This is a genomic window from Aestuariivita sp., from assembly GCF_021404545.1.
Lineage (GTDB): Bacteria > Pseudomonadota > Alphaproteobacteria > Rhodobacterales > Rhodobacteraceae > Aestuariivita.
In genome coordinates this window covers 1-115,343 of the sequence record NZ_JAAWWD010000003.1, presented here as the reverse complement: position 1 = coordinate 115,343, position 115,343 = coordinate 1, and the positions used below count along the sequence as shown (strand labels likewise).

The window sequence follows — 115,343 nt, the reverse complement described above, 5'->3', positions numbered from 1 at the left end:
CGGCTCGCCCTTTTCGATACCCAAGGCCACCGCGGTCACCCCATCGGTGACAAGGTTCATCCACAGGATCTGGGTGGCCAGAAAGATCAACGGGCCGCCGATCAGGATGTTGACCATCAGGGCCACAACCTCGCCCGCGTTCGAGCTGAGCAGGTAACGCACGAATTTCTGCACGTTGGCGAATTGGCGGCGCCCCTCGCCGATCGCCCGCAGGATCGTCGCAAAGTTGTCGTCCAGCAGCACCAGATCGGAGGCGTCGCGCGCGACATCCGTCCCCCGGATCCCCATCGAGATGCCGATATCGGCTTGTTTGAGGGCGGGCGCGTCATTAACCCCGTCTCCGGTCATGGCGACAATCTGCCCCTCGGCCTGAAGCGCGGCCACCAGGCGCATCTTATGGGCAGGCTTGGTGCGGGCAAAGACAGCATCGCCCGCCAGGACCTGCCGCAATCCGGCATCGTCCAGCGCTTCGAGCTGTGGTCCGGTGACAGTCTGGTAGACCGGCATGTCGAGCTGGGCCGCAATCGCCCGGGCTGTGATCGGGCTGTCGCCGGTGATCATGGCGATCCGGATACCTGCCGAGCGCGCCGCAGCGATAGCACCCTTGACCTCGGCCCGGGGAGGGTCAATCAATCCGACCAGCCCCAGAAACACAAGTTCCTCCTCGACTAACGCATGATCAGGGACCGCGCGCTGGGCAAATCCGATCACCCGCAGACCCCGCGCGGCCATATCCTCATATGCCTGCGATATCTCTGCGCGCCACATATCGGTCAGTGCCTCAATCCGGTCGCCCACCTGAAGCCATGTCGAGAGCGCCAGCACCTGTTCTGGTGCCCCTTTGGTATAGATCTGCCCACCCGCGCCGTCGCGAAACAGGACACTCATGCGTTTGCGATCGCTGCTGAAGGGGGCTTCGGCGATCAGCGCGTTCTGATCCGGCAGATCGCACCAGCCTTTGTAAGCCAGAGTGACCAGCGCCCCTTCGGTTGGCTCGCCCGTCATGAACCAGGCGTCGCCCTCGCGCCGCAGCCGCGCATGCGTGCAATTAAGCCCGGTCCTCAGCAGCGCCGCCAGGGCCGGGTCATCCTTGGCCCGGACGCGCTGCCCGCCGGTTTCGATATGGCCTGCCGGATCGTATCCCGTACCGGTGGCGCGATAGCTCAGCGCCGGGGTCCAGATCTGGGTGGCCGTCATCTTGTTTTCGGTCAGCGTCCCGGTCTTGTCGGTGCAGATCACCGAGGCTGCGCCCAGAGTCTCGACCGCCTGCAACCGCCGGGCCAGCGCCTTTTGGCGCACCATGGCGGCGGCCCCCAGCGCAAGGGTGATGGTCACCACGGCAGGCAGGCCTTCGGGCACCATGGCCACCGACAGCGACAGCCCGGTCATCATCATCTCGAAGGTGTCGCGCGCCACCGCGATGCCCAACGCGACGACTGCCGCCGCGACGATCAGGGCGGCCAGCCCCAGCTGCGTTGCCAGACGCCCCAGCTTGACCTGAAGGTTGGTTTTTTTCGGACCGACCGCTCCGGTCAGCAGGGCGATCTTGCCAAACTCGGTCGCGGCCCCGATGGCGATGACCTTGGCCTCTGCCCGCCCCGCAACGGCGGCGGTGCCTGCAAAGACCACTGCGCTGTCGGTCGCTTCGGACTTTTCCACCGGCAGGGATTCGCCGGTCAGCACGCTTTCATCCAGCCGCAGTTCGACCGAATGGATCAGCGTGGCATCGGCGGGCACTTTGTCGCCGGCGTTCAGCACAATGAGATCGCCAGGGACCAGCTCACGCGCGGCGATCACCTGTTCGTGCCCGTCGCGCAGCACCAGCGCCTTTGGCGACATCATGTTCCTGAGCGCGCTCAGTGCGGTCTCCGCGCGCCACTCCTGCACAAATCCAAGGCCTGCGTTCAACAGCACGACCAATCCGATGGCCAGCGCGTCAATGCGCTCACCGACGACGATCGCAATCCCCGCGGCAGCAATCAGGATCAACACCAGAAAGCTGGAGAATTGCCGCAAAAGAACCGTAAGCGGGCCTGCCTGCTTGCCTTGGGGCAGTTCGTTCCAGCCAAAGCTGCGACGCCGCTGTGCGACCTCGGCCTGGGTCAGTCCGGGGGGGTGGGATGTGTCGGGCAACGGGCAGGCTCCATCACGACGTTGTGCACGTCGCCATAGCCCGGCCATGCGTGGAAGAGTTGAGGAATATCAATCGGTGGCGCGCGCGGTGTGCGATACTGACCTTTGCAACCCTCAGGAGAATCATCAATGGTAGACAAGGACGCAGACACACCGCACAAGGCCGATGCAGTCGCAGCATCCGACACGCTTGCTCAGCTGCAGGAGGCCGGGTTCACCAATATGGTCGGGATGGGAACGGCTTGGCTTGAATCTATCAATGAAATGAGCGCGGAGGTTTTGAGTTTCGTCGCCGACCGTGTCAAGGAAGATGTCAAGACGCAGCACCGGATGATGCATTGCAAAAACGTCTCTGAATTGCAGCATATCCAGGCTGAATTCATTCAGAAGGCAATTGACCAATATCAGGCCGAAACCGGCAAACTGGTTGAAATGAGCACCAAATCGCTGCTCCGCGGAACTGGCAAAACGGCGGATTGATCACGCGCCGCGCGCGCATTTCCGCACCCCTGAAACTCTCTTTTCAGGGTACGGTGCAGTGCGTTGGCTGGTCTGCCAGCCACGTTTCCGATTTTCTGGGCCCTCCCCGCGGTTGCTGCCGCGGACGCCCGGAATTTTTCAGAGAGGACCCGCAGATACCGGTCTCTGCTTTGCAAGCAACGCAGCGAAGATGACCCGGGTCTTTGCGTTTCAAGATGCGATTGGTTTGACCGTAGCGAACGGATCCGGGCATCGCAAAAGCGATCGCGGTGAACGCCACCCCGGAGTGATTCTGGCAAAAAACGCGCCTTTGGGGATCCAGGCGCGGTGTCTGGACGCGCAAGACCGCCGCGACCCTGACCGACCGCGTTGCTCTTCGGGACCGAAAAAACCGGCTGGTCAGAGGGCGCGAAATCTCATGGCGTGAAGGCGCGCCCCGATCCGACTTTATCCATGTATGGCTGTTCTATTGCAGGCTCGCCAGCATCCGAACGGGGCGCGCCTGAGTCTTCGGTGCAGGCCCCGATCCAGCCCGGTCGCGATTTTTTTCATGCATAGAATATTTTCCTACTGCAATAAATTTTAACTAAAAAGTTGTGCGCTCGAATGAGTCGCGCTACCCTGAGTTGGGTTCTCTATTGAATTGAAATTCTGTTTTACTCAAGTTGAGGAAAGGATCTGCACCGTGTCAGAGCCATCTCTAGATCTGTCTGCCGTTCACACCCTGTTTGATGCGCTGCCGCCTGATGCGGAAGTGCATCTTGACCCCGCCGACCCGGTGCACCGCGCCGGGATCGAGGCTGCGCTGGCCGCATCGGGGCGGCACAAGGAGCGCTATCCGCATTTACACAGCACGCTGGGACTGGCGGCTGCGGGCAAGACCGGGTTGGCGCTTGTCGACAAGGGCGCTGATCGCAGCGGACGGGCCACGGCGATGAGCTGGCAGTCCTCGGGACGGGGCCATGTGTTTTCGGGCGGGACGGTCTTTGCGATGGATGGCGCCAGCGGTGATCTGCTGGCGCTGGGGCATAACAGCAATGTCGCAGAGGGCTTTGTCCAGGTCTCGACCGATACCGCTTCGGCCAAACCGGTCGACAAGACGCTCAAGGTGCTCGCGGTTCATCATTCAGTGGCGCAGGATGGAACAGCGGCCTTTGCCGCGACAGCCAGCCAGGCAATGCTCGGCGAAGCGCTGGCCACGATCGATGTGGTGGAGCCGACGACCACACCGGCCTATCCGCCCAATGTTCGCATTGCGCTGGGCCGAACCTCGACCAGTCAGGATGTCGACTATTGGTACGCCGAGCCGCAGAATGTCCAGACCCCGTATCTGATCGTGCCCTTCATGGGGAACGCGGTGCTGCCTTATAACATCGACGGCAGCATCGGGCAGGCGATCAGCGGCGCCGTCTATGATACTAAGATCTATTTCGTGACCAATAGCGGCAGCGATACGGTTGAGTTGAACACAACCTATACAACAGATTTCACCGGCAAGGTCACCGTCGGCCCGGATAGCCAGAACCAGGTGACATGGAACTATCCCTATGGCGCGGGCGGATCCTATACCCAGACCTCATCCTTGGTCTATGATCCGCAATCGCTGGTGAACGAGACGGTCAGCTATTTCTTCTACAGCTTCCAGATTCCGGTTCTGAATGCTCCGACGCCGACACTCAGTTTCGCCGTATGCAGTACCGACACGCCGAATGAACCGTCCTTCCAGTGCCAGAAAATCCCCAATCTGTGGTTTTGGTGGCACTGCCTGGCCGAAGGAACCGAGGTCACAATGGAAGACGGCAGCGTCATGGCCATCGAAAAGATCGACAATACGATGCGGGTGCGCGCCGATGCATCCGGCGGCGATCTGGGGGTGGAGGCGACAACCCGGGGCGGGCATCAGTCATCGGCTGCCCCACTGTCCGATCACACGGTGTTTCGCCTGACAACCGAAGGCGGCCATCACCTGACTGCGACAGGGGCGCATTTGATTGCAACCCCCGAAGGGCTGGTTGCGCTTTCGACGCTCAAGCAGGGAGTAAGCGTCCTGACCGGTGATGGTCCGGTGGCTGTAACCGCTTGCGAAGCGGTGGATTTCGATGGGGTGATGTACAATCTCAAGCTTGGCGATGCCACCGACCGAAGCAATGGGCTGAGCGATGCGGCAACCTGCACGTTCCTTGCAGGCGGCATCGTCGTGGGAGACAAATTCGCGCAACGCAACGCGGCCCGGGCGCGGGCCCGCGACATTGATCACATGCGATCTGTCCTGCCCGATCACCTCCACGACGACTATGCCAGCGCGATCGAGGATATCCGTTACTGAGGCGTTACCGACCAATTGTCCGGTGCCGCGAGGAACCGGATCGCGGCGCCGGACCCGGCGGGCCGCGAGGCTGCACAGGACTTGAACAGGGGGTGAGGTGTGCCGGGCCCATGACCTCCGGAAACATGAGGCTTTCATGGCAGTGCCGATCTTTTCCTCTGTCGTTTACCTGTCGCCCTGGCTGCCACTGCCGCAAGGCTGGGTGAAGGTCGGTCTGAATATAGTCGTAACCACCGGAGCGTCAGGCCAGGTTCTTGCAGCACGACTGCGTCAGGGCAGCACGGTTGTGCAAACCGGTTTGGGGGCGACCGCGACCGAGGCGCTGCTTCTGCCCGACGCGCCGCTGTCTGCGCTGCTTGACTATGCGGTCGATGTGCAATGGGTGGCGTCCGGAACCGACCCTGGCACAATCCAATGGACAGCGGGCAGCTATGCCACCGCGCCGGTTCTGACTGCTGTGGCCACCGTGACCGAGGCGACCGTTGGCGGAACCTCGGTCAGTCTGGGCTGGACCTTTGGGTCCGCGGCCCTGGTTCCGGCGGGCGCCAATGTCAGCGCATACACGACAGGCGGCATCTCGGCCGGGTTCAACCGGGTTCAGGGCATAACGGGCACCATGCCCCTCAACAGCAATGCCGCTCCGGGCACGCAACTTTACGTCCAGGCCGTGATGCCGATTGACGGTGCGCCGGGCGCAGGCTTTGCCGCTCCGTTCACGGCCGGGCCCATTGTCGCGGGCTTGCCGTTGCCGCTTGAGGCACCCAGCATTACCACGGCGCGGTTCGATGGCACACAGATCGCCGTCGACTGGACGCCGCCCACCGTGCCAGACACCGGCGGCAGCGCGGGGTATGAACTGGCGGTCACGGCGACCTCGGCCACCAGCCGGTTCACGGCAGGGTCAACCGGTGGTCTCGCCCCCGTCGGATCGGAAGCAGGGGCCGCGCTGGCGGTTGCCGGAGCGGTGCGCAACGGCGTGATTGCCGGTGCGCCGGGGGCCGCTGTGGATCTGTTGACGGTTGTGCCAACCCTTGACCGGATCGCCGTGAACGCAGACCATGTCGATGCGCGCATCACTTTTCCGGCGGGATCGCCCGCCGGGGCGACGGCGGATGCAAAGCTGATGCTGAACGGTGTCGAGACGGGATCATCCACCACCGCGGCATCCGGTGCGACCGTGTCGATCAGTGGTTTTAGCGCCACGCCGACGGATGGCTGGACCGTCCAAGCCGCGCTGGCGGCCACGGTCTCGGGCGTGGCCCTATCAGGCCCGTCTTGCCGACCTGTCGCCGTGTTGGCCGCCGCACCGACCGTCGCGCAGGTGACAATAGTGCCGGATGCCGATGATCCATCGCACTGGTCGGTGACCGTGACCGCGGGGTCGACGCCCCCGCCAGAAACCACGCTGAGCGTTGCGATCACGCAAGGCGGCACCGCGGTTGCAAGTCAGGCCGTGACGGGCAGTGCCACGGCACACTTTACGCTGGCCCAGGGCGATGCCGCAGTGAACACGATAGATGGGGCCGCGATGGCCACGGTGACGCTGACCTTGAGCAGCGCCCAGGCCACTAGCCCGTCTGCCAGTGCGAGCTTTGTCGGAGCCGTGCCAACGATTTCGGCGGTTCAGAACATTGGCGCCGACGATCCCTCGGGCCAGGCGCAGGGCGTGCAGATCGATGTCGCCTCCGCCGAGACGGGCAAGACGCTGGTCGTCCGACTGATGGCGCAAGGCAAGATCGTGATGACAGGAAGCGGCCCCGAAAGCAGCGCTCATGTCAATCTGCCGCTTGACCAACCGCTCGATCCATCGCTGGCCTGGACGCTTCAGGCGCGCTGGACGGGGGATGGGATCGATGCGGCGTCCTTTGGTGGCTGGTCCGCACCGGTGGCGGTCCTGACCGCGACAACCTCGGTCCTGTCCGCCGCCTTTGATGCGGGAACCTTGTCATTGGCGATCCAGCCGCCGCAAGGGACGTCTGCCGCGCAGGGGGCTTACATCTTTGCCTCTGATTCCGGTGGCCAGAAACCGATCACCGGCGCGAATGTCATCGGGACCCAGGCGCGCTTTGCGCTGCCATCCGGCAATGCCGTCTGGCAGGCCGGAGCCAAGCCGTTCCAGCCTCTGCCTGCCAGTTCAAACAGCCGGACATTGGCGCCCAGCTCGGCTCTGCTACCGATCCTGACCGCGGCGCCGACGTTCAGCCGTCTTGCATATGACGGCGCGGTGCTGTCGGCGGCCTGGTCGGTCGTGTCAGACAGCGCGGGCAATCCCGCGACCGGAGCGGTTCTCAAGATCGCGGACGCCACGGGCAGCATCGTCACCGCGCCCTCGGGCAGCAGTTCGGGCGAGATCGCGGTGCAGATCCCTGCCTCGGCCCAAGGAACCACGACCGTTGCCGTGCGCGCCACCTGCGACAGCGCGGGCCTGCATGCGAGCGGCGCGTATTCGGCGGCCCTGGCCCCGCTGGTGGCAGCGCCAACCCTCGGTACGGTCACGCTGAACACCGACGAAGGAACGGTCGATGCGGACGTCACGGCGCCCGAGGGCGTGCCGGCGGGAACCGCTTACCGTGCCTGGCTGATGGCCGGGGATCACGTGTTGGGCGCGCCGGTTACCGGGACCGACAGCCTGTCCTTTTCCTATGCGGCGCTTGGCGTGCCCGGTCTTTCCATCGTGGCTCAAGCAGAGATCACGGCGGGGGGGGTTGCGATGACCGGACCGCGCACCGCGCCGGTTCCGGTGCTGAGCGTCGCGCCGCAGCTTACCTTGGTCACGGTTGCGTCGACGACACCGGCGGGGCATCTGCAATTGACCGCCACCTGGGTGCCGCCCACCGATGATCGCGCGATCACCCATTACAGTCTGCGGCTGGATCCCCCCACCGGCGACAAGGTATTCGAGATCGATACCGGCACCGCCACCTCTGGCGTGGCGTCCTTTGCCGCGACCGATGTCAGCGCCACCGCCGCCAATCGCCTGTCGCTTTGGGCCAGCGCGCAGAACGGCTCGAAGACGCCTGTCTGCGAGATCCCGATCTGGTGCGCCGTTCCGCACTTTACGGCGCTGACAACGGACCTGACCGGCATATCCGCGCAATGGACCGCACCCGCGGGCCCCCAGGGCGCGTCCTATCGGCTGGGACTTGTCGATGTCGCAAGCGCCGAGGTGCTCGCCGAGGTCACAACCTCGGCGCTCGGTGGAGGGATCGACATCTCAGCGCTCAACCTCGATCCGGCGGGCAGCTACACGCTTGTGCTGGCGGTGGTGTCCGGCGTGACCGTGTTTGACACGCCGTCCGATACCACGGCCAAGACCCGGCCCGTGCCGCTCTTTGCCAGACCGGACGGAGTGCAGGTGACAACCGATGCGGCAAGCGCCAAGGCCAAGGTCAGTTGGACCGCCGTCTCTGGCGCCAGCGGCTATACGCTCAGCTTCGCGGGCGGCGCTTTGCCGGATGTGACAACCACCGATACCTATCACGTGCTGTCCGACCCGCTGAGCCCGGGAGAGATTGTGCGCGTGACAATCACCGCCAACATCGTGACCGATGGTGTCACCTCGACCGGCCCCGCGTCGGATCCGCTGGTCATCCCGACCGCCGCCCCCGCACTCGTGGCAGCCGATTTCAACGGTTCGCAGGTCTCGGCCTCCTGGCAGCCGCTCGCCGATGCGGTCGGATATCTGGCCACCGTTCTGGACAAGGACGGCAACATCGCGGCCAGCGCGCCGCAGGTCGCAAGTACAAGCGTGGCCTTTACCGCAGCTTTACCCAGTAGTGCCGCGCCCTATCGCCTGGTGGTGCAGTCGGTCAACCGTCAAGGCAGTGGTTTGCCGTCCGACCCTTTGGATGTCTTTTCGACGGCCTGGTTCGTGTCAACCCAGGCCCCGGCGGCCGCGCCGCCCAATATCTTTCCCGCAGCCAAACAAGCGCTCGCTGCCGAGCAGATCACGATCTATCTGCCGGCCTTGGCGGATCAGGCCATCACGGTCGCTCCGGTTGGTCCGTTTACCCTGGCCGCCAACCCCGATGCTGGAAGCGCGGCGGCCTATCCCTATACGCTGAGCTTTGCTGCCGACAGCGACGTGTGGAGCTTTTCCGACGGGGGCAATCCGCTGCCTCCGATCCGTCCCGATCTGAAAACGAACTATGTCAATTTCCTCAAGGCGGCAGAGACCGCGGGCGCCTCGCCCTGGGGCCTTTCGGTGATGCAACTCGCGATATCGCGCTGGATGCCGCAGACTTTCGAGGAAAGCCATTACTATGCCTACGGTCTTGACCTTGGTGGGGGACCGGGCACCGGCTCGATCGATTTGCGGCAGGGTCTGGTGCTGCGGGTGAACTTTGCCGACTATACCAATGTCTGGTCGGGCGAGGCCGATAGCTGGCTCAACGGATTTGGCGGCGGGTCGCCCAATGATTTCGATGTTGGCGACACGCTCTCGGGTTCGGGCGCCTGGCAATTGGCCATGGACGCCTTCATCTCGCGTCTCACTGCGTCGGGGGCGATGACGGTCGCGCCACCCTCGACCGTGGTCCCCGCAGCCTCGGCCTCCGGTGTGGCCGACGCCGCCGATCTGTTCTTTCCGGGATTTCCGAACCCTTATTACCGGCTGTTTTTTCCCGGCACGCTTCTGGATCCAACCAGCACCGGATCGGTCTCGACCAGTGCCAATTTCGCGCTGGCTTCGGCGGCGACCTACTCAGCGCTGGCCTCGGCCAGTGCAACGCCCGGGGCCACGACACCGGTCGTCTATTTCCGGGGCCGGGCGGTGCTGCGGGTGATGATCAGGGTGCGGCTCAACGAGATGGAAGTCACGGTGCCGCTGGGCACCACGGTCGGCAATCTGCTGGACCGGTATGGCATCCGGCCCCCTGCAAGCCCGGTGCAGCTTGCCGGATTGACGATTGATCGCGGCGCGGGGCCCGGGCATGCGGTCTTCGGTGCCACGCCAACCCCGCCCAAGCTTGTCTATGACAGTGCGCGGCGCTGCAAGGTCAGGCTCGATTGGGAGACAATGGCCACTTATGGCGGTCCGGTAGATGCCACAAACCTGCCGCTCCTGCATGGCGACAGGATCACATTCTGATGCCTGCCGTCACCTTCTCCCGGATCGGTACGCTGCCGCTTTACGCCTCAAGCGCGCTGTCCGATGCGGGCGTCCAGGGGTATTGGGCGGGCTATCTCGCCTCACCCCAGAGCGGCTTGGGCGACACGGTCAGCCTGCAACAAAGCTGGGACGATATCGGCGGGACCTACCTCTTTCTGGCCACCACCCCCGCGGACCTGGCTGCCTTTGCCGGCGGCCTGGCTCAGTGGGTGGGTGCGCAAGGCCGTCCGGGCCCACGGTTCTTGTGGATCAGCAACCCGGATGAGGCCTATTTCTATTGGCAGGTCACGGTCTGGTTCGCCACGGGCACGGTTGCGAGCGGCAGCACCCGCTGGACCCTGCACGGTGCCAGTGGTTTTGCATTGGGCCAGTACCGGCTGTCCATCGCGCCGGGCACCGAACTGACGCTGAACCAGACCGAGCCCGCCTCGGCGCATCTTGCAAGCGGTGGCGCGGTCTTTCGCAGCGGTGGCGGTGCGTTTGGACCGTCGGGGACCAGTGCGGTCGGCTTTCAGGGCTCTGCCATCGGCGCCTGGACCGGGGCGCTGGCGGTTCCCGCCACCGGGTTGGCCGATCTTGAGGTCGGCGTGCGTTACGCGGTGCGCTCGGCCCTCAACCCTGCCGATCCGCGGCTGATCCCCGTCACCATGCCGGTGCTGGGCACGGCCACGTCCGAGATCGGCCTGGAGGCCGCCTGGGATCCGATGTTTCCGATGACCCGCGCGCGGACCCGTTTCGTTTTCGCGTCGAACCCGCCGACCATCGCCGCCCGCTTTGTCAGTCAGCGCGGCTATGCCATGACGCTGACCCCTGCGGTTGGTACGGCCCCGCTTTGGTCGGCCGGTCTGATGTTCTGCCGCTGCGCGACCCGCATCGATACCGCCCCTGCGGCGGGCACCGCGCTTTTCAACCTGGCCCCCGACGGCGTGTTTTCCCTGGCCGTGGTTCCGCCCGATGGGGGGGCGGGCGCGGGCCTGACCGATCAGCTGATGCTGGGGATTTCCGGGCTGGAATCCGCCGCGCTCGAGACGCCTGCCACCTATCTGCTGTTTGAGGCGGGCAAGCCCGCGTTCGCCCCGACCGCAATTCCCGGCGGCGTGGTGCCCAGCGGTGCCGACGCGCTGCTGACAGATCTGGCCACCACAGCCTGGGCCGCCGTTCTGCCGACCGCATCCGGCGCGCCGGGGCTGAGTTACTATGCCCAACCCCGGCAGTCGCCGCTTTTTTCCGGGGGCGGGTCGGCGACAATGGAGTATGTCGAGGTGCCGGTCGCCCAGCTTTCGGGGTGGCACCCGGCGGGACCGGCACCCGTCACCTATCCAATCGGTATCTATTCCGGTGTGGAGGAGGCCAGCGCTCCGGCCGCGCGCGCGCTCGAAGAGGCCGCCCTGGCCCCAATGCGGCGCCAGTTGATCACCGACCCGCCGCCCGGGCAGGACGCGGCCGAGGATGACAGTGATATTGTGGCCATCACACCGCAGGGTCTGACCGTGACGTTGCCCGCCACCCTGTCCGAGATCAGCCGCGTGGTGATCGCCAATCTGCCCGGCGTGCCCGAGCCCCAGCTTGCCTTTACCGATATCGGCCGCAATTTCGAGGCGGCGCTGTTCTCAAATCAGCTGTTTTTCGTGGTCTCCAACGTCGCGGCCTTTCAGGCGCAGGCCAGCTGCGTGCCGCCGTTTTCGCTGGATCTGGATGGGTGGACGTTCCGGCTCAATCCCGATCACTGGCGCACGGGCGAGGCGCCGACGCTGATGGTCTGGAAATACGCCAACCGCTCGATCGAGGCGCTGGCGGCAGATGCGTCAAGCTGGGCCTGGCCCGCCGTTGCGGAGGATGAAGACCACAGCCTGGCCCCCACTCAGCGGACGCTGAACGCCATCATCGCGCAGGCGCGGAAGGCCGAAGCCGACGATCCCACAAGCCCCTATGCCAGGTTCTACCGCGATATCGTCTCTGATCCGGGCTGGAACGGCGTGCTGTTTCTGAACGCCCCCGTCGATCTGGCCGATCTCCCGCCTGAGTTGCGCTTTGTCGCAGCGGGTCTCGGTCCCGAGCGGTTCTATGCCCATCATGTCGGCGCCAGCGTCACGCCGTTCGATCCGACAACGACACCGATAAGCCTGAAAAAGACCAGCGTTTTCGGGTTGATCAACTATACCGATACCAAGGATCTGGTGCCCAGTGCCACGGTCCCGTTCGAGTTCAAGACAATGAGCCTTGTGGCGCGCTTTGCAAACGCGCATCTGGCCGAGTTTTCAACCCAGGTCGAGCTGTCGCTGAACACGCTCTTTGGTGCTGCGCTGTCAAAGGTCGACACCGTGAACGGCAACAATCTGCTGATCTCAGGGGCGCTTCAGAAAAGCAGCGGCGCGCCCAGCTATGCGTTCACCCTGCTCGCGCAGAACCGCTTCCGGGCCCTGTACACGGCGCTGACCAATATCGAGATTTCCTCGGTACGGATCGAAACCCTGGCCAGCCCGACCCCCACGACCGTTGCCACCAGTTTCGTGCTGGGTGGCAAGATGCGGTTTTTCGCGCCGTCGGGGTTCGATCTGTTTGGATATGGGATCGCACCGGGCGCGGTTGAGACCGATCCGCCCCTAGATGGCTATCTCACCTTCAACCAATTGGCCCTGACGCTCGATTTCGACATCTCCGATCCCCAGACCCAGATCTGGACGGTCAATGAAACCGGCATCCGGTTCGATCTGGCCAACAGCACGCCGCGACCCGACAGCCTGATCGCGTGTTTTCCCGTGGCGCCGCGTGCTATCATTGCCAGCCCCGACCTTGCCGCTCCGGGCGAGACGCCGACGGGGCTCTCGCCCGAAGATCTGGGATATCTGTCGATTTCAGCGCCGCTCCAGCAGGTGCCTATGGTGCCGCCGTGGTACGGTCTGGCGCTCAGCATCGATCTGGGCAGCCTGGGCGCGCTGGTGGGCGCGGCAGGCATCAAGGCCGAAATCCTGGCCGCCTGGATGCCGGGACGCGACGATGGTGACCTGCCCGTTTATCTGGGTCTGAAGATTCCCGGCACCCAGCCGCGCGGAGGCAGCTTTCCGCTTCAGGGGGTGCTCAAGCTCGGCTTCAAGAGCTTTATCTTTTCAACCTACGAGCAGCAAGGCCAGCGCGCCTATCTGCTCAAGCTCTCTCGCTTTGCGCTGTCGGCGCTAGGCTTCAGCGTGCCGCCGGGAAATCTGGACCTGAGCCTTTTTGGCGGGCCTCAGGGGCGCTCGACCGGCCAGCTCGGTTGGCTGGCCGCCTATGTCGATCCCGAGGACAAAACTGATACGCCCGGGATTGCGGAGGCGCTGGCGCTGACCGCCCCGGAACAGGCGCCTCGTGCACAACCGCGTCGGGCCCGCCGCAAACGGCTGGGGCGCACCGGCAGCGGGGGAGATCTCTGATGCCTACCGGCGAGATCAGCTTTCACGTGCTCGATGTCGGGCAGGGGGCCTGCAACTATGTCGAGATCCGCGACACCACCGGGGCGGTCACCCATAACATGCTGATCGATCTGGGCACCAACAGCCAGTTTGCCATCGCGACTGCAAATGTGCAGTGGCTTATTGGCAAGATCGAGGCCAACAACAACTACCTGGATCTGTTGCTGCTGACCCATGGCGACACGGATCACTACAATCTGGTGTCGCGCCTGCTGCCTGCCTTTGGCGAGCCGGATCACGACAAGATTGGCCTGGTGCGCTATGGCGGTCCGCGCTGGCGCTATGGGCGGGGCGCCCTGATCACCACCCTGACGGCCTATACGGCCGATATCGGCGGGTTCGCACCGTGTCAGTCCAGCTTTGATCCAAACACCGAGGCCTGGGCCCCGATCTGGCCCGCCGTCCCGGTGGATGGAGAGCCCAGGCTCCAGCTCATCCTGGCCGACACACCGCATCCGCACGATCCCTCCAGCATGTATGAAACGCCGCGCCGCACCATGAACGCAGAGGCGATTAACTCAAAATCGGTCGTGACTGCCTTGCAATGGGATGACTACTGGATCTTGGCGACCGGGGACGCGACTTCGACCACGCTGGCCGCGATCAACGAGCATTTTGAGTTGGCTCATACGGATGATTACCCCACGACCTTTATGTTGACGCTACCGCACCATGGCAGCCGCAAGACGACCTATGATTTAAAACGGGCCAACGACCTGCCCGATTTCGATGCGCGATGGGCGGTGAGCGATTTCCTGGATCTGTTCAAGCCGATCACGATCTCGATCAGCGCAGGTGAAAAGCGGCACCACCATCCATCGCTCTATATGATCCGGCAATTCGCCGACGCGCTCACCAATGATGGTTCGTTTTGGGACGACCCGGTTCTTAACGACGGGGATCATTTTCTGACGTCATGGATCGATATTGACGTCACGCCGGGCTTTATCGAGCCCGCCTGGCCGCCGAAATGGCAATACGCGACCACGAAAACCAAAAAGAACATCTACGGCACGTTCTATTTCAAGGCTGATCAATATAACTCCGCCGCCTATCCTCAGTTCATCGCACCCCCCTTGCCCAGCATGCCCGCCTCGCAAAAAGAGCGTGTGGTCGGTGTGCCGCGCGGACGCAATTACGAGTTCATCCTGAGTGGCGCTGCGGCTGTCTCGGTGCGCTCAAGCGAGAATGGTGCCCGTAATGCGGTGGCTGAAGGCGCTGTGCGCAGGTCGGTCCCGGCGCGGCCCAAGGGCGCCTTTACCATATCGGGCCGGGCGCAGCGCAGCACGACGGGGGGCTGGTGATGGTCAGCGGGGTCTACTTTCGTGTGCTCGATGTCGGACAGGGGTCGTGTAACCTGGTGCGGATCTATGATGATGACGAGTTTTTGTCGCATCTCCTGCTGATCGATCTGGGCACCAACTCCAGCCAGAAAATCGCCCGGGACAACCTTGAATGGATCCGCGAGCAGATCCTTGCCAACAATCGGTATCTTGATGCGTTGATCGTTACGCATGGCGATACCGATCACTACAATATGATCGCCAAGATATTGCCCGCCCTGGGCCCGCCTACGGGACATCAGATCGGGATGGTGCGATATGGCGGGCCCGCCTGGCGGTACAAGCGCGGCCAGCTGATTACGACACTGGCGACCTACACTCAGGATATCGGCAGCTTTACCCCGTCACAGACCGGGTATGCCCTGGACGATGGCCCGAAATGGGATCCGATCTGGGCGACCGGCGACGACCCGGACGATGTGGTCTTACAGCTCATCATCGCCAACACGCCGCATGCCCGCGATCCGGTGAGCATGGTGAAGTACCAGAAAATGAACGCCGAGGCGGTCAACACCAAATCCGTCGTGCTGGGGGTCGAATGGCGCAACCGTTGGGTTGTTGCGACGGGCGACGCCACCTCGACCACGCTGGGTGCGATCAACGGCCTGCTTGAAGACGAGCTGAACCCGCTTCCCCAGAATTTCATGATGACCGTGCCGCATCATGGCAGCCGCAAGACGACGTATGATCTCAAACTTGCCAGCAACATCCCAGACGCCGCCGCCCGGTATGTGGTCGATACGTTTCTGGAAAAATTCGAGCCGTTGAGTTTCAGCATCAGCGCGGGTGAGAAACGGCATCACCATCCGTCGATGTATCTGATCGAGCAGTTCGCCGACCACCTGCCAAGCCCTCAGCCGCCTTACTGGGAGGATCCCGAACTTGGGTTCGATTATCACTTCATCACATCCTGGGTGGATTTGAAGATCACCGATGACGATGAGGACCCGTCCTGGCCACCGGGAAACAGGTGGCTTTATGCGACCACCCAGACCGAAAAGAATATCTATGGCACGCTTTATTTCAAGGATGCTCAATACAACGACGACGATTACGAGAAATACATCGCACCGCCATTGCCCGCCGAACCCTCCTATGGCGGAGATGCCGATGGTATTCCGCTGGGCAGGGATTGGGAGTTTCGCATGCACGAGGATGGCGAAACGCTGTTTTCGAGCGAGAACCAGGCCCGCGCCGCCGCGGCAAAGGCCAGTCTGGCCAACGCGGCCGCACCAATTCCCAAAGGCAGCCTGACGGCGGCAGGCCGCGGCCAACGGGCGGCAAAACCCGGGCATCCGCTGCAAATGATCAGTCGTCGCGCCGATAAGGCGACCGCGCGGGCCAACGATCTGGGTCACGGTGTGCGTGTGCTGCATCGGCTCAAGGTGATCCCATGAGCCTGACCGCCGTTGTTGCCGCGCTGAATTCAGCGATCACCGAAGCGGATACGATCGACCTTTATGCCGCGTCGGGTCAGTCGGCGTTGGCGGATCTGCGCCCTGTGCTGGCCCGGTTCGGGATCACCTCGAGTTTCACGGTCAACGCCGCCAGCCTGGTGCCCGCAGCCACTTCCGCCACGCTGATCGGTCAGGCGAGATGGGGCCTGCCGGGCGCGCCGGCCGCCAATATCGTTCCGGTGTCGGTGCGGCTGGACTGCATTGGCAACGACACGGTGGCGTTTTCGCTGTCCTTGAGCATTGCCCAGCCCGCCTGGACCTTTGGCACCAGCTTCGCCGGGCTGCCAGAGACGATGATGGTGCGCAACCAATCCGTTCAGCCCGGCCCGTCCTTCATGAGCAGCGTTCAGGTCGATGGCGCCACGTTTACCGGGACAAGCCAGACCCAGACCGGTCTGAGCTTTTCGGGTAACTTGCCGCTGTCGCCGTTTTGGGAGACCTGGCACGCCCTCGTGAGCCCCTGGCCATTGCAGATATCGGGGGCGGTGGTGCTGCCCGCGCGGTTCGACGATACACCCGACATCGATCTGCTGGCCAGCTCGCCCACCTCATTGATCCCGCTCGACAATCCGTTGCTCGACCTCAGTGGAATGTCGCTGGCCGATCTGGGCTTCGCCCTGATTTCCGAGCCGGCCGATCCCAGTTCGCCCGAAGACACCCCGGACTTTACGGTGCTGAACCTGACCGGTCGGTTGCAAGTTGGCGGTATGGTCACGCGGTTGAGCTGCCCGCTCTTGGCCACCGGCGGGCTCTGGCATTTTCTGATCGAGTTCGAGGGCACCGGCAGCATCGTCGAGGGGATGAGCCAGCTTGGCAAGCTGTTCGGTCTGCCCTCGCTGCCGACACCTCCGGATTTCCTGCCGATCCCTAATTTCCGGTTTGACAGCATCGAGTTCTATGTCGACCCCGGACAGACGCTGACCGATTTCCGGGTCACCTATGTTGCCGCAACGATCAAGTCCACCCAGCCCTGGGATGTGCCGGTCCCGTTTACCACGCTGGACGAGGTGGGGATCAGCTGGGTCTGGGGGGCAAGCCCGATCCGAGGCAAGCAGACCGGCTGGCTGGCGGCATCGGTGTTCGGAACGGTCGTGTTCGATACGACAGACCCGATCCATATCGACTGCGCGGTCAGCATCCCGGGCTGGTCGGTCCTGGCCAATCTGCGCGACGGCGACGTGATCCCAATCGGCGAGGCGTTCCGGAACTATTTCGGCAATCCCGGGCCGTCCACGCCCGGCGACATGAACATCGTCGGTCTGTCTGTCGATGCCGACCCGCAGGAGCAATCCTATTACGCGAGCGCCGACATCATCTTTGGTCAGCCGCCCGCGCTGTCGCTTGAGTATCAGACCGACGGCACGGTGATGCTGATGGAGGATGACGATCCTCCTGTCCAGGGGTGGCAGATCGATCTGGGCGTGACCTCTGTCACCCTGCGTGAGCTGAATTTCGAGATTGGTCTGGTGGGTGGGGAGTTGTCTGGCGGTATCGCCGCGACCTTCCTTTTCGAGGATGGGGGCACGCCGGGCGCGCCGGAACCACCGGCCTTTATGCTGTCGGCACTGTACCCCGGCCCGCGCGAAAGCCATCCCGAAGGCTGGACCTTCGAAGGCGATCTGCTGCCTGGGGCATCCATCAACCTCACGGCGATGGTGTCGCGTTTTCTGGGCCAGACGACCGTGCCGACCTGGGTGCCCGAACTGACCATCGACCGGCTCTATTTCAGCTTCAACTCGGGCACTCCCAGCGCCTATAGCTTTGGCGGCACCATTTCGACCCGGTGGGAACCCACCATCTTTGATACCCAACTGAAGATTTCTGCGGCGACCGCGCTGGACATGGCCAAACCTGGCGACAGCGAGACCGCCTCGGGCAAGCTCACCGGCATGTTCGCAATCAATAAGCTCGCGCTGAGCGCGGGCATGACGCTGGGCGTGCCCGAGCAGACCTATCAGTTCCGCGTCAATTTCGACGATCTGTGGTTTCAGGCGGTCACCTCCTGGCGCGGCGAGCAAGAAGAACGCTACCAGGTCATTTCGCTGCAACTGGGCGGTGTGACCATCGGTGAGATCCTGGAGTATCTCGTCAATCTGGCCGCGCCCACCGTCGGCTATTCGCTGGATCCACCCTGGGATGTTCTCAACCGTATTGACCTGTCGTACTTTACCCTGACACTGGATCCCAAGAAAAGCACGGTCGAGCTGGTCTATGCCGCCAATGCGGACCTGGTTTTCATGCAGCTCGACACCATCGGTGTGACGTATACGCGGGGCGAAAACGCCGGTGTGTCGCTCACCCTGACGGGGTCGCTGCTGGGTCAGCGGTTCGACGGCGACGACCTGGAATGGGACGTGATCGACGGCGCCCCGCCGGAATTGCCCGGTGCGGCGGATGCGTTCATCCGGCTGCGATATCTCGGGCTGGGCCAACGCGTGCAACTGACCAAAGTACCCGACACGGTGGCCGAGACGCTGGCCCTTTTGCAGACCGAGTTGAAAGAGCCGGAGGCGGGCAAGAACCCGCTGGACGGCCAGGGCGTGCAATGGAGCGCGCAGAGCCAGTGGCTGATCGGGCTAGATGTCACATTGTTGGATACCGTCGATCTGGGCGTTATCTTTAACGATCCTTGGATTTATGGCCTCTCCATCGCGCTGGGTGGCGAAGAGGCCGGCAGCCTTGCCGGGCTCAGGTTCGAGATCCTGTACAAGAAAGTCTCCGACAGTGTGGGCATGTTCCGCATCGAATTGAGCTTGCCCGAGGCGTTCCGCCATCTCGAGTTCGGCGAGGTTTCGGTGACGCTGGGAACAGTCGTGATCGAGATCTACACCAACGGCAATTTCAAGATCGATCTGGGCTTTCCCTATGAGCGGAGCTTTGAGCGGAGCTTTTCGGTCGAGGTGTTCCCGTTTCTGGGCCGTGGCGGGATCTATTTCGGCCTGCTGGACGGAACCACATCGCGCAGCGTTCCGAAGGTGACCAATGGCGCCTTCTCTCCGGTGATCGAACTGGGGGTTGGACTGGCCGTAGGCGTGGGCAAGGATGTCACGGTCGGGCCGCTTTCGGGCGGGGTCTATGTTCAGGTCGAAGTGATTTTCGAAGGGGTTCTTGGCTGGTTTCACCCCGAGGCCGCGGGCGGACCCGTTTCGGTCTATTACCGGGCAGAGGGCGTTGCGGCCATTCATGGCAAGCTTTACGGCAAGGTCGATTTCAAGGTAATCAAGGTTTCGGTCACGCTCGAGGCTTATGCTGCGGCGATGGTCACGCTTGAGGCCTACCGACCCACGATCTTTGCCCTCGAAGTCGCTGTCACCGCCGAGGCCGAGGTCAAGATCTTTTTCATCAAGGTTTCGTTCAGCTTTGACGTCGATTTGAACGTCAGCTTTACCGTCGGTAGCGAACGGCCGACGCCCTGGATTCTGGCCACAGACCAGTCGGGGGATGCACTGGGCGATGCCAGCGCGCGTCTCTTGCTTCTGGGCGCTGATCCGGTCTCCCGCCAGTTGGCGCGGCAGGGCGCTCGCGGGCGGCCGCGCCGCCGCGCCAACCCGCCGCGCCGCAGGCCGGACCGGCGCCGCGCGGCCTTGCTGCGTCACCACAGCGCACGGCTGCAAGCGGACGCCTTGGCGCGCGGTACCGAATTTGACGGCGGCACCGAGGCGTTGAACTGGCAACCGGGCAAGCTGGTTTTTGCGGATGCGCCCCGCAGCGCGCAGGTCTTTTTCATCCCGTCCTTCACGGTTGGCGATGTCCCGCTCAGCTGGACCGAGGCCGCCCCGCAGAAAGGCTCGACCGATTACCGGTTCGCCATGCAGCTATTCGCACCCAACGGGGTCTCGACCCAGGCCCGGACCGTGGCCCAGGCCAAACGCCGCTCTGCCGGGTTCGGCGTACATGCCCGAGACGAGGACGATCTGGATGCACTGGCCACGGATATCCTGATCCAGGGTCTGCTGCGCTATGCGCTTTATGCCATTCCGGCCGGACCGCAGAGCCCCACCGACACTGTCACGGCGGGTCAGTTGGCCTGGCTCTCGGACATGCTCGACGACCCTCAGGCCACCGGACCGGGGTTTACCGACGAGGCGTTGTCGCAATTCTTTGGCGCCAATATCCATCTGGCCCTTTCGGGCCTGCCGTCGGAATCGGGGGTCGAGGATCAGGGTGCGATGGCCATGGCGGTGCCACCGTTCCTGGGCTGGACCTCTGCCCAGACAGGACCGGTCGATTTTCACAAGGACAACAAGATCGGCCCCTTGTATCTTTGGGGTGTACAGCGTGCGGCGGCGCTCTTCTCCCCCAGCGGCACGCCGCCGCCGGGTCCGCCAGAGGATCCGCTGGCCGATTACGTATCCTTCGCAAGCCACCTTTTTGGCGATTGGTGTCTTCTGATCGCCCGCACGGCAGTGCGCGAGGCCGCAGCCCAGCTTGATGCGCGCGAATTGCCCGCAGCCAGCCCCACCGATACACTGACCTCGATCGCCAATAGCCTGGCGACCGCCGAGATCGCGTATGCCGTGCGTCCTGGCGATACCATCGACACCGTGGCAGACGCGCTGGGCGCGACGGTCGAGGAGCTGACCTATCTCAACCCGGCGCTTGCCGCGGCGTTGCGCAGCGCGCCGGCGGGCAGCACGATACATGTCACCATCGGTGTCTCGCCGGAGGTTCTGGCGCTGGACAATCCCACGGTCGCGTTGAAAAAAACCGGCCTCGTCCTGGGTGATCTGATGATCCCGGTGACGGCGGGCGATACGCTGAACGGTCTGGGTCAACGCTATAACTCCACGCCATCCGCGATCATGGCGGTGTCCGGTCAGGCGGTGGATGCCAAGCTGCTGGCGGCGGGCGCGCTTTTTGATGCGCCGGAAACCAGCTGGACTGCGGCGCCGACAGGCTGCACCGCGTTGCGGGCGGCGGCCATCTTTTATGTACGCTATACGGATGTACCTGTGGGCGCCACGGCGGCGGCCGAAGCCGCCGCCTGGTATGCGCAGGTCCTGGCCGACCTCAATGCTGCCATCCTGCAAACCCTGGCAATCGATCCGCGCACTCAGGAGCTGCCGCCGGGGATCTCCTTGGCCATTCCCCAAGCCTATCACAACGCCGCCGCCGCCGCCGATGGCTATGTTACCGTGCCGGGGGACACCTTGGCCCGGATCGGCGCGGCGCTGGATCTGGAACAAAACGCCGCGACAACCCCCGGCAGCAGCGGCTGGCCGGGGTTTCGCGACAGTGTTACGGCGATCACGGGCGGCTTTTCGATACCGGCTTTTCCGGCGATTGGCCTGGCCGCGAGAGAAACCCTCGCCTCGCTTGCGCGCCGGACGGTGGTCAATTGGACCTCGGATCAAGGTAGCCCGCCGGTCTGGTCGGCAGACTGGCCGGGACTGGCCGGATGGGTCGGCGACAGCGCGATCCTTGCACCATTGGGTCTGATCACCGTGCCGGATGTCACAACCGATGCCACGACCCAATACAGCTTTGCCAGTCTCGCGGCTGCTTTCGCGCTCAGCCTGACCGATCTGGGGGCCCGGGTTGCCACCGTTCCGGGCCTGGTCGAAGGCGCGGTCCTGACAGTCAAGCATTTGCCCGCCGACACCGTTCAAAGCCTGCTCGACCGGGTCGCGACCGAGGCCACGGCCAGCATCTCGGCCGAGGCGTCGCGCATGCTGGCATCGGGGCAGGAGATCCCTGTGCCGGTGACAGGCAGCGACAACCATGTGAGCGCGTCGCCGACCGATGTCGGGCCGCTTTTTGACCAGAGCCGTCAGCAATGGAGCCTTACGGTGGACGCCGAAGACCCCACCGGCATCGCGTTGAGCCTGACCTTGACCGCGCAAGTGGACTGGATCCAGTTGTTTGACACGACCGTGGTCGCCGAGGCCGAGGACGAGGGCGCATTGCGCGCCCGCGTGCCCGAGGCGTTTGTGGCCCAGACGAACCGCGCCCTGACGGCAGGGCGAATCCCGCCCGCCGGAGCGGTAATCCACAGGGCCGAAATCGACGAGATCGGCTATTCGGTGACCAACCAGGAGGTTATTGACGCCGTTCCGGTTACCGCCCTAGCCTGGACGCCCCATCGCGGGCCCGGAGCTCTGCCGGTCAAGGGCGAAAGCCCGGTCACCTACGGGCTGTCGGCGCATATCGCGCTGCAATCGGCGGTGCCTCTGCCGGTACCGGGCTTCGATGTGACCGCCAATACGGTATCGATCCATCCCTTTCCGGCAGCCTTGGCGGCGCGCGCGGCGGAGGCGACGTCAAAGCGCTATATGGTCTATGCGGGTCTTACCGACACGACGACCGACACGCCGTTCGCCAACAGCACCTTTGTGGCGTCGATCGGATTTACCGTGCGGCGCGTCCCGGAGACCCCTGGAGTCTATGAGTTGGTCGGTGCGGATGTCGAACAGGTGGGGCTGCTTTTGCAGTTGGTCGAGTATCTTTCCGATCCGGCCAGTCCGACAGGCACGGTTGCCCATATCGCGGTGCGCCCCGCAGTCACCGCTGCCGACCCCCAAGGGTTGGCTCTGACGGGGTGCAATGCATGGCTGATCAAGAGCAACCTGTCCACCGTGACCGTTCCGCTGGGCGGGACCGCCTTTGTCGCGCTTGCCGAAGGCGCGGATCTGCCTCTGGTGCGCGCCGATCTTCTGACCCCCCGAGACTTTGCGCTGCTGTTGTGGGAGGGTACCACTGTCGGTGGTGTCGGCTATACGTTCGGGATCGATGGCGGGCTTGGCGACGGGTCCTTTGATGTCAGCGACGAGGCGACGCTGCAACTGGTGGTCATTGTCGGCGCCCAGCAGGACGCGGCACCGGCTGGCCGCGCGCTCTTGCCGTTCAACACCGGAGTGATCGCAGTCGATCAGGGCATCGCGGACGGCGCCACCCTCTTTGCGGAAGCCCATGAAAGCACCGATCCGGTGGATTTCGTCGCTCAGGCGTTGTTGCCCGCTGGCAGCGCGGGGTTTGAGTTGACGCTGACCCGGCCCCTGACCGAAAGCGGGCAGGATGCGTTCCGCCAAAGCTATAGCCTTGTGACCGCGATATCTGCGATTTCCCAAAGCTGTCCCTATGCCATCCCCGCTTCGGGCCTGCCTGCTGCGCCGCAGGCCAGCGACGGCACCGATCTTGCCGCCTGGCAACGGGCCCGGTTGCCCCGTGCGGCGGCAACCCAGGACGACGATCCCAAGCCCTATTGGGCCTATCAGACAGTGCTGCCGGTCTACCGCTTTGGCCCGGCCTCTGTCGCGCCGGAGGTTTCGGGATTGCCCAGCCCGACTGATGATCCCTATCGCGGTCTGGGTGGCGCCACGCAGGCGCCGCAGGTCAATTTCCAACTGGGCTTCGGCGATGTTCAGGGCAACCGCACGCTGTCGGCCGACGATCGGCCCGTGCCTGTCGATATGGGCTATACCGATCCGCTGTTAGGTCCCACCACCTGGCCCGCGGTGAGCGCACGCTATGCCATTTCCAAACCTGCCGCCGATGTGATCTTGTCCATCGCCTTCGCGGCCAAAGCACAATCGCTGATGCCATCTGTCTCGCAACGGGGCGATGCCATGGGGCAGGCAGCCCAGCGGCAACGCGATCAATACGCCACGATCTATTATCAATATGCCCAGCCCGGCATGACGATCCAGGCGTCGACGACACTTGCCACTGGCGCTGCCCTTGATCTGGATGGCGCGCAGGGCTTGCAAGGCTTTGCGGCAGGGTCCTATCTGGTTGCATCGGTGGCCGCACAATACGGGCCGGTGAGGCCAGATCCCGCAACTCTGGGCGCGGTCAAATCGCTCTATGGGGTTGGCTGGGATATGCTGGCGGCTGTCAATCTGGACGTGCCGCTATCGGCGATCTTCGGCGATGACGTTCCCATCACCGTTCCGGCCTATCGGGTCATGGCCAGCGGTGAGAGCCCACAAAGCATCGCCAACAGCCCATCGCCGGGCTGGCCTCAGCCAACCGCCGGCGCGATCCTGTCGGCAGAGCAGAACAAGGCCGATATTCCACTGAAGGAAGGGGCGGTGCTGTCCTATCCGGCGCGGCAGGTCACGTTGCCAGCCACCGCGCCGGTTCTGGCCACGGTCGCCAAATCCGAGGCGACGCGTGCGGGATATCTTGCCGCCGACAGTGCCGCCGATCCAATCCTCTCGCCGAATTTCGCCTTTTCGGTGGATGGTGTGACGGTCACTGTCGGGCAGACCGCCGTGCCGGGTGGCGTCGGCACGGTCGCGACCTTTGCCGATGCGGTGGCCGCCTTTGCCGATCTGGGTATTCATCTGACGACCTATGATCTGGGCGAGAGCCATGCCTCCGATCCCGGTATGCTGATCCCGGCTGCTACGGCGCATTGCGCGCATTATGTCGTGACGGGCGAGGCGACGCTGGCGCAGAACCCAAGCGGAGCGGCCACCGACGACCTGATCGCGGCAAACTTGGCCACTCCCAACCTCTATGAGGCAGGGGCCTTGATCTATCTGGGGGATTTCGGATCCGGCAGCCCCGCGACGCTTACCCCGGCGCCTGGCGACCTCCTGGGCGGGTTCGCCGGTCGGTATGCTTGCCCGGCGGCGGCGCTGCTCAAGGCCAATGGCGGCCTAACGACGATTGCGCAGACCGCACTGGCAATTCCCGGCGCGATAGCACTGCCCGCGGCAGACGACCTGTTGGTGCCCTATACCTTGCGCGCGCAAGATACGCTGTCGGGGATCGCCGCCGGTTTTGCGCTGTCCGACGCGCCGGACAAGGCGACGGACCTCGCAAGGCGCAACCGCGACATGCCAGGCACAGTGACGCAGGGGCTGACCTTTGATGTGGACGTGGATGGCACCCAGGTGCCTGTCGATACGACCGGGCTGACCAGCTTCGCCGCCGTTTTGGCCAATGTGCAGACCACCGCACCCGCCGCGACCATGGCCGAGGTTGCCGCGGCCTTTGAAACCCCGGGGCGGCTGGCGCCGGGTGGTGTGCTGGTCTGCCCTGCCGTCAAACTGGCGAGTGCGACGAAACCGTCAGAGATTTCGGGGCTTTACGGGGTGCGTGGCACGGCCTTCGGCCTGGCCAATGCCGGGGTGCTCGATCTGCTTGTACCCGCGCTGTCGCTGGTGGCCCCGAACCCGAGCATTGCCGATGTCGTGACCACGGCGCATGACACGCTCAACAGCGTGCTTGGTCGGTTCAATGCGCTTTACGTCGCGGCTGGATTGCCTGCGACCGCGACGGTTGAGACCTTGATCGACGCCAATGCGGACCAGGTCCTCTTCCAGGCCTCCGCCACCGCGTTGCTGCCGCCCGCGGATATCACCCTGTCCACACCGCTGACCCCGGCCTATCCGGCCGCGGCGTTCCCCTTGACGGTCGAGATTTCGGTTGCGCGCCCCGCAGCCCTTGTGCATGCCGACTTCACCGGCACATCCGCTGAGCTGGCGCGGGCCTCTGTCGCGGCGCCGGCCACGGGCGCGTCGATGAATTTCGACGGGTTCGAGCAGGCACTGACCGCGGCTTTGCCAGACCTGAGACTTGCCACAGCGCATTTGCCGGATCATGCCGCCGATCTCTGGGCCGTGGATTTCGGCGCGACAGGTATCACGTCAGTCAATGTCTCGCCCAGCGTCACGTTCGGCTCAGAAACGCTGGCCCGGATGATCGCTCTGGCTCCGCTTTACGGGCAGTTGGTCACGCGCGGCGGTGTTTCCATCGCGCCGCTGGTCGATGGCAGTCTGGATCCGGCCCATGCGGTCAGCCATGACTATCAGGGGATCGATGTCGAGATCTGGGCGGCGCGGTTCCTGTTGGACTTCGACCGGGTGCTGGCACCGGGCACTGCCGCAGCGATCAATGCGATCCCGGCTTTGCGGACGACGTTCCAGACCTTGATGAGCACCAAGTCGACCTTGCAACAGGCAATCCCCCAGGATCTGGCGGGCGTTTTTCTGACCAACCCGGACAGCGGACCGGCCCTGCCGCGTGCGGTGACCGACCCCAAGCTTTCCGCTGGGCTGAGCGAGGCGCGCCGAGTCTATGGCCAGGCGTTGGGGGCGTCGCTGTCCTCGGCGTGGGAAACCGCGGCGATCGTGCAATATGACGCCACCGTCGACAGCGCCTGGAGCCGACAGGTGGATCCCGATGGCACTGCGGCGTTTTTTGGCGAGGGGCGGGTCAGCCATTCGGGCACACCGCCTGGACCCGATCAGTCCTGGCGGTTGGAGGCTGGCAAGCTCGATCTTTCGGAAACGGCGCCGTTCCTGACATTGCCGCTATCGGTCACCGATCCCGGCGCGCAGTCTCATGTCGCGCTCGATCTGGTCTATACCGTTACTAATCTTGAGATACATCGCAAGCCGGTGGCCGTTGAGCCGCATTATACCGCATCGGACTGGCTGGCCATGACCCCGGTGCTGTCGGGAGACGAGATCCCGGCGGCTTTGGATGTCGATTTGGGCCAAAGCGATGTGCCTATCCCCCTCAAGGCGTTTCCGGCACTGCCGCTGATTGTCTCGCAGACCGGCAACGGGGACCCAACGCAGCCGCAAACACTGGCCACGGCTGCGCTTTGGGATTTCGAGGTGGTCTATGCTCATGAACACGCGGCCCAGGATCATGTCCTTCTGACGGCAGATATAAATCTCAGCCCTCCGGCGCCGATCCAAGCCTTTATCGGTGAAACAGACGACCTCTTTACTGCGCTCGCGCAATACACCGCCGTTGCCGACGATCTGAACGCGCTTCTCGCCGCACTGGGCGATCCCAAGAGCACCGCTGACGCTGCGACCGTGCAGGCCGCCGTTGCCACGTTTGCCACGCTTGCCGGTGGCATCGCGACACTCTGGAACGTGCGCCTGCCCAACTCACAGGAGAACCCCTCCGGAGGCGACGACTGGATCCCGGCCGCCAGCGTGCCCTTTTCGGCGGTGCTGGACACTGCGTCGGGCGCGCTGGCCAGCTATGTGCTGACCCGGCTCGACAGCGGATCCGCCGATTTCGACTGGCCCGTGGTTGCTGCAAAAACGGTGGATGGTGGTTGGATCACGCTCGTGGGCCAGTCGCCGGATGGGCAAAGCAGGACGTATCTGCCGCGAGACGGGACGCCGATCCTCTTGCCATCCACGCGCAGCTTCCGCATCGGCTGGGCCGGGCTGAATGTCGGAGAGTTTCAGAATGCGCGGGTCCGGGTCGAGGTTGTGCGCAACGCCGATCTTTTGGGGCCGACGGGGCCCGCGACAGCTCCGGTGTTTGTCTATCGCACCGCTACGGTCACAGCGACGGATATCGTGACACCCGCCATCACCCGAACCGATCCGATCGATATCACCGGCGCCACTTTCGAGACCGCGCTGCAATCGGCCTTCGATACGCTTTTTCCGCCTGCAACCCGCCCCTCGGATCTCAAACTGACCTTTGGCCTCTTTTACGGCTATACGCTGGTTCCTGGCCCCGATCCGCTGGTCAGCGAGCTGGCCGTGGGTCTGGTGCCCGATACCACGCTGGACGTCGGAACCGCCGGGACGATCGCGGCGGCGCTGCAAAGGTGGGAGACCAGCGTCAAACCCAACACCGAAGGCGGGCGCTGGATCGTTTCGGTGATCCTTTATTCGGCCTATGATCCGGGCAAACGCGTGCTGCTGTCGCTTGACCGGCTCAGCTATGGCTTGCAATGAGGCGCCGACACGGCGTCCGGAATGCGGTGGAGATGGACGCGTGTCAGGACCGTTTGACGCCGCATGGGGCATCAGTCCGTGCATGGCGCGGTTGGGGGAGGAACATCGCGATGCTCCAGTCCCCGAAGCGGGGCCGCATCGGGGCGCCTTTCGGTACCCCGCGTTGGATCGGGCGCTATCCGCATCTGGTTATGCGGACGAGATCTGACCAGTGGATTACGCGGCGCATCGCGCCCTGCTGTGACAGATGTTCCAGACGCTTGTGCTCCGCTGGCGCTCTGCCCACAAACGTCCTCCATTGGCAAAGCGACTGACCTTAAGCGCGCCTGAGCGCGACCAGCCGTCAGTCAGAAGTTCGCTTCGAGATCCATCAGGGCCCGTGGTTCATAGAACGGTGTCGCACGGATCAGGCTGACAGGATAGTCAGCGTCTTCCACAAACCGCGATGGGGCGAACCCGGCTTCGAGTTTTCGGAGCTTTCTCAGGGCAACAGCGGCCCTGTCGACATCACCGGACGCCGCGTTCAGTGCAAGCGAGAAGCGGTGCGCAGCGCGAAACTCCGGCCTCATGACAGACGCTGCCTGGCCCAGGATACGCGCCTCGTCCAGCTTGCCGCAAAACGACGCTGCAAACGACATCTGGAAATCCAGCCAGTATTGCAGGAATGTCCCCTGTGCCAACGCGCGCCCGCGGGCGCTGGTGCGATAGGAGTCCTCGTAACGCCCATCGTAGAGCTGAATATGGCCAAGCACCCACCACGCCATCGCATTGGCTGGATTGGCCCGCACCGCCATGCGCGCCAAGTGGCCTGCCATTTGCGGATCCCGATCAAAGACCATCGCGCAGTTCGCCGCGACGGTCAAAACCTGGCTGTTCTCCCCCTCCAGCGCGAGTGCTGCCGCAACGGCCTCTTCGGCGGCATCGGCCATTTCGCTGCGCGGCTTGAACCCTTCGACAAACGCGATGGTGTTCAACTGGGCCAACCACGCCTTGTAAACACCCCTTTGCGTATTCTCGAAAGCGGCGGTCAGCATTCTTTCGGCCTTTTCGGCCTTTTCGGCCTCCTCGGCGCGGAGCAAGAATACCTTTTGCATCGCCAACAGGGCCAAGACATTGGCATCCGGGTCGAAGCCGTTCGTCACCCGGTCCAACAGGAACGCATTCATTATTCGATTTGAAATGATCGAACTGAAAGAAAGGATTTCGGCTGGCGTCGTTTCAAATGTCGGAAGCACCGACACTGAATGAATATCGGACCAGAGCACACGCCCGTCGGCCACTGTCTGCAATGCAGCGCGGACAGCATAGCCTGCCCCAGCGGGAGAAAAGCCCTGGACTTCAAGCACAAGCGCATCGGGGTGGGTGGCCGCGGGTACACGTGTGTGAATGTCGAAATCGGCTTGTTCGCGTAGATTTCGGCTTACCGCCTCCGCGACGATCTCTTCCAGAAATCCAATCTCGCCCGACCCGTCAGACTGCAAATTCATCACGATTTGGCGCAGCCGCTCGGCGCCGCGTGATGTTCGACCGGGTGTCACGCGCGAGGTCGGGCCGACAGTCCGCGAAACCTGAGAATGGGCGCGCAAGCTGACGAGCCAAAGGTCGAATTCCGGGTCACGGATATCCAGCCCCTCGAACAGTTCGGCGCCCGGGTCGATCCCGTTTTCCGTCATGTCGATGTCAACGCGATCCCTTTCCAGCCAGACCGTGTTCCGGCTGGCTCCGAGAACCGCCCGGTGATCGCCAAGGCAGCGTCGGATTTCCGACAAGCATTGCCGCAGGCTGCCCGACCCCTGTTCGGGCCCGCGATCACTCCAAAGCTTGTCCTGAAGCCAGATGCGTGTGCGCCCCAGCGTTTCAGAGGTCGAGAGCAGAGCCAGAACCGCTTGCGCTTTTCGTCCGGCCGGTGTCAGGTCGCGCCCATCGTCATCGAGTACCCGAAAGGGCCCGCGAATACAGAATCGCAATTTCGGTTTTGTGGGGTTCATTACGTCTATTCACCCTTCCGAAAAATGACTTTGGCGCCTTTAAGGCTATTCGCAAAACGGTATCTGGAACAACAAAAACATCCCCAGCGCGAATTTACCGTGAATTCGCGCGGGTTTCACCGCGGCTTCCTTGATTAGCGGCAGGACGATTTCAATGCTGATTGCATTAATCGCAGACAGGAGGGTGTAGGATGTCTTTTCGTTTTGGAATTTCGGCGGGTCAAGGATCTGGCCAAGGCTCGGGACAGGGGTCCGGTCAAGGATCCGGGCAGGGCTCTGGTCAGGGATCGGGCCGGGATGCCCATGTCGGCGGCGCCAGCTCACCGCAGCTGAATTTCGCACTGGCAATGATGGGCGAAGCGGTGACAGGAAACTGGTCCCCGCAACCGGACTATGCGTCAAACATCGTGCCGCCCCGTGCGCTCGATCTGGCCTATCTGGGCCGCGAACGGCGGCGTATCGTCCTTTTTGCCGAGCTTGCCAAGGCTATCTGGATCACGGAAGGGGAACGCTCCGCCTCGCTCGTCCTGGGAGGGGCGACCCTTGCCACACTTGTCACGCCACAGAGCGATCTGCTCAGCAAGCAGGTGGCTTACCTGCGAAGCTACAGCGACCTGCGGGCCGATCGCATTGCCGAGATCAACCAACAGATCGACGATCTGCTTTCGTTTTTCGGCGCGGTCGGGTTCATGAACGATGCCGCGCGCGAAAAGACAATGGAGCTGTTGGCGCTGACGCAGGACTTTGCCATCATGCTTGAGATGTCGGCCAAGAATTTCTGCTGGACGCCGCGTCCGATTACGTTGGAGCCGAATGTCTGTCCGATCATCCAGACGCCGGATCATTCGTCTTTTCCATCGGGACACGCGCTTGAGGCCTTCGCGATTGCGACAGTCTTGGATCGGCTGATGTCCTCGGCACCGAGCGAAGGCCCGAAAGCCGGGATGCATCAGCGGCGCCTGCCGTTTAAGATCGCTCACAGGATTGCGGTCAACCGCACCATCGCCGGTGTGCATTTTCCCATCGATAACGCGGCCGGTGCGGTGTTTGGCATCGCCCTTGGCGAGGCGATTTATGCGCTGGGCACTGGCAAAAAGCCATTGGAGCTCCAGAGCTTTGCGCCGGGACATGGCTGGCTTTCGCCAGAGGCAAATCCGGACTTTCTGTTGATCAATTTCTACGAGGAGTTCTTGCAAAACAAAGTCGAGCTGGACGGTGCGCATCGCGCCAAGTCAGATCTGTGGGCCGCGTTTTGGACCGCCGCGCAGCTTGAATGGCAATAGGGGGCACTGACAATGACCGTAGAAATCATTTGGGAGACAGATACCAGCAAATGGGATCCGTGTACGCAGACCCCCTATTTCAACTGGTGGGTCAACGTCGACGCGGATCGCTACAGCACGCGCGATGACAAGCTGGTGTTTTGGGATTTCGGTGTGCCCCGCGCCAACAGTGGCGGCAGGGTGAAATCAGAGGATGCGGACGCTCGCTACGGTGTGCCCGGATTTGGCGAAGAGGTGTCGCTGCGCCCGAGATTCGTAAACAAGGATCACGCGGACATCCAGGATTGGCGCCCCCCCAAGGAGGCCTTCAAGGCCACACCACCCCCACCGGGGACGGTCCTCACCGTTGTGATCGACGAAGGCATCAGCCTTTCGCATCGGGCCTTTCGCGATGAAAATGGGCGCTCTCGTATCCTGGCGGCTTGGCAACAGAACGCCCCTTGGGAGGCCGGGCGCGCGCAGCCCTATCTGCATTTCGGGAGTGAGCTTTATGCGCATGAGATTGATGAACTGATCACCCGGCATACCTGCGGCGACACGTTCGATCAGGTTGCGTTTGACCGGGATGCTCTGCTGGTCGACATGGTCAATTTCGATGGCCAGCGTGCCTTGGCCCACCGCGCCGCCCACGGCACATTCGTTGCCGATATCGCAGCCGGAGGGGCAGACACACAGATGATGGTCGTCAGCTTGCCAAATCGTGCGTCGGTCGGCGCCTCCGGCACGTTTCTTGAGTATTTTGCCATGTTCGGGATTCTGCGCATGATCGATCTGGCGGATCGGCTGTGGTCGATGTTGCCGGATGACGAAAAACAGGCCAGTGAGTTTGAAGGGTATCCGATGGTTGTCAATCTGTCGTATTCCAAGCTCGCCGGCGGGCGCGAGGTTGCAACCGGCGTCGCAAATGAACTTGAGGAGATCAATGCGGCGCGCCGCAGAAACGGACCACACGGCAAAGTCAAATCCAAGATCTATTTCGTGTTCCCTGCCGGGAACGACAATCTCTCCGAAGGGTTTGGCCAATTCAAAGTTCCGGCTCACACAGCGTGCACGGTCGAACTGGACGTGCCGCCCGAAGATCAATCCTCGAGCTTTCTGGAGATCTGGGTGAATGCGGATGTCGAACGCTTGGATGCGCAAACACCCGTTGCGATTGATCTGTTCCCGCCAGGAGCAGCTGAAACCACAGAAGTATCTGAGCCTGGCAAAGACGGCGCATTTTTTGATCTGATCGCTGATGGCGATCCAAATCTTGAGGTGCTTGCCCGCCTTTACAGCTCGACGTTTCACGATGATGACGGGATCGGCGGCATGTGCGAAACCCACAGCGATCCCGACACCGGCGGCCAGGTCCCGGAAGGTGTAGCGCTGTTGCAAGGCAGCGATGCCGATGCACTGGCGGGCGGGGATGGCCCCCTCCTTTTAGGGCCGCCAATCCAGCGCTATTTGCTGGCGATGCGGCCGACACTGATCAATGTGCGTCCCAAGCGGCCCTTTCAATCCGGCCGCTGGAAGATCAGATTGACCAACACCAGTGACATCGAGATGGTCATTCACCTGGCCGTGCAAAGCGACCAATCTGTTCTGCCGCGCGGGGCCACGGGACTTCGGCCCCGATTGCACGATCCGCACTACCAACGCTATGATGCCGCCGGTCGTGTGATCGACAGCTACAGCTACGATGTAGAGACGGGAAGCCGCAGACCCCCCGTCAACACGGATCGCGGGACCGGTACGGGTGCGAACCGGTACGTGTTCCGCCATGGAACGCTGAGCGCGCTCGCGACGGGTTTCCTCCAGATGGATGATATCAGCCAACTCAATCCGTCACCGGGTCCCGGCGCCAAGACGACACGCGCTGTCCTTGTCGCCTCGGCCTACCGGCAAACCGATGGTCTGCCCTGGCCGCCTGCCTCTACCGGGGCGGAGTTTCAGCGCATCGGAGGAGGGGGCCGGGTTCCCATCCAGCCGAACTGTTCCTATCCGACCGAGTCCGGTGTCACCGTGCCCGGCCTGCTTGCGGCAGGCAGCTGCGATGGATCTGTCGTGAGCTTTTCGGGTACCAGCTTTGCCACTGCTCAGGCCACCCGGGAAATTGCCGAATTTCTGTCGCGGCATGCGCAGGCCGAAAGCCATCAGACAGATGCCATCGGTCAGATCGAAACGCAAAACCCGCAAAGCTATGCATATCGGGTCTCCCCTCTGAAATCTGGCAAGATCCGCAAGGCGGCGTGTCTCGGACCACGGGCGGTGGCGCGCCTTTGAGGACAAGGGGCAGTCCTCTTGCGCCCCGGGAGTGGCCGGTTCTTGGTCTGAACCTGGGCAAATGCAGCAGGAGGGCATTCAAATTCAGATGCGCCGAGAGGCAGTCCGACTGAAAACCTGTCAAATCCGCATCATCCGAGGGGGCCCGGTACGCCTGTGCATGGATCCACCATGTGCGGCGCGGGTCACGCTCCGGATCCGATGCGGATTTGGCACCAGCTGCGCCTTTTTCGCGCAAATGCCGTGAGGGGGTCACCCCATGGCGTCAGCATGATGCCCGAGGGTGAGCAATATGGCGACGATGGCGCGGATCCCACCGTCGACGCTGCGTCGAGATCAGGATGCGTTGTTTGAAACAGATGGGGCACAGCCTCATGGCATGCGGCCTCGACAGGCAGGTCGCTGAAATCCAAATCCGCGGCGCCGTCCGCAACCGATACGCTGCTCTTGACAGACCCGTCACAGGGGGCAGCAGGCTAAGTCTTTCCGTACAGTAGGGAAACACGCTCTTCCGACGATTTGTGCAACAAAGATGATCGAGAGGGCTTTGACGGCTGCGGCTCAGGTATCGTTCGAGCAATCCAGGATTTGGACGCTGCGCGGCGGAAACGTGTCATCGACGTTTCGTTCCCCCACGCCATAAGCCATGACAGTCAGGCCGAACGTGTTGCGAAGCCGGTGTGCTGCGCTGACCGGGTCGGCCTGCGCCGCACCCAGCAGGACGCGGGAGATCGCACGCCCCACATACTCCGCGCGCCGTTCAGAGATGGCCAGATTGACCTGGGGATGCCCTGACAGGCTGGCACTGCCCAAAAGCAGCAGTTTGGTCTGCTTTCCCGCTGCGTGACGGTCGGCGACATGCTCTTCGATTTTGGCAAGTGCCCTGGCGATGTCGGGGGGTGCGGCCACGCGGTTTTCGCCAAAAGTCAGCTGGTCCAACAGTTTTGGGCTGGTCCGCCCACACTGGATCACAAAGCGGGCCGGTTCGATGCGGTGATCGTCGATAACGCCGAGAAAATCGGAAGCAGGGCCGGTGGTGTGAACGGATCCGTCCGCAGGCTGGGTTTGCAGGACGACGCGCGGGGAGAAGTCCATATCCAGATCGAACGACCATTGCCAGAAGCGCAACCCACGAAAGAGCGCAAGATTGCGATCTCCCGATGTGCCAGCCTCTTGGTGCCGCTGCTTGGCCAGATGCGTGAGCAATCGGTCAATTCTCCCAAAACGTTCTTGTGTGATCTGCGCCTCGCGTTTGTGATGCGCGGTGATCTCTTGCAGCCGATCGGCCAGCGGCGTGAGGTCCACGGGGTGTTGAATGTGAACATCGGGCCGTGCCACCACGATCCAAGGACGCGGAGGGAGCTGATGCAGGAACGAGGTGACCAAACGATCGGCCTGGACCGCCAATCCAGACAGCACACCGGGCGGGCCGGGCGGTGCGACGGGGGTTTGAGAAAACTCAAGGATCGCGGCACGCCTGATCAGGATGCGCCGATCGGGCTGATCGGCATCGGCGAGAAACGCCCATTCGCCGAAATCGCCCAGGTAAAAATATGCGGTGGTGCGAAACGGATCGGTGCCCGTCGCCGACCGATGATCGATATTCAGCTGCGTCGCATCTGCGCCGTGACGGGACGCGATGGTCAGATAGCCCTTGGGAAAGCCCCCGGCAAACCAGGCGACGGATGTGCAGATCGGGCCGACGAACCACGGCGCATCGTGCAGATGGCACGTGCGCGACCAATCGTTCATCCAAACCTGGGGGCGAAACAGGACCGGCACGTCGCTCAGATCTGGCTTGTTATGGCCCCACATGGCGCGGACATCGCTGTATGTCCACGCCACCGCCCCCGACAGGGCGGCCAGACAGATCACAGCAATCATGCACAGACGGGCGACGGCTTGGGACCGCGTATCCCTTTTGGACGGCGCATGCAGGATGCCAAGACCCAGTGACGTGACCCGGCCAAGCATGTGGAGAGAGGCGAGATAGTCGTCGCCAATTCGGTCGCGCGCCACAGTGAACGTGGGGCCAAGCCTTTGGGTTGCATCCTGTATTTCTCTTTTTCGGCCCGTCAGGGCGGCTTCGATCCTGGACAGATAACTCTCGTCAGTCCACATTTTGATCAGCCGGTTGGCCATGGAGGGGGCCGCGACTGCGCCGCGCAGGGCCTGCAACCCTCCCCAATAGGAGAGAAAAGCCAGCATCAGCACCAGCAGAACCAACAGAGCCATCAGGCTGGCAATCAGCGCAACAAACATCACGATCACGCCCATCACCCCTAGCATTGCCCCGAAGGCACCGATGCCTGAACCGATGATCGGACCGAAATGGCGCAGTATCGAGACAATCGCGTCAAAGCCAAAGAGACTGATTGTGGGGGGCACTTCCAAGACACGCATCTTGATAAACTCCAAGATGCCCAAAACAACGGTAAGACCCGCGCCGCTCAGCAACAGCGAAAGCGTCGGGAGGTTTTTCCAGTTTAGCATGGCTGTTTCCTCCTTGGTTTGGTGCTACACGACCAGATCGGCCAGTCGTCTGAGCGCATCGATCAGTCGTGCGGCGCCGTTCAACGTCCTGGCCAGCTTGCGCATCTGGGCCGAGGCCGTGCGCGCGTCGTGTGTGATCGCGTCCAGTGCACTGATTGGGCCCATCAGCGATTTTTTGGAACGCAGCCGCGCCCGGACCCGGTGGATCGCGGTCATCGCTGCGGCGATGTCGTGCGATTTCTGGATGAACGCGGCCCCGGCTTCGTCATCTCCGGCCGCATAGAGCTCTTCGGCGCCCATCTGCAGGGCGATAATGGCGTTGGCGGCGCTGACATTAAGGGATCGAAGCTGGCCGTAAGCCTTTGGGATTTCGGTATCTTTCGGGGTGTATATCTTGGTTGCGGCGGTCATGGCTGAACTTTCTGCTGAGCCAACTGTTGCAGCGTCTTGATCTGCTCAAGTGTGGCAAGGATGTCGGTTGCGGTCGGATTTTGCAGGCGCGCGAGGATGTCCGCATGTGCGGTTCGGATCAGCCAAAGCCGATTGACCGGGTCTTGCGCCTGTTGCGCCTGAAAGGCCTCGAAGCTGCGTCGGGTTTCGGCGATGGCCAAACGATAGCGATCGACGTTGCCGCTTTGCTGGGCGCGACCCATCTCGGATTTGGCCCGGTTGTAGGCCTCAAAGGCATCGAGACCGCTGTCCGGTTGGAGTGTCAGCCACGCGGACATATCTTCGGTCAGCTCTTCAAGGACCGGATCGGCACGGGTCATGATCTGGCGCAGCTTGGCCGCCCGGAACTGGTCGACCGAAAAGGCGATCCCGGTCGTCAGGAGCGGACCGCGAGAGCTGGCCGAGCGGCTGAACTCGGCAAGCGCCGGAGAGCCGGAGCTGTCCGCCGCCTTGTCGAATGCGGCAAAAACGTTTCTTGCCGCACTGACCACCTCGGCTCGGGTCTCGGCGCTTGCCAATGTCGCGATCGCCGACCAGTAGTTCGAGATCACGACAAGCGCCAGCAGGACCTGGGACGCGTTGACAGGTCCCGCCGTTGGCTCCGCCAGATTGATCAGGGCGCAATCTGCCGTGCTCTTGCCGATGCTGCGCGCCAGCTCGGGCTGACAGACGCCGTCCTGGCGCAAGACACGCTGACCGGAGGTGATGAGGTTTCGCTCGGCCCGCTGGAACTCATCCCGTGCCACCGGGCCGAATTGACGCGAGACCGTTTGCGTTGTTTCGCTCACAAGGTCAGTGACGGCGTGCACGTCCGTGCCTACGTCTGGAACGGTGCACGCCGTGGTCGCCAGGGCCGCCGCGATCAGGGCCGGGCGTCTCATTGCGCGGTCTTCCCGTTGGCAGGCTGTTCCAAGGCGACGATCTGGTCCCGGGCGGCGGGCGGCACGTAATACCCGACCAAGAAAACGATAACCGTTAGAATGGCGCCTTGGATCTCGGCCGGAATGCCATCAGGAAGGATCCCCGGCAAAAAGACGCGTTCCAGCAGCCAGATCAGAAGGCTGGTCAGGGCCGCGGCCAATGCGCCGCCCGCGACCTTTCGGGTAGGGATATTGTTTTTCATTCTGTACATCGCGCTGTCCATTGATGGTTTCGGATGTTCAGCAGTGAACGCCAGGCACCGCGAAAGGCGCGTGATGACAGCGTGAACGCCGCGCGAAATCGACACAGAGCGGTTTGGGAAACGCAAAAAGGCCACGCCATCGCCGGTCCGCAATCATCCCCGAGCGTGCCTGTTCCCATCGGCGCAGCGGCTAGCTGCGCGATGTTCAGGCCCAGCGACCCTGGGCAGGATCGCTTCACAGACCTGCCGGATTGTGAGCGATGTGGCGATTATCCGGCCTGTCGCATTGTTCTGGGCCTTGATGCGGCGCTTTTGACGGATGCGACCCGTTGCCGGTGCTGTTATCTTGTGGCACACGTTGCCTTAGAATCTGAACGAAAGAGTTTAGTCATGCCCGACTACACCACCCGCAGACGTATGATGGTCGATACCCAGGTCCGGCCGTCAGACGTGACCAAGTTTCCGATCATCGACGCCATGCTCACGGTTCCACGCGAAATGTTCGTGCCCGCGTCGGCGCGCGAAGTGGCTTATGCGGGGGAGCATGTGCGCCTTGCACCGGGGCGCGTGCTGCTTGATCCGCGGCTTCTGGCCAAGATGCTGGATGCGCTGGACCTTGATGGCAGCGAACTGGTGCTCGATATCGGCGGGGGCCTGGGTTATTCCTCGGCCGTGGTCGCGCGCATGACCCAGGCCGTTGTGATGCTGGAAGAGGATCCCGAACTTGCCCGCGAAGCGCAGTCGCTTCTGTCCGAAGCGGGCGCGGACAATGTCATCGTTCAGGAGGGTGCGCTTGCCGACGGTGCGGATGAGCATGGGCCCTATGATGCGATCTTGCTGGAGGGCGGTGTCGGTGATCTGCCGCGGACGATCGAGGCTCAGCTGAAAGATGGCGGTCGCATCGCCTGCCTGTTCATGGAGGGCCGCATGGGCAAGGTCAAAGTCGGTCACAAGATAAACGGCGAGATCAGCTGGCGCTATGTCTTTGACGCAGGGGCGCCGATCCTGCCCGGTTTCGAGAAACAGACAGCCTTTACATTTTGAGGATCGCCAGGGTGTAACGGCCCGGCAGCAGAGCGGTTCGACCAGATCATGGAGACTGAAATGAACACAGGCAGGGCAGGGATCAGGGCAATGCTTTTGGCCGGGGCGATGGCGCTGGCCACTCCGATCGCGGCGCTGGCGGATAACCTCGCGGATGCGCTTGCGGGGGCGTATGAGTATTCCGGCCTTCTTGAGCAGAACCGCGCCCTGCTGCGCGCCGCCGACGAGGATGTGGCGACTGCGCTCTCGGTCTTGCGCCCGGTGATCGATTTCACGGCATCTGTCAGCCGCTCGCTCAACGAGACACAGAGCAATAACGTGGTGGTGACCGACCGGCAGGTCACCTCGTCCGCCTTGGCTTTGTCGGCCACGTGGCTCTTGTTCGACAATGGCAGATCCCGCTTCAATTCCCAGGCCGCGAAGGAACTGGTGCTGGCCACGCGGGCCTCGCTTTTGTCGATTGAGCAACAGGTTCTGTTGCGCGCGGTGGTGGCCTATATGAACGTGGTCCGGGCCAATGAGTTTGTCGCGCTGCGGCAAAATAACGAACGCCTGCTGATCCAGGAATTGCGCGCCGCCCAAGACCGGTTCGAAGTGGGCGAGGTGACCCGCACGGATGTCGCTTTGGCCGAGGCGCGTCTGGCCGAGGCGCGCAGCAACCTCGCCTCTGCCCAGGGTGATCTGATCAATGCCGAGCAGGAATATCTGGCCGTCGTCGGACGGCTGCCCGGTCGGCTTGCCTCACCGCCCAGCCTGCCTGCGCGTCCCGCGTCGATCGAGGCCGGTCAGGCGGTCGCGTTGCGCCGTCATCCCGATTTGCTCCAGGCCCAGCACCAGGTCGCGGCAACCGAGTTGACGGTTATGGCCCAAGATGCGGCGTTGGGCCCAAGGATTTCGCTCACGGGCGATCTGAGCGTTTCGGAATCGCATCGGGATGTGTCGGATTCCGAGACCGCAAGCGTGTCTCTGAGCGTGAGCCAGCGTCTCTATCAAGGCGGCGCGCTGGCCGCTGAAGTGCGCCGTGCCATGGCCAATCGCGATGCCGCGCGGGCCTCTCTGCTGGTGGTGCAGGACGTCATCGAACAGAATGTGGCTACGGCGATGGTCGCCTTCCAGGTCGCGCGGGCGACCATCGAGGCGACCGACCGTCAGATCCGGGCCGCCGAAGTGGCCTTTCGTGGCGTGCGCGAAGAAGCGACGCTGGGCGCGCGGACCACGCTTGACGTGCTGGATGCCGAGCAGGAGTTGCTCGACGCCCGGGCCGCGCGCATCGCGGCGCAATCGAACCTGAATGTTGCGGCCTACCAGATCCTTGCAGCCCAAGGGGCGCTGACCGCGCAAAACCTGGGGCTGCGGGTTCAGATCTATGATCCGGCCGCCTATTACAATCAGGTCAAGGATGGACCGGCCCGGCTCAGCCCGCAGGGCAGACAGCTCGACAAGGTGCTGCGCAGGCTCGGCAAAGAATAACAATTCTCTCTATATGTTGTGAGAATCCTCGGGTCGGGCTACACTCAGACCCGAGGAACGAGTGGTAGGCACAAGAATTATGTCCGAACCCGTCAAAAATGCCGAGATCGAGGATGTCCTGTCTTCGATCCGCCGTCTGGTATCCGAGGACCAGCGCAAGCCCGCCGCGCCACGCCCGGCGGAACCGTCCAGCCTGTCAGAGCGGCTGGTGCTGACACCTGCATTGCGGGTGCCGGATGCTGTGGACGAGCCTGAGGTTTCCGAGGTGGTTGCACCCGAGCCGGACGAGAGTTTCGGTCCCTGCGAAGAGTTCGATGCCCAGGGCGAAAGGGAAGACAGCGCCACCGATCCCGAAGCGGAGATGGCCGATCCTGAGCACAGTCACGACGATGACAGCCACGATGCGCCCGGCGTGGACGCAAACCAGGCGGCTGACGCCTCCGAGGATGAGGAGGCTGCCTCCGATGGGGCTGCGCATGATGCGCTGGCGGCAATGTTGCAGGGCGATCAGAATGAGGATGACGGGAACGGAGAGGATCTGACCGAAGCCGCGGATCAGAACGAGCCCACCGCCGAGGAACCGGTCTGGGCCGATCCCGATACCACACTTTACGAGGCGGCCGCACAGGCTGATCAGAGCGCGGACACGGGTGACAACGCCCCCTCCGATGGCCCCGATGCGCGCCCCCTTGGTGACAAGATCGCCGCATTGGAAAAGGTGATTGCAGGCACTGACGATCAGTGGGAGCCGGATGATCCGGGCGCTGACGATTACGCCGGGACCGATGTTGAAACCCTCGAGTGGGAAGATACCGATCCGGATGCCGATGAGATGCCGACACCCACCCAGGCGGCCCCGGAGGCCGCTGTGGTCGATGCGCCCTACGAGGACGAACCGGTCGATATGGCCGATACCCTTGATCCCGATCTGAGCCGGGAGGACGCGCTGCTGGACGAAGAGGCCCTGCGCGAACTGGTTGCCGATATCGTCCGGGAAGAGTTGCAGGGCGCGCTGGGCGAACGGATCACCCGAAACGTGCGCAAGCTGGTCCGGCGGGAAATTCACCGCGCCTTGGCGGTTCAAGAGCTCGAATAATCACGGTGTCCATGGGCGCGGCACGCGGGCCAGCGCGTGGATCCGGTCCAGATCCATGTGCTGTTCCAGATGGTCCGCAAGCGTGTCCAGAACGGTCTCAACCATCGCTCCATAGGCGATCTGCCCGCCTTGGCCGAACTCGGCGAGCAAGTTCGCGCGGAATGGATCGCTGTCGAACACCCCGTGCAGATACGATCCGCGCACACGCCCGTCCGGTGACAACGCCCCTTCTGGCCGTCCATCCACGTGGAACCAGGGGCGCGCCATCGCAGGACCCCTCGTGCGTCCCATATGGATCTCATAGCCGCGCGTCGGCGCACCGCTGAGTGCGCACATACCGGTGCGGTTGGTCAGCTCCTTGTGGGGTTCCAGCACCGTCTCCACATCCAGATAGCCAAGGCCTTCAACCTGCATCGCCGGGCCTTCCAGCCCATCCGGATCGCGCAGCGTGCGGCCCAGCATCTGGAACCCGCCGCAGAGCCCGATCAGCATGCCGCCGCGCCTTACATGACCCGCGATATCCACATCCCATCCCTGTGCCCGCAGAAAGGCCAGATCGGCGATGGTGGATTTGCTTCCCGGCAGCAGGATCAAATCGGCATCGCCGGGCAGGGCGCGGCCAGGCTCCACGATTTCGACCGTCACGTCCGGCTCTGCGGCCAGGGGATCGAGGTCATCGAAATTCGCGATCCGCGCCAGCTTGGGCACCGCGACCTTGCATGCCCCGCCAGGGCGTGACGCGATGTCGAGCACATCTTCGGCAGGCAATCGCCAGGCGTCCTCAAACCACGGCACCACCCCCAGAGAGGGCCAGCCGGTGCGCCGCCCGATATCGGCGAGCCCCTCGTCAAAAAGGCGCACATCGCCGCGAAACCGATTGATGGCAAAGCCCGCGATCTGGGCCAGATCGGACGCGTCCAACACCGCCTGGGTGCCCACGATCTGAGCGATCACACCGCCCCGGTCGATATCACCTACCAGAATGACCGGTACATCGGCGGCTGTGGCAAAGCCCATATTGGCGATGTCGTCTTCGCGCAGATTGGTTTCCGCGGGGCTGCCGGCCCCTTCGACCAGCACCAGATCGGCGCCAGCGGCCAGCCGGTAAAAGCTCTCCAGCACATGTGGCATCAGCGCAGGCTTTTGGGACCAGAAGGCGCGTGCCTGAGCGGTGCCCCACCTTTGGCCCTGCACGATCAGCTGCGCGCCGGTCTCGCTTTCGGGTTTGAGCAGAACAGGGTTCATATCGGTCTGTGGTTCCAGCCCCGCCGCCCGCGCCTGCACCGCTTGGGCACGCCCGATCTCCCCCCCGTCGGCGGTGACGGCGGCGTTGTTGGACATATTCTGCGGCTTGAACGGCGCCACGCGCAGGCCGCGCCGCAAAAACCCCCGCGCGAGCCCCGCAACCAAAAGCGACTTGCCGACATTGCTGCCGGTGCCCTGAATCATGATCGCGCGTGCGGTGCCCTCTGCCATGGTCAGCCTCCTCATGGTATGGGGGCAGGTAACAGTCCGGATCGTGAAAGGCCAAGGGATGAATACGCCCGCCCACATGCTGTTGGGTGCCGCGCTTTTCGGGCGGGGCGGAGAGGGTCGGCTGTTATGGGCTGCGGTTCTGGGGGCCTTGGCGCCTGACGCATCGCTGTACCTGATGGCCGGAGTGTCGCTTTTCGTGCTGGCGGTCCCACCGCAGGTCGTGTTCGATCAGCTCTATTTTTCAGAGACTTGGCAGACGGTCTTTGCCGTCGACAATTCCGTTTTCCTCTGGGGTGGACTGCTCGGACTTGCCGTCTGGCGTCGCTGGCACCTGGGGATCGCATTTGCCGGGGCTGGGCTGTTGCACCTGGCGCTCGACTTCCCGCTGCACGCGGGAGACGGGCGGCCCCATTTCTGGCCGCTGTCGGATTGGGTGTTCGACGCCCCCGTCAGCTATTGGGACAGCACGCATCACGCCACTTGGGTCGCTCCGGTCACCGTAATGATCTGCGTGGTCGCCTATGTCACAATATGGCGCAAACGCGTGGCTCCGCTGGCCCTGGCCGGGTTTGGCCTGCTGCTTGCGACCGAGTTGTGGGTCATGCGCCAATGGCTGGTGTTTTTCTGATCGAACACGCAAAAAAAGCGCGCCATCCCCGGCGCGCCTTTTTTTGCAATGGTCTGCCTATCAGGCCGCTTCGGCTTGTTGAGCGGCGTGGCGACGCTCGCTCTCCTCCCGCGACAGGGCAACAGAGGTCCGTACACCCTTGGCAACAAAATCCATCAGGCCGGACACCACACGCTCATTCGGGTCAATGCCCGCGCAGGTCAGCACCTCGCGCCCGTCACGCGACCGCGCCCAGCGGGCGATCTGTTCCGGACCGTTTCCGTATTTTTTGTCATCGGCGATTGCATCGTCGAGGGCAGCCAATACGACGGCTGCAAAGAGTTTCCGAGCACGATTGCCTTGTTCGTTGTTAAAGGCAGTGCCGTCAACGAAATCTTTCATTTCGTTTCCCTTGTTTTTATTGCTCTTGTAATTTTCGGCGTGACGCCTCTTATGGCGGATCAGAACCGATTCGGCCACCTCGGTTTTGCATAGTTGGTATGCGTCTCATGCATGGCTTTCTGCGGTTGCAACACGAGATATGGTTGTCTGGACACCTCATATCCGGCCAGATATAGGATCGCGCAGACAATCATCAACCTTTTGAGACAGGTTTGACGCATGCCAAAGATCAACGGAAACGAAATTCGACCGGGCAACGTGCTGGAACATAATGACGGCTTGTGGGCGGCGGTCAAGGTCGACCATGTCAAACCCGGCAAGGGCGGCGCCTTTGCGCAGGTCGAACTGCGCAACCTGCGCAACGGCTCCAAGCTGAATGAACGGTTCCGCAGCGCCGACAAGGTGGAGCGTGTGCGGCTGGAACAGAAAGATCAGCAGTTTCTCTATGAAAGCGACGGGATGCTCGTGTTCATGGATGCCGAAACCTATGAGCAGATCGAGCTGCCCGCTGATATCCTGGGCGAACGGCGCCCCTTCTTGCAGGACGGCATGACGATTGTCGTGGAGTTCTATGAGAGCGAGGCGCTGAACGCCACGCTGCCCCAGAAAGTTACCTGCAAGGTGGTGGAGACCGAGCCGGTGGTCAAAGGGCAGACCGCTGCCAATTCCTTCAAACCCGCCGTGCTGGACAATGGCGTCAAGGTCATGGTTCCCCCGTTCGTGGGGTCGGATGAGGATATCATCGTCAATACCGAGACGATGGAATACGCTGAACGCGCGTGACCGGGTGTCGGAGCCGTGCATCGGCTGTTGTGATCGCAAACATGCGGGAATTGCCTTTGGGTAATTTCCGCTTTTCATTTTGCGCGGCCTGCCGTATCCCCAACTGCATGATCACTGCCGAGCATCTCCGACGCGACCGACGCCGACGCCTCTGACGTCCGCCTGATCATGCGCGCCCGCTCGTTCGGCGCCCTTCTCTCTGAAATCGTTGACCTACCGGCCCTTTGTGAGGCACTCACAGGGCTTAATCCATGCAAAGGACATTGCGATGATTGCGCAGCTCTTGCCGACCTATTCCCGTGCTCCCCTGTCTTTCGTCAAAGGCGAAGGCAGCTGGCTGATCGAGGCGGATGGCCGACGCTTTCTCGATCTGGGCGCGGGCATCGCGGTGAATGCGCTGGGCCATGCCAACCCAGCCCTGGTCGAGGCGCTGACGGATCAGGCGCAGCGCCTGTGGCACACCTCCAACCTCTATCAGGTCCCGCAGCAACAGGCGCTGGCCGAAAAGCTGGTGGATGCGACATTCGCCGACACGGTGTTTTTCACCAATTCCGGGACCGAGGCGTGCGAGCTGGCCGTCAAGATGGCGCGCAAGTATTTCTACGACAAAGGTCAATCCGAACGGGTTGAGATCATCACGTTTTCCGGGTCGTTCCATGGCCGGTCCTCGGCCGGTATCGCGGCTGCGGGGTCGGAAAAGATGACCAAGGGGTTTGGCCCGTTGCTGCCCGGCTTCGTGCACCTGCACTGGGGCGATCACGACGCGCTCGCCCCGGCCATCACCGGCAAGACCGCCGCTCTCCTCATTGAACCGGTGCAAGGCGAAGGTGGCATCGTGCCGCTGCCGGACCAGTGCCTGAAGGGCCTGCGCGATCTGTGCGACGAAAAAGGTATCCTGCTGATCCTCGATGAGGTGCAATGCGGTGTCGGCCGGACGGGCCGCCTCTTCGCCCATGAATGGGCGGGGGTCGACCCCGATATCATGATGGTGGCCAAAGGCATTGGCGGCGGGTTTCCCCTCGGCGCCGTACTGGCGACAGAAAAGGCCGCCTCTGGGATGACCGCAGGCACCCATGGCTCTACCTATGGCGGCAACCCGCTGGGTTGCGCGGTGGGCAACAAGGTGATGGACATCGTCTCCGATCCTGCCTTTCTGGCCGAGGTCAACCGCAAGGCCGGTCTCTTCCGCCAAAGGCTGGAGGCGCTCGTGGCCGAGCACCCGGATGTCTTTGATCATGTGCGTGGCACCGGGTTGATGCTGGGCTTGAAATGCAAGGCCGCGAACCTGGACGTGGTCGATGCCGGCTATGCCAACGCTGTCATCACAGTACCCGCCGCCGATAATGTGATCCGCATCCTGCCCCCGCTCACGATCACCGATGACGAGATCGCGGAAGCCGTGATCCGACTGGGCGCCGCCGCTGCCAGTCTCAAAACACCCTCAGCTTCTTCTGGCTGAAAATACTCCCGGGGGTGTGGGGGCTGGCCCCCACTCCACCAGTAACCCAAAAAGCGATACCGACATGAACCATTTTCTCGACATCCACAAAACCGCCGCGGGCGATCTGCGGCAAATCATCGACCAGGCGGGGGCCATGAAACAGGCCCGTCTGGGGAGGCCCAAGGGTGCGCCTGACAACGACCAGCCATTGGCGGGCCATATGGTGGCGCTGATCTTTGAGAAACCCTCGACCCGGACGCGAGTGTCTTTCGATGTGGGGGTGCGCCAGATGGGCGGCGAGACGATGGTCTTGTCGGGCAATGATATGCAACTGGGGCACGGCGAGACGATCGCCGATACCGCCCGCGTGCTCAGCCGCTATGTCGACATGATCATGATCCGGACCTTCGACGAAACGGTTCTGACCGAGATGGCGGACTATGCCGACGTGCCCGTGATCAACGGTTTGACCGATCGCACCCATCCCTGCCAGATCATGGCCGATGTCATGACGTTCGAAGAGCATCGCGGCCCCATCGCCGGAAAGAAGGTCGTTTGGACCGGAGACGGCAACAATGTCTGCGCCTCCTTCCTGCATGCGGCAGGCCAGTTTGGGTTTAACTTCACCTTCACCGGGCCGTCTCAGCTTGACCCGGAGGAGGCGTTCATGGGGTTTGCGCGCAAAATGGGCAGCACCGTCACTGTGGAACGCGATCCGTTCAAAGCGGTCGAAAACGCGGATCTGATCGTGGCGGATACCTGGGTGTCGATGCATGACAGCCAATCCTCGAAAGAACGCCGCCACAACATGCTGCGCCCCTACCAGGTCAATGAGGACTTGATAGGCCATGCAAAGCCGGATGCGCTTTTCATGCATTGCCTGCCTGCGCATCGCGAGGAAGAGGTCACCTCGGCGGTCATGGATGGTCCGCAATCGGTGATTTTCGACGAGGCCGAGAACCGTTTGCATGCACAAAAGGCGATCATGCGCTGGTGTCTGGGGGTGTGATCCAGAACCTGAGCTTGGCTGGGATCTTGCTGGTGCATCGACGGATGGGTGAAACGGTGCGCGTCTTGGTGCCAGACAGCCGCAGGGCAGACGCGCGGGCGTCACGTTCAGGCGGCCGCGCCTGAAACAGGCGGGCGGAGCGGGGGCCAGCCCCCACACCCCCGGGACTATTTTCAGCCAGAAGAAGCAAGGCGCGGTTTTGAAGGTGCGGGCCTGTACCATGACGTTGTCAGCAACATCGTGTTGATCCTCAGGCGGGGAGCCCGGTCGATTGTGGCGCCGTGGCATCTGGCCTTCAGGTGCGGCGCGTCACAACCCGATGCTGCGGGTCGACATCGGACCGTACCGCAACTGACGTGGCCTTTCGGCAGCTTTGCCCGATCATGATCCATGACGGGTGGGGGACCGGTTCCTCCCCTTGATCCGCATGACCCAAATGTTGTCTGCTACGGATTGGGATGAGACTGCGAATCTGGGTTTCAGACAGCGAGGGTGTTGGGCAGTGGATCGGACAAAGACGATCGGTCAGTTCATCGACATGTCACGCGCTGCGGCCCGCGTACGGCCCGTCGTCACTGGGTGTCCGAACCCGGACAGGCACAAATCGCTTGCGGTGCCATGATGGAGGATATGGAGCGAAGACATGAAAGATCTCGCTGAGCCGCGCCGGTTTGTGTTGCGCGCCCCCGCGCAGGTCATGCGGTTACGCCGAATGGGGGCTGCGTTCCCGACCCGGCTGTCGTTTCTGCCTACGCTTTTGCGGCGACTGCATGACGACGCGGCGCAGGTCACGCGGCCGGTCTGGCGGATCGACAAAGCGGGTTATGGGCATGCGGTATATTCCATTGATCTGGGCGGTCACACCTATTCGCTGGTTGCCGTCTCGACCCGCATATCGGATGCGCAGCGCACCGACCGTGTGATCGCGCAAGAATGGGACAGCGCCTATGTCCTCTATGACGGGATCCCCGATGCCGCCGAGATCGCGCGTATCTGTCAGGCGGCTCCGAAACAGGAGGCCGCGCGCTTTGGCGAGAGGGATCTGGTGCTGAGCCGGGCCAACAAGTCTGTCCGGCTCTTCACCCATGTTGTGCAAGCGCTGCGCGCGGGCCGTCAACCCGACGCGGATCGCATCCGCGACACCGGCTATCTGATGCGCACCACCGCCGTCTACGGCAACGGCAAGTTCGGGATCGCGGACCGGGCGCGGATTGCGGACCGGCCAGGTCTGGGCGGCCCGTTCATGGCTGAAATGCTGACCGTATGGCTGATCCGCGGATTTACGCATGATCTGGTCGAGCATCTGGGCGGTGCGACGCTTGACCGGCATCTCAAGCGGCATCTGGGTATCGGCAATGCCACGGGTTTGGGTATGGCCCCTTTTCTGGTGAGCCACCCGCTGCTTTTGGATGCCTGGATGCAGGTTCGCGAGACCGCGCTGGCCCGGGTGCGCGCGATCCCAGATCTAACCTCTGCCGAGGTTGCGTGCCTGCGCAGCCTGGCGGGCCGGGTGACGCGGCATCTGGGCGACTGGCGCGTGCCCGATGCGGACGCGCAGGCGGAGATCGGCCTTTTGCGCCGCGAGTGGTCCGGGTTCATCCGCCATTTGGGGGATGTGACACTGCAAGGTCCTGAGCCGATCAATGCGCTGTGGGAGGCCGCGCAGACCGGATCGGTGGCGTTGCAAGAATTGGTGGCGGCCTTTCTGATCGAGCCTTTTGGCGCATTGGTCGACGGTTTGACCGAGTGTATGGCGACCCCGTTTCTGCCGCGGATCGAGCCCGAGATGCCGGTGGCCGAGATCCGCGTCGCGCTGATGCGCGATTGGGGGTGGGCGCTGGCTGTGGATTTCGACCGCACAGACCAGCAGGCCCAGTTCTGGTATGTCTCCCAAGCCAAGCTGGAGCCGCGGTTGGGCCTGCGCCATCACGAACCGGGGGCGGAACGGGAGAGCCCGCTGGATGTGGCGCGGCAGGTGCAGGCCATGGCCCGCACGCTGGAGCAGCATGACGGGGATCTGATCGGGTTTCTGCGCGCCCATCCCGAGCATCGCGCGGCTTTGCGCCGGGTCCAGACGCTGATCCGGCACCCATATGCCGAGATCCGCGACAACCTGATCGATGCCGACTGTCGGCCTGTCGACATGCTGCGTTGCAAGTTGGCGTTTTTCGGGGCCGCCAAATTCGATCCGAAATCCGATCGCTGGACACGGATCACCCTCGCCCAAGGCGCGCCACTGGCCGATGAGTTGGACCGCACGCCGGATTGGTGGATGCCCGCCTTCGGGACGGCATGAAGCGCTCTCGCGCGGAGTTGGCCGCGCAACTGATGAAAGCTGCGCGGGGGGCGGGCCTGCCGCTTGGCGTAGCCGAGGATCTTTATGCCGCCGCGGGGTTTTTGGATCCGGAGGACGTGGCACGGATCGCCGCGGATTTGGCGCAGGGTGGGGCCGAGTTGGTCGCGCTGATGCATGCGCTGGACGCGGTGGAATGCGGCCAAGGGTCATCGCTCACCTCATCTCTGGCACCGGCACTGGCTGCTGCGCGGGGCTGGCGGCTGGAGGCCGGGCGCAAGGCCGAGGGCGCGGTGCCGGTCTTGTCACACAGGATTGAGATCCCGGACGATCGGTGGGCCGAGCTGGACGCTCATGCGGCGCGCACCTATGTGCCCGACACCGCTGCGTCGCGCGCGCAGGGGGCCGGTGCTGGGCAGATCGATAACGATTGATCGGGCCAACACCCTGTCAGGCCGCACCGTTGCGATGCCCTGATCAGTGGCTCTGTTACGTTGCGTCAGGAGAGCGTTGGGCGATCCGCCTGCGGCGGCGGTGCGGCTTGAACACGTTTCGGCCATTTCCTATGTTACAAACATCGGAAATGGAGATTTTATGTCCCGGTAAGGTGGGGAGGCATGGCGCCTCCCGATGCAAAGACAACCTCGGATGGTCGCCGCCAAGTCACTTGGGCGGACAGGTTGATTTGCGTTCTCAGATTTACCTGACCCTTTCGGCCCAGGCGATGCTTGCGGCTGAGACATGAAAGTTGACCCACAATGACACGGGACTATTCCCAATTCCTGCCCCTGAATTCACAAGATGCAGGCGCAGACCGACACCGATCCCTTCTTGAAACCCTGGGCTGGCAGCCCTTTTTCGCACAGCAGATCAGCATCGATGAGCTATCCGAGATGCCTCCGGCCCGCGTGGTCGAGGTGCACCGCAATGGCCTGCATGCGCGCGGCGACGGTATCGACATGACCGTCCCGCCGCGACCGGATGCAACGGTTGGCGACTGGATCCTGGTCGATCGCGTCACCCCGGGCGCCTACCGGGTTCTGGAGCGCAAGAGCCTGATCAAACGCCGGGCACCGGGCACTGACCGGCAGGTGCAACTGATCGCGGCGAATATCGACACGGCCTTTATCGTGTCGTCGTGCAATCAGGATTTCAACGTCGCCCGCCTTGAGCGCTATGTAGCGCTTGCGTTTGAGGCCGAGATCGCGCCGGTGATCGTGTTAACCAAGGCGGATCTGGCCGAGGATCCGACGCGCTATGTCGATGCCGCGCGCGCGATTTCCGAACGGGTGCCGGTCGTGACCCTCGATGCGCGCGGACCCGAGCCACAGGCCAAGTTGGCGGAGTGGTGCAAACCCGGCAGAACCGTCGCCTTTCTTGGGTCGTCCGGGGTTGGCAAATCCACGCTGACCAACGCGCTTGCCGGTACACAGTCGATCGAGACGCAAACCATTCGCGAAGACGATGCCAAGGGACGGCACACCACGACCCGCCGCCAATTGCATCTGGTGCGGGGCGGATGTCTGGTTTTGGATACACCGGGCATGCGTGAGTTGCAGCTCACCGACGCGGCCTCGGGGATCGGCGATCTCTTTGCGGATCTGCACGCTCTGTCAACCCAATGTCGGTTTACCGATTGCCAGCATCAGACCGAGCCCGGCTGTGCCGTTCTCAAGGCGCTGGAACATGGCGAGGTCGACGCCGCGCGTCTTCATCGGTGGCGCAAACTGGTGGCCGAGGACGCGTTCAACTCCTCGACCCTGGCTGAACGTCGGAGCAAGGACAAAGCCTTTGGCAAGATGGTCAGGCGGGTCAGCAAACAAAAGGTCAAAAGGAATTGGACCAATGACTGACCGTGTCGCGGATGGGCGGGCTAATCCCGATTGGAAACCCGAAAGGATGACGGGATGAATGACAGCAAGACCGGCCAGATCGTGTGGCACGATCTCTTTACGCAGGACAGGCCGCGGGCGATGGCGTTTTACAAGGGTGTCGCGGCATGGAGCTATCAGATTGAACATGCGACCGAGTTTTCCTGGGGCGGGGGTGAACAGGACTTCGTCCTCGCCCTTTTGAAAGGCGAGGCGGGTACCGGTTTCGCGCCAGCCCCATCAGAGCTCGGGTCCGGATGGGTTGCCTATGTCGAGGTCGAGGATGTCGACGCGACGGTTGTCCTCGCACAGACGCTTGGCGCCACGGTTGTGCGCCCACCCTTCGAGGTGCCCGGTGTTGGCCGGAACGCGTTACTGCGCGACCCGTTGGGCGCGTTGCTGGGGATCTCGCTGTCGCGCCATGCGTTTCCGGTGCCCCGGCAGCAGTTCGGCCCTGAACACTATCTCACCGACGCCGCCTTTCCCGAAGCGTTCTACACCGGGCTCTTTCACTGGACGGGCGGATCGCCTCTCGGCGAGGCGGTAAACGACAGGCTGATTGATGGGCCTTCAGGTCGGGGCGTTGCCCGGCATGTGGTCGAAACACCCCCGGACGATGTCGGGGCAATCTGGGTGCCCAGTCTCTGGGTCGCGGACCCGCTCAAGTCGGCGGCTGCCGCCCAAGCCTTGGGAGGGGAGGTCATCACAGATCGGCCTGCGCGCCAGGCTGGGGCAGGTGATCTCCTTTTGAGGGATCCTGCTGGATCCTTGTGTTTTCTCTGCAAGGTCTAGAAGCGGACCCGCGCGGGTCTTGGGCGGGATCGGCGCGGGGCCTCGACCCTGCGCCTCTTCCTGTGACACCATGCTCCCAATTGGCCATCCAACCGTGGGCTGCTAAAAGAAGCTCTGCGGATCTATATCGACGCTCAGCCTCAGATCGCCCTTGATCTGGATTTGCGCGGTCCACCGGGCCAGGGCGTCCTGCAAGGGCGCGCCCTTGGCGGCTTTGACCAGCAGGCGTACACGGTGCCGTCCTCGGATCCGTGCGATGGGGGCCGGCGCGGGGCCAAAGACCTGCGCGCCGATCTGGCGCAGCGGGCCATCAGCGCGCGCCAGCGCGTTGCCCAGATCAAAGACCGCGCCCACATCCGGGCCCGACAGGATAATGCCAGCCATGCGCCCGTACGGGGGCACGCCCGCGGCTTGCCGCTCGGCGGCTTCGGCGCGCCAGAACGCCTCCTCATCGCCGCCCAGAATGGCCCGGATCACCGGGTGTTCCGGCTGGTAGGTCTGAAGAAGCGCCTGGCCCGGCTTCTCGGCGCGCCCCGCGCGGCCCGCTACCTGGCGCATCAGTTGAAACGTGCGCTCCGCCGCGCGCAGATCCGAGCCTTGCAGGCCCAGATCGGCGTCGATCACACCGACCAGCGTGAGCAGCGGGAAGTTATGGCCCTTTGCCACCAACTGAGTGCCGATAATGATGTCGGCCCCGCCTTTGCCGATCGCCTCGATCTCGGCCTTGAGGGCGCGGGCAGAGCCGAACATATCCGAGCTGAGCGTTGCCACACGTGCCTCTGGAAAAAGCGCCACGGCCTCTTCGGTCAGCCGCTCGACACCGGGGCCGACGGGGGCCAGCCGGTCTTCGGCGCCGCAGGAGGGGCAGGTGGTCGGGATCGGCACCGTCTCGCCGCATTGATGGCACATCAGACGTTTGAGGAACCGGTGCTCGACCATGCGGGCGTCGCAGTTTTCGCACCCCACTTGATGCCCGCAGGCCCGGCACAGCGTCACCGGCGCATAGCCTCGCCGGTTGATGAAAAGCAGCGCCTGTTCGCCGCGTTCCATCCGTACCGCGACCGCCCGCTGCAACGTAGGCGAGATCCAGCGCCCAGTCTGCAGCGCCTCCTGACGCATGTCGATGGCGCGCATGTCTGGCAGGACTGCGTCGCCGAAACGCGCGGTCAGCTCCAGCTTGTCGTATTTCCCGGCCTGAGCATTGGCCCAGCTTTCCAGGCTGGGTGTCGCGCTGGCCAGTACCACCCGTGCACCACAGATCGCGGCGCGCAGGACCGCCATGTCGCGGGCGTTATAGAGAACGCCTTCTTCCTGCTTGTAGGAGGTGTCGTGCTCCTCATCCACGATGATCAGGCCCAGGCTCTGGAAAGGCAGAAAGAGGGCAGAGCGGGCGCCGACAACCAATTGCGCCTCTCCCTGACCCACCATCCGCCAGATGCGGCGGCGCTCGGTCATGGTGGCGCCCGAATGCCACTCGGCGGGGCGGGCGCCGAACCGCGCCTCCACCCGGGTCAGGAACTCTGCGGTGAGCGCGATTTCCGGCAGCAGGACGAGAGCCTGCCGACCCATGCGCAGGGTCTCGGCGACGGCTTCGAGATAGACCTCAGTCTTGCCTGACCCAGTGACCCCTTTCAGCAGGGTTGTGCCATAGCGCTCGGACCGCAAGCCGATGCGCAGCGCATCCGCCGCCGTGGCCTGATCATCGGTCAGCGCCTTGCCCGGACGGTCAGGGTCAAGGCGAGGGAAGGGCAGATCGCGGGGGCTGTCCTCCTCGATCAGAGCCTGTTGCTTTACCAGACCCTTGATCACCGATGAGGTTACGCCGGCCAACTCCGCCAGTTCCTTCAATGTGAAGGCAAGACCGCCATAATCGCGCAATACCTCAAGGACACGGGCGCGCGCGTCGGTCATACGGTCGGGCGCGCGATGGCCCAGCCGGTAGATTTTGCGCATCGAGGGCGGATCGCCCAGGCCCGGCGCGCGGGTGGCAAGGCGCAACATCGCGGGCATCCGGGTCAGGGTATAGTCGGCGGCGCGGGTCAAGAACGCTCTCAGTTCCTCGCGCATCGGGGCAGCATCCAGCACCCGGATGACCGCGCGGATCTTCGACAAATCGTAATCTCCGCGTCCCGGAGCCCAGACCACTCCCAGCACCTTGCGCGGACCCAGTGGCACTTCCACAAAGGCGCCCAGATGGCAGCCGCCTTCGGGCGCGCGGTAATCGAGGAGGCGGTCCAGTGGCTGGGTCGTCAGAACGCCCACCAATTGCCCCTCGTCGAAGAAACCCGCGCTCTGCACCATCCGTCCTTTCGCCGTTCCGGGGCTTTCGGTGCCCGCCCGTCTGGGGTAAAGCCAAGGCCAGCCAAGGCCAACCCATCAAAGGACACAGCGCCCATGAAATTCTTTGTAGATACCGCCGAAATCGACGCCATCGCCGAGCTGAACGATCTGGGCATGGTCGATGGGGTGACGACCAACCCCTCGCTGATCCTGAAGTCGGGACGCGACATCCTGGAGGTCACCAAGGAGATCTGCGATCTGGTCGATGGTCCCGTCAGTGCCGAAGTGGTGGCGACCCAGGCCGATGCGATGATCGCGGAAGGCCGCAAACTGGCCGAGATCGCCCCCAATATCGCGGTGAAACTGCCCTTGACATGGGATGGGCTCAAAGCCTGCAAGTTGCTGACGGGCGAGGGCAGGATGGTTAACGTCACCCTTTGCTTTTCGGCCAATCAGGCATTGATCGCGGCCAAAGCGGGGGCCACGTTCATCTCACCGTTTATCGGGCGGCTGGACGACATCAACATCGACGGGATGGATCTGATTGCCGATATCCGCGCGGTCTATGACAATTACGGGTACGAGACGCAGATTCTCGCCGCCTCGATCCGGTCGGTGAACCATGTACTGGAAAGCGCGCGGATCGGGGCGGATGTGATGACGGCCCCCCCCGATGTGATCAAGAAGCTGGCAGCGCATCCCTTAACCGACAAGGGGCTGGAGCAGTTCCTGAGCGATTGGGCCAAAACGGGTCAGACGATCCTCTGAGTGGTGCCATCTCGCTCACAAGGAGCGGCTGCGCCGCATTCCATTCTATTTGTGCGCGGCCGCACGGGCCTTGGGACGCTGTCCCAAACCCTGGGAATGTTTAGGGCCAGAAGAAGCAGAGGTGCTTCCTCATCCTTCTTCTCTTTAAAAATACCGGCGGGGGAGGCCGCAGGCCGGGGGCAGCGCCCCCAATGATCCGTCGGCACGTCACATGTACCCCCGTGGAACATTGAACACTTCCCAGACATTTTTTGGCGGGCATTTCCGGGAACCCCATGTTATAAGCACGCCAATACATAAAGAGGCGACTATGAGCAGCAGCCCGAAACTGGACACGACGCTTCGCGAGGCGATCATCGCGAAACCCGATGCTATTCTGGATGATCAGGATGTGATGCATGCCCTGATTGCCGCCAATGAAAAGACCATGGGCGGCAACATCATCGATCTGCGCGGCATTGCAATGGAGCGGCTGGAATCGCGGCTGGACCGGCTGGAAGATACCCATCGTAGCGTGATCGCGGCGGCATACGAGAACCTTGCGGGAACCAATCAGGTACATCGCGCGATCCTGCGGATGCTCGATCCGCTTGATTTCGAGGTGTTTCTACGCGATCTGGGCGGAGAGGTGGCAGAGATCCTGCGTGTCGACTCTATCGTGCTGGTGCTGGAATCCTCGCAAAATGATGACGAGGCAGTGGTCCAGCGTCTGGGCGATGTCTTGCGCGTCACACAGCCCGGTTTTGTCGATGATTATCTTACCCATGGCCGAGGCGGGCAGGTGCGTCAGGTCACATTGCGTCAGGTGCAAGCAGCCCAGTCCGAAGTTTATGGTAAATCGTCGGATTGGATCCGTTCGGAGGCCTGTCTTAAGCTTGATTTTGGCACCGGACGCTTGCCTGGGCTCTTGGTGATGGGGGCGGAAGATCCACATCAGTTCTCACCCCAGCAGGGTACGGATCTGATGTCGTTTTTTGCAGGCGTTTTCGAACGATCGATGCGCCGCTGGCTGTCTTGAGCCCGATCTCGCCCGCCGCGCGCGATGCGCTTGAAAGCTGGCTGAGCGCGCAGAAGGCGCTCAGTGGCGCGTCCCCGAACACGATCGCCGCCTATCAGGGGGATCTGGCCGAGTTTTTGTCGTTTATCACATTGCACAAGGGTGCGGCCCAGGGGCTGGGCGCGCTGCACGGGATCACGGTGAGCGATATGCGCGCCTGGATGGCGCAGGCCCGAAGTGGCGGTGTGGGCACGCGGTCTCTGGCGCGCAAACTCTCGGCGGTGAAATCCTTCTTTCGCTGGTTGGCCGAGCGGGAAGGGATCGAGGTGACAGCCGTTCTGTCGGCGCGGTCGCCCAAGTTTCAGCGCAAGCTGCCGCGCCCGCTGGCCGAGGATATGGCCAGTGCGATGATCGACACGGTGGCACTGCAATCGGCAACGCCCTGGGTGGCCGCGCGCGATATCGCGGTGCTGACGCTGCTTTACGGCTGTGGTCTGCGGATATCGGAGGCGTTGGGGCTGACAGGGCGCGATGCACCGTTACCGGACGTGCTGCGGATCCGGGGCAAGGGTGGCAAGGAACGTCTGGTACCGGTGCTGAGCGCTGCGCGCGAAGCGGTGGAGGCTTATCTGCAGGCCTGCCCCTATCCAAGAGAGGCCGACGCGCCGCTGTTTCGCGGGGTGCGGGGCGGGGCGCTATCGCCCCGGCTGATCCAGAAGGCGATGGCGCGGACGCGCATGCAGTTGGGCTTGCCCGCAACCGCCACGCCGCACGCGATGCGTCATAGCTTTGCCACCCATCTGCTCAGCGCGGGCGGCGATCTACGCGCCATTCAGGAACTCTTGGGCCATGCGTCTCTCTCCACCACCCAAGCCTATACCGCAGTCGATACCGCGCGTCTGATGGAGGTCTATGACCGCGCCCACCCCAAGGCCTAAGCGGTTTACACAGCTATGGAACTTGAGGCATTACCCCACCCATGAGCCCGCGCGTCAAAGCCCTTGCCGTTCATCTTTTTACCGCGACAGGGGCGGTTTTTGCCATGCTTGCGATGCTGGCCGCGATCGAGGCACAGTGGGATCTGATGTTTTTGTGGCTGGTTGTGGCCTTTGTGGTCGACGGGATCGATGGACCGCTGGCGCGCAAGTATCACGTCAAGGTGAACGCCCCCGAATTCGACGGGGTGCTGCTGGATCTGATCATCGACTATCTGACCTATGTGTTTATCCCGGCTTTTGCGCTTTTCAAGTCGGGGCTAATGGATGGCTGGTCGGGCTGGGTGATGATTATCGTGATTACTTTTACCAGCGCGCTTTACTTTGCCGACACGCGGATGAAGACCAAGGATAACTCCTTCTCCGGCTTTCCAGGATGCTGGAATATGGTGGTGTTGGTGCTTTTCGCGTTGGAGCCGGACTGGATTGTCTGTCTCGCCGTTGTCACGGTGCTGGCGGTCACGATGTTTGTCCCTTTGAAATTTGTCCATCCCGTACGCACCGAGCGTTGGCGCTGGCTGACATTGCCCATGGCGCTGGGTTGGACGGGGTTTGCAGGCTGGGCGGCCTGGGTCGATTTCCATCCCGAAAGCTGGGCGCATTGGGGATTGGTGGTTACCAGCCTCTATCTGCTGGTGGCAGGGGCCGTGCAGCAGCTTTGGCCTGAGCGGCGCTAAGGCCGGGCATCCGGTGCGCTCACCCGTACCAGGGCGGTTTTGGCAGGGCCTGCGCGACCCGGTCGAGCAGGCCCGCGTCTATGATGTCACAGTCGCTGATCTTTTGTGACAGCTCCGCAAGGTAGTCGCCTTGCGACAGGAGCGCGGATGAGAGCGGTTGCTCCGCCTCATCCATCTCGCGCCAGCTGTCCCAATCCGATGTCTCCTGTTTCACAAGCGCCAGAAGATCGCGTGCCAGGTTGACATGGATGAACCGCGCACCGGTTGTCTCACCATGCCCAAACGCCTGTGCTTTGCAGGGATCGGCCCGGCTCAGTTGCCAGGCCTGCCAAGGAAAGACAAACTCGGTCGGCGGGATATCCGTGACGTCGAACGTCAGGCAAAGATGCGCGCGGTGTTCTGGATCAAGCTGAGCGTCGGCGATCGCCCATCGGTCAGCCGCCGCATGCCAGTACTCGCAGACCCAGTGGTCTTCGGAGCTTGGCGGATGAAAGTACCGCGCAAAGCCGCATCTGACCCGCGCCGGGGTGCCCTTGTGCCGCAAACACGCGCAGAGGAGCAGCGCAAAGTCCCGGCACGTGCCGATCGCGCGGTCGGCCGACGCGCGGGTGCGCGAGAATGGGCGAGGCCCGAGTTGCCCCAGCCGCTGGGGCACGGGCAAGGTTTGGCGAGAGGCGTTGCGGAATGCCTCTGGCGCAAGCCCATACAGATGCGCACCGAAGTCGTCATGTATCAGCAGGGTCTGCACAACACCGCAGAGCTCTGCGACCGCGTCCGGCAACGCATCGAACTGGCGACCATACCCTGCGGGATCGCTTAGCGCGCTGTGGGCGATGTAGAACGCGAATGCATTGGGCGGGATCTTTTGTGCCATAGAGGGACTATGCGGCGGATATCGCAAAACCAAAATAGATCGTTGCAGCTCGGTCAGCTTGGCAGCGGTCTGTGCATCGGTGCAAAGCGGTTGTGCACAGGTTAAATTTCTCTCGCCAAGCCCGGCGCCGAGGCGTATGCCAGGGTCATGTTCACCCCACTGCCCCTTGCTGATGCGCGGCATCTGCCGATATGGCGCCAGCCGATTGCCCTTCTCTTTGTGATGGCGGCGGCGATGCCGATGGCCTTTGCCACCTGGTCGGCGCTGCTCAATAACTTTGTGATCGAAGCGGCGAGTTTTGATGGTAGTGACATTGGCTGGCTGCACACGGTGCGTGAGATCCCGGGCTTTCTGGCCGTGGGTGTGATCGCCATTATCGTCTTTGTGCGTGAGCAGGTGCTGGCGTTGGTATCACTGATCCTGTTGGGGGTGGCGACCGCGTTCACGGCCTGGTTCCCGTCGATGGCGGGTATTCTGACCATAACAATGCTCAGCTCTATCGGGTTTCATTATTACGAAACGGTCAACCAGTCGCTTCAGCTTCAATGGTTGAGGAAAGACCGTGCGCCGCAGATGCTCGGCTGGCTTTTGGCCGCAGGATCGGGCGCGACTTTGGCGGCCTATGCGACGATTGTGCTGCTGTGGGAGCCGTTGAACCTCACCTTTAACATTGTGTATATGCTGGCTGGCGGATTGACGGCACTGATCGCGTTGACCGCAATGTTTGCCTATCCGCAGTTCGAGGCGCCGCATCCGCAGGTCAAAAAGATGATCCTTCGGCGCCGCTATTGGCTCTACTATGCGCTGCAATTCATGTCCGGGGCGCGGCGCCAGATCTTTGTGGTCTTCGCCGGGTTCATGATGGTCGAGAAGTTCGGCTTTGATGTGCATGAGATTGCCGCGCTCTTTATGATCACGCTGGTGGCGAATATCGTATTCGGGCCGCTGATCGGCAAAGCCGTCGGATTTTTTGGTGAACGCCGGGCGCTGGCTTTTGAATATGTCGGGCTGACGCTGGTGTTTCTGGCCTATGGCGGGCTTTACTGGTTTGGCTGGGGCGTGATGATCGCGGCGGGGCTTTATATCGTCGACAACCTCTTTTTTGCGCTGGCGCTGGCGCTCAAGACCTATTTCCAGAAAATCGCCGATCCTGCCGATATCGCGCCCACGGCCGCTGTGGCGTTCACGATCAACCATATCGCGGCGGTGTTTCTGCCTGCTGCACTGGGGTATCTCTGGCTTGTCTCCCCGGCGGGGGTGTTCTGGCTGGCCGCGGCGCTGGCGATGGGGTCGCTGGTTCTGGCGCTGATGATCCCGCGCCACCCCGAACCGGGCAATGAGACGATCTTCGCGCGCCTTCATCCCGCGCCTGCGGAATAAGCCCCGATGAGCGCCGAGGGGCGGTTCCTGACAGGCTCGACCATGGGTCATGTGGTGCGTATGACCCTGACCGGGGCGGCGGGCATCACCTTTGTGTTCCTTGTGGATGCGATGAACCTTTTCTGGGTCTCGCTTCTGGGGGATGCGCGGATGGTGGCGGCCATCGGCTTTGCCTTTGCAATCCAGTTCTTCTCGGTCTCCTCTGGAATCGGGCTGATGATCGCGGCGACGGTGCTGGTCTCGCGCGCGATAGGCGCCGCCCAGCGAAGCGAGGCGCGGGCCATTGCGGGCAGTGCGATGCTGATCGCCTTTGTCGTCCAAGCGGTGATGGCCGCGCTGGTGATCGGCTTCCGGTACGACATCCTTGAGCTGGCGGGCGCCCGGGGGGAGACGCTGGATCTTGCGGCGCGTTACCTTCTGATGACGTTGCCGTCACTGGTGCCCATGGTCGTGGGCATGGTCGGCAGCGGTGTGCTGCGCGCCGAAGGGGATGGCAAGCGCGCGATGTATATCACGCTGACCGCCGGCACGGTGTCGGTCTTTGTCGATCCGGTCCTGATCTACTATCTGGCGCTGGGGCTTGATGGGGCGGCGATCGGGCTCAACATTTCACGCACGGTGCTGATGGTGATGGCGCTCTACTTTACGACACGGGTTTATGATCTGGTGGCGCTGCCACGCCTGTCGCGCTTGGCGGCGGATCTCAGGCCGTATGCGGCCGTTGCGATCCCCGCGATACTCACGCAGATGGCCACACCCTTCGGCAATTACGTGCTGACCACGGTGCTGGCGCGGTTCGGGGACGATGCGGTGGCAGGATGGGCCGTCGTGGGGCGGCTGTCGGTTGTGGCGTTTGGCGGGATCTTTTCGTTGGCCGGTGCCATCGGCGGGATCTTTGGCCAGAACTATGGAGCGGGTAAGTTCGACCGGCTGGCCACCACCTATCGCGACGCGATGATCTTCTGCATCTGCTATACGCTTGTGGTCTGGGCCATCCTGTTCAGCGTCGGTGATGCGGTCGGGCGTGCCTTTGGGCTGACACCCGGAGGGCAGGAGGTTCTCTTGGCCTTCACCCATATCGGCGCGGGTGGGTTTCTCTTCACCGGGGCGTTCTTTGTCTCGAACGCGGCGTTCAACGCGCTGGGGCGGCCCACGCGCGCCACGGTGCTGACCTGGATCCGGGAGGGCGCGCTGACCTGGCCGGTGGCCGTGTGGCTGGCAGGGATCGCCGGTGCCGTGGGCGTGATCTATGCACAGGCGTTGCTGGGTCTGGTGATTGGCCTTGTCTCGGCCGTATGGGGCTGGCACTTCGTCCGCAGTATCGACCGCGTACCCGTCATTGCCGAGCCTGAGCTGCGGCGCGGCTGGCGCGACCTCAACCGGTTTCGGAGACGCTGATGACCACGACATATACCGCCCTGACGACACTGTCAGGTAAAGCGCAGGCAGATGCATTGGGCGCGGCACTTGAGCGGATGACGCCCGAACCGACCGGCATCGGCGTGTTCGAGATGGAGGATGGGTCGGGCCTCTGGGAGGTCGGTGCATATTTCACCGATGCACCGGATGAGGCGGCGCTGGCGCTTTTGGCGGCGGCCTTCGAGGCGCAGGGCTTTGTCGTTTCCGAATTGCCCGACACCGACTGGGTCGCCCATGTGCGCCGCGAACTGGCCCCGGTGGAGGCTGGGCGGTTCTTTGTCTATGGCAGCCATGACGCCGATAAGGTGCCTGAAGGGGCCGAGGCCCTTCTGATCGAGGCGGCCATGGCCTTTGGAACCGGGCACCACGGTACGACACTGGGCTGTCTCAGGGCGCTAGACCGGCTTGCCTCGGACGGGTTCGTGGGCAGGACAGTGGCCGATATCGGCTGCGGTACCGCCGTTCTGGCGATGGCGGCGGCCCGGATTTGGAACGGCACGGTGATTGCCAGCGATATCGACGCGGTAGCCGTCGATGTGGCCCGGGCCAATCTGCGCGCCAACGCCTTGCAGGATCGGGTCAACTGCGTGGAGGCGGCAGGCTTCGATCACCCCGCCCTTAAATCCGCGGCGCCCTATGAGCTGATCTTTGCCAACATCCTCAAAGGCCCCCTGATCGCGCTGGCGCCGGACCTGGCGCGCCACAATTCTGACAAGGGATTCGCGATTCTCTCGGGCGTTTTGAACGAACAGGCCGATGAGGTGATCGAGATTTATCGCTCAAACGGATACAGTCTGATTTCAAGAGACTGCATTGTCGACTGGACGACGATAGTTCTTCAAAACAAGGCCTAATTTAGTCCTGTTCTTAGGCAAATTGAGGCGGCTGCCCAGATTTTGCCATATTTCGGACTTAGCACCGTCGCATCCGCTGGTGGGGGCCAGTATGGAGATGCTGTCATGGGACTGGGTGACGAGAAACACCAATTCAACAAACGTCTGCGCGCTTTGGCGCGCAAGGACCGGGCGATGGAGCGGGGCTTTACCACCCAGTTGCGGCCTGACGGTTTGTTGATCGTCAAACCCAAGCGTCGCGCCTTTGCGATTTCCGGACGATCCCTTGTTTTGTTTGCCGCGGCCTTTGTCGGGTTCAAGGCGCTTGCCATGGCTGAGCTGGGGCAGGCGACCTACGAGAGCCACGTCGCGGAGTTAAAGAGTGGCACGGTTATCGAACAGGTTGGGGCGCTTGTGATGCAACCCGATCCCGCCTCGGTTTTCGTCGGAAACCATCTCAGACCGTATCTGAGGTAACCCGTACTCTGGTACCAGTATCCCGGTTTTGTAATGCGTAATCAGTGCACCGGTTTTTGAAGATCTGTTAAATGGTAAAGCGCCGCGCAGACCCCCTCGGGCCGCGCGGCGCAGTTTCTTTTCGGCGAGCGGACGCTGACGGTCTGCTCTGTTTTGGGATCCGCTGTCTTAGCGCAAACCTCCGGGCGCTGCGACGTCGTCGATGTCGCCACGCACCAGGCCGATATCTTCCAACTCACGGTCGGTCAGTTTCGCCAGCGCGTTGCGGGTCACACGGGCGTCATTCCAGGCCACGGCAGCGCCGATCAAAGTGTTGAGCGCAGCGCCGATGCGACCAAACAAGCCGGTTGCGCCATAAGTGGTACGGGTCGTGTCGAAAGCAGCCATATCCAGTCTCCTTGTTTCAGCGTTGCAATCTTCGCGGTTTCGATAAGGGGCAGATATGCGGGGAGTCGTGGCGCAACAAGCCGCGAAAATTGCATGCCGCACATGCAATTTCTGCATGGCTCAGAATCCGGATAAGTTGATGTTAATTAACCAGAAATCGGCATTAGGATTGATCTGTTTGCGACATCTGGCAGGTCGATTTTGGACGTGATGTCGCGACCAGACCATGGGCGTGTCGCAATTGGATCACGCACGCGAACGCCTGGAAATGCTTGGAAAGTGTTCGCGTTTCGTGCTAGTGGCGTAAAAAAGCAACAATCAGGCTGAGCAGGGTCAGGAAATGCGCGTTCTGGGAATAGACCCCGGCCTCCGGACATTGGGATGGGGCATTATCGAATCGCGAGGCAGCCGACTCAGCCACGTAGCCAACGGCGTCTGCCAGTCCCAGCCCGGCGATCTGGGCGCGCGGCTTTTGTCGTTGCACACCCAACTGTGGCAGGTACTGACCGACTATGCGCCCCAAGGTGCCGCGGTCGAGCAGACTTTCGTGAACAAGGATGGGGCGGGTACGCTGAAACTGGGCCAGGCCCGCGGCATCGCAATGCTGGTGCCGGCGCAGTTCGGCTTGAATGTCGGGGAATATGCGCCCAACACGGTCAAGAAATGCGTGGTCGGTGTGGGCCATGCGGATAAAGAACAGGTGGGACATATGGTGCGTATGCAGTTGCCCGGAGCCGATCCCGCGACACCGGATGCGGCGGACGCACTGGCCATCGCGATCTGTCACGCCTTCCATCTGCAAAGCAGTGCCGCGCTCAGCCGTGCGGTGGAGGTGGGCAGATGATCGGGCGTCTGACCGGACGGCTCGATTACCGGGCCGATGACCACATTCTGATCGACGTGCGCGGCGTGGGGTATATCGTCTATGTCTCGGATCGCACGATGATGGGCCTGCCGGGGCCAGGCGCGCCGGTCTCGCTTTATACCGATATGATGGTGCGCGAGGATCTGATGCAGCTTTTTGGGTTTCCCAACCTGGTCGAAAAGGAATGGCATCGCCTGTTGATGAGCGTACAAGGCGTCGGCGCCAAGGCTTCTCTGGCAATTCTGGGGACCCTGGGTGCAGACGGCGTGGGCCGCGCGATTGCCCTTGGCGACTGGAACGCGGTGCGTGCGGCCAAAGGCATTGGCCCCAAGATCGCGCAGCGGCTGGTTCTGGATCTCAAGGATAAGGCGCCCGCGGTGATGGCGATGGGCTCCACTGCGGGTGAGGTGCTCGGAGCGCCGGACGAGGCGGTCGTCGACAGCGCTGATAATCCACCGGCAAGACGCGCGCCGGCGCCGTCTTCCAGGGCCGCGCAGGCAGATGCGCTCTCGGCGCTGTCCAATCTGGGATACGGCCTGTCAGAGGCGACTGCCGCAGTGGCCGAGGCCGCTGCCGCGGATCCCGACGCGGACGCGCCCGCGTTGATCCGCGCCGCGCTCAAGCTTTTGGCGCCAGCGTGAGGGTGCAGCTATGATCGACGCCGATCCGACGTTGCGCCCCGACCCGCTGCCCGAGGATCAGGACCGCGCGCTGCGCCCGCAGCTTTTGGGCGACTTTATTGGCCAGGCAGAGGCGCGGGCAAACCTGCGGGTCTTTATCCAATCCGCGCGCCAGCGGGGCGAAGCGATGGATCACACGCTGTTTCACGGCCCTCCCGGACTGGGCAAGACCACGCTGGCGCAGATCATGTCGCGGGAACTGGGGGTGAATTTCCGCATGACCTCGGGCCCGGTTCTGGCCAAGGCGGGCGATCTGGCGGCGATCCTGACCAATCTGGAGGCGCGCGACGTTCTTTTTATCGACGAGATCCACCGGCTGAACCCCGCTGTCGAAGAGGTGCTTTACCCCGCGCTGGAGGATTTCGAGCTGGATCTGGTGATCGGTGAAGGGCCTGCGGCGCGCACGGTGCGGATCGAGTTGCAGCCCTTTACCCTGGTGGGCGCCACGACACGCATGGGGCTTTTGACCACGCCGCTGCGCGACCGGTTCGGCATTCCGGTGCGGTTGCAGTTTTACGAGGTCGATGAGTTGCATGAGATCGTCACGCGCAACGCCCGCAAGCTGGGCGCGCCCGCCGATGATGCAGGCGCGCGCGAGATCGCCAAACGTGCACGCGGCACGCCGCGGATTGCCGGGCGGCTCTTGCGACGGGTTGTTGATTTCGCGATCGTGGAGGGGGATGGCACGATCTCACGGGCGCTTGCCGATCGCGCGCTCACCCGGCTTGGGGTCGACCATCTGGGGCTTGACGGTGCGGATCGGCGGTATCTGAGCCTGATCGCGGAGAACTACTCTGGCGGACCGGTGGGGGTGGAGACCTTGTCGGCCGCCCTGAGCGAGGCGCGCGATGCGATCGAGGAAGTGATCGAGCCTTATCTTTTGCAGCAGGGCCTGATACAGCGCACGCCGCGGGGCCGGATGCTGGCGCACAAGGCCTGGGATCACTTGGGACTGGCAGCGCCCAAGGGGCAGAGCGATCTCTTTGGATAGGCGTCATGTGGCGTATTTAGAGCGAGAAGAAGATGCAGGTCGGTGAGATAGAGGCGCATTTCACCCGGGCGGACGGGTCGTTCGTCTTTGCACGCTGGGGGCGGCCGATTGCGCCGGTGATCTTCGGCGTCGAGCCGGAGACGCTGGCTGTGGTCAAGGGGGCGCTGGAGGCGGTCTGCATTCTGGCCGACCATCAGATGTCCGAGACCGACCCGGAGCTGGGCGCCAATATGATGGTTTTTTTCTGCCGCGACTGGTCGGAGCTTTTGGATGTTCCCAATCTTGATCGGCTGGTTGAGGGGCTTGCGCCATTGGTTGCGCGATTGGAGGCACAGGAGGCCAACCAGTATCGGGTGTTCCGGTTCGACGAGGCCGGCGCCATTCGCGCGGCATTCGTGTTTTTGCGGATGGATGCGCATCTGAGTGCCGTGCCCGCCGAGACGCTGGCGCTGAGTCAGGTGGTCCAGACCATTCTTCTGTGGTCCGACACGGCGTTTGGCGCACAATCGCCGCTTGCGGTGGTAGAAGGCAGCACGATACTGAGGCCGGATATCGCCGGACTTATCCGGGCGGCCTATGATCCGGTATTGCCGGATATGGCGCGGGATGCGTCACATGCGTTGCGTCTGGCGGCGCGCATCGGGCAGGCGCGGGCGCAATAGGGCCGGACCCTGCTCGTTTTTGCCAACGAAGGTGCCGCGGTGCGCGACCCCGGGGCGTTGAGGCCCTTTGCCGGAGGCGCGCAGTTCGGCATTGCAGGCCCTGAGCTCGGAGCAATTCGAGCCTGGTGCGCGCACCCGAACGTCGTGCCGCGCCTGACCATCGCGTGCCTGGCCCGTCACAAGATCGATCCAATGGGCGCTGTGGCCGATCACATCCTTGATATCGGCTTGAGCGGCAGTCTGGCCATGGATCCGGGCCGTCAGTGCGGAGCCTGTCTTTCTGCTGGCGGCCAGAAGGCTGGGTTTGAGGGCGGCGCGCAGCGCATATCTGCCTGGTCGCTGGTGGGCCGCGCCGGTATCCCGGCATCTGCCTTGATCTGCCGCAACCGCGCCCATAAGGTCCGCCCAGACATACCCCGCGCGGCCCCTATTGTAGAGATCCATGACCCATTCCTTTCCCGTGACCGTCTATTACGAAGACACCGATATGGCGGGTATCGTTTATTACGCCAATTACCTGCGCTTTATCGAACGCGCCCGGTCGGAGATTGTCGAGCGGATGGGCGTTGACCAGAACGCCATGCGGGCCGAGGGTCGGGTTTTCGCCGTCACGCGGGTCGAGGCCGATTACCTGGGATCTGCCCGGCTGGGCGACCGCCTGACGGTCCTGACGACCCATTATGCGCAAAGCCCTGTCCGATGGGTCTTTGATCAAAAGGTGATGCGCGGCGAGGAGGAGATCTTCCGCGCTATGGTCACGGCGGTCGCAATGTCGACCCAAGGCAGGCCCACACGCCTTCCGGCAGAGATTCGCGCATTGATTCGTCCCGCGGCGCAATCGTGATCTGGTTTCGTTGGCTTTCCCCTTAAATCTGGGATAGCTTTTGCCTTAACTCAGGTCCAAAGAATGGCCACAGGCAAAAGAGCAGGCAGATGGAAGCAGAGATTCTGGCGCAGGCACAGGAGATTGATTTCTCCATGTGGGGGCTGTTCGCACGCGCGACCCTAACCGTGAAACTGACGATGCTGATCCTGGTGCTTGCCTCCTTTTGGGCTTGGGCGATCATCTTTCAGAAACTCATCACCTATCGCGGCGCCCGACGTGAAGCGGGTGTGTTTGACCGGCAGTTCTGGTCGGGGGAGCCTTTGGACGGGCTTTACGAGCAGATCGGCGCCCAGCCGCAGGGACGGGCCGAGCGTATCTTTGCCGCCGGGATGACCGAATGGCGTCGCTCGCACCGCGATGACGGAGGGCTGATCGCAGGTGCCCAGGCGCGCATCGATCGGAGTATGGATGTGGCGATCGCCAAGGAGGCAGAGGAGCTGCAAAAGGGTCTGCCCATTCTGGCGACAGTCGGTTCGACCGCACCGTTCATCGGGCTTTTCGGGACTGTCTGGGGCATCATGAACGCCTTCATCGAGATCGCGGAGCAGCAAAACACCAACCTCGCCGTTGTGGCGCCGGGGATTGCGGAGGCGCTCTTGGCCACGGGGCTGGGGCTTTTGGCTGCGATCCCGGCGGTGATTTTCTATAACAAGCTGAGCGCGGATAGTGACCGGATCGTTGCGGGCTACGAGGCCTTTGCCGATGAGTTCGCCACGATCCTGTCGCGTCAGCTGGACGCCTGAGCCATGGGCGCGGGCGTCACGCAGAGCGAGGGGGGGGGCGGCAGGCGGCGGCGCCGGTCGCGCACGCGGCCGATGGCCGAGATCAATGTCACGCCCTTTGTCGATGTGATGATGGTGCTCTTGATCATCTTTATGGTGGCGGCTCCTCTCTTGACCGTTGGCGTGCCGGTGGAGCTGCCCCGGACCGCCGCGAACGCGCTGCCTACCGATCAGGAGGAGCCTTTGACGGTCACTCTCACCGCCGAAGGGGCGATCCAGATCCAGACCACGGATGTGCCGCGCGCGCAGCTGGTGTCGCGGCTGCGCGCCATCGCGGCCGAGCGGGAGAGTGATCGTGTGTTCCTGCGCGCAGATGGCGCCGTGCCCTATGCCAGCGTGATGCAGGTGATGGGCGCGCTCAATGCGGGCGGCTTTGCCAATATCGGACTGGTGACGGATGTGGGCGGTCCGACCCTGACCGAGAGTGACGGGTGATCGTTCTTGGAGACGGGCACCTATATCTCAGGCGCGGCTCATCTGGCTCTGATCGGCTGGGCGCTGTTCGGCATCGCGCCGAACCCCGAGCCGTTGCCCTTTGAGGTGCAGGAGGTCGCCGTCATCTCAAGCGCGGAATTTGCCGCGCTCCAGGCTGCGCAACGACCGCCTGGCCCTGTGGCAGAGCCTGCCGCGCTGATCCCGCCGGAGGCACCGGCAGAGGTGCCCGAATTGCCCAACGCGCCCGACCCTGAACCTGCGCAGATCACCCCCGACGTGGCCGAGGCGCCGCCGCCCGATGAGGCGCCGATCCGGACGCCAGACCCCTTGCCGCAGGCCGAGGTCAGCGAAGCGCCGCCCGAGATCACCCCGCCGGGCGAGGATGTGGCGGCTCTGCTGCCGCTCGACCAGCGCCCCCAGCCGCGCCCTGCGGAGCGGATTGCGCCCCAGGCGGTGGCGCCACCGGCCCCCGAGGCGATCCCCGATGAGATCGAGCGTGAGGCGGTCGTACCTGAAGAGGGTGAAAGGGCCGCACCGCAGGAGCCGCAAGAGGCCACCGCCCCGGAGGAAGCCGCGCCCGAAATCGTCACCGAGGCCGAAGAGCCCGCAGGCGCGCCGACCCGGTCGATCCGCCCGTCCTCTCGCCCCGCCCGTCCGACACCGGCGGCAGCACCGTCGCCTGAGCCGCAGACGGCCGACGCGGTGAATGAGGCGGTCAATGACGCTGTGGCCGAAGCCCTGCGCGAGGCTCAGACCGCAGCGCCATCCGCCCCCAGCGGGCCACCCCTGTCTGCTGGAGAACGGGATGCGCTGCGGGTTGCGGTCTCAAGTTGCTGGAACGTCGGCTCGCTGTCGACAGAGGCCCTGCAGACCACCGTTGTTGTCGGCGTCGACATGCAGGAAGACGCGCGGCCCGTCGCGGGATCCATCCGCATGCTGTCCTTCTCTGGCGGGTCGGAGGCGGCGGCGCGTCAGGCCTTTGAGGCCGCGCGGCGCGCGATTATCCGCTGCGGAAGCCGCGGATTTCAGCTCCCGGCCGAGAAGTACGGCCAGTGGCGGGAAATTGAGATGACATTCAATCCTGAAAACATGAGGATTAGATAATGACCCTTTTCGTGCGCATGTTCCTGGTTTCGCTGGCGGTGCCGCTGCTCCTGGCGGCAGCGACATCCTCCGGCGCGCAGGCACAGTCGGGTCCCCTTAGGATCGAGATCACCGAAGGGGTCATTGAACCCTTGCCCTTTGCCACGCCGGATTTCGTCGCGGACAGCGCACAAGCCGCGCAGTTCGGTCGCGATATCGCGCGGGTGATTGCGGCAAACCTGACCGGAACGGGGCTTTTCCGGGAGATTGCGCCCTCGGCCTTTATCAGCCAGATCAGCGATTTCTCGGCGCCCGTCCAATATGCCGACTGGAAGGCGATCAACGCGCAGGCTTTGATCACAGGGGGCGTATCACTACAGGGTGGTCAACTGGTTGTGCAGTTCCGGCTCTATGATGTGTTCTCCAATGCCGAACTGGGCAGCGGGTTGCAGTTTGCCGGGCCGCCCGAAGGGTGGCGCCGTATGGCGCACAAGGTGGCCGATGCCGTCTATAGCCGGATCACCGGGGAGAGCGGCTATTTCGACAGCCGGGTGGTGTTTGTGTCGGAAAGCGGACCCAAGAACGACCGCCGCAAGCGGCTGGCGATCATGGATTACGACGGGGCCAACGTGCAATACCTGACCGATGCCAGCTCCATCGTGTTGGCGCCGCGCTTTTCACCGACGGGCGACCGTGTGCTTTATACCTCCTACGAAGGCGGAGCGCCGCGCATTTATGTGCTGGACGTGGGATCGGTGCAGCGCCGTGTGCTGGAACAGCAGGATGGCGCGATGAGTTTCGCCCCCCGCTTTGGCCCGGATGGCACCACGGTGGTCTATTCGCTGACCCAGGGCGGCAACACGGATATCTTCAAGCTTGATCTGGCCAACGGGCAGACCCAGCGGCTGACCAGCGCCCCGTCGATCGAAACCGCGCCCAGCTTCTCGCCCGATGGCAGCCGCATTGTGTTTGAAAGCGACCGCTCAGGCACGCAGCAGCTCTATGTCATGCCCGCCAATGGCGGGGAGGCGCAGCGGATCAGTTTCGGGCAGGGGCGCTATGGCACGCCGGTCTGGTCGCCGCGTGGAGATCTGATCGCCTTCACCAAGCAGAACCGGGGCCGGTTCCATATCGGCGTGATGCGCACCGATGGCAGCGAAGAGCGGCTCCTGACCGCCTCATTCCTGGACGAAGGTCCTACCTGGGCGCCCAATGGGCGGGTCATCATGTTCGCGCGGGAAACGCGCGGCGCGCAAGGCTCGGTCTCGCTCTATTCGGTGGATATCACCGGGCGCAATCTCAGGCCGGTCCCGACCCCCGAAGGGGCGTCCGACCCGGCCTGGTCTCCGCTTCAGAATTAGGCGCGGCACCGGGCTGAATTCGGGGCTATTCGTTCACAACCGGACGTGTCTGTGCTAGACGTTACTCAATAAAACCCAAATCAAAGAGGCACCGGGTATGACATATCTTTCCAAAGCGGCGATGCTTTGCGCGATGCTGGCGCTGGGGGCGTGCTCCAACGCGTTGGGTCAGGACGACACCAACGCGGTCGACCTCAACGGCACCGGCAATTTTGTGGCCGGATCGCCCGGCGATCCAACGTCGCCTGCGCATTTCCAGCAGGTCGTGGGAGACCGTGTGTTCTTTGCGGTCGATCAATCCACGCTCAGCGCCGAGGCACAGACGATATTGGCGGCACAGGCCACCTGGCTTTTGACCAATTCGGATTTCATCGCCACGATAGAAGGCCATGCAGACGAGCAGGGCACACGCGAATACAACATCGCATTGGGCGCGCGGCGCGCCACGGCAGTGCGCGAGTTCCTGGTGTCGCGCGGGATCCCGGGATCGCGGCTGAGCATCATCAGCTATGGCAAGGAGCGCCCGGTCGAGATCTGCTCGGATGAGGCCTGCTATGCCAAGAACCGCAGGTCGGTGACGGTTCTGGCCAGCGGATTGACGGGGTAACGCAATGAAAACCGGTGTGGTTCTGACGATCTGTGTGCTGTTGACGCTGGTCCCGATGCGGGTGGCGGCACAACAGGACCAGACCCTGGCCGATATCCGGCAGGAATTGTCGGTTCTGTTTGTCGAGATGCAGCGCCTCAAGCGCGAACTGTCGACCACGGGCGGCCCGGGCGTGACCGTGACGGGCGAAACCGTTCTGGACCGGATGAACGCGATTGAAACCGAATTGCAACGCCTGACCGCGCGCACCGAAGAACTGGAGTTTCGCATCGACCGGGTTGTGCGCGACGGCACCAACCGGATCGGCGACCTTGAGTTTCGCCTGGTCGAACTGGAAGGCGGCGATGTCAGCACGCTGGGCGAAACTTCGACCCTGGGCGGCGGCGCGTTGCCGGAGGTGCCGCAACCCGCGCCTGCCGCGCCGGGGGCTGCGACCGAGCTTGCGGTGGGCGAAGAGGCGGATTTCAACGCCGCGACAGCGGCTATCGACGCAGGCGATTTCACCTCAGCCGTGCGCCTCCTGGAGGGGTTCAATCAATCCTACCCCGGCAGCCCGTTGGCCGCACAGGCCTCGTTCCGGCGCGGCCAGGCTCTGACCGAGCTTGGCGATACCCGCGAGGCGGCCCGCGCTTTTCTCGAAAGCTATACCACCGCTCCGGACGGGCCGCATGCGCCCAAAGCAGTGCTTGAACTGGGCACCGCGTTGGGCAAACTTGGTAAGACACGCGAAGCGTGCGTAACCTTGGGGGAAGTCGGCGCGCGGTATCCAGCTTCCGAAGCTGTGGACAGCGCCCGTGAGGAGATGGTGGCACTGGGGTGTAGTTGAGTTCCGTTGATGACGATATCTATGGCCTGATACAACGAGAGTTCGGATCAAATCCGCCGACGCGTCTTGGGGTCGCCGTATCCGGGGGGAGCGATTCGGTTGCTTTGTTGCACGCGTTGTCCCGCGCCTATGCCGACAGCGCGACAGAGGTTTTTGCCGTCACCGTCGATCACGGCCTGCGACCGGAAGCCATCCGCGAGGCCCGGCATGTTGCTGAGATTGCACGACAATTGGGTGTTTCGCACGATGTCCTGACCTGGGACGGGTGGGATGGCAGCGGCAACTTGCAAGACCGCGCACGGGGCGCGCGGTATAACCTGCTGACAGCCTGGGCGCGGCAGATGGGCATCGCCGTACTTGCCCTGGGCCACACAGCCGACGATCAGGCCGAGACGGTTTTGATGCGGCTCGCACGGTCTTCCGGAGTGAACGGTCTCGCAGGTATTCCGCGCAGGCGCACGGTTCAGGGGATCACGGTCGTGCGCCCGTTCCTGGATGTGTCGCGCGCGCAGCTGCGCGGCTATCTCACACGGCACGGTGTCGCCTGGATCGACGACCCCAGCAATGAGGACACACGGTTCGAGCGGGTCCGCATGCGCGAGGCGATGCCCACCTTGGCCAGCCTCGGGCTGACCTCAACGGTGCTGGCCGATGTGGCGCGCAACATGTCGCGCGCGCGCGAGGCGCTCGATTGGTACACCTTCATCGTCGCGCGTGAGATCGTCCAGCTTGACGGCGGCGACGTTCTGATTGACCTGCGCCGGTTCCGCACGATGCCCGAAGAGACAGCCCGGCGCCTCCTGGTGCGCGCCTTGCTGTGGATCGGGGGGGGCACCTATGGGCCGCGCCGCCAGACCGTGATGGACGCGATCATCGCGATCCGCGCGGGCAAGACCACCACATTGCACGGCTGTATCGTGATCTCTCATGGCGGGTTGATCTGGATCTGTCGCGAATACAATGCCGTGCGCCAGCTTGAGAGCCCGGCAGACGCGATCTGGGACCGCCGCTGGCGGCTGGTGCATGGGGGTCCCATGCCGGTGGATTGGCGGCTGCGCCCATTGGGGCGTGCGGGTTTGCGCCAATGCGGTGACTGGCGCCGAACGGGCAGGCCCTATGCCGCTCTGACCGCCTCGCCCTCGGTCTGGGCGGGCGACAAGGTCCTTGCCGCGCCGCAGACCGGGCTGGACAGTTCGCTGAAAATCGAACTGATCGGCGGCGGCGAGGAGTTCTTTGCCTCCATATTATCGCATTGAACCTCGCGGTATCCTCTCTATCTTATGAGGTGACCGGGCCGCAGGTCGCTCCGGCCCCCCTTCTTAGGAGAAATTTCCTTGGGTAATGCACGCAATATCGCCTTTTGGGTCGTTCTGTTCTTATTGATCCTGGCGCTTTTCAACCTGTTCAGCGGTCCCGGAAGCACGCTTCAGACCCGCGAGGTCAGCTATTCCGACTTTGTCGCGTCGGTCGAGTCCGGCGAAGTCGGGCAGGTGACGCTGGATGGCGAACAGGTTCGGTTCCGCGGCGCGGATGGGCAGGAATACGTCACGATCAAGCCGACAGATGCCGAGATCACGACCCTGCTGATCGACAATGAGATCCCGGTCCGGGCCGAACAGCAGCAACAATCAGGCTTTCAATCGTTCCTGATTTCGCTCTTGCCGTTCCTTCTGTTGATCGGTGTCTGGATCTATTTCATGAACCGCATGCAGGGGCGCGGTGGCGGCGGGGCCATGGGATTTGGCAAGTCCAAGGCCAAGATGCTCACCGAAAAGCAGGGCCGCGTGACGTTTGACGATGTGGCAGGCATCGACGAGGCCAAGGAAGAGCTTGAAGAGATCGTGGAATTCCTGCGCAACCCGCAGAAATACTCGCGACTGGGCGGCAAGATCCCCAAAGGTGCGTTGCTGGTGGGCCCTCCGGGCACCGGTAAAACGCTGCTGGCGCGCGCCATCGCGGGCGAGGCGGGTGTGCCTTTCTTCACCATTTCCGGCTCGGATTTCGTTGAGATGTTCGTGGGCGTAGGCGCGAGCCGTGTGCGCGACATGTTCGAGCAGGCCAAGAAAAATGCGCCCTGCATCGTGTTCATCGACGAGATCGACGCGGTCGGTCGGCACCGTGGTGCGGGTTATGGTGGCGGAAATGACGAACGCGAACAGACGCTCAACCAGCTTTTGGTCGAGATGGACGGGTTTGAGTCCAACGAAGGTGTGATCATCATCGCGGCGACCAACCGTAAGGATGTGCTCGACCCCGCGCTGTTGCGTCCGGGCCGGTTCGACCGCCAGGTGACCGTCGGCAATCCCGACATCAAGGGTCGCGAAAAGATCCTGGGCGTGCATGCACGCAAGACCCCGCTGGGCCCGGATGTGGACCTGCGCATCATCGCGCGCGGAACGCCTGGCTTTTCCGGTGCCGATCTGGCGAACCTTGTCAACGAGGCGGCTCTGACGGCCGCACGCGTCGGGCGCCGCTTCGTCACGATGGAGGATTTCGAGAACGCCAAGGACAAGGTGATGATGGGCGCGGAACGGCGATCCATGGTCCTGACGGCGGATCAGAAGGAAAAGACCGCCTATCACGAAGCGGGCCACGCGGTGGTCGGGCTGGCCCTGCCGGAATGCGATCCGGTCTATAAGGCCACGATCATTCCGCGCGGTGGGGCGCTGGGTATGGTGGTGTCCTTGCCCGAGATTGATCGCCTGAACTGGCACAAGTCGGAATGCGAGCAGAAGCTGGCGATGACGATGGCCGGCAAAGCGGCGGAAATCCTCAAATACGGGGAAGACCACGTCTCGAACGGGCCTGCGGGCGATATCCAGCAGGCCTCCGCCTTGGCGCGCGCCATGGTGCTGCGCTGGGGGATGTCCGACAAGGTCGGCAATATCGACTATGCCGAGGCGCATGAGGGATATCAGGGCAACACGGCCGGCTTCTCCGTCTCTGCCCATACCAAGGAACTGATCGAGGAAGAGGTCAAAGCCTTCATCCAGAACGCCTATGAACGTGCCAAATCCATTCTACAAGAGCAGCACACGGAATGGGAACGTTTGGCCGAGGGGCTTCTGGAATACGAGACCCTCACCGGAGAAGAGATCAAGCGTGTCATTCGCGGCGATCCTCCGCATGCGGGCGACGATGAGGACAAGGGCTCCGACGAAGGCAGCGCACCCAGCGTGACGGCCATTCCCAAGACCAAGAAGAACAAGAAGACGCCGCCAGAGGGCGGGATGGAACCGGAACCCTCGGTTTAAAGACAACCTCTAGAAAGACGTGAACGGGCGCCCCGTCGGCGCCCGTTTTTTTGCGCCCGGTGGTTTGTCGGGCTCCAGGTTATGTGGTCTCGGTCTTTCTGGCCGTCGCGTGTCGGCGCATGACAGACGGGTGCGCAATGCGCGTCGCTTGGAACCAGCAGCCGTCCTGGCGGTCGGGAGAAGAGCATCCATCTTTCCAGATCGACGATGCATCAAAGATGTCTGGCATGATGCGGATTTGCCGATCAGCCAGGCGGCCGTCGAGCCTGCGGGACAGCGGGTGCATCAGACCGGTCAGGTCGGCACGACCGCCACATTCGACGTGATCGGACCACAAGATGCGGTGCCGCATCCCCGTGCCCCGATCGACAGTATCGAAGCGGTGCTACCGGGCTTGGGGAAACGAGAGAGGATGTTGTCCCCACCGCGATCTACGCTGTGCGCCACGCGGATTTGTCGGCGATCCAGGCCACCGGACGGGTCCGGTTTTCCTTTGACGCGGGTCCGGCGGTCACCGGTGTCACGGGTGCGGGGTTTGTCGACCCAGCGCTGTTGGGGAAACTGTACGTGACTGCTGTCATTCCGCCCGATCGGTTCATGTCTGCACCCGCGTCATCGGACGGCTCACTCCGGCTCATAGGGACGGTCCAGCCCCAGCGTCTGTTGCAATCGCGTCCATGTCACGTCCTCAAACCGTTCCGGCCAGGCCACGCCCAGCCGAGCGGCCATGCGGCGCGCGCGGGGCAGATAGGCGGCGGCATACGCCATATGACCCTCGATCATCGCCTCACGCGTGGGCTCGGGTGGCGGCAGGGCAACAAGCAGGTCCTTTTGCTCAGCCGTGATCAGCCGGTTGAGATGCAATGCGCCGCCGCGATTGGGCGCGCCTGTCTCTTCAACCAAAAGGCCCACCAGCAGGTTGCGCAGATGGAAGATGCCCAGCACCCCGTTGAGGTATTCCTCGCGCCCGGCGGCCAGCGGCAAGAGGCCGAGAATGCGAATGAACTCTTCGAACTGATAGAGCGCGCGTGCCGGGGTCAGCATCTGTGGTGCCGCAGTCGGGGGCAGGGTATCGTAGAGCCCGTCAGGGTCAAAGAGCGGTTTGAGACTGTCCTGCGTCAGATGTCCGATCTGATCGGGCTTGAGGATCACCACATCGGTGCGCACCCAATCGGCGGTGATCGCGTTGATCAGCGCGGGCCGCGTAGTTCTGTCCCACCACAGGACGACCTCTCCGGTTTGATCCAGCGCCTGACGCCAGAGCCCGGCGACCTCGTCCGTGGCCCCGTCCGTCGCCACCAAAAGAAAGTCGATATCGCTATGGGCATCTGCCATCCCGTTGCCATAGCTGCCGCTGAGAAAAAGCGCGCGTATCGCCGACTGGTCCACCAGTGCTGCGGTCAGCGTTTTGATCACCTCGGGATGGGCCATGACTGCCTCGTGGTTTACGATGCCACCTTAAAGCGGTGCCCGAGGCCATACCAGCGCAGAGGGCCTCCGATATTGGCAAGAGTCTGCCACTTGGGCGTTGACAAATCCCTGCCGCTGGGGCGCTTTGGCACTCCAAGAAAAGGAGAGCAGCATGCCGGTTTTGGTCGGAGGCGGATGTCAGGGCGAGGTTGTGTGGTTGGGCCGTGTCCCGGCCGAGGCAGCGCTTCGGTCCGAACCGCTGGATCAGCTCGAAATGGGCTTTCACAGGATCGATGGCGAGCGGCATATGGGTGAAAACCGTGCTTCCTGTTCGCGTGTCAGAAACCTTTATCCTGTGGGAACCGAGATCCGAAATGTGCGTCAATTGAGCATTCTCAGCCAAGAGGAGCTGGACACCATTTCGTCCCGGATCGGGCTGGAGCAGCTCGACCCGAGCCTTTTGGGCGCAACGGTCGTCTTGCGGGGCATCCCGGATTTCACCCATGTCCCGCCGTCGTCGCGCCTTCAGGCAGCGTCCGGCCTGACCCTGACCGTTGACATGGAAAACCGGCCTTGCGTGCTGCCGGGCAGGGAGATCGAGGCGGATACACCCGGACATGGCGCGGCATTCAAGGCGGCCGCCAAGGATCGGCGTGGGGTGACGGCGTGGGTTGAGCGCCCGGGCACGCTGCGGCTGGGCGATATGCTGACGCTCTTCGTCCCCGATCAGCGCGCTTGGCAGCCCTAGATCGTTTGGCCAGTGTCCTGGACTGCGTCTGAGCTGTCTCACCCCTTGGCCGTGTACAACAGGCAGAAACGGGTTAGAAACCCGTGTTCGGGATGGGTCCCAGCCGTTTCCGATGCGAGACATTGGGGCCGGGTGGCGCCGCAACATGGCACCGATATGTCGGAATCCATCTCATCAAGACGGGCTGGGGAGGGTATGCGGTAGCCTATCGGGGGGCGTCTTCGCGCTGCCCGCAGCGAACATGAGATCGGGATCCAGCCATGGCGTATAAATCTGACATCCAAATCGCGCGTGAGGCGCACAAGAAGCCGATCCAGGAGATTGGCGACACGCTGGGAATTCCCGGCGCCGACCTGCTGCCCTATGGTCACGACAAGGCCAAGGTGAGCCAGAGCTTTATCAACGGGGTCCAGGACCGCGAGAATGGCAAGCTGATCCTGGTGACCGCGATCAATCCGACGCCCGCGGGTGAAGGCAAGACCACCACAACGGTGGGTCTGGGCGACGGTCTGAACCGGATCGGTAAAAAGGCGATGATCTGCATCCGCGAAGCCTCTCTCGGCCCCAATTTCGGGATGAAAGGCGGGGCGGCGGGCGGTGGATATGCCCAGGTGATCCCGATGGAGGAGATGAACCTTCATTTCACCGGTGATTTCCACGCGATCACCTCGGCCCATTCGTTGCTGTCGGCGATGATCGACAACCACATCTATTGGGGCAACGAGTTGGAGATCGACATCCGCCGGGTCGTGTGGCGCCGCGTTGTGGATATGAACGACCGCGCGTTGCGCCAGATCACGGCGTCTTTGGGCGGGGTGTCGAACGGCTTCCCGCGCGAGGCGGGCTTTGACATCACGGTCGCCTCCGAAGTGATGGCGATCCTGTGCCTGGCCAAGGATCTGGCGGATCTGCAAAGCCGTTTGGGCGATATGATCGTGGCTTATCGCCGGGATCGCTCACCGGTGTTCTGCCGTGATATCAAGGCTGATGGTGCGATGACCGTTTTGTTGAAAGACGCGATGCAACCCAATCTGGTGCAGACGCTGGAGAACAACCCAGCCTTTGTGCATGGCGGTCCGTTTGCCAATATCGCGCATGGCTGCAATTCGGTGATTGCGACGACCACCGCGTTGAAGCTGGCCGACTACGTAGTGACAGAGGCCGGCTTTGGTGCCGATCTGGGAGCCGAGAAATTCATGAACATCAAATGCCGCAAGGCGGGGCTGGCCCCGTCGGTGGTGGTCTGTGTGGCCACCGTGCGGGCGATGAAGATGAATGGCGGTGTGGCCAAGGCCGATCTGGGGGCCGAGAATGTGGAAGCGGTGCAAAAGGGCTGCCCGAACCTGGGCCGTCACATCGAAAACCTCAAGAGCTTTGGCGTGCCGGTGGTTGTTGCGATCAACCATTTCGTGACCGATACCGACGCAGAGTTGCAGGCGATCAAGGAATATGTCGCCGAACATGGCGCCGAGGCGGTGCTGAGCCGTCACTGGGAGCTGGGCTCGGAAGGCGCGGCGGATCTGGCGACCAAGGTGGCGGAACTGGCCGATGCCGGTGTCGCGAATTTCGCACCGATCTATGCCGATGACATGCCGCTGGCCGAGAAGATCCAGACCATTGCCAAGCGGATTTATCGCGCCGATGAGGCGCTGATGGACAAGAAGATCCGCGACCAGCTGAAGCTTTGGGAAGAGCAGGGCTATGGCCACCTGCCGGTCTGCATGGCCAAGACGCAATATTCGTTCTCGACCGACCCCAATCTTCGCGGCGCGCCCACGGGCCATTCCGTGCCGGTGCGCGAGGTGCGCCTGTCGGCCGGGGCCGGGTTTGTCGTGGCCGTCTGCGGTGAGATCATGACAATGCCTGGCCTGCCGCGCAGGCCTGCGGCGGAAACCATCCATTTGAATGCGGACGGGCAGATCGAAGGCCTGTTCTGACAGTTGGGCGGGACGGCGCTCGCCGCATACGCGACGTCGCCCCGCCCACCCTCCCGTCGGGCACCCGGCGGGAGGTTTTTGCAAGCTAAAGCAGGGGAGAGGGCAGATGACGGCCACGGTGATTGACGGCAAGGCCTTTGCGGCGAAGGTACGGGGACAGGTGGCCACGCATGTGGCACGGATCAAGGCGGATCACGGGATCACGCCCGGTCTGGCCGTTGTGCTGGTGGGCGAGGATCCGGCCTCTCAGGTCTATGTGCGTTCGAAAGGCAAGCTGACGGTCGAGGTCGGCATGAATTCCTATGAGCATAAGCTCGATGCGGAAACATCTCAGGCGGATCTCTTGGCGCTGATCGCCCAACTGAATGCGGATCCGGATGTGCATGGCATTCTGGTGCAGCTGCCGTTGCCCAAGCATCTCAACGAGGATCTGGTGATCAACGCGATCGATCCTGCCAAGGATGTGGATGGGTTCCATATCTCGAATGTCGGTCTTTTGGGTACCGGGCAGAAGAGCATGGTGCCTTGCACACCGCTGGGCTGTCTGATGATGCTGCGCACTCACCATGGCAGCCTGTCGGGGATGGAGGCGGTCGTGATTGGTCGGTCGAACATCGTTGGCAAACCCATGGCGCAGCTTCTGCTGGGCGATAGCTGCACGGTGACCGTTGCGCATTCGCGCACCAGGGATCTGGCCGATATTGTGCGCCGCGCCGATATCGTCGTGGCCGCCGTCGGGCGGCCCCAGATGGTGTCCGGCGATTGGATCAAACCCGGCGCCACGGTGATCGATGTGGGCATCAACCGCATCGACAAGCCTGACGGCGGTACGCGCCTGGTCGGCGATGTCGATTATGACAGCTGCGCGCAGGTGGCCGGAGCCATCACTCCGGTCCCGGGCGGTGTGGGCCCGATGACCATCGCGTGCCTTTTGGCCAACACATTGACCGCCTGCTGCCGGTCCGCAGGGCTTGACGAGCCCCAGGGCCTGACCGTCTGACAGACGCTCCGGCGTGACACATCCGCGGCGCCAGGCGTACAGGGCCGCGGCGTCAGTCAGACAGCAGGGGAACCATCGTGCCTGTGAGTGTCGCGATGAGCGTTTCGTCACCGCGATCCAGGGCATGGACATCCGCCGCCACGACCACCAGGCGTCGGCCCGGCTTGATGACGCGCCCCCGAGCGATCAGCCGCTCGCCGCGGCCCGGGGCCAGCAGGTTGATCTTGATCTCTGCCGTCAGCACCTCGCTGCCGACCGGCATCACACTGAGCGCGGTATAGCCCGCCGCGCTGTCGCCCAGCGAAAAGGTCAACCCTGCATGGGCGAAGCCATGCTGTTGCCGCGCCCCTGGCAGGATGGGCGCGGAAATCTGAACCTCCCCCTTCTGCACATGATCGAGCTGGGCGCCCAGCGTCTCCATCAACGATTGCCTGGCAAAGCTGTCGTGAATGGCCATCAGGATTTCGGTATTCATGGTGAATGGCGCCCTTTTTGTCTTTGTCTCTGCCAAGTCACGGGGAATTTTATATAATTTCGACCCGTGGTATTTATCGATTGTGTGGAATAGACTCTTTTCAATTCGGAATTGAATTGCAACAACGGGCGATTATTCGGGTATCATGCTGAATAAGATCAAGTCAGGTTTGAGCGACTTTCTGCGGCCTCAATGGCTGGCTGTCTGGGTGCTGTGTTCCACGCTCTTGAGCATAGCAGGACCTTTTGGGACATACGAGATGTATAGCTTCTGGTATCGCGCCCCGTATTGGTTCGGTGTGACGCTCGTTTCGACCGCCCTGGGCCAGCTGTCGTTGATCATCACCAAGGCCTGGCTGGGGCGGCGGCACCCGTTGATCGTGGATACGATCGCGACCGCGATATTGACGGTGGTGTTCACGCCGGTTCTCTATGGGCTGACCTATGGGATGCTGGTCGGGCCTTCGGGGCAGGGGCCCAGCCTGCTAAAGCTGGTGACCTATACGGTCCCGATCAGCCTTGCGGTCTATACGGCCCGCCGCCTGTTTCCGGGCGTGGATGACATGAGCTACCTGCCGAACTCGGCCGTCTCCATTGTGCCGCGGCTGGTTCGGCGGCTGCCGCAGACATCGGATGTGAGCGTATTGCGCCTGTCTTCGGACGATCATTTTGTCGAGGTTGTGTCGGCCTGTGCCACCCATCGAATTCGCTTACGCCTGTCGGACGCGATTGAGGAAATGGATGGGATTGACGGGTTCAGCACGCATCGGTCGCATTGGGTGGCACGGGATGCGATCCTGCGATCCGAAAAGGAAAAGGGCAAAATCTATGTTGTGCTGCAAAACGGCGATCGTGTACCAGTCAGCCGCAAATACCGCCCTCAATTGGAAGAAGCCGGATTCGTGTGATCCGGCGCGGCGCGCGGCATGGGCACGGCATGGGGATTGCGCCCGGTAAGGATCGCCAAAGCTTCGGGCCGCATCAAATCGGACAGTTCGGGCGCCGTGCTGCGCAACCCCCCTGTATAGGTGCCATAGGAGGGCAGGATCACCCGGTCGCTATCCAACAGAAAGGCAGGTCGTGAGATCAGGCGGGCGCGCGTCGCGATTTCGGCCTTGGGGTGGTAATGGCCCGACACCTCGCCGCTGGCCCCGCTTTGGGCGATATGGCGAAATGTGAGCGGTGCACGCGGCAGTTCGGCCAGATGGGTCCCGCCCAGATCAATCGGTCCGGGGTCGTGATTGCCTTCGATCCAAACCCAGCGGCGCCCGGCCTGAAGCTTGGCGATCCACAGTTTCTCATCCTCCGGCAGGGCCTCAGCCGCGCGCAGATCGTCGAAACTGTCGCCCAGGCACACAACTGTCCGGGCATTGGTCAGCGCCAGATCGGCGGCCAGCCGGGTGAGCGTATCGCGCGTGTCATAGGGCGGGAGCGTCAGCCCGCTGCGCCGGGCCACGCGTTCGGATTTGCCAAGATGCAGATCCGACACACAGAGCAAGACCTGGTCCGGCCACCAGAGCGCGCCAGAGCCTAAGGCTACCAGTTCGGCCCCAGCCAGGGTGAAGGAATGCCCGTTCATGATCCGTTCTTAGACCTCGCGCGCCCCCGAACGCAAGCGGCATCAATAGCCGACACGCCATTGCGGTTTGCGCGGCGCGGGCGCTGTGGCCAGGCCGGCTGTGGACAGCAGACGGTCGGCCTCCTCGGCCAGCAGCCGTTCCTCGGCCAGCCCCTTGATCGGTACGCGACCGGGTTCGAGAAAGAGCGGCGCCGACAGGGGCGTGATCCGGTCCAGTTTCAGATGGTCGATGCGGCCGCCAATCCGGGCGGCCAAGTCCTCGATGCGACCGAAATCAACCAGGCCACGCAGCGCCTCGGTTCGGGTGATTTTCAGCATCAGGTGGTCGGGGTCGTATTTGTGCAGGGTGTCGTAAAGGATGTCGGAGGAAAACGTGGCCTGCCGCCCGGACTTGCGCTGGCCGCCGATGTTGCGCTCGATCAGCCCGGCGATGGTGGCCGAGGCGCGAAACGTGCGCTTCATCACAGCATTTCCGGCCAGCCAGGTCTCTAGCCCGTCTCGCAGGGCGGCGATGTCGAACAGCGGCGCGGGATCGTCGAGCCGGTCCAATCCCCAGATCAGCGTTGCATAATCGGTGGAGACAAAGCCCAGCGGGTTCAGCCCCATCTCCTCCAGGCGTTTGGTGAGCAAAAGGCCCAGCGTCTGTTGCGCGTTGCGTCCCGCAAACCCATAGACGACCATCTGTTCGCGCCCGTCATGTGGAAAGCTTTCGATCAAAAGGCGTCCGGGTTCGGGCAGCTTGGAAACGCTGCGTTGCAGCGCCAGCCATTCGGCGGTGTGCGGGGGCAGGGCGGGCCAGCTCGGCTGTCTGAACATCTCAAGGATGCGTGCGCTTAACTGGGTGGAGGTGGCGAACTTCGTGCCCATGAAGGTGGCGATCTTGGGTTTCTTGTCGGCGCGGCGCGTGACCTCGACCGTCATCTCGCGCAGGCCTTCATAGCGCACGATCTGCCCGCCGATCAAAAAGGTATCGCCGGGGGTGAGCGTGGCGGCAAAGCCTTCCTCGATCTCGCCCAGCGGTTTGCCTCCGCGCGACCGTTTCAGCCGCACCTTGAGTGTATCGGTGTCCTGGATGGTGCCGATATTCATGCGGATGCGCCGCGCCGTGCGGGGATCGCGGAGCTGCCAGAGGCCATCGGCGCGCCGCATCAGACGTTGCCACTGATCATAGGCGCGCAAGGCATATCCGCCCGTAGCGCAGAAATCGAGGCAGGCGTCGAACTCAGCCCGGCTCAGCGTATGATAGGCGCCTGCGCTGGTCACCTCGGCGTAAAGCGCATCGGCCTGAAAAGGGCCGGCCGAAGCGGTGATCAGGATATGCTGGCAGAGAACATCAAGCGGCCCGTCTCCACGCGGATCGCCATCCAGATCTCCGGCCTTGACCGCTTCAAGGGCAGCGATGCATTCGACGACCTCGAACCGGTTGGCAGGCACCAAGAGCGCCTTCGAGGGCGCGTTATAGCGGTGGTTGGCGCGGCCAATCCGCTGAACCAGCCGTTTGACATTCTTGGGCGCGCCGATCTGGATCACCAGATCCACATCCCCCCAGTCGATCCCCAGATCGAGAGAGCCGGTGCAGACAATCGCCCGCAGCTCGCCCCGCACCATGGCGGCCTCGACCCGGTCGCGCTGGATCCGGTCGAGGGATCCGTGATGAATGCCGATGGGCAGGCTGTCGTCATTGGCAAGCCAGAGGTTGTGAAAGAACAGCTCGGCCTGGGCGCGGGTGTTGTGAAAGATCAGCGTGGTTTTGTGGCGTTTGACCTGCTCCAGCACGGCAGGGATGGCGTATTTGGCCCCGCCCCCCGCCCAGGGCGGGGCTTCATCCGTGGTCAGCATCGCGATATCGGGAGGTGGGCCGGGATCGGCCATCAGGATCTCACAGGGATCGGGATGGCGAGCTAGAAAATGGGCGATGGCCTGGGGATCCTCGACCGTGGCCGAGAGGCCCACGCGCCGCAGATCGGGGCAAAGCGTTTGTAGCCGCGCCAGCGCCAGCATCAACTGATCGCCGCGCTTGCTTTCGGCGAGCGCGTGAATCTCATCGACCACCACGCGTTTGAGCCCGCGAAACATAAGTGGGGCGTCTTCGTAGGACACGAGCAGCGCCAGGCTTTCCGGTGTGGTCAGAAGGATATGCGGCGGGTCGGCACGTTGACGTTTCTTGCGGCTGGCGGGGGTGTCGCCGGTGCGGTCGTCGATGCGGATCTCAAGGCCCATCTCGTCGACCGGGGTGCGCAGGTTGCGTTTGATATCGACTGCCAACGCCTTGAGCGGAGAGATGTAGAGCGTATGCAATCCATTGTGACCGGCCTCGGCCAGATCAACCAGCGTGGGCAGGAAACCCGCCAAGGTCTTGCCGCCGCCCGTCGGAGCGATCAGCAGCAACGCCGGGTCATCCGAGCGGTCCAGCATCGCCTGCTGATGGGGATGGATCGACCAGCCTTTGGTCGAGAACCAGTTGGTGAACCGGGAGGGGAGGGAGGTCATAGACGAGAGGTAAACTGAACCTGGCCAAGGTCCAAGCCGATTTCAGAGCGCTCGACGCTCACCTCTGGGCTTGCAGGCGGTTTCGAGGGGGTCTGGCCTGGGTTGGGGGCTCTGCCCCCGGTCCCAAGGGACCTCCCCCGTCGGTATTTTTGGCAAGAAGAAGGGCCGGGGTCGGCCTATGAATGATTTTTCGGATCGCGGCCGGACCTGTGACACGGTCGCCGGGATCGCGGGCTATTTCAGGATTACCTCGTCCTCGACGAACATATTCGCCCAGGCGCGGTCGATCAGCTCGGGTGACATCTTATAGGGCAGCCCCTCGAACTCGCAGATCGAAATCATCTGGTCGATCAGGAACACCGGCTGGTAATTGGCATAGATGTTCTGGATCGTCGGGTATTTGACTTTGAGCAGATGCACCAAGGCTTTCTCATCCAGCGGCATCCCTTTGTTGCGCGCCACCAATGCAAAGATCTTCAGGAAGTTTTCCTGATTGGGGCCGTCGATCTTGATCTTGTAGAAGATCCGACGCAGTGCGGCCTGGTCAAAGATTTCATTTGGGTGAAAGTTGGTGGAAAAGATAACCAGCGTATCGAAGGGCACCTCAAATTTCTCCCCCGATTGCAGGGCGAGGATGTCCTTGTTTTCCTCCAGTGGCACGATCCAGCGGTTCACCAGGGCCTGCGGCGACTCTGCCTGACGGCCCAGGTCATCCACGATGAAGATCCCACCGGAGGATTTCAGCTGCAGCGGCGCCTGATAGGTCTTGGCGTTTGGATTATAGACCAGATCCAGCATATCGAGCGACAGCTCCCCCCCGGTAATCACCGTGGGGCGCTCGCAACAGACATAGCGGCTGTCGAACCGGTTCGCGGCACGGCGCAGCGAGGTGGGATCATCCTGCTGCACGGTGGCTGCGGTATGCACGATTGGGTCGTAAACCGTGATCACCTGGCCGGAATACTCAATGGCGAAAGGCACATAGACCCTGTCGCCCATCGCGTCGCGCATCCCGTTGGAGATCGAGGATTTCCCGTTGCCTGGTGGGCCATACATCAGGATCGACCGGCCCGAGCTGACCGCGGGCCCCAGATGATCGAGGAGCGCGTCCGGCAGGATCAGATGACCCATCGCATTGGTCAACTGATCGCGGGTGATCTGGATGTTGCGGATCGACTGACGCTCTACCTGATCGCGGTAGACATTCAACGGCACCGGCATGGGTCCGTAATACTCCGACTGCGACAGCGCATCGAGCGCGCGGGATTTGCCCGCATCGGTCAGCTGATAGCCCATTTCATTGCCGTTATTGGCATTCAGGGTGCCTGTCGCCTCAAGCAGTTTTTGTTCGCGCACCATATCCACCAGTTCCTGGGTGACCGAGGGCGGCAGGCAGACGGCTTGTGCAATTTCAGAAACAGACGAGACGCTCTTGCGGAAGATTGTCTTAAGCAGGATGTCCCGCATCATCACCGCGGGAAGTTGCATCTCTTCGAGATAGCGCGGCATCGGTGGGGCGAGAACGGTTTGGGGCTGCATGTTCATGTCGTGGGCCTCGGTCGCTGTCTATCGGCGGATTCATGCCTGAGTTTTGTGGCCAAATTGGGCCGGAACTGGTGCCTCAGGACGCTCTGTACTCGCTCAGTTTCCTAAAAAAGCGCCTAAAATCAGATAGATCCCAAGGGCTGGTCCCAGGGCCAGACCCATCGGAAAGTCCCAGCCGCGCCCCCAGCTTTGCCAGTCGGGCGCGATGCGGCGCAGAGGTGTATGTTTGGCCAGTCGATGCGTGGCAAAGGCTGCCAGAAGCGTGGCCGAGAAGATTACGATCACCATGCTGAGATCGCCGGGCGCGATATAGGGGGCGGCGGCGGCCGCGAATTTCGCGTCGCCCGCACCCACGCCGCCAGCGGCGTTCAGGACAATGCCGATCACCAGAACCGCCACCATCTGAACGAGCCGAAGCCCGTATTCAGGCAAGGGCAGCGTGATCAGGCCGAGGATCAGAAACAGGGCGCCCAGAACAATGACCGCCTGGTTGGTGATCTTCATGTCCCGCAGGTCGGTGAAGGCCACGTAAAGGCAGATCGGCAGCACGAACGGCAGATACCACAGGGCCTCGACCGCGCCGATGGCCATGATCAGGCCTCAAGCGCCCGGAGGGAGCGGACGGCCTCTTCGAAATGCTGCGGGTGGGTTTCGATCGCCTCGCGCAAGAGACCCTTGCCGGTTTCCACATCGCCCTGCTTGATTGCAGAAAGACCCAGCGTATGCAAAAGCTGCGCCCGCTCGATCTGGCTCATCGGGATCACGGGCAGGGTATAGGCACGCTGCGCGCCCCGCGCCAGCACCAGGTTGTTTTTGGCGGTAAACAGCGTCTCGTCCTGTCGGATGGCGTCTCCGAACAGGCGCTCGGCCTCGGCAAAATCGCCGCGGGTCAGCTTGGAGTAGCCCCAGTTGTTCATCACGCCGGCCGGGCGCGTGGTCAGGCCGACGGCGATTTCATAGAAACTGTCGGCATTCGTCCATTCCTGGTTGCTGTCGGCGACCATCGCCTCAAGCCGGTAGCGTTTGAAGGTCTCGTGGGTGGGGGGGACGGAATCCAGAACCTCTTCGGCCTTGTCCCAGTTGCCGGTGCGGATCAGCGCGTCGGCGTAATCGACCTGATCGGACGCGTTGGCCTCTGGATGGGCGACAACGCGGCTCCAGGCCACGGCGCCTTCGGTGTTGCGCCGCGCGCGGATCAGGGATTTGGCCAACCCGCGCCGCAGGTCGATCCGGTCGGGATGGTCTTTGAGCGTTCGGTTGAAATAGCTCACCGCCTCGCCCGGATCGGCCACGGTCAACATGACGTCGCCGAGATTGCTCTCATCGACGACGTTGACATCCTGAAAGGCCCGTTCGACCGTTTCCTCGCCACTGTCGGAACATGCGCTTAGGGCGAAGGCCCCCGAAAGGGTCGCCACAACAAAGAGGGGATGGCGCATTTTTGCGTCCTTTTACTGCTCTTGCTCAATGCTACTCGGCTTTTCGGATCAGGAATTCTCCCCGTCCCCGACGCACGAGTTTATAGTCTTGTTCTAATGCCACAGTATCAGGATTTTCGGATTTTGCGAGTGCTAAGCGCAGATTGTCCCGGATTGATGCGCTTTGGCCATTGTCCAAAGCAAAGGCTTTGCGGAAAATCTGCACGGCTTCGGCGGTCTCGCCGCGCTCCATCAGTACGACGCCCAGGTTGTTCCAGGCTTCGGGCCATTCCGGTTCGGTTTCGACCGCACGGCGCAGCATATCTTCGGCCTGGCCCAAACGGCCCAGGCCCAGATTGGCCGAGCCGATGCTGGTCAGGATTTCGGCGGTGATCCCCTGTTCGAGCGCGGCACGTGTAAACGCCTCCAGAGCCAGTTCGTACTGACCCGCCTGCATCAAGCGATGACCAACCTCGACCCCGTCTACGGCCTGGGCGCGCAGATCGGTGCCTGGCGCAAAGGGGCTTGCCTCATCACGCGAAAAGCCGCCCGGCGCGCAGGCGGCCAATCCGGCAATCACAGCAAGGCCGATGGCGGCGGGCCATCTGCGGCGGGAAAACTGATCTGCTTTGTCCAGCCGCATTATGTGCGCTTTGCTGTTACTGCCCCATTGTGCCCATCATCGAGATATTGTGTGCCGATGGGCCGATCAGGATCACCAGAAGAGGTGGAACCGTCAAGCCCATAGTGGCAAGCGTCATCTTGGTTGGCAACTTGTTTGCGGCTTCCTCGGCGCGCATCACGCGTTTGTCGCGCATCTCGCCTGCATAGACGCGCAGCGCCTCGGCAATCGAGGTGCCGAACGTCTGCGACTGGATCATCACGGTCACGAAGGACGACACATCCAACACGCCGCAGCGTGTCGCCATATCGCGCAGAACACTGGTGCGATCCTTACCGGCCTTGACCTCGTAAGACACGATCTCGAACTCATCGGCGAGCGAAGGGTAGGAGACGCGCAATTCCTTGGCGACGCGAATGATCGACTGATCCAGCGATTGACCGGCCTCGACGCAGACCAGCATCATGTCGAGCGCGTCTGGAAACGCCTCCTCGATCTGTTGCTGGCGTTCGCCAACACGGCGCGTCACCCAGTATTTGGGCAGCATATAGCCCGCGGCCCCTGGCCCGATGGTATACATGACCGTCTGCTGGGTGGTGAACTCCTGGTCACCCGCAACAAAGGTCACATAGACAAAACCCAGAACCAGCCCCAAAATCCCCAATGCGAACTGGGCAAAGTGATACATGCGCACCGCATCGCGGGACTGGTAACCGGCCTGGGTCAGCTTCAGCTGAATGGCCGACAGCTCTTCCACGTCCTTGGGTTCGAGGAAATTGGCAAATCGTTCAAGCTGTTCGTTGCGGCCCGCCTGGCGCAAACGCTCTTGCTGTTTGGGCTGCGTGCGATTCGCATCATTGGCGCGGCTGAGCTTTTTCAGCGGATCCTCGCGCTGGTTGAGCATGAACGGAATGGTCAGCAAGATCATGAAAAGACCCAAGCCGCCTACCACGATCAATGGGCCGAACGGGCCCAGTTGCTGGGTGAGAAAGTCACCGATTGAGGTCAGAAAATCCATGAGTGTCTCCTCACACCTTGATGTTGGTCAGCCAGCGCATGACGATCAGGTTCAGCGTCAGCGTGATGCCCACAAAGAAACAGGCGGGAATGAAATAGGGGTGGTCCAGCACATCGTCGTAATAGTTGGGCGCGGTGATCTGGATGACGGCCAGACAGACAAGCGGAAAGGCCGAGAGGAACTTGCCGGACCATTTAGCCTCGGCCGTGATCGCCTTGACGCGGCGAAACAGGCGAAAGCGTGACCGAATAACCTTGGCCAGCCCTTCGAGGATCTCGGCCAGGTTGCCGCCCGATTGCTGCTGGATGCCCACCGCAACCGACAAAAAGCGCAGATCCTGCATGTCGAGCCGTTCGGCCATTTCCACCAGCGCTTCGGCCACATCCCGGCCATAGGCGGCTTCATCGGCGATGATGCCCATCTCGGTCGCCAGCGGGTCCGGGACCTCCTTGGCGACAATCTGAATGGCAGAGACGAACGGGTGACCGACACGAAGCGAGCGCACCATCAGTTCGACCGCATCGGGCAATTGTTCTTCGATCAGGGCAATCCGTTTGGTGGCCTTGGAGTTGACCCAGAAGTAAACCCCGCCGATGCCGATCACGGCCGACAGCGCGATGCGGACCGGGGTGTCGGTCTCGGTCCCGACGGACAGTCCGACAAAGGCAAAGATCGCCAGCGCGAACATGATCATGATCAGTTGGCGCGGCGTGAAGGCGATGGCGGCTTTCTGGGCGCGTTCGGCCAGCAGAGAATAAAGCGGGATCGACCGCGACTTCATATGCTGCTGCATCTCCTTGCGGAGCTGTTCGAGCACTTGCTCGCGGCGCGCACCCTTGTCCAGCATCTCAAGCCTGCGGTTGACGCGGCTGTTGAGGCTGATGGATTTGCCAAAGGCCACGAGATAGAGACCTTCGACCAGTACCAGAACGGCAATGAAGATCAGGCCGTAAATGATTGGTTCCGCACTCATAACCGGTCCCCTTACCCCATAACCGTGGGTTCATAGATCGATGCGGGCAGGTCATAGCCCCACATCTTGAACCGGTCTGAAAAGTGGCTGCGCACACCGGTGGCGGTGTAATGGCCGATGATCTTGTTATCCGGCGTCAGCCCGACGCGCTGATAGCGGAAGATCTCCTGCATTGAGATCACGTCGCCCTCCATGCCGGTGATCTCGGTGATCGAGGTCATCCGGCGCGAGCCGTCCTGCAGGCGTGAGGCCTGAACGATCAGGTTTACGGCGGACGAGATCTGCGACCGTACCGCCTTGAGCGGCATTTCGATCCCGGCCATGGCGATCATGTTCTCCAACCGGCTGATACCGTCGCGGGCGTTGTTGGCGTGGATCGTGGTCATCGATCCGTCATGGCCGGTGTTCATGGCCTGAAGCATGTCGATCACCTCCTCGCCGCGGGTCTCGCCCACGATGATGCGGTCCGGGCGCATCCTGAGCGCGTTTTTCAGACAGTCCCGGGGGGAGACCTCGCCCTTGCCCTCCACATTGGGCGGACGGCTCTCCATCCGGCCCACATGGACCTGTTGGAGCTGGAGTTCCGCCGTATCCTCGATTGTCAGGATCCGTTCGGAATTGTCGATGAAGGAGCTGAGCGCGTTAAGCGTGGTGGTTTTCCCCGAGCCGGTCCCGCCCGAGACGATCACGTTCAACCGGGTTGCGACGGCGGCCTGCAAGTAGGCCGCCATCTCTTCGGTAAAGGCGCCAAAGCGCACCAGATCGTCGATGCCCAGCTTGTCCTTTTTAAACTTCCGGATCGACACCAGCGACCCGTCAACGGCAACGGGAGGCACCATCGCGTTAAAGCGCGATCCATCCGCCAGACGGGCGTCCACATAAGGGTTCGACTCGTCCACCCGACGACCGACAGCCGAGACGATTTTGTCGATGATCCTGAGCAGGTGTTTCTCATCCTTGAACGTCACATTGCTGAGTTCCAGCTTGCCCGCGCGTTCCACGAAGACCTGATGCGGCCCGTTGACCAGGATGTCGTTAACGGTCTCGTCCTGCAGCAGCGTCTCAAGCGGGCCAAGGCCGGTGACCTCGTCGTAAAGCTCTTTGTTGAGCGTCGTGCGGTCTTCGCGGTTCAGCACGATCCCCTTCTGTTCGAGGATCTCCGACGCGATGGAGCTGATTTCGTTGCGCAGGTCGTTCTCGGTCGCGTGCTCAAGCGCCGCGAGGTTGAGGTTTTCCAAAAGCGCGCGGTGCAGCTCGGTCTTGATCTCGCCCATCCGCTCCTTGCGCTTGCGCTCTTTGTCCATCGGCGCGGCCTGGGCGGGCTTTTTCGGCATCGGCCTGCGCATTGAAACCTGTTGGCCCACCTCTGCCGAGGGCTTCAACTCCGTCACGTTGTTGACCGGGACCTCTTTGGCGGATGCCGGTGCAGGGGTCGATTTTTTGTATTTGGAAAACATCTCACATATCCCGGTGGTGTTGCTCAGGCCGCTTCGGCCGGGCTTTGACCCAGTTCAAAGAGCGATACGGCGAGTTTGGCGATTTCCTTGCGCAGCGGATTCTTGGCCGCCGATGTCGAAAGCGGCAGACCATGGTCGCAGGCCTGCATGACCTGCTTGCCGCCATCGGGCATTTGCAGATCGATAGAGATCCCAAGGCTTTCGCCCATGCGCTTGACCCGGCCCTTGCCGCCCAGATCGGTGAATTTCGGGGCCCGGTTCAGCGCAAACCGCAGTTTGTTGAACGGCAGATCCTCCGATTGCAGCGCCCGCTTGAGGCGCAGCGCATTCTGGGCCGACCGCATGTCCAGCTCCAGCAGCGCCAGATAGACATGGGCGGCCTGCAGGATCGTCTCGGTCCATTGCACCAGGGTCGAGGGCATATCGATAATGACATAATCGAAATGGCTGCGCGCCATGTCGAGGATGCGGCTGATATCCTCGGGTGAGATCAGATCGAGCGGGATCATATCGCTGGGCGCGGTCAGCACCTGCAATCTGTCCTCAAAGCTGACCAGGGCCTGACCGAACACCTCTTCGTCCAGATTGTCGGTATCCGACAGCATCTCGAACACCGCCTCGCGGCGGGGCAGGTCAAGATAGGTCGAGATCGAGCCGAATTGCAGGTCCAGATCCAAGAGGCAAACCTTGGGGGGGCTTTCATCGCCCAGATTGGCCAGTTCCCACGCCAGGTTCGTCGCAATGGTCGAGGATCCGACACCCCCCGCAAGGCCATGAACCACGATCAGCGCGCCGTCCTTGGACGATCCCGAGCGCAACTGTGATCCGGCCTGCTGCTTGGGCGGTTCGGGAACGTTGCGCAGATTTTCGATGGCGGTGTGCAATTCCTGCTCGGGCAGGGGGTAGGGGACAAACTCGTCCGCCCCCTTGCGCAGCAACTGGTGCAGGGCGGCAGGTGTCACATCTTCGGCGATCAGGATGACCTTGATGCCGCGTTTCTTGGCCTCGGTGATGATCTGGCCCAGAAGAACGAGGTTCTCTTCATCTTCCTGATCCATCGCCAGGGCGATGAATTCCAGCGTTTCGGCATCGGGCTGGTTGAAAAAGGCGAGGGCGTCGTTAAAGCTCAGATCGCCCCAGGCCTCGCCCACGGCGGCTTCCATATCTTCGATCAAAAGATCGAAGAGCTGCACATCCCGGCAAATGGTGCAGGCCACGATGGGGCTTTGGTCCGGTTGCGGCATTCCGCTGCTCATTGCCTTCGTCCTTATGTCAGGAACATGACAGTCAAGCGATGCGGTGGCCGTAATGCCCCGCCTTTGCCCAGTTGCCCGTTCTATTCCGACCCGTGGGAGAACGCACGCCCCCCTTGGAGATGAAATGTCGCGGCAAATCAGGGCGATATTGCGGCCAAAAAGCTTCGATTCTGAGATTTGTGAACGATACCGGCCTAAACGCCGATATTGTGTCGCCTATTCGGACAGAATGGCGGTCGAGGCGCCCAGGGTGGTGGAAGCGGTGGCGCTATCGACATACTCACGATAAACGATCTGGGCGTATTTGCCGTCCAGAACCCGTGGGTGGGAGGCGACAAAGCCCGAAACCTCGGTCACGGTCCGGCGATTCCGGCGCTCGCGGTTCTGGGTTACGATCAGGGGCTGGGTCTCGCCGAACGACACCACAGCCTCCAGGCGTGACCGGCTGATCCCCTGGCTGCCCAGGTAATGCACCACCGCGCGCGCCCGGCGCAGTCCAAGGCGTTTGTTGAACGCGTTCGATCCAACCAGATCGGTATGGCCATAGACGCGGAAGCGCACCTCGGGGAATTGGCGGATCCATGCGGCCTGCTTGCGCAACGTTTGACGTGCCGCTTCATCCAGAACCGCGCTGTTGAACGCGAAATTCACGGTCGACGGCACCTGTTCCGCAAACCGCTCGGTCAGGTCCAGAACGAACCCCTCGGCGCCGGTATGCACCATCATATTGTTCATCGTGGCGTTGCCGAAACTGCCACCGTCGATCTGCACGCCCGCTTCGCTGAAAAATGTGGTGCCGATCGGACCTGTCGCGTTCGGGCTGCATGCGCTCAGTGCCGCGACGCTGGCGCCCATCATAAGGCCGGGGATCAGTTTGTGTGTCATTGGATCAATCCATCACATAGCCGTAAGAGCCGCTGAAGTCCTGTTGCGCCACTTCGCCGGCCGCGCCACGGACGCGGCGTTCGCCACGGGCGGTGCGGCCGAACAGAAACAGTTCCTGTTCGGTCGGGGGTTTGATCCTGTCGGTCGGCAGCGCCAATGCCTCGCCCCGTGTCGGCGTGACCAGATGGGCGGTGATGATGATCACCAGTTCGGTTTGGGCGCGCTGATAATCGGCGCTGCGAAACAACGCCCCCAGAACAGGAACGTCCCCAAGCCAGGGCAATTGACGGTTGTTGTCGAGGAAATTGTCCTCAATCAGGCCGGCAATGGCAAAGCTCTCGCCATCGCGCATCTCGACGGTTGTCGAGGTTTCACGCCGCGAGAAGGCGTCGATTTGAAACCCGTCGATGGAAATGCCGTTGGTCGGATCGATATCCGACACCGCGGCCATCATCTCGAGGTTGATCGTGTCCTTGTCCACCACCCGCGGGATAAAGTTGAGTTCGATCCCGAAGGGTTTGAATTCAACGGTGATCGCGCCGTCTTCCTGGGCAATGGGAACGGGATACTCCCCGCCCGCAAGGAATTTGGCCTCCTGTCCCGACAGCGCGGTCAGGTTGGGTTCGGCCAGCGATCGGACCACCCCTTTTTGCTCAAGCGCTTCGAGCAGCAATCCAACGCGCAGTGACCCGGCGCTGAACCCGAAAAGAACCGCTCCAGCATTGTCGTTGCTGGCCGGAATCTGGCCGTTGAACGCATTCGTCACAGCACCCGAGGTATTGAGCGAATTGGTGCCGCCGTCGATGCCGACATCGCTGCCGAAAATCGCGCCATCCAGCGCCAGTGAACTGCTCAGCGCCTTGGACACGGTGCGTTGCATTTCGGCGAACCGCACCTTGAGCATCACCTGCTGGACGCCGCCGACGCTCATCAGGTTCGACACCCGCTCGGGCGCATAGCGCTCGGCCAGATCCAGGGCGCGTTGCAGACGCTGGCTGCTTGAGACGGTGCCCGACAGCACGATCCCGTCATTGGCGGTGCGGACCTCGATCCGTTCTCCAGGGAGGATCTGGCCCAGGCGTTCCTTGAACTCGGTCACGTCGGCGGCGACCTTGACATCGACATTGGTGATCAGCTGGCCCGCCCCATCCAGAAGGGTCAGCGTGGTCAGGCCGGGCGATTTGCCCAGCACATAGATGGTGCGATCCGACAGCGACGAGATATCGGCGATACCCGGGTTGGCGATACTCAGTTCGGCAAACGGCACATCGCTTTCGACGACAACCGCACGGTTCATCGGCACGCTCAGCGTGGCCGCGGTTCCTTTTTTGACGACCCGCAGGGTTTCAGCCTGTGCCGTGCCTGCCAGCGGTACACAGATGACAGACAGCCCCAACAGGGCTGCTTTGAGCGAATTTCTGATTGTCATGTGACCTGCCTCTCCGATCACGCCTCTGATGACGGGTCTTTGCGCCCGCATTACAGTCACTGTGCGCCAGTTTCATTTTTTTTTCAAGAATCAAACATTTCTCGGGCGTCGCTGATGTGTGGAACGCGCAACAATGGCGACTGAAGGCTTTTATCCACAGCACCGGTCAGGCTGTGGAAAAGCCAGGATGCGTGTACAGCCTGGCTTTCTAAGTAACTGATTTTATGAGATTTATGGGCTAGTTGGTGCAAGGAATGGCGATTTCGACCACTTCAGCACCGCGGCGGGTTCTGATCGTGCACACCCGCTCTCTCTCGGGTTCTGCTTCAACCTCGAGTTCCGCAAGTCCCAGCAGGGACCGCTGATCAACCTCGATCGAGGCGCTGACGGTGTCATCCTCGGCCCCCAAAAGCGCCAGAGACAAACCACCGCTGCTTTGGGCTTGGGCCAGTTTGGCCACCTGATCGGGGCGCACCGCCACGGTCACGGTGCGGGCGATCAGCGCGCCATCCAGGTCTCCCCCTGCCGTCTGGTCGATGGCGATCAGGGTAATGCCGGATTCGATCAGCTTGGTTACGTCGCCCCGATCGTCATTGCCCGGTATGCGCCCGGTCCAATAGATGTCGACGCGGTCACCCGGCCGCAGGAAGCCTGACACGCCCGAGGCCACATCGACCCGGATCGCAAAAGCGCGCATGCCTCGTTCCAGGCGGGAGATCAGGCCCGCATCTTCGCCTGGCTCGGTCACCTTGACGGCCATGATCGCCTCGTCCTTTTCCATTGCGCGCAACACGAACCGCTGGCGCGTGTCATCCGCGGGAAAAAGCGTCTCAACGCTTGTGAACGAGCCTTCGGGGACGGCATTGGCGGGCCACCGTACCGCCCGCACGGCGTCAGGCCGCAGGATCTCGCCATAGCGCAGCGGCGCGTCGGCCACCAAGACCTTGACCGTGGGTACGACCGCCTGACGCGAGGCGCGTTCCTTGGCCAGTTCCGTCTGATACGCGTCGATGTAGTTCTTGGCCATCATCACAGCGCCGCCTGCCAGCCCAATTCCAACCAGCAAGACCAATCCAAATACAAGTCGCATTGCGTCGCCTTTCCAACTGTGCCCGCCCGTTTGTCACGGATCGGTGTACATTTCTGTCTCTGGGGCAGGATTGTAGATGGGGAATGTGGCGAAATAGGTTCGTTGCTGCGGAGCCTTGATGTTCATTCGCCCACCATCACCGCCCGTTAGAACCCTGCGTCGGGATCTATGCTGGTGATTGCGTTTGCCGTGCCCGTTCCGACACTGCCGCTGCCGCCTTCAACCGCCACGATAACGGCGCCGCCGAACCCGACAATCAGGGCCGTCAGCACAACCCAATCGATGGTAACTGCACCGTCTTCCGATCGCAGCAATGATCTGATCTTGTTAAGCACGGGATACCTCATCGAAGTCAGCAGATGCCTGAGAGTGACAAAGGGCCGCTCCTCGACTGAGAAGCGGCCCCTTGTATCCGTCACATGAACGGTCGGCTTTAGAAGCCAGCGTCGACGCTCACGCCACCCAGTTCGTCTTCGATCGCTTCGGACAGGTCCTCTGCGCCGCCTTCGATGGCGGTGTAGGCCGCGCCGCCCAGAGCCACAACAGCGGCGGTCAGCACAACCCAGTCAACAGTTACGGCACCGTCTTCGTCTTTGCGGAAGTTTTTCAGAAAGTTCAGCATTTTCGTCCCTCCAGGAAGGTAGGTTAAAGTTTGCTCGACCCGCCCAGTTCAATGTGCCGCTCTCTCACAACCGGCACGGTGCGTTTCGATGAGGACACTTAAGCCCGCGGATTGGGGCGTGAATGTGGCCAGGGTGAGAATTTTTCGCGTCAGATTAACTTTTCGTTAGAAAGTTGGGGGCATATACGCGGATTGTTGCGATTTTCGGGCTGTTATTGGCGAAACTCGGCGCAAATCCACTGGCCCTGGGGGCGAGATTCGTTGACACTTGACAAAAGCCGGGTCGAGCAGCAGGTCCAAATCAATGTTTCGCACAGTTTTCATTGCGGGTTTGTGCCTGGCGGTCGCTGTTTTCGCGGCAGAGCCCGGGGCCGCAGAGGTCACTACAGGGGGGTTCGAGGCCAAACGGGTCAAGCCACCCGCTCCCGGCACAACACAGCGCATCACGGTGCAGATCCCTCTGCGGGCCAATCCTGCCGTCCCGCCCCCTCCACCCGGAACAGACCCTGCACCAGAAGTTGGCGTGGCCCCCGAAGTGAGCCCGACAGCGCCAAACACCCTTCTCGGGCGCTATGCGTGGTTTTGGGACCGTATCTCTCCGACAATCGAAAGCAGCGGGCCTGGGCGGCTCGATGCGGCGATGCAAACGCTGATGGGCGCGACGGATCCTGTGGGCGCCCCCCGGCTTCAGCATTTGCAGGACATCGCGCGGGCGCATGGTGTGGATATTCTGACAAGTACCATTGGCACCCAAGTGTCACCGGCCCTTGTTCTGGCGGTGATCTCGGTCGAATCCGGTGGCCAGCGGGATGCGGTCAGCTCTGCCGGGGCGGCCGGGTTGATGCAGTTGATGCCCGACACCGCGTCGCGTTTCGGTGTGGATGATCGCACCAGCGCGCCGGAAAACATCGCGGGCGGGGTGCGATATCTCGACTGGCTGATGGAGGAATTTGCGCGCGATCCCATTTTGGTGCTGGCCGGATACAATGCCGGTGAAGGGGCCGTGCGCAGCCATGCAGGCGTGCCCCCCTTTGCGGAGACACGTGACTATGTCCCCAAGGTGCTGGCCGCCTTTCAGGTGGCCAAGGGGCTCTGCCTGACCCCGCCCGAGCTGATTTCGGATGGCTGCGTCTTTACCGGAATGAACTAGAGGCAAAGACGCCAGGCCGTGGATGGGTCTTAGACGTTAAAGACGTCCGCCCATTCGGGGTGTTTGACGCGCTGGGCGTTCACGAACGGGCAGAGCGGCACGATCTTCCAGCCTTCGGCCCGCGCCACCGCGACCAGATGAGCAACCAGTGCTGCGGCGGCGCCGGTGCCGCGCAACGCGTCGGGCACGCCGGTGTGATCGGCGATCCGGGTGCCGGGGGACAGGATGGAAAAGGTCAGTTCCGCCTCGTGCCCCTCATGGGTCAGAAAGAACCGGCCCTTCTTGCCGTCCTCTTTGCGCTGGATATCGAATGCGGCGGCCACCGGCGTCAGTCTACGATTGTGGCGAGGGTGGCGGCACGCAGCTCATCCTCGGTCACGCCCTCGGCGGTCTCGACGATCTTCAAACCGCCCTCGACCACATCCAGAACGCCCAGATTGGTGATGATGCGGTCCACCACGCCCTGACCCGTCAGCGGCAGGGTGCAGGCGGGAAGAACCTTGCTGTCGCCATGTTTGTTGGTGTGATCCATAACCACCACCACACGGCCCACACCTGCCACCAGATCCATCGCACCGCCCATGCCCTTGACCAGCTTGCCCGGGATCATCCAATTGGCGAGATCTCCGTTCTCAGCCACTTCCATCGCGCCCAGAATCGCCATGGCGATCTTGCCGCCGCGGATCATCCCAAAGGAGGTGGCACTGTCAAAATACGAGGTATGCTCCAGCTCGGTGATGGTCTGCTTGCCCGCGTTGATCAGGTCGGGATCCTCCTCACCCTCGATAGGGAAGGGGCCCATGCCCAGCATGCCGTTTTCCGATTGCAGCGTCACCTCGATCCCTTCGGGGATATAATTCGACACCAGCGTGGGAATCCCGATCCCGAGGTTCACATACCAGCCGTCCTGAAGTTCCTGTGCCGCGCGTGCGGCCATTTGATTGCGATCCCAAGCCATTTTGGTGCCTGTCCTTATGTGTTCATCTCCGACGCACCGGCCGGTACGTCGATTGTCACCACCGACCCGGCCGCTCCGCGACCCAGTTGCAATGTGCCTTCGAGCCCTTCGATCAGCCCGGTCAGGACCCGGCCGCCGACGGAATTGCCATTGGGCCAGGAAACGGACTTGGGGATGCCCACACCGTCATCGGCCACGATCAGACGCAGACCGCCCTCGCTCAACCGCGACATGCGCACCTCGACAAGGCCGGTGTCAAGCCGCATGAACGCGTGTTGATAGGCATTGCTGAGGACTTCGGACATCACGAGCCCGACACGTGTCGCCACTTCGACGGGCACACTGAGCGGCTCGATCTGAAGGCTCATGCGGATGCCGGGCGACCCATCGACATGGGCAATGGCGCAGGCGATCCGCGACAGAAAGCTGCCCAGCTCAACGGTATCCGCATTTGACCGCGAGTCCGACAGCTTCATCTCTTCATAGAGCAGTTGCAGCGTCTCGATCCGGCGGGAGAGGGCGATGAAGTCCTCCGGCGCGGTGGTCTCGCGCGATTGACGTCGGATCATGTCGATCACCATCGACAGATCTGCCTTGACGCGGTTTTGCACCTCGACCATCTGGCGGCCGATCCTTTCGGCCGTGGCATCGATATCGGATTCGCGGATCTCCTTTTGAATACCCACGAAATACTGGCAATGCCCTCTGGCATCCTTGACCGGCGCCACGATCAACCGGTTCAGAAACGGCTCGCCATTGGCCCGGTAATTCAGGATATCGACGGTCACATCCGTCTCGCGCCCGATCGCATCGCGCAGGCGATCCACATCGGCTATGTCCGTGTCCTTGCCCTGGAGGAACCGGCAATTGCGCCCGATTGTGGCGCTGCGGGCATAGCCGGTCATGCGCTGAAACGCTTCGTTCACATAGATGATGGGATTGTCTTCAAGATTTGGGTTGGTCAAGATCATGGAAACATCGGCACGGGAAAACCCTTCCAATGCGCGATCTTCATCCAACAGCTGTGCGACACTATCGGGCATGTCAGTCACCTCAGGCGGCCCTTACCGTCCTTTGTTCGATACGTTTTTCATGCTCGCCCTGGATCAGCCGATGAACGTAGATGCCGGGCAGGTGGATGGCATCGGCATCCAACTCACCGGGTCGCACGATCTCTTCAACCTCCATCACGCAGACCTTGCCGCACATCGCGGCGGGCGGGTTGAAGTTGCGCGCGGTCTTGCGGAAGATCGCGTTGCCGGTGGTGTCAGCCTTCCAGGCCTTGACGATCGAGAGGTCGGCAAAGATGCCGCGTTCCATGATATAGGTCTCGCCGTCGAACTCCTTGTGCTCCTTGCCTTCGGCAATCACGGTGCCCACGCCTGTCTTGGTATAAAAGCCCGGAATACCGCAGCCCCCTGCGCGCATCCGCTCGGCCAAGGTGCCTTGTGGGTTGAATTCCAGCTCCAGTTCACCGGACAGATACTGGCGCATGAACTCCGCGTTCTCGCCCACATAGGACGAGATCATTTTCTTGACCTGGCGCGTCTGCAAAAGAATGCCAATTCCGAAATCGTCGACGCCCGCATTGTTGGATGCAAATGTCAGATCCTTTGCGCCATTTTGCTTGATCGCATCCAACAGCAATTCCGGAATGCCGCACAGACCAAAGCCGCCTGCCGCAATGGTCATCCCGTCAAAAAGCAGCCCGTCCAACGCGTCGGACGCATTCGCAAAAACTTTCTTCATGTGTGCTCCCTTGGCTGCCCGATATACCCGAGCGCAATGTGGCATAAATCAAAAAATCGCCCCGGTCCAGATCGGAGCGTACAATTGCAGATTGTGAATAGGAATAGGCGATCCGCAGACGCCGTGCAAACGCCAGACATGCGGTGCTTTTACGCAGTCTGGCGCTGTGACGACATTAACCTTTTGCCTTGGCCTTGCGGGTGGTTTTTTTGCGCGTTCCCTTCTTGGGCGCCTTTTCGGCAATAAGCTGCACGGCCTGATCCATGGTCACGGCACTGGGGTCGATTTCCTTGGGCAGCGTCGCGTTCACCTTTTCCCATTTGATGTAGGGACCGTATTTGCCATCCATGACATTCACCGGACCGCCATCGGTGGGATGTTCGCCCAGTTCGCGCAAGGGCTTTGCGGCCTTGCCTCGGCCGCCTCGGCTGGCCACCTTTTCGGCCAAAAGCTGCACCGCACGGTTCATACCCACGGTGAACACCTCATCCAGGCTTTCGAGGTTGGCATTGGTGCCGCCGCGATCCGATGTGCTTTCGGCGTGTTTCAGATAGGGACCATAGCGCCCGATATTGGCCCAGACCGCGATGCCATCCTCGGGGTGGTCGCCCACCTTGCGCGGCAGCGACAAGAGCATCAGCGCGCGCTCCAGCTCCAACTCCTCGGGCGGCCAATCCTTGGGGATCGACTGACGCGGCGGTTTGGGCGTCTCTTCGGTCGCCGCGCCGCGCTGAACATAGGGACCGAACCGGCCTTTGAAGACGCGGATCTCGTCGCCCTGATCCTCGCCCAGAAGCTTGCCATCGGGAGGGATCGCGCCATCGTCCTCGGCACCGGGCGGGCCAAAGGCCCGGGTATAGCGGCATTCGGGATAGTTCGAGCATCCGATAAACGCCCCGCCCGACCGCGCGGTGCGCATGCTCAGCCGACCGGCACCGCAATTGGGGCACAGACGTGGATCGGTGCCATCCTCATTGGGCGGGAAGAGATGCGGCTCCAGCACCTCGTTGATCTTTTCCAGCACATCGGTGATGCGCAGTTCAGATGTCTCGGCAATGGCGGCGGAAAAATCGCGCCAGAACCGGTCCAGCACGGTCTGATAGTCCCGGTTCCCGGCCGAGACATCGTCAAGCTCTTCCTCCAGCGAGGCGGTGAAATCATAGCCTACGTATTTGCGAAAGTAATTTTCCAGGAACGCGGTGACCAGACGGCCCTTATCCTCGGGGAACAGCCGGTTCTTGTCCTTGCGCACATAGCCGCGATCCTGGATCGTGGTCACGATCGATGCATAGGTGGAGGGGCGCCCGATGCCCAGCTCTTCCATCCGTTTGACCAGCGTCGCCTCGGTATAGCGGGGCGGGGGCTGGGTGAAATGCTGCTCGGGCGTGATGGTGCGTTTCTCGGCCGCCTCGCCCTTGGCGATCTGCGGCAGGCGTTTGTCGTCGTCATCCACGACGCTGTCATCGCGGCCTTCTTCATAGACTCGCAGAAACCCGTCAAACAGAAGGACCTGACCGGTGGCGCGCATCACGACCTGACCGTCCCGGCTGCCCACATCGACAGTGGTGCGTTCCAGACGTGCGGCCTCCATCTGGCACGCGATGGTGCGTTTCCAGATCAGATCGTAGAGCTTGCGCTGATCGGCCTCCAGATTGAGGCTGGCGGCATCCTTGCTCATGACCGTGGGCCGGATGCATTCATGCGCCTCCTGCGCATTCTTGGCCTTGTTCTTATAGATCCGCGGGCCGGACGGTACATACTCCGCGCCATACCGATCCTTGATCGCGGCGCGCGTTTCGGTCACGGCCTCGGGGGCCATATCGATGCCGTCGGTCCGCATATAGGTGATGTGCCCGGCCTCATAGAGGCGCTGCGCCGTGCTCATCGTCTGGCGCGCGCCCATGCCGAATTTGCGGCTGGCCTCCTGTTGCAGGGTGGAGGTCATGAAGGGCGCGGACGGGTTGCGCGACGCCGGTTTGGCCTCCACCGATTGCACCGCCAGATCGCGGGAGGTGATCGCCTGCACAGCCAGTTCGGCCTGGGTCGCGTTTTCGATGTCGTACCGGTCAAGCTTCTTGCCTGCCAGAACCGTCAGCCGCGCTTCGTATTCCTGGCCACGTGGGGTCGCCAGAATGGCCTTGACCGACCAGTATTCACGGGCGCGAAACGCCTCAATCTCCATTTCGCGCTCGACGATCAGGCGCAGGCAGACCGATTGCACACGGCCCGCCGATTTCGCACCCGGCAGCTTGCGCCACAGCACAGGAGAGAGGTTGAAGCCCACCAGATAATCCAGCGCGCGGCGCGCCAGATAGGCCTCCACCAGCGGCATGTCGACCTGGCGGGGGTTCTTCATCGCCTCTTCGACCGCCGCCTTGGTGATTGCATTGAAGGTCACGCGGCTGACCGGGGTGTCCTTCTTGATCGAGCGGCGCTTGGTCAGCGCTTCTTGCAGGTGCCAACTGATCGCTTCGCCTTCGCGGTCGGGGTCCGTGGCCAGGATCAACTCGCCATCCTCGGCCAGCGCGTCGGCGATCGCTTTGACGTGTTTTTTGCTGTCGGATGCCACCTCCCAGGTCATCGCGAAACGGCTGTCGGGATCGACGGATCCATCCTTGGGCGGCAGGTCCCGGACATGACCGTATGAGGCCAGGACGGTGTATTCCTTGCCCAGATACTTGTTGATCGTTTTGGCTTTGGCCGGAGATTCCACAACAACTACGGGCATTTAGGGGGCAACCTCATCTTGAACGAATGGCGCGGTGTATGACGGCGCAAAATGTGGGGTGCAAGAGGCTATTGTCAATGAGCCGCGTGATGCGGCACTTTGGGTATGGTTATGGGGACAGGTGTCATGCGTTGGATTTTGATTGTCTGGGTGGTCTGGGCGGGGCCCGTTTCGGCTCAGGGCTACAGCACGCCCGAGCGGGGCACGGCCCTGCGCGCGGCGCTGATGGATGCGATCCGGCCCCATGCGGAATGGATGCTGGGCACCCCGGTTCAGTTCGTCGTGCGTGACCTGCGCGTGGCGGGCGACGTGGGGTTCGCATCGCTCAGCCCTCAGAGACCCGGCGGCGCCGAGATCAACCTCGTTCAGACACCCGGCTATGCGCGTGGCGCGCTTCATGCCGGGGCCGACGGCAATGGGGCCGCGATGCAGGTGCTGTACAAACGTGCGGGCCAGACCTGGGTCGCGGTGCATTGGGTGATCGGTGCGACGGATGTCTGGTGGTCCTATCCGCCGCTATGTGCCGAGTACCGCGCGGTCACGCCGGAGGTGTGTTGAACCCGGTCAGCCTACCCGCGACAAGAGCCCCCCTGGCCGTCGCAGGATCTTTCCATCCAGTTCGAGATCCGTCAGCGCCGGATTGACCTGTCTGGCTGGGGTTTGGAGGTCGCGGATCAACTGATCTTCGGCCACGGGCGAAGGGCCAAGCCGGTCGAGGATCTGCTGATGCAAGGCTGCGGTCTGCGCCAGTGTCCGTGTTTCGACAGGCGGGGGCGGGATCGGGGCCAAGGGCGGATCTTCGGCCCGGGCCGGATCAACCGCCAGCGCCTCTGTCACGTCGTCGGCGCTGCGCACCAGATGGGCGCCATCGCGGATCAGCTGGTTGCAGCCCGAGGCGCGCGCGTCGAACGGGTGTCCTGGCACGGCCATAACCTCGCGGCCCTGATCCAGTGCGTCGCGCGCGGTGATCAGGCTGCCGGATTTTATCGCCGCCTCGACCACGATGACGCCTTGGGACAAGCCCGAGATGATCCGGTTGCGGCGCGGGAAATGCCGCGCCATCGGCTGCAATCCCATCGGTTGTTCCGACAGCAGAACGCCCTTTTGCCTGAGATCGCGGGCAAGACCGGTGTTTTCGGCTGGATAAATCACATCCACGCCTCCGGCCATCACCGCAACGGTGCCCGTTTTCAACGCCGCCAGATGCGCGGCTGTATCGACGCCGCGGGCCAGGCCGGACGCCACCACGAAGCCGCGCGCGCCCAGATCGTGGGCCAGGGCGCGCGCCATCCGCGTTCCCAGTGACGAGGCATTGCGCGCCCCCACGATCGAAACCGTCTCCCGCTGCAAGAGCGAGACGTCACCCAAAGCCCAGAGCAACGGGGGCGCATCCGTGAGTGTGCGAAGATGCGTTGGATAATCTGCCGAACCCAGGAACAAAAGCTGCGCTTTGGCGGCTTTTGCGGCCCTGAGTTCGGCGTCTATCACGCCGGCTGGGCATATTTCATATGCATCCAACCCGGCCTGTCGTGCCACTTCAGGCAGCGCGGCAAGCGCGTTTTGCGCCGTGCCATACTCCGCCATAAGCCGATGAAACGTGGCCACACCGACCCGGCGAGAGCGCAAGAGGCGAAGCCATGAAAACCGGTCTTCTTCCGTGGTGGGTGGGAGTGGGGGGTGAGTGGAAGAATAGTGTTCCTCGGTCATCCATCGCTCCGCCTTCTTGCAGAATCGTTTCTAAGCAAGGGTGGTTAACGGGGAATGAATCCCGTCAAAAAAACCACGTCTTTCCGAAAATGCTTTTCAAAGGGCGGGTATTCCTTGGGATCGGTTACAGGCGGCGGGCCTTGTGTTTCAACGCGCGCCGCTCTGGGTGTCAGGCGGCCGATCCGCCGACCGTCAGCCCGCCGATCAGAACCGATGGCTGGCCTACACCGACCGGCACCCACTGGCCCTGCTTGCCGCAATTGCCCATGCCCGGATCCAGCGCCATGTCATTGCCCAGCCCGCGGATCTGTTTCAGCGCCGTGGCCCCGTCGCCGATCAGCGTGGCGCCTTTGACGGGTGCGCCCACCTTGCCGTTCTGGACCCGGTAGGCTTCGGTGCAGGAAAACACGAACTTGCCGTTGGTGATGTCGACCTGACCTCCGCCGAATCCCACGGCATAGATCCCGTCCTTGAGATCGGCCACCAGATCGCCGGGATCGGCCTCGCCGCCCAGCATATAGGTGTTGGTCATGCGCGGCATCGGCGCATGCGCATAGCTCTGGCGCCGCCCGTTGCCGGTGGGGGGCACCCCCATCAGCCGCGCGTTCTGGCGATCCTGCATGAACCCCACCAGCACGCCATCCTCGATCAAGATGTTCTTGCCCGACGGCGTGCCTTCGTCATCCACGCTGATCGAGCCGCGCCGATCCGGGATCGTGCCGTCATCCAGAACGGTCACGCCGGGAGCTGCCACCTGCTGGCCCATCAGCCCGGCAAAGGCCGAAGAGCCCTTGCGGTTGAAATCCCCTTCCAGGCCGTGGCCTACCGCTTCATGCAGCAAGATGCCCGGCCAGCCGGGGCCCAGCACCACATCCATCACGCCTGCAGGCGCGGCCTCGGCCTTGAGGTTGACGATGGCCACGCGCAGCGCCTCGCGTGCCTTGGCCTGCCACTCCGACGGCGCGATCAGCCCGTCCAGACCGACGCGTCCGCCGCCGCCCGCGCTGCCGGATTCGCGGCGCCCGTTCTCTTCGACGATCACCGACACGTTCACCCGGGTCATCGGGCGGACATCGGAGACCGACACACCGTCAGGGCGCAGGATCTCGACCTCCTGAAGCGAGGCTGCCAGCGCGGCCGAGACCTGGACCACCCTGGGATCCAGCGCACGGGCAAAGCTGTCGATTTCGCGCAGCGTCTCGATCTTGACCGGGAACTCCACGCCTGAAATCGGGTCCGCGTCGGTATAGAGCCGCCGGTTGGTCGGTTGCGGCGCCTCGGCCCAGGTGCCGCCGCCATCGCCCACCGCAAGACGCGCGGTCTCGGACGCGCGGAGCAGGGCGGCTTCTGAGATCTCGGTCGAATGGGCATAGCCCGACACCTCGCCGCGTACCGCGCGCAGACCGAACCCTTCGGACGCGTCAAAACTTGCGGTTTTCAGCCGCCCGTCATCAAAGACAAGCGCCTCGGACCGCCGCCGCTCAAGAAACAATTCGCCGTCATCGGCGCCATCGGTGGCGGCACGCAGGATCGACAGGGCAGCATCGCGAGAAAACCCGTCATGGAACGGGAGGAACGGGGTATGGGACATCGGTCAAGGCCTCGCATTTGATCTGAATCAATAAAAAGCGTCCGTTTGACGCAAGTTGCGCTCTTTATCTGTCAGATGGAATATGGTTTCTACCGCGCCAAGGACAAATGGTGAGGGGTGCGCCCGAATCTCCTCCCGATCTCACAGGACGCGATCAACCGGTCAGGACAGAACACACTATGAAGAACGCTTTTTCGCTTGCTGGGCTGCTGACGGCCCTTTCCACCGTGCCTGCGCTGGCGCAGGATGCCGGCCTCATCGGTAAGCCGATCCCCGGCGGGACAGGGTTTCAACCTGCCGCAACCGAACTGGCGCGGGACCTGCAATCCTTGGACTGGATGCTGCTGATCATCATCACAGTGATCTGCGTGTTTGTGACCGCGTTGATGATCTGGTGCATCGTACGGTTCAACCGCCGCGCCAACCCCACACCGGCAAGCTTTACGCACCACACACCGGTTGAGATTGCCTGGACGGTTATCCCCATCGTCATCCTTGTCTTTATCGGGGCGTTCTCTTTGCCGGTCCTGTTCAAGCAACAGGAGATTCCTGAAGCCGACGTGACGATCAAGGTGACCGGATACCAGTGGTATTGGGGCTATGAATATGTCGATCACGAATTCGGGTTCGACAGCTTCATGCTGGCGCGCGAGGATCTGGCTGACTACGGATATAACGAAGACGAATACCTTCTGGCGACCGATACCCGCGTGGTGGTTCCGGTGGGGCAGACCATCGTGATGCAAGTCACCGGTGCCGACGTGATCCACAGCTGGACGATCCCCTCCTTCGGCGTCAAGCAGGACGCGGTGCCCGGTCGTCTGGCCGAGCTGTGGTTCAATGCCGAAGAGGAGGGCATTTTCTTTGGACAGTGTTCTGAGCTTTGCGGCAAGGACCACGCCTATATGCCGATCACCGTCGAAGTGGTCAGCCAGGAGGAATACGAGATCTGGCTCGAAGGCGCGATCGAGGAATACGCGGGCAAGCCGCTTGAGTACCGCGTGGCATCGAACTGAGTATTGATCCGGCGTCGGGAAGATCCCCCCGCGCCGGAATTTCTGTCTAAAGGCGTGGACGTCCCGCGCCCGATCCGGAGCCTGAGATGACCGACGCAAGCTTGAACGGACAGACCCAGCAGGGCGAAGCGGAGTTTCGCGACTTCTTTGCGCTGCTCAAGCCGCGTGTGATGTCGCTGGTGGTCTTCACCGCGCTGGTCGGTCTGTTGGCGGCACCCGTCGGTGTGCATCCGATGATCGCCTTTGCATCGATCCTGTTCATTGCGGTTGGGGCAGGGGCCTCGGGTGCGCTGAACATGTGGTGGGATGCCGATATCGATCGGATCATGCGCCGGACCAAGGGCCGCCCGATCCCGGCGGGCAAGGTCGATGGGCAGGATGCGCTCCATATCGGGCTTGGCCTGTCCGGCCTCTCGGTGGTGATGCTGGCGCTTGCGGCAAATCTGCTCGCGGCGTTTCTGTTGGCGTTCACCATCTTCTTCTATGCCGTGATCTATTCGATGTGGCTCAAACGCTCGACCCCGCAGAACATCGTGATCGGCGGCGCGGCGGGCGCGTTTCCGCCGGTGATCGGCTGGGTTGTCGCCACCGGCACGATGAGCTTTGAGCCCTGGCTGATGTTCGCGCTGATCTTCATCTGGACACCGCCGCATTTCTGGGCGCTGGCTCTCTTCATGCGCTCGGACTACGATGATGCGGGCGTGCCGATGCTGACCGTCACACATGGCCGTCGCACGACACGCAATAACATCCTGGGCTATACCGTGCTGTTGGCGATCCTCGCCGTGGGCACGGCGTTTACGGCGATTGGCGGGCCGATCTATCTGGCGGTTGCGGTGGTTTTGAACGCGCTCTTCCTCAAAGGTGCCGTGGAGATCTGGCGCCGCGACGAAGCGATGAGCGAAGCCGACAATTTCGCGGTTGAAAAACGCTTCTTCCGGCTGTCGCTGCTCTATCTCTTCCTGCATTTCGGCGCTATCCTGGCTGAGGCCACTTTGGCGCCGTTCGGTCTGGGAGGCTGGTGATGGCAATCCGCGTTGAACATGAACTGCACAAACGCCGTTTTGGCAGGAATCTTGGCGTCGGTCTGGTGCTGGCTGCGCTGATTGCGATTATCTTTGGACTGACCATTGTCAAGGTTACGAGCGGTCCGGTGGCCAATGCGCAAGGGGAGATCATCAATAGATGAAGATGCTGAACGGGATGGAAGCCAAGAAAAAGACCGTGGTTCAGGCCGTCGGTGTTGTCTTTGTGATGGGGGCGCTGGCATGGGCGTCGGTTCCGTTTTACGACTGGTTTTGCCGCGTGACCGGATTTGGCGGGGCCACCGATGTAGCCGAAACGGGCCCCGAGGACATCCTGGACAAGACCATCACCGTGCGCTTTGACGCCTCGCTTGAGCGGGACATGCCATGGCAGTTCCGTCCGGTCGAGCGGGAGATGGAACTGCGCATCGGCGAAACGGGCCTTGCATTCTATGAGGCCTACAACCCGACCGACCGGCCGGTGGCGGGTTCGGCCAGCTATAATGTGACACCGTATGAGGCGGGCGGGTTTTTCTACAAAATCCAGTGTTTCTGCTTTGAGGAGCAGGTACTGGAACCCGGTGAGCGGGTCGAGATGCCTGTCACCTTCTTCGTGGATCCCGAGATCGTCACGGATCGCGACGGCAAATTCGTGCATACGATCACGCTGTCTTACACATTCTACGAGATCGACCTGCCCGAGAGCTATGCGGCCCTTGAGGCGGCCCCCGATACAACAACAAACTGACGCACGCAGCTGAGGGACAATTCACATGGCGCATGCAAAAAACCACGATTACCACATTCTGAACCCCTCGATCTGGCCGCTGCTCGGATCGATCGCGGCCTTCGTCATGCTCTTTGGCGCAGTGCTGTGGATGCACGGGGTGACACCGTTCATGTTCTGGATCGGTTTTGTCGCCGTGCTCTACACCATGTTCGGCTGGTGGTCCGAGGTTGTTGTGGAAAGCCGTCAGGGCGACCACACGCCGGTGGTGCGGATCGGCCTGCGTTACGGCTTTATCCTGTTCATCATGTCCGAGGTGATGTTCTTTGCCGCCTGGTTCTGGTCGTTCTTCAAACACGCCATCTATCCGATGAGCGAGTATGTCGGCACCGAATATGTGCAGCCCGAGATCTATCATGTGGACGCGTTCCACCTGCCGTTGATCAACACGCTTGTGCTGCTGCTCTCGGGCTGTGCGGTGACCTGGGCGCACCACGCGCTGGTGCATGAAAACGACCGCAAGGCCTTGGTGAACGGTCTGGCCATCGCGGTTGTTCTTGGCATCGTATTCACCGGCCTGCAGGCTTACGAGTATTCCTATCTGCTGTACAAGGGCTGGGAGTTTGGGGCCGACAAGTTCTACTCCAATTTCTTCATGGCCACCGGCTTTCACGGGTTACATGTGATCATCGGAACGATCTTCCTGGCGGTATGCTGGCTCAGGGCGGTCAAGGGGCACTTTACCCCCGAAAAGCATGTGGGCTTTGAGGCGGCTGCCTGGTACTGGCACTTTGTCGATGTGGTCTGGCTGTTCTTGTTCTTCGCCGTCTACATCTGGGGTGTCGCACAAATGCCGGGGACGCATTAGCGCCCAACCGGATGATCCGAGGTCTGAAAGAAAGCGCGCGGCCTCCGCGCGCTTTTCCCATCCAAGGGGGTGATCGGCTGCAATGCGCCGTCTCATGTTTCTTGTACTGTTTGGCCTGACAGGCGCGGGGATTCTGATCTCTCTGGGCGTGTGGCAGGTTCAGCGTCTTGCCTGGAAGGAAGGGGTGCTGGCCCAGATCGAGGCGCGCCTCGTCGACGCTCCACTGCCCTTGCCTGCCAGCCCCCGCGCCGAGGTCGACCGCTATATGCCGGTCGAGGTCACGGGCAGTTTCCTGCCTGGCGAGTTGCATGTGTTGGTCTCGATCAAGCGGGTGGGGCCGGGATATCGCATCATCGCTCCGTTCGAGACGGCCGAAGGGCGGCGCATCCTGATTGATCGCGGTTTCGTACCCAGCGACGCCAAGGAGACAGCGCGCAGCGCTGAACCCGCGTCGATCGTCGGCAATCTTCACTGGCCGCGGGAAACAGACAGTTGGACACCCGCGCCGGAGCTTGCAACCAACACCTGGTTTGCCCGCGATGTGCCCGCGATGGCAGTTGCGCTGGACACCGAGCCGGTTCTTGTGATCGCCAGGTCGGAAACAGACCCCGCCGTGACGCCGCTGCCCGTGGACACGGCTGGCATTCCCAACGATCACTTGCAATACGCGATCACCTGGTTTTCGCTGGCCGCGATCTGGTCGGCGATGACGGTCTATTTCCTGCGGCGCTCGCGCGCCCAACGACAAAGCTGACGGATCATGGAATACATCTCGACCCGGGGAACCGCCCCCAAACTGACATTCGCCGAGGCGATGCTGACCGGTCTGGCGCGTGACGGCGGCCTTTATGTGCCCGCAACCATCCCGCAGATGAGCCATGCCGAGATCGCCGCCCTTGCAGGTCAGCCATATGAAGAGGTCGCCTACCGCGTCATGCGGCCGTTTATCGGCGACAGTTTCACCGATGACGCCTTTCGTGGTGCCGTCGAACGCGCCTATGCCGGGTTTGGCCATGCCGCCCGGGCACCGCTCAAGCAGCTCAATGAAAACCACTTCCTGCTGGAGCTCTTTCACGGGCCCACGCTCGCGTTCAAGGATTTCGCGATGCAGCTTATCGGCCAGCTCTTCGGGGATGAGCTGACGCGGCGCGGCCAGCGGGTGACCATTGTCGGTGCCACCTCTGGCGACACCGGCTCGGCCGCGATCGAGGCGTTTCGCGGGATTGAGGCTGTCGATGTTTTCATCTTGTACCCCCATGGCCGGGTCAGCGAGGTGCAGCGGCGCCAGATGACCACGCCGTCCGAGGACAATGTGCACGCCTTGGCTGTGGATGGAGATTTCGACGATTGCCAGGCCCGGCTCAAGGATATGTTCAACGATTTCGCCTTTCGCGACGCGGTCGGGCTTGCTGGCGTGAACTCGATCAACTGGGCGCGGGTGTTGGCACAGGTGGTCTACTATTTCTCTTCCGCTGTCGCCTTGGGCGCGCCGCACCGCAAGGTCAGTTTTGCCGTGCCCACGGGCAATTTCGGCGACATCTTCGCGGGTTATATTGCGCGCCGCATGGGCTTGCCGATCGACCGGCTGGTGGTGGCCACCAACCAAAACGACATCCTGCATCGCTGCCTGTCGGGGCACGGATATCACAAGGGCGAGACGATCCCCTCTATCAGCCCGTCGATGGATATCCAGGTCAGCTCGAATTTCGAGCGCGCTCTGTTTGACGCCTACGGTCGCGACGGCGGGGCCGTGGCGCAACTGATGGAAGAACTGAAATCGGGCGGGTTCGAGGTGAGCCAGGGCGCCATGCAGGTCTTGCAGGACATCTACGCCTCGGGCCGGGTGTCGGAGGACGAGACCAAGACCGCCATCGGCCACTGGTTGACTGCCACCGGAGAGCTTCTGTGCCCGCATTCCGCCATCGGCGTGAGGGTGGGCGAGGCGCTGCGCAACCCCGACATCCCGATGATCACGCTGGCCACCGCGCATCCGGCGAAATTCCCCGCCGCCGTGGAAGAGGCCAGTGGCGTGCATCCGCCCCTTCCCCCGCGCATGGCGGATCTGTATGACAGACCCGAACGCGTGACCCGGATCGCAAATGATCTGGGCGCCCTCGAAACCCATATCAGGGAACATCGCCTCAAGTGACCGTCCAACAACATACTCTTCCCAACGGGTTCCGCATTGTGACGGAACATATGCCCAGCATGAAATCCGCGGCCATCGGTGTCTGGGTCACAGCAGGCGGGCGCCACGAACGGATCGAACAGAATGGCATCGCGCATTTTCTGGAACATATGGCGTTCAAGGGCACGACCCGGCGCAGCGCCTTGCAGATCGCCGAGGCGATCGAGGATGTGGGCGGCTATATCAACGCCTATACCAGCCGCGAGGTCACGGCCTATTACGTTCGGGTTCTGGAAAATGATGTGGCGCTGGCGCTGGATGTGATCTCGGACATCGTGCTGAACCCGGTGTTCGACCCAGCCGAGATCGAGATCGAGCGTGGGGTCATCCTGCAAGAGATCGGCCAGGCCTATGACACGCCCGACGACGTGATCTTTGACTGGCTTCAGGAAGAAAGCTATCGCGACCAGCCGTTGGGACGGACCATCCTTGGCCCGACCGACCGGGTGCGCGGCTTCTCACGCGACGATCTGGCGGGATTCGTGGGCGAGCATTACGGGCCGGGGCAGATGATCCTGTCGGCCGCCGGGGCCGTGGATCACGACGCGGTCGTTGCGCTGGCGACACGCTATTTCGGAGGGCTGGACGCGCGTAAGGGGCTCGAGGCGCAGCCCGCAAGCTTTGTCGGGGGAGAGGCGCGCCATACCAAGGACCTCGAACAGGCCCATTTCGCATTGGCCTTTGAAAGCCCGGGCTATCGGGATGACGCGATCTACACCGCGCAGATCTATTCCAGCGCATTGGGCGGCGGCATGTCCTCGCGCCTGTTTCAGGAGATCCGCGAACGGCGGGGTCTGTGTTACACCATCTTTGCCCAGACCGGCGCTTATGCCGATACCGGTACCACGACGATCTATGCGGGCACTTCTGGCGATCAGATCGCCGAACTGGCGCATATCACCATCGACGAGATGAAACGTGCCGCCGATACGATGAGCCCCGAAGAGGTCGCGCGCGCGCGCGCCCAGATGAAGGCCGGCATGCTGATGGGCCTGGAAAGCCCGTCCAACCGGGCTGAGCGTCTGGCGCGGCTGGTGCAGATCTGGGGCGAGGTCCCCAGTCTGGACGATACGATAGCGCGGATCGACGCGGTCACCACCGGCGATGTGCGCGACTTTGCGGCGCGCATGGCGACGGACGCGGCTGCGGCGTTGGCGCTCTATGGCCCAGTCGCAGATGCGCCATCGCTGGACGCGCTTTGCCAGAGGCGTGCGGCCTGACGCGCGACGCCCCATGCTTTTGTCCAAACGCAAGCTCAAGATCGAGACGGAACGGCTGACCTTGCGTCCGCCCACGCATTCGGATTTCCGTGCATGGACGGCATTGCGGCGGGACAGTCAGGAGTTTCTGGTTCCCTGGGAGCCGGAATGGGCCGAGGATCATCTGACGCGGAAATCCTTCACCAATCGGGTTTATTGGGCGACGCGGTCGATCAGCAATGGTACCGCGATGCCGCTCTTTCTGATCCGTCGGTCGGATGAGGTGCTGATGGGTGCAATCACGCTCGACAATATCCGCCGCGGTCCCGCGCAGGCAGGTACGCTGGGCTATTGGACAGGTCATGCACACACCCGCCAGGGGTTCATGCGCGAGGCGATCGAGGCGGTGGTCTACTACGCCTTCAGCCGCCTGGATCTGAGCCGGATCGAGGCGGCGTGCCTTCCCGAAAACAAAGCCTCACGCGGGCTTCTGGAGGCGTCGGGGTTTAAATATGAGGGTGTGGCACAATCCTATTTGCAGATTGCCGGACGCTGGCGGACGCATGTGCTCTACGCCGCGCTGCGCTCGGACCGGCGTGGAAAGACGGGCGTGGGTTAACGCCGGTCACAAGATCTTCGAAGGCGCGCTCTTTGGCAGGGCGGTCATTTCCGTATTTGGAAAGAGAAGAAACAGGGGGTCAGCTCCCCGAGATGCCCATGTGTTGCACTTGTGGACCGGGATCAGCCTGTGCTTCTTCTGGCTTCAAATATTCCCGGGGGTTTGGGGGCTGGCCCCCAATCCTGTCTGCTGAAGCGTTTCGGCCTGAACCTGAATCGGGGGGGTCCCATGAGGGTTGAGATGTGAGCCATCTTTACAGGGAGGATGGATCATGTCAGCCCCGTTGCCATGAGCGCTCCGGGCGCGGTTTCAGACGTACATTGAAGAAGGGTTAAACGGGCGTGCGGCGGCATTGCGCCTGAAGGTTTCGCCCGCCACAGGGGCTAGATGGGCGCGTCAGGTTCGGCCCAAGGGCCATGCGCGGCCCCCAGCGCCGGGACCTCCGCCGGGCGCGGACAACCTGTCAACCGCCCGGGGTTTTCTGGGGCCACCGCCGGCA

General features: G+C 62.5%; 92 protein-coding genes and 1 pseudogene (1 of these 93 running past the window's edge). 57 read left to right on the top strand and 36 right to left on the bottom strand.

Going from position 1 to position 115,343, the window contains the following annotated elements:
• Positions 1 to 2,133: the 5' portion of an HAD-IC family P-type ATPase gene (locus tag HEP69_RS02845; protein ID WP_290557010.1), read on the bottom strand. Its footprint begins 447 nt before the window's first position; the window shows 2,133 of its 2,580 coding nt (coding positions 1-2,133); its start codon is at positions 2,131 to 2,133; the stop codon falls past the left edge of the window.
• Positions 2,134 to 2,262: 129 nt separating this feature from the next.
• Here HEP69_RS02845 and HEP69_RS02840 point away from each other — a divergent pair, with 129 nt between their 5' ends.
• From HEP69_RS02840 to HEP69_RS02810, 7 genes are all read left to right on the top strand, one after another.
• Entirely contained in the window at positions 2,263 to 2,613 is a 351-nt protein-coding gene (locus tag HEP69_RS02840; RefSeq protein WP_290557009.1) for a phasin family protein, read from the top strand.
• Between the two features lie 685 nt (positions 2,614 to 3,298).
• Complete coding sequence (locus HEP69_RS02835) at positions 3,299 to 4,939, top strand: Hint domain-containing protein (protein WP_290557008.1); 1,641 nt, start codon at positions 3,299 to 3,301, stop codon at positions 4,937 to 4,939.
• Between the two features lie 136 nt (positions 4,940 to 5,075).
• Entirely contained in the window at positions 5,076 to 10,028 is a 4,953-nt protein-coding gene (locus HEP69_RS02830; protein ID WP_290557007.1) for a hypothetical protein, read from the top strand.
• Positions 10,028 to 13,459, top strand: a complete 3,432-nt coding sequence (locus HEP69_RS02825; protein ID WP_290557006.1) for a hypothetical protein — start codon at positions 10,028 to 10,030, stop codon at positions 13,457 to 13,459. The genes HEP69_RS02830 and HEP69_RS02825 overlap by 1 nt, the downstream gene beginning before the upstream one ends.
• Entirely contained in the window at positions 13,459 to 14,802 is a 1,344-nt protein-coding gene (locus tag HEP69_RS02820) for an MBL fold metallo-hydrolase (RefSeq protein ID WP_290557005.1), read from the top strand. Before HEP69_RS02825 ends, HEP69_RS02820 begins: the two co-directional genes overlap by 1 nt.
• Positions 14,802 to 16,238 carry an MBL fold metallo-hydrolase gene (locus tag HEP69_RS02815; RefSeq protein ID WP_290557004.1) on the top strand — a complete coding sequence of 479 codons (1,437 nt, stop codon included), beginning with the start codon at positions 14,802 to 14,804 and terminating at the stop codon, positions 16,236 to 16,238. Before HEP69_RS02820 ends, HEP69_RS02815 begins: the two co-directional genes overlap by 1 nt.
• On the top strand, positions 16,235 to 27,961 hold the full coding sequence (locus HEP69_RS02810) for a hypothetical protein (RefSeq protein ID WP_290557003.1): 11,727 nt from the start codon (positions 16,235 to 16,237) through the stop codon (positions 27,959 to 27,961). Before HEP69_RS02815 ends, HEP69_RS02810 begins: the two co-directional genes overlap by 4 nt.
• A 347-nt stretch (positions 27,962 to 28,308) precedes the next feature.
• On the opposite strand, the gene HEP69_RS02805 is transcribed toward HEP69_RS02810, so the two are convergent.
• A complete protein-coding gene (locus HEP69_RS02805; protein ID WP_290557002.1) occupies positions 28,309 to 29,949 on the bottom strand; it encodes a hypothetical protein in 1,641 nt (546 codons plus the stop codon).
• 191 nt (positions 29,950 to 30,140) lie between these two features.
• Between HEP69_RS02805 and HEP69_RS02800 the strand changes: the two genes are divergently transcribed.
• From HEP69_RS02800 to HEP69_RS02790, 3 genes and pseudogenes are all read left to right on the top strand, one after another.
• Positions 30,141 to 31,232 carry a phosphatase PAP2 family protein gene (locus HEP69_RS02800; protein ID WP_290557001.1) on the top strand — a complete coding sequence of 364 codons (1,092 nt, stop codon included), beginning with the start codon at positions 30,141 to 30,143 and terminating at the stop codon, positions 31,230 to 31,232.
• A 12-nt stretch (positions 31,233 to 31,244) separates the two neighbouring features.
• A complete protein-coding gene (locus HEP69_RS02795; protein ID WP_290557000.1) occupies positions 31,245 to 33,497 on the top strand; it encodes a hypothetical protein in 2,253 nt (750 codons plus the stop codon).
• Positions 33,498 to 33,778: 281 nt separating this feature from the next.
• Positions 33,779 to 33,994: pseudogene (locus HEP69_RS02790) on the top strand (hypothetical protein); the annotation flags it as partial.
• 64 nt (positions 33,995 to 34,058) lie between these two features.
• On the opposite strand, the gene HEP69_RS02785 reads toward HEP69_RS02790, so the two are convergent.
• From HEP69_RS02785 to HEP69_RS02770, 4 genes are read right to left on the bottom strand one after another with little or no spacing between them, the layout of a single operon-like run.
• Positions 34,059 to 35,990: a hypothetical protein gene (locus tag HEP69_RS02785; protein WP_290556999.1), complete on the bottom strand. Its 1,932-nt coding sequence runs from the start codon at positions 35,988 to 35,990 to the stop codon at positions 34,059 to 34,061.
• Between the two features lie 24 nt (positions 35,991 to 36,014).
• Positions 36,015 to 36,401, bottom strand: coding sequence for a hypothetical protein (locus tag HEP69_RS02780; RefSeq protein WP_290556998.1), 387 nt, complete (start codon positions 36,399 to 36,401; stop codon positions 36,015 to 36,017).
• Entirely contained in the window at positions 36,398 to 37,321 is a 924-nt protein-coding gene (locus HEP69_RS02775) for a hypothetical protein (protein WP_290556997.1), read from the bottom strand. Before HEP69_RS02775 ends, HEP69_RS02780 begins: the two co-directional genes overlap by 4 nt.
• On the bottom strand, positions 37,318 to 37,572 hold the full coding sequence (locus HEP69_RS02770) for a hypothetical protein (RefSeq protein WP_290556996.1): 255 nt from the start codon (positions 37,570 to 37,572) through the stop codon (positions 37,318 to 37,320). Before HEP69_RS02770 ends, HEP69_RS02775 begins: the two co-directional genes overlap by 4 nt.
• 381 nt (positions 37,573 to 37,953) lie before the next feature.
• On the opposite strand from HEP69_RS02770, the gene HEP69_RS02765 reads away from it, so the two are divergent.
• From HEP69_RS02765 to HEP69_RS02755, 3 genes are all read left to right on the top strand, one after another.
• On the top strand, positions 37,954 to 38,607 hold the full coding sequence (locus HEP69_RS02765; protein WP_290556995.1) for a protein-L-isoaspartate O-methyltransferase: 654 nt from the start codon (positions 37,954 to 37,956) through the stop codon (positions 38,605 to 38,607).
• Positions 38,608 to 38,667: 60 nt separating this feature from the next.
• The gene (locus tag HEP69_RS02760; protein ID WP_290556994.1) at positions 38,668 to 40,077 is read left to right on the top strand and encodes a TolC family outer membrane protein; all 1,410 of its coding nucleotides are present in this window, start codon (positions 38,668 to 38,670) and stop codon (positions 40,075 to 40,077) included.
• A 79-nt stretch (positions 40,078 to 40,156) separates the two neighbouring features.
• A complete protein-coding gene (locus tag HEP69_RS02755) occupies positions 40,157 to 41,173 on the top strand; it encodes a hypothetical protein (RefSeq protein WP_290556993.1) in 1,017 nt (338 codons plus the stop codon).
• Here the strand turns inward: HEP69_RS02755 and HEP69_RS02750 are convergent, their stop codons facing one another.
• Complete coding sequence (locus HEP69_RS02750) at positions 41,174 to 42,649, bottom strand: cobyric acid synthase (RefSeq protein ID WP_290556992.1); 1,476 nt, start codon at positions 42,647 to 42,649, stop codon at positions 41,174 to 41,176.
• Positions 42,650 to 42,707: 58 nt separating this feature from the next.
• On the opposite strand from HEP69_RS02750, the gene HEP69_RS02745 reads away from it, so the two are divergent.
• A complete protein-coding gene (locus HEP69_RS02745) occupies positions 42,708 to 43,277 on the top strand; it encodes a cobalamin biosynthesis protein CobQ (protein ID WP_290556991.1) in 570 nt (189 codons plus the stop codon).
• Between the two features lie 60 nt (positions 43,278 to 43,337).
• Here the strand turns inward: HEP69_RS02745 and HEP69_RS02740 are convergent, their stop codons facing one another.
• Entirely contained in the window at positions 43,338 to 43,658 is a 321-nt protein-coding gene (locus tag HEP69_RS02740) for a DUF6280 family protein (RefSeq protein ID WP_290557084.1), read from the bottom strand.
• 219 nt (positions 43,659 to 43,877) lie between these two features.
• Here HEP69_RS02740 and efp point away from each other — a divergent pair, with 219 nt between their 5' ends.
• From efp to HEP69_RS02705, 7 genes are all read left to right on the top strand, one after another.
• Positions 43,878 to 44,441 (top strand): elongation factor P, encoded by a 564-nt coding sequence (gene efp / locus HEP69_RS02735; RefSeq protein ID WP_290556990.1) that lies wholly within the window; start codon positions 43,878 to 43,880, stop codon positions 44,439 to 44,441.
• A gap of 268 nt (positions 44,442 to 44,709) precedes the next feature.
• Complete coding sequence (locus HEP69_RS02730; protein WP_290556989.1) at positions 44,710 to 45,900, top strand: aspartate aminotransferase family protein; 1,191 nt, start codon at positions 44,710 to 44,712, stop codon at positions 45,898 to 45,900.
• 64 nt (positions 45,901 to 45,964) lie between these two features.
• The gene (gene argF, locus HEP69_RS02725; protein WP_290556988.1) at positions 45,965 to 46,891 is read left to right on the top strand and encodes an ornithine carbamoyltransferase; all 927 of its coding nucleotides are present in this window, start codon (positions 45,965 to 45,967) and stop codon (positions 46,889 to 46,891) included.
• A gap of 643 nt (positions 46,892 to 47,534) precedes the next feature.
• Positions 47,535 to 49,187: a hypothetical protein gene (locus HEP69_RS02720; protein ID WP_290556987.1), complete on the top strand. Its 1,653-nt coding sequence runs from the start codon at positions 47,535 to 47,537 to the stop codon at positions 49,185 to 49,187.
• The gene (locus HEP69_RS02715; protein WP_290556986.1) at positions 49,184 to 49,618 is read left to right on the top strand and encodes a hypothetical protein; all 435 of its coding nucleotides are present in this window, start codon (positions 49,184 to 49,186) and stop codon (positions 49,616 to 49,618) included. Before HEP69_RS02720 ends, HEP69_RS02715 begins: the two co-directional genes overlap by 4 nt.
• A 324-nt stretch (positions 49,619 to 49,942) precedes the next feature.
• Complete coding sequence (rsgA, locus tag HEP69_RS02710) at positions 49,943 to 51,037, top strand: ribosome small subunit-dependent GTPase A (RefSeq protein ID WP_290556985.1); 1,095 nt, start codon at positions 49,943 to 49,945, stop codon at positions 51,035 to 51,037.
• Positions 51,038 to 51,091: 54 nt separating this feature from the next.
• Entirely contained in the window at positions 51,092 to 51,847 is a 756-nt protein-coding gene (locus HEP69_RS02705; RefSeq protein WP_290556984.1) for a VOC family protein, read from the top strand.
• Positions 51,848 to 51,949: 102 nt separating this feature from the next.
• Here the strand turns inward: HEP69_RS02705 and HEP69_RS02700 are convergent, their stop codons facing one another.
• Positions 51,950 to 54,148, bottom strand: coding sequence for a primosomal protein N' (locus HEP69_RS02700; RefSeq protein WP_290556983.1), 2,199 nt, complete (start codon positions 54,146 to 54,148; stop codon positions 51,950 to 51,952).
• 93 nt (positions 54,149 to 54,241) lie between these two features.
• Between HEP69_RS02700 and fsa the strand changes: the two genes are divergently transcribed.
• The 4 genes from fsa (at position 54,242) to HEP69_RS02680 (ending at position 57,564) form a co-directional block, all read left to right on the top strand.
• Positions 54,242 to 54,895, top strand: a complete 654-nt coding sequence (gene fsa / locus HEP69_RS02695; protein WP_290556982.1) for a fructose-6-phosphate aldolase — start codon at positions 54,242 to 54,244, stop codon at positions 54,893 to 54,895.
• Between the two features lie 310 nt (positions 54,896 to 55,205).
• Entirely contained in the window at positions 55,206 to 55,913 is a 708-nt protein-coding gene (locus HEP69_RS02690) for a DUF484 family protein (RefSeq protein WP_290556981.1), read from the top strand.
• Complete coding sequence (locus HEP69_RS02685; RefSeq protein ID WP_290556980.1) at positions 55,910 to 56,830, top strand: tyrosine recombinase XerC; 921 nt, start codon at positions 55,910 to 55,912, stop codon at positions 56,828 to 56,830. Before HEP69_RS02690 ends, HEP69_RS02685 begins: the two co-directional genes overlap by 4 nt.
• Positions 56,831 to 56,871: 41 nt before the next feature.
• Positions 56,872 to 57,564: a CDP-alcohol phosphatidyltransferase family protein gene (locus HEP69_RS02680; protein WP_290556979.1), complete on the top strand. Its 693-nt coding sequence runs from the start codon at positions 56,872 to 56,874 to the stop codon at positions 57,562 to 57,564.
• Positions 57,565 to 57,583: 19 nt separating this feature from the next.
• On the opposite strand, the gene HEP69_RS02675 is transcribed toward HEP69_RS02680, so the two are convergent.
• Entirely contained in the window at positions 57,584 to 58,438 is an 855-nt protein-coding gene (locus tag HEP69_RS02675) for a transglutaminase domain-containing protein (protein WP_290556978.1), read from the bottom strand.
• Positions 58,439 to 58,585: 147 nt separating this feature from the next.
• Here HEP69_RS02675 and HEP69_RS02670 point away from each other — a divergent pair, with 147 nt between their 5' ends.
• From HEP69_RS02670 to HEP69_RS02655, 4 genes are all read left to right on the top strand, one after another.
• Positions 58,586 to 59,818: an MFS transporter gene (locus tag HEP69_RS02670; protein ID WP_290556977.1), complete on the top strand. Its 1,233-nt coding sequence runs from the start codon at positions 58,586 to 58,588 to the stop codon at positions 59,816 to 59,818.
• Positions 59,819 to 59,824: 6 nt separating this feature from the next.
• A complete protein-coding gene (locus HEP69_RS02665) occupies positions 59,825 to 61,216 on the top strand; it encodes an MATE family efflux transporter (protein ID WP_290556976.1) in 1,392 nt (463 codons plus the stop codon).
• A complete protein-coding gene (locus HEP69_RS02660) occupies positions 61,216 to 62,091 on the top strand; it encodes a 50S ribosomal protein L11 methyltransferase (RefSeq protein WP_290556975.1) in 876 nt (291 codons plus the stop codon). The genes HEP69_RS02665 and HEP69_RS02660 overlap by 1 nt, the downstream gene beginning before the upstream one ends.
• A gap of 105 nt (positions 62,092 to 62,196) precedes the next feature.
• On the top strand, positions 62,197 to 62,547 hold the full coding sequence (locus tag HEP69_RS02655) for a hypothetical protein (protein WP_290556974.1): 351 nt from the start codon (positions 62,197 to 62,199) through the stop codon (positions 62,545 to 62,547).
• Positions 62,548 to 62,715: 168 nt separating this feature from the next.
• On the opposite strand, the gene HEP69_RS02650 is transcribed toward HEP69_RS02655, so the two are convergent.
• A complete protein-coding gene (locus tag HEP69_RS02650; protein WP_290556973.1) occupies positions 62,716 to 62,934 on the bottom strand; it encodes a DUF1127 domain-containing protein in 219 nt (72 codons plus the stop codon).
• 340 nt (positions 62,935 to 63,274) lie between these two features.
• Here HEP69_RS02650 and ruvC point away from each other — a divergent pair, with 340 nt between their 5' ends.
• From ruvC to HEP69_RS02630, 4 genes are read left to right on the top strand one after another with little or no spacing between them, the layout of a single operon-like run.
• Entirely contained in the window at positions 63,275 to 63,778 is a 504-nt protein-coding gene (ruvC, locus tag HEP69_RS02645; protein WP_290556972.1) for a crossover junction endodeoxyribonuclease RuvC, read from the top strand.
• Positions 63,775 to 64,440: a Holliday junction branch migration protein RuvA gene (gene ruvA, locus HEP69_RS02640; protein ID WP_290556971.1), complete on the top strand. Its 666-nt coding sequence runs from the start codon at positions 63,775 to 63,777 to the stop codon at positions 64,438 to 64,440. Before ruvC ends, ruvA begins: the two co-directional genes overlap by 4 nt.
• A gap of 10 nt (positions 64,441 to 64,450) precedes the next feature.
• The gene (gene ruvB, locus HEP69_RS02635; protein WP_290556970.1) at positions 64,451 to 65,470 is read left to right on the top strand and encodes a Holliday junction branch migration DNA helicase RuvB; all 1,020 of its coding nucleotides are present in this window, start codon (positions 64,451 to 64,453) and stop codon (positions 65,468 to 65,470) included.
• Between the two features lie 32 nt (positions 65,471 to 65,502).
• A complete protein-coding gene (locus HEP69_RS02630; protein WP_290556969.1) occupies positions 65,503 to 66,132 on the top strand; it encodes a hypothetical protein in 630 nt (209 codons plus the stop codon).
• Here HEP69_RS02630 and HEP69_RS02625 read toward each other — a convergent pair.
• Positions 66,082 to 66,576, bottom strand: a complete 495-nt coding sequence (locus HEP69_RS02625; protein ID WP_290556968.1) for a hypothetical protein — start codon at positions 66,574 to 66,576, stop codon at positions 66,082 to 66,084. The genes HEP69_RS02630 and HEP69_RS02625 overlap by 51 nt on opposite strands.
• Here HEP69_RS02625 and HEP69_RS02620 point away from each other — a divergent pair.
• From HEP69_RS02620 to ftsH, 9 genes are all read left to right on the top strand, one after another.
• Positions 66,575 to 66,976, top strand: coding sequence for a YbgC/FadM family acyl-CoA thioesterase (locus tag HEP69_RS02620; protein WP_290556967.1), 402 nt, complete (start codon positions 66,575 to 66,577; stop codon positions 66,974 to 66,976). The two genes, HEP69_RS02625 and HEP69_RS02620, sit on opposite strands and share 2 nt — an antisense overlap.
• Before the next feature lie 89 nt (positions 66,977 to 67,065).
• Positions 67,066 to 67,761 (top strand): protein TolQ, encoded by a 696-nt coding sequence (gene tolQ / locus HEP69_RS02615; protein ID WP_290556966.1) that lies wholly within the window; start codon positions 67,066 to 67,068, stop codon positions 67,759 to 67,761.
• Positions 67,762 to 67,764: 3 nt separating this feature from the next.
• Complete coding sequence (gene tolR / locus HEP69_RS02610; protein ID WP_290556965.1) at positions 67,765 to 68,235, top strand: protein TolR; 471 nt, start codon at positions 67,765 to 67,767, stop codon at positions 68,233 to 68,235.
• A gap of 6 nt (positions 68,236 to 68,241) precedes the next feature.
• Positions 68,242 to 69,339, top strand: a complete 1,098-nt coding sequence (locus HEP69_RS02605) for an energy transducer TonB (RefSeq protein ID WP_290556964.1) — start codon at positions 68,242 to 68,244, stop codon at positions 69,337 to 69,339.
• Positions 69,339 to 70,679 (top strand): Tol-Pal system beta propeller repeat protein TolB, encoded by a 1,341-nt coding sequence (gene tolB, locus HEP69_RS02600; RefSeq protein WP_290556963.1) that lies wholly within the window; start codon positions 69,339 to 69,341, stop codon positions 70,677 to 70,679. The genes HEP69_RS02605 and tolB overlap by 1 nt, the downstream gene beginning before the upstream one ends.
• Positions 70,680 to 70,776: 97 nt before the next feature.
• Positions 70,777 to 71,286 (top strand): peptidoglycan-associated lipoprotein Pal, encoded by a 510-nt coding sequence (gene pal, locus HEP69_RS02595; RefSeq protein ID WP_290556962.1) that lies wholly within the window; start codon positions 70,777 to 70,779, stop codon positions 71,284 to 71,286.
• A 55-nt stretch (positions 71,287 to 71,341) separates the two neighbouring features.
• Positions 71,342 to 72,112, top strand: coding sequence for a tol-pal system protein YbgF (gene ybgF, locus HEP69_RS02590; RefSeq protein WP_290557083.1), 771 nt, complete (start codon positions 71,342 to 71,344; stop codon positions 72,110 to 72,112).
• Positions 72,109 to 73,368 carry a tRNA lysidine(34) synthetase TilS gene (tilS, locus tag HEP69_RS02585; protein ID WP_290556961.1) on the top strand — a complete coding sequence of 420 codons (1,260 nt, stop codon included), beginning with the start codon at positions 72,109 to 72,111 and terminating at the stop codon, positions 73,366 to 73,368. The genes ybgF and tilS overlap by 4 nt, the downstream gene beginning before the upstream one ends.
• Before the next feature lie 78 nt (positions 73,369 to 73,446).
• The gene (ftsH, locus tag HEP69_RS02580) at positions 73,447 to 75,366 is read left to right on the top strand and encodes an ATP-dependent zinc metalloprotease FtsH (RefSeq protein WP_290556960.1); all 1,920 of its coding nucleotides are present in this window, start codon (positions 73,447 to 73,449) and stop codon (positions 75,364 to 75,366) included.
• Positions 75,367 to 75,990: 624 nt separating this feature from the next.
• Here the strand turns inward: ftsH and HEP69_RS02575 are convergent.
• A complete protein-coding gene (locus HEP69_RS02575; RefSeq protein ID WP_290556959.1) occupies positions 75,991 to 76,797 on the bottom strand; it encodes a nucleotidyltransferase domain-containing protein in 807 nt (268 codons plus the stop codon).
• Positions 76,798 to 76,948: 151 nt separating this feature from the next.
• Between HEP69_RS02575 and HEP69_RS02570 the strand changes: the two genes are divergently transcribed.
• The 3 genes from HEP69_RS02570 to folD all read left to right on the top strand — a co-directional run bounded on the left by HEP69_RS02570 (position 76,949) and on the right by folD (position 80,461).
• A complete protein-coding gene (locus tag HEP69_RS02570) occupies positions 76,949 to 77,524 on the top strand; it encodes an MOSC domain-containing protein (RefSeq protein WP_290556958.1) in 576 nt (191 codons plus the stop codon).
• Positions 77,525 to 77,784: 260 nt separating this feature from the next.
• Positions 77,785 to 79,461 carry a formate--tetrahydrofolate ligase gene (locus tag HEP69_RS02565; RefSeq protein ID WP_290556957.1) on the top strand — a complete coding sequence of 559 codons (1,677 nt, stop codon included), beginning with the start codon at positions 77,785 to 77,787 and terminating at the stop codon, positions 79,459 to 79,461.
• Between the two features lie 106 nt (positions 79,462 to 79,567).
• The gene (gene folD, locus HEP69_RS02560) at positions 79,568 to 80,461 is read left to right on the top strand and encodes a bifunctional methylenetetrahydrofolate dehydrogenase/methenyltetrahydrofolate cyclohydrolase FolD (RefSeq protein WP_290556956.1); all 894 of its coding nucleotides are present in this window, start codon (positions 79,568 to 79,570) and stop codon (positions 80,459 to 80,461) included.
• A gap of 52 nt (positions 80,462 to 80,513) precedes the next feature.
• Here folD and HEP69_RS02555 read toward each other — a convergent pair whose 3' ends face one another.
• Positions 80,514 to 80,936 (bottom strand): PaaI family thioesterase, encoded by a 423-nt coding sequence (locus tag HEP69_RS02555; RefSeq protein WP_290556955.1) that lies wholly within the window; start codon positions 80,934 to 80,936, stop codon positions 80,514 to 80,516.
• A gap of 259 nt (positions 80,937 to 81,195) precedes the next feature.
• Between HEP69_RS02555 and HEP69_RS02550 the strand changes: the two genes are divergently transcribed.
• Positions 81,196 to 81,843, top strand: a complete 648-nt coding sequence (locus tag HEP69_RS02550) for a LytTR family DNA-binding domain-containing protein (RefSeq protein ID WP_290556954.1) — start codon at positions 81,196 to 81,198, stop codon at positions 81,841 to 81,843.
• Here the strand turns inward: HEP69_RS02550 and pdeM are convergent.
• From pdeM to HEP69_RS02475, 15 genes are all read right to left on the bottom strand, one after another.
• Entirely contained in the window at positions 81,816 to 82,514 is a 699-nt protein-coding gene (gene pdeM / locus HEP69_RS02545; protein ID WP_290556953.1) for a ligase-associated DNA damage response endonuclease PdeM, read from the bottom strand. The genes HEP69_RS02550 and pdeM overlap by 28 nt on opposite strands.
• Positions 82,515 to 82,556: 42 nt before the next feature.
• Positions 82,557 to 85,004 (bottom strand): ligase-associated DNA damage response DEXH box helicase, encoded by a 2,448-nt coding sequence (locus HEP69_RS02540; protein ID WP_290556952.1) that lies wholly within the window; start codon positions 85,002 to 85,004, stop codon positions 82,557 to 82,559.
• A 234-nt stretch (positions 85,005 to 85,238) separates the two neighbouring features.
• Positions 85,239 to 86,549, bottom strand: coding sequence for an ATPase (locus HEP69_RS02535; RefSeq protein ID WP_290556951.1), 1,311 nt, complete (start codon positions 86,547 to 86,549; stop codon positions 85,239 to 85,241).
• A gap of 96 nt (positions 86,550 to 86,645) precedes the next feature.
• Positions 86,646 to 87,140, bottom strand: a complete 495-nt coding sequence (locus tag HEP69_RS02530; protein WP_290556950.1) for a prepilin peptidase — start codon at positions 87,138 to 87,140, stop codon at positions 86,646 to 86,648.
• A gap of 2 nt (positions 87,141 to 87,142) precedes the next feature.
• Entirely contained in the window at positions 87,143 to 87,988 is an 846-nt protein-coding gene (locus HEP69_RS02525) for a tetratricopeptide repeat protein (RefSeq protein WP_290556949.1), read from the bottom strand.
• A gap of 31 nt (positions 87,989 to 88,019) precedes the next feature.
• Entirely contained in the window at positions 88,020 to 88,610 is a 591-nt protein-coding gene (locus tag HEP69_RS02520; RefSeq protein WP_290556948.1) for a tetratricopeptide repeat protein, read from the bottom strand.
• Between the two features lie 16 nt (positions 88,611 to 88,626).
• Positions 88,627 to 89,607: a type II secretion system F family protein gene (locus HEP69_RS02515; protein ID WP_290556947.1), complete on the bottom strand. Its 981-nt coding sequence runs from the start codon at positions 89,605 to 89,607 to the stop codon at positions 88,627 to 88,629.
• Positions 89,608 to 89,617: 10 nt separating this feature from the next.
• Positions 89,618 to 90,580, bottom strand: a complete 963-nt coding sequence (locus HEP69_RS02510; protein ID WP_290556946.1) for a type II secretion system F family protein — start codon at positions 90,578 to 90,580, stop codon at positions 89,618 to 89,620.
• 11 nt (positions 90,581 to 90,591) lie between these two features.
• Positions 90,592 to 92,037, bottom strand: coding sequence for a CpaF family protein (locus HEP69_RS02505; protein WP_290556945.1), 1,446 nt, complete (start codon positions 92,035 to 92,037; stop codon positions 90,592 to 90,594).
• A 23-nt stretch (positions 92,038 to 92,060) separates the two neighbouring features.
• On the bottom strand, positions 92,061 to 93,293 hold the full coding sequence (locus tag HEP69_RS02500; RefSeq protein WP_290556944.1) for an AAA family ATPase: 1,233 nt from the start codon (positions 93,291 to 93,293) through the stop codon (positions 92,061 to 92,063).
• Positions 93,294 to 93,509: 216 nt separating this feature from the next.
• Positions 93,510 to 94,178, bottom strand: a complete 669-nt coding sequence (locus HEP69_RS02495) for an OmpA family protein (RefSeq protein WP_290556943.1) — start codon at positions 94,176 to 94,178, stop codon at positions 93,510 to 93,512.
• Positions 94,179 to 94,182: 4 nt separating this feature from the next.
• Positions 94,183 to 95,607 (bottom strand): type II and III secretion system protein family protein, encoded by a 1,425-nt coding sequence (locus tag HEP69_RS02490; protein WP_290556942.1) that lies wholly within the window; start codon positions 95,605 to 95,607, stop codon positions 94,183 to 94,185.
• A gap of 238 nt (positions 95,608 to 95,845) precedes the next feature.
• On the bottom strand, positions 95,846 to 96,697 hold the full coding sequence (gene cpaB / locus HEP69_RS02485; RefSeq protein WP_290556941.1) for a Flp pilus assembly protein CpaB: 852 nt from the start codon (positions 96,695 to 96,697) through the stop codon (positions 95,846 to 95,848).
• A gap of 146 nt (positions 96,698 to 96,843) precedes the next feature.
• Entirely contained in the window at positions 96,844 to 97,032 is a 189-nt protein-coding gene (locus tag HEP69_RS02480) for a hypothetical protein (RefSeq protein WP_290556940.1), read from the bottom strand.
• A 98-nt stretch (positions 97,033 to 97,130) separates the two neighbouring features.
• Entirely contained in the window at positions 97,131 to 97,319 is a 189-nt protein-coding gene (locus tag HEP69_RS02475) for a hypothetical protein (RefSeq protein ID WP_290556939.1), read from the bottom strand.
• Positions 97,320 to 97,623: 304 nt separating this feature from the next.
• Here HEP69_RS02475 and HEP69_RS02470 point away from each other — a divergent pair, with 304 nt between their 5' ends.
• Positions 97,624 to 98,469 (top strand): lytic transglycosylase domain-containing protein, encoded by an 846-nt coding sequence (locus tag HEP69_RS02470; RefSeq protein WP_290556938.1) that lies wholly within the window; start codon positions 97,624 to 97,626, stop codon positions 98,467 to 98,469.
• Positions 98,470 to 98,498: 29 nt separating this feature from the next.
• Here the strand turns inward: HEP69_RS02470 and HEP69_RS02465 are convergent, their stop codons facing one another.
• The 5 genes from HEP69_RS02465 to topA form a co-directional block, all read right to left on the bottom strand.
• Positions 98,499 to 98,792 carry a GNAT family N-acetyltransferase gene (locus HEP69_RS02465; protein WP_290556937.1) on the bottom strand — a complete coding sequence of 98 codons (294 nt, stop codon included), beginning with the start codon at positions 98,790 to 98,792 and terminating at the stop codon, positions 98,499 to 98,501.
• 5 nt (positions 98,793 to 98,797) lie between these two features.
• A complete protein-coding gene (locus HEP69_RS02460; RefSeq protein ID WP_290556936.1) occupies positions 98,798 to 99,427 on the bottom strand; it encodes a 3-oxoacid CoA-transferase subunit B in 630 nt (209 codons plus the stop codon).
• Between the two features lie 14 nt (positions 99,428 to 99,441).
• On the bottom strand, positions 99,442 to 100,470 hold the full coding sequence (locus HEP69_RS02455) for a PAS domain-containing protein (RefSeq protein WP_290556935.1): 1,029 nt from the start codon (positions 100,468 to 100,470) through the stop codon (positions 99,442 to 99,444).
• 10 nt (positions 100,471 to 100,480) lie between these two features.
• Positions 100,481 to 101,176, bottom strand: coding sequence for a CoA transferase subunit A (locus HEP69_RS02450; protein WP_290556934.1), 696 nt, complete (start codon positions 101,174 to 101,176; stop codon positions 100,481 to 100,483).
• 175 nt (positions 101,177 to 101,351) lie between these two features.
• Complete coding sequence (gene topA / locus HEP69_RS02445) at positions 101,352 to 103,904, bottom strand: type I DNA topoisomerase (RefSeq protein WP_290556933.1); 2,553 nt, start codon at positions 103,902 to 103,904, stop codon at positions 101,352 to 101,354.
• Positions 103,905 to 104,030: 126 nt separating this feature from the next.
• Between topA and HEP69_RS02440 the strand changes: the two genes are divergently transcribed.
• Complete coding sequence (locus HEP69_RS02440) at positions 104,031 to 104,462, top strand: hypothetical protein (RefSeq protein ID WP_290556932.1); 432 nt, start codon at positions 104,031 to 104,033, stop codon at positions 104,460 to 104,462.
• 6 nt (positions 104,463 to 104,468) lie between these two features.
• On the opposite strand, the gene dprA is transcribed toward HEP69_RS02440, so the two are convergent.
• Positions 104,469 to 105,611: a DNA-processing protein DprA gene (gene dprA / locus HEP69_RS02435; protein WP_290556931.1), complete on the bottom strand. Its 1,143-nt coding sequence runs from the start codon at positions 105,609 to 105,611 to the stop codon at positions 104,469 to 104,471.
• Between the two features lie 169 nt (positions 105,612 to 105,780).
• Positions 105,781 to 107,202, bottom strand: coding sequence for a metalloprotease TldD (gene tldD / locus HEP69_RS02430; protein ID WP_290556930.1), 1,422 nt, complete (start codon positions 107,200 to 107,202; stop codon positions 105,781 to 105,783).
• A gap of 179 nt (positions 107,203 to 107,381) precedes the next feature.
• Between tldD and coxB the strand changes: the two genes are divergently transcribed.
• From coxB to HEP69_RS02385, 9 genes are all read left to right on the top strand, one after another.
• A complete protein-coding gene (gene coxB, locus HEP69_RS02425; RefSeq protein ID WP_290556929.1) occupies positions 107,382 to 108,218 on the top strand; it encodes a cytochrome c oxidase subunit II in 837 nt (278 codons plus the stop codon).
• An 86-nt stretch (positions 108,219 to 108,304) separates the two neighbouring features.
• The gene (gene cyoE / locus HEP69_RS02420) at positions 108,305 to 109,243 is read left to right on the top strand and encodes a heme o synthase (protein ID WP_290556928.1); all 939 of its coding nucleotides are present in this window, start codon (positions 108,305 to 108,307) and stop codon (positions 109,241 to 109,243) included.
• Complete coding sequence (locus HEP69_RS02415) at positions 109,243 to 109,407, top strand: hypothetical protein (protein WP_290556927.1); 165 nt, start codon at positions 109,243 to 109,245, stop codon at positions 109,405 to 109,407. Before cyoE ends, HEP69_RS02415 begins: the two co-directional genes overlap by 1 nt.
• The gene (locus HEP69_RS02410) at positions 109,404 to 109,991 is read left to right on the top strand and encodes a cytochrome c oxidase assembly protein (RefSeq protein WP_290556926.1); all 588 of its coding nucleotides are present in this window, start codon (positions 109,404 to 109,406) and stop codon (positions 109,989 to 109,991) included. Before HEP69_RS02415 ends, HEP69_RS02410 begins: the two co-directional genes overlap by 4 nt.
• 25 nt (positions 109,992 to 110,016) lie before the next feature.
• Positions 110,017 to 110,838 (top strand): cytochrome c oxidase subunit 3, encoded by an 822-nt coding sequence (locus tag HEP69_RS02405; RefSeq protein WP_290556925.1) that lies wholly within the window; start codon positions 110,017 to 110,019, stop codon positions 110,836 to 110,838.
• An 82-nt stretch (positions 110,839 to 110,920) separates the two neighbouring features.
• A complete protein-coding gene (locus tag HEP69_RS02400; RefSeq protein ID WP_290556924.1) occupies positions 110,921 to 111,592 on the top strand; it encodes an SURF1 family protein in 672 nt (223 codons plus the stop codon).
• Positions 111,593 to 111,598: 6 nt separating this feature from the next.
• Positions 111,599 to 112,987 (top strand): threonine synthase, encoded by a 1,389-nt coding sequence (thrC, locus tag HEP69_RS02395; protein ID WP_290556923.1) that lies wholly within the window; start codon positions 111,599 to 111,601, stop codon positions 112,985 to 112,987.
• A complete protein-coding gene (locus HEP69_RS02390; RefSeq protein ID WP_290556922.1) occupies positions 112,984 to 114,246 on the top strand; it encodes a pitrilysin family protein in 1,263 nt (420 codons plus the stop codon). Before thrC ends, HEP69_RS02390 begins: the two co-directional genes overlap by 4 nt.
• A 13-nt stretch (positions 114,247 to 114,259) precedes the next feature.
• A complete protein-coding gene (locus HEP69_RS02385) occupies positions 114,260 to 114,844 on the top strand; it encodes a GNAT family protein (RefSeq protein WP_290556921.1) in 585 nt (194 codons plus the stop codon).
• The last annotated feature ends 499 nt before the right edge of the window (positions 114,845 to 115,343 follow it).

Bases quoted from the DNA above. Each gene is read 5' to 3' on its own strand.
- HEP69_RS02840 (WP_290557009.1), top strand. From the start codon at position 2,263: ATGGTAGACAAGGACGCAGACACACCGCACAAGGCCGATGCAGTCGCA.
- HEP69_RS02830 (WP_290557007.1), top strand. From the start codon at position 5,076: ATGGCAGTGCCGATCTTTTCCTCTGTCGTTTACCTGTCGCCCTGGCTG.
- HEP69_RS02825 (WP_290557006.1), top strand. From the start codon at position 10,028: ATGCCTGCCGTCACCTTCTCCCGGATCGGTACGCTGCCGCTTTACGCC.
- HEP69_RS02820 (WP_290557005.1), top strand. From the start codon at position 13,459: ATGCCTACCGGCGAGATCAGCTTTCACGTGCTCGATGTCGGGCAGGGG.
- HEP69_RS02815 (WP_290557004.1), top strand. From the start codon at position 14,802: ATGGTCAGCGGGGTCTACTTTCGTGTGCTCGATGTCGGACAGGGGTCG.
- HEP69_RS02810 (WP_290557003.1), top strand. From the start codon at position 16,235: ATGAGCCTGACCGCCGTTGTTGCCGCGCTGAATTCAGCGATCACCGAA.
- HEP69_RS02805 (WP_290557002.1), bottom strand. From the start codon at position 29,949: ATGAACCCCACAAAACCGAAATTGCGATTCTGTATTCGCGGGCCCTTT.
- HEP69_RS02800 (WP_290557001.1), top strand. From the start codon at position 30,141: ATGTCTTTTCGTTTTGGAATTTCGGCGGGTCAAGGATCTGGCCAAGGC.
- HEP69_RS02795 (WP_290557000.1), top strand. From the start codon at position 31,245: ATGACCGTAGAAATCATTTGGGAGACAGATACCAGCAAATGGGATCCG.
- HEP69_RS02785 (WP_290556999.1), bottom strand. From the start codon at position 35,990: ATGCTAAACTGGAAAAACCTCCCGACGCTTTCGCTGTTGCTGAGCGGC.
- HEP69_RS02780 (WP_290556998.1), bottom strand. From the start codon at position 36,401: ATGACCGCCGCAACCAAGATATACACCCCGAAAGATACCGAAATCCCA.
- HEP69_RS02775 (WP_290556997.1), bottom strand. From the start codon at position 37,321: ATGAGACGCCCGGCCCTGATCGCGGCGGCCCTGGCGACCACGGCGTGC.
- HEP69_RS02770 (WP_290556996.1), bottom strand. From the start codon at position 37,572: ATGTACAGAATGAAAAACAATATCCCTACCCGAAAGGTCGCGGGCGGC.
- HEP69_RS02765 (WP_290556995.1), top strand. From the start codon at position 37,954: ATGCCCGACTACACCACCCGCAGACGTATGATGGTCGATACCCAGGTC.
- HEP69_RS02760 (WP_290556994.1), top strand. From the start codon at position 38,668: ATGAACACAGGCAGGGCAGGGATCAGGGCAATGCTTTTGGCCGGGGCG.
- HEP69_RS02755 (WP_290556993.1), top strand. From the start codon at position 40,157: ATGTCCGAACCCGTCAAAAATGCCGAGATCGAGGATGTCCTGTCTTCG.
- HEP69_RS02750 (WP_290556992.1), bottom strand. From the start codon at position 42,649: ATGGCAGAGGGCACCGCACGCGCGATCATGATTCAGGGCACCGGCAGC.
- HEP69_RS02745 (WP_290556991.1), top strand. From the start codon at position 42,708: ATGAATACGCCCGCCCACATGCTGTTGGGTGCCGCGCTTTTCGGGCGG.
- HEP69_RS02740 (WP_290557084.1), bottom strand. From the start codon at position 43,658: ATGAAAGATTTCGTTGACGGCACTGCCTTTAACAACGAACAAGGCAAT.
- efp (WP_290556990.1), top strand. From the start codon at position 43,878: ATGCCAAAGATCAACGGAAACGAAATTCGACCGGGCAACGTGCTGGAA.
- HEP69_RS02730 (WP_290556989.1), top strand. From the start codon at position 44,710: ATGATTGCGCAGCTCTTGCCGACCTATTCCCGTGCTCCCCTGTCTTTC.
- argF (WP_290556988.1), top strand. From the start codon at position 45,965: ATGAACCATTTTCTCGACATCCACAAAACCGCCGCGGGCGATCTGCGG.
- HEP69_RS02720 (WP_290556987.1), top strand. From the start codon at position 47,535: ATGAAAGATCTCGCTGAGCCGCGCCGGTTTGTGTTGCGCGCCCCCGCG.
- HEP69_RS02715 (WP_290556986.1), top strand. From the start codon at position 49,184: ATGAAGCGCTCTCGCGCGGAGTTGGCCGCGCAACTGATGAAAGCTGCG.
- rsgA (WP_290556985.1), top strand. From the start codon at position 49,943: ATGACACGGGACTATTCCCAATTCCTGCCCCTGAATTCACAAGATGCA.
- HEP69_RS02705 (WP_290556984.1), top strand. From the start codon at position 51,092: ATGAATGACAGCAAGACCGGCCAGATCGTGTGGCACGATCTCTTTACG.
- HEP69_RS02700 (WP_290556983.1), bottom strand. From the start codon at position 54,148: ATGGTGCAGAGCGCGGGTTTCTTCGACGAGGGGCAATTGGTGGGCGTT.
- fsa (WP_290556982.1), top strand. From the start codon at position 54,242: ATGAAATTCTTTGTAGATACCGCCGAAATCGACGCCATCGCCGAGCTG.
- HEP69_RS02690 (WP_290556981.1), top strand. From the start codon at position 55,206: ATGAGCAGCAGCCCGAAACTGGACACGACGCTTCGCGAGGCGATCATC.
- HEP69_RS02680 (WP_290556979.1), top strand. From the start codon at position 56,872: ATGAGCCCGCGCGTCAAAGCCCTTGCCGTTCATCTTTTTACCGCGACA.
- HEP69_RS02675 (WP_290556978.1), bottom strand. From the start codon at position 58,438: ATGGCACAAAAGATCCCGCCCAATGCATTCGCGTTCTACATCGCCCAC.
- HEP69_RS02670 (WP_290556977.1), top strand. From the start codon at position 58,586: ATGTTCACCCCACTGCCCCTTGCTGATGCGCGGCATCTGCCGATATGG.
- HEP69_RS02665 (WP_290556976.1), top strand. From the start codon at position 59,825: ATGAGCGCCGAGGGGCGGTTCCTGACAGGCTCGACCATGGGTCATGTG.
- HEP69_RS02660 (WP_290556975.1), top strand. From the start codon at position 61,216: ATGACCACGACATATACCGCCCTGACGACACTGTCAGGTAAAGCGCAG.
- HEP69_RS02655 (WP_290556974.1), top strand. From the start codon at position 62,197: ATGGGACTGGGTGACGAGAAACACCAATTCAACAAACGTCTGCGCGCT.
- HEP69_RS02650 (WP_290556973.1), bottom strand. From the start codon at position 62,934: ATGGCTGCTTTCGACACGACCCGTACCACTTATGGCGCAACCGGCTTG.
- ruvC (WP_290556972.1), top strand. From the start codon at position 63,275: ATGCGCGTTCTGGGAATAGACCCCGGCCTCCGGACATTGGGATGGGGC.
- ruvA (WP_290556971.1), top strand. From the start codon at position 63,775: ATGATCGGGCGTCTGACCGGACGGCTCGATTACCGGGCCGATGACCAC.
- ruvB (WP_290556970.1), top strand. From the start codon at position 64,451: ATGATCGACGCCGATCCGACGTTGCGCCCCGACCCGCTGCCCGAGGAT.
- HEP69_RS02630 (WP_290556969.1), top strand. From the start codon at position 65,503: ATGCAGGTCGGTGAGATAGAGGCGCATTTCACCCGGGCGGACGGGTCG.
- HEP69_RS02620 (WP_290556967.1), top strand. From the start codon at position 66,575: ATGACCCATTCCTTTCCCGTGACCGTCTATTACGAAGACACCGATATG.
- HEP69_RS02625 (WP_290556968.1), bottom strand. From the start codon at position 66,576: ATGGATCTCTACAATAGGGGCCGCGCGGGGTATGTCTGGGCGGACCTT.
- tolQ (WP_290556966.1), top strand. From the start codon at position 67,066: ATGGAAGCAGAGATTCTGGCGCAGGCACAGGAGATTGATTTCTCCATG.
- tolR (WP_290556965.1), top strand. From the start codon at position 67,765: ATGGGCGCGGGCGTCACGCAGAGCGAGGGGGGGGGCGGCAGGCGGCGG.
- tolB (WP_290556963.1), top strand. From the start codon at position 69,339: ATGACCCTTTTCGTGCGCATGTTCCTGGTTTCGCTGGCGGTGCCGCTG.
- pal (WP_290556962.1), top strand. From the start codon at position 70,777: ATGACATATCTTTCCAAAGCGGCGATGCTTTGCGCGATGCTGGCGCTG.
- ybgF (WP_290557083.1), top strand. From the start codon at position 71,342: ATGCGGGTGGCGGCACAACAGGACCAGACCCTGGCCGATATCCGGCAG.
- HEP69_RS02575 (WP_290556959.1), bottom strand. From the start codon at position 76,797: ATGGCCCATCCCGAGGTGATCAAAACGCTGACCGCAGCACTGGTGGAC.
- HEP69_RS02570 (WP_290556958.1), top strand. From the start codon at position 76,949: ATGCCGGTTTTGGTCGGAGGCGGATGTCAGGGCGAGGTTGTGTGGTTG.
- HEP69_RS02565 (WP_290556957.1), top strand. From the start codon at position 77,785: ATGGCGTATAAATCTGACATCCAAATCGCGCGTGAGGCGCACAAGAAG.
- folD (WP_290556956.1), top strand. From the start codon at position 79,568: ATGACGGCCACGGTGATTGACGGCAAGGCCTTTGCGGCGAAGGTACGG.
- HEP69_RS02555 (WP_290556955.1), bottom strand. From the start codon at position 80,936: ATGAATACCGAAATCCTGATGGCCATTCACGACAGCTTTGCCAGGCAA.
- HEP69_RS02550 (WP_290556954.1), top strand. From the start codon at position 81,196: ATGTATAGCTTCTGGTATCGCGCCCCGTATTGGTTCGGTGTGACGCTC.
- pdeM (WP_290556953.1), bottom strand. From the start codon at position 82,514: ATGAACGGGCATTCCTTCACCCTGGCTGGGGCCGAACTGGTAGCCTTA.
- HEP69_RS02540 (WP_290556952.1), bottom strand. From the start codon at position 85,004: ATGACCTCCCTCCCCTCCCGGTTCACCAACTGGTTCTCGACCAAAGGC.
- HEP69_RS02535 (WP_290556951.1), bottom strand. From the start codon at position 86,549: ATGAACATGCAGCCCCAAACCGTTCTCGCCCCACCGATGCCGCGCTAT.
- HEP69_RS02530 (WP_290556950.1), bottom strand. From the start codon at position 87,140: ATGGCCATCGGCGCGGTCGAGGCCCTGTGGTATCTGCCGTTCGTGCTG.
- HEP69_RS02525 (WP_290556949.1), bottom strand. From the start codon at position 87,988: ATGCGCCATCCCCTCTTTGTTGTGGCGACCCTTTCGGGGGCCTTCGCC.
- HEP69_RS02520 (WP_290556948.1), bottom strand. From the start codon at position 88,610: ATGCGGCTGGACAAAGCAGATCAGTTTTCCCGCCGCAGATGGCCCGCC.
- HEP69_RS02515 (WP_290556947.1), bottom strand. From the start codon at position 89,607: ATGGATTTTCTGACCTCAATCGGTGACTTTCTCACCCAGCAACTGGGC.
- HEP69_RS02510 (WP_290556946.1), bottom strand. From the start codon at position 90,580: ATGAGTGCGGAACCAATCATTTACGGCCTGATCTTCATTGCCGTTCTG.
- HEP69_RS02505 (WP_290556945.1), bottom strand. From the start codon at position 92,037: ATGTTTTCCAAATACAAAAAATCGACCCCTGCACCGGCATCCGCCAAA.
- HEP69_RS02500 (WP_290556944.1), bottom strand. From the start codon at position 93,293: ATGAGCAGCGGAATGCCGCAACCGGACCAAAGCCCCATCGTGGCCTGC.
- HEP69_RS02495 (WP_290556943.1), bottom strand. From the start codon at position 94,178: ATGACACACAAACTGATCCCCGGCCTTATGATGGGCGCCAGCGTCGCG.
- HEP69_RS02490 (WP_290556942.1), bottom strand. From the start codon at position 95,607: ATGACAATCAGAAATTCGCTCAAAGCAGCCCTGTTGGGGCTGTCTGTC.
- cpaB (WP_290556941.1), bottom strand. From the start codon at position 96,697: ATGCGACTTGTATTTGGATTGGTCTTGCTGGTTGGAATTGGGCTGGCA.
- HEP69_RS02475 (WP_290556939.1), bottom strand. From the start codon at position 97,319: ATGCTGAACTTTCTGAAAAACTTCCGCAAAGACGAAGACGGTGCCGTA.
- HEP69_RS02470 (WP_290556938.1), top strand. From the start codon at position 97,624: ATGTTTCGCACAGTTTTCATTGCGGGTTTGTGCCTGGCGGTCGCTGTT.
- HEP69_RS02460 (WP_290556936.1), bottom strand. From the start codon at position 99,427: ATGGCTTGGGATCGCAATCAAATGGCCGCACGCGCGGCACAGGAACTT.
- HEP69_RS02455 (WP_290556935.1), bottom strand. From the start codon at position 100,470: ATGCCCGATAGTGTCGCACAGCTGTTGGATGAAGATCGCGCATTGGAA.
- HEP69_RS02450 (WP_290556934.1), bottom strand. From the start codon at position 101,176: ATGAAGAAAGTTTTTGCGAATGCGTCCGACGCGTTGGACGGGCTGCTT.
- topA (WP_290556933.1), bottom strand. From the start codon at position 103,904: ATGCCCGTAGTTGTTGTGGAATCTCCGGCCAAAGCCAAAACGATCAAC.
- HEP69_RS02440 (WP_290556932.1), top strand. From the start codon at position 104,031: ATGCGTTGGATTTTGATTGTCTGGGTGGTCTGGGCGGGGCCCGTTTCG.
- dprA (WP_290556931.1), bottom strand. From the start codon at position 105,611: ATGACCGAGGAACACTATTCTTCCACTCACCCCCCACTCCCACCCACC.
- tldD (WP_290556930.1), bottom strand. From the start codon at position 107,202: ATGTCCCATACCCCGTTCCTCCCGTTCCATGACGGGTTTTCTCGCGAT.
- coxB (WP_290556929.1), top strand. From the start codon at position 107,382: ATGAAGAACGCTTTTTCGCTTGCTGGGCTGCTGACGGCCCTTTCCACC.
- cyoE (WP_290556928.1), top strand. From the start codon at position 108,305: ATGACCGACGCAAGCTTGAACGGACAGACCCAGCAGGGCGAAGCGGAG.
- HEP69_RS02415 (WP_290556927.1), top strand. From the start codon at position 109,243: ATGGCAATCCGCGTTGAACATGAACTGCACAAACGCCGTTTTGGCAGG.
- HEP69_RS02410 (WP_290556926.1), top strand. From the start codon at position 109,404: ATGAAGATGCTGAACGGGATGGAAGCCAAGAAAAAGACCGTGGTTCAG.
- HEP69_RS02405 (WP_290556925.1), top strand. From the start codon at position 110,017: ATGGCGCATGCAAAAAACCACGATTACCACATTCTGAACCCCTCGATC.
- HEP69_RS02400 (WP_290556924.1), top strand. From the start codon at position 110,921: ATGCGCCGTCTCATGTTTCTTGTACTGTTTGGCCTGACAGGCGCGGGG.
- thrC (WP_290556923.1), top strand. From the start codon at position 111,599: ATGGAATACATCTCGACCCGGGGAACCGCCCCCAAACTGACATTCGCC.
- HEP69_RS02385 (WP_290556921.1), top strand. From the start codon at position 114,260: ATGCTTTTGTCCAAACGCAAGCTCAAGATCGAGACGGAACGGCTGACC.